Origin of the sequence: Pontibacter anaerobius (genome assembly GCF_026241195.1) — a bacterium.
Lineage (GTDB): Bacteria > Bacteroidota > Bacteroidia > Cytophagales > Hymenobacteraceae > Pontibacter > Pontibacter anaerobius.
This window is the reverse complement of sequence record NZ_JAPFQO010000001.1, coordinates 576,717-692,059: the sequence shown is the minus strand read 5'-3', so window position 1 is coordinate 692,059 and position 115,343 is coordinate 576,717. Positions and strand designations below refer to the sequence as shown.

General features: G+C 51.3%; 88 protein-coding genes, 1 tRNA gene and 1 pseudogene (2 of these 90 cut by a window edge). 36 read left to right on the top strand and 54 right to left on the bottom strand.

The genetic code is table 11. The annotated features are described in order from the left end of the window. Both OO017_RS03135 and OO017_RS03130 read right to left on the bottom strand, forming a co-directional pair. A protein-coding gene (locus tag OO017_RS03135; RefSeq protein WP_266050972.1) for an Ig-like domain-containing protein crosses the window boundary here: on the bottom strand, positions 1-267 show its start. Its footprint begins 1,716 nt before the window's first position; the window shows 267 of its 1,983 coding nt (coding positions 1-267); it begins with the start codon at positions 265-267; its stop codon lies beyond the left edge, outside the window. A gap of 557 nt (positions 268-824) precedes the next feature. Then, on the bottom strand, positions 825-7,646 hold the full coding sequence (locus OO017_RS03130) for a DUF8696 domain-containing protein (protein ID WP_500797065.1): 6,822 nt from the start codon (positions 7,644-7,646) through the stop codon (positions 825-827). Between the two features lie 1,782 nt (positions 7,647-9,428). On the opposite strand from OO017_RS03130, the gene OO017_RS03125 reads away from it, so the two are divergent. Continuing rightward, positions 9,429-12,017: a M14 metallopeptidase family protein gene (locus OO017_RS03125; protein WP_266050970.1), complete on the top strand. Its 2,589-nt coding sequence runs from the start codon at positions 9,429-9,431 to the stop codon at positions 12,015-12,017. A gap of 25 nt (positions 12,018-12,042) precedes the next feature. Here the strand turns inward: OO017_RS03125 and OO017_RS03120 are convergent, their stop codons facing one another. From OO017_RS03120 to OO017_RS03110, 3 genes are all read right to left on the bottom strand, one after another. Beyond that, a complete protein-coding gene (locus tag OO017_RS03120; RefSeq protein ID WP_266050969.1) occupies positions 12,043-12,171 on the bottom strand; it encodes a hypothetical protein in 129 nt (42 codons plus the stop codon). Between the two features lie 631 nt (positions 12,172-12,802). Beyond that, positions 12,803-13,750, bottom strand: coding sequence for a PorP/SprF family type IX secretion system membrane protein (locus tag OO017_RS03115; protein ID WP_266050968.1), 948 nt, complete (start codon positions 13,748-13,750; stop codon positions 12,803-12,805). A 28-nt stretch (positions 13,751-13,778) separates the two neighbouring features. Continuing rightward, positions 13,779-23,882: a T9SS type B sorting domain-containing protein gene (locus OO017_RS03110; RefSeq protein ID WP_266050967.1), complete on the bottom strand. Its 10,104-nt coding sequence runs from the start codon at positions 23,880-23,882 to the stop codon at positions 13,779-13,781. 863 nt (positions 23,883-24,745) lie between these two features. Here OO017_RS03110 and OO017_RS03105 point away from each other — a divergent pair. Genes OO017_RS03105 through OO017_RS03095 form a run of 3 tightly spaced genes read left to right on the top strand, consistent with a single transcriptional unit; the run spans position 24,746 to position 26,980 of the window. Beyond that, a complete protein-coding gene (locus OO017_RS03105; RefSeq protein ID WP_266050966.1) occupies positions 24,746-25,291 on the top strand; it encodes a hypothetical protein in 546 nt (181 codons plus the stop codon). Between the two features lie 15 nt (positions 25,292-25,306). Further along, positions 25,307-25,708, top strand: coding sequence for a DUF2721 domain-containing protein (locus OO017_RS03100; RefSeq protein WP_266050965.1), 402 nt, complete (start codon positions 25,307-25,309; stop codon positions 25,706-25,708). A gap of 60 nt (positions 25,709-25,768) precedes the next feature. Next, complete coding sequence (locus OO017_RS03095; RefSeq protein ID WP_266050964.1) at positions 25,769-26,980, top strand: S-adenosylmethionine:tRNA ribosyltransferase-isomerase; 1,212 nt, start codon at positions 25,769-25,771, stop codon at positions 26,978-26,980. Between the two features lie 151 nt (positions 26,981-27,131). Here OO017_RS03095 and OO017_RS03090 read toward each other — a convergent pair whose 3' ends face one another. From OO017_RS03090 to OO017_RS03080, 3 genes are all read right to left on the bottom strand, one after another. After that, the gene (locus tag OO017_RS03090) at positions 27,132-27,593 is read right to left on the bottom strand and encodes a hypothetical protein (RefSeq protein ID WP_266050963.1); all 462 of its coding nucleotides are present in this window, start codon (positions 27,591-27,593) and stop codon (positions 27,132-27,134) included. Positions 27,594-27,697: 104 nt separating this feature from the next. Beyond that, a complete protein-coding gene (locus OO017_RS03085) occupies positions 27,698-29,125 on the bottom strand; it encodes a M20/M25/M40 family metallo-hydrolase (RefSeq protein WP_439651294.1) in 1,428 nt (475 codons plus the stop codon). An 806-nt stretch (positions 29,126-29,931) separates the two neighbouring features. Next, positions 29,932-30,930: a DUF1028 domain-containing protein gene (locus OO017_RS03080; RefSeq protein WP_266050962.1), complete on the bottom strand. Its 999-nt coding sequence runs from the start codon at positions 30,928-30,930 to the stop codon at positions 29,932-29,934. Between the two features lie 262 nt (positions 30,931-31,192). On the opposite strand from OO017_RS03080, the gene OO017_RS03075 reads away from it, so the two are divergent. From OO017_RS03075 to hemE, 3 genes are all read left to right on the top strand, one after another. Beyond that, on the top strand, positions 31,193-32,014 hold the full coding sequence (locus OO017_RS03075; protein ID WP_266050961.1) for an NYN domain-containing protein: 822 nt from the start codon (positions 31,193-31,195) through the stop codon (positions 32,012-32,014). Between the two features lie 150 nt (positions 32,015-32,164). Further along, the gene (locus OO017_RS03070; RefSeq protein WP_266050960.1) at positions 32,165-32,797 is read left to right on the top strand and encodes a MarC family protein; all 633 of its coding nucleotides are present in this window, start codon (positions 32,165-32,167) and stop codon (positions 32,795-32,797) included. 143 nt (positions 32,798-32,940) lie between these two features. Continuing rightward, positions 32,941-33,981 (top strand): uroporphyrinogen decarboxylase, encoded by a 1,041-nt coding sequence (hemE, locus tag OO017_RS03065; protein WP_266050959.1) that lies wholly within the window; start codon positions 32,941-32,943, stop codon positions 33,979-33,981. A gap of 188 nt (positions 33,982-34,169) precedes the next feature. Here hemE and OO017_RS03060 read toward each other — a convergent pair whose 3' ends face one another. The 8 genes from OO017_RS03060 to OO017_RS03025 all read right to left on the bottom strand — a co-directional run bounded on the left by OO017_RS03060 (position 34,170) and on the right by OO017_RS03025 (position 42,901). Further along, complete coding sequence (locus OO017_RS03060) at positions 34,170-34,418, bottom strand: hypothetical protein (RefSeq protein WP_266050958.1); 249 nt, start codon at positions 34,416-34,418, stop codon at positions 34,170-34,172. A 22-nt stretch (positions 34,419-34,440) separates the two neighbouring features. Then, complete coding sequence (locus OO017_RS03055; protein ID WP_266050957.1) at positions 34,441-36,180, bottom strand: TrkH family potassium uptake protein; 1,740 nt, start codon at positions 36,178-36,180, stop codon at positions 34,441-34,443. Positions 36,181-36,220: 40 nt separating this feature from the next. Then, positions 36,221-37,240 (bottom strand): bifunctional heptose 7-phosphate kinase/heptose 1-phosphate adenyltransferase, encoded by a 1,020-nt coding sequence (locus OO017_RS03050; RefSeq protein ID WP_266050956.1) that lies wholly within the window; start codon positions 37,238-37,240, stop codon positions 36,221-36,223. Continuing rightward, on the bottom strand, positions 37,240-38,454 hold the full coding sequence (locus OO017_RS03045) for a pyridoxal phosphate-dependent aminotransferase (RefSeq protein WP_266050955.1): 1,215 nt from the start codon (positions 38,452-38,454) through the stop codon (positions 37,240-37,242). The genes OO017_RS03050 and OO017_RS03045 overlap by 1 nt, the downstream gene beginning before the upstream one ends. Positions 38,455-38,661: 207 nt before the next feature. Beyond that, entirely contained in the window at positions 38,662-39,663 is a 1,002-nt protein-coding gene (locus OO017_RS03040) for a PorP/SprF family type IX secretion system membrane protein (protein WP_266050954.1), read from the bottom strand. A 22-nt stretch (positions 39,664-39,685) separates the two neighbouring features. Beyond that, positions 39,686-41,770, bottom strand: a complete 2,085-nt coding sequence (locus OO017_RS03035) for an Ig-like domain-containing protein (RefSeq protein WP_266050953.1) — start codon at positions 41,768-41,770, stop codon at positions 39,686-39,688. Positions 41,771-41,985: 215 nt separating this feature from the next. Then, complete coding sequence (gene recR / locus OO017_RS03030; RefSeq protein WP_266050952.1) at positions 41,986-42,594, bottom strand: recombination mediator RecR; 609 nt, start codon at positions 42,592-42,594, stop codon at positions 41,986-41,988. Positions 42,595-42,613: 19 nt separating this feature from the next. Continuing rightward, positions 42,614-42,901: an ATP-dependent Clp protease adaptor ClpS gene (locus OO017_RS03025; RefSeq protein ID WP_266050951.1), complete on the bottom strand. Its 288-nt coding sequence runs from the start codon at positions 42,899-42,901 to the stop codon at positions 42,614-42,616. Between the two features lie 234 nt (positions 42,902-43,135). Here OO017_RS03025 and OO017_RS03020 point away from each other — a divergent pair. The 5 genes and pseudogenes from OO017_RS03020 to OO017_RS03000 all read left to right on the top strand — a co-directional run. Beyond that, positions 43,136-44,440: pseudogene (locus OO017_RS03020) on the top strand (DPP IV N-terminal domain-containing protein); the annotation flags it as partial. Between the two features lie 24 nt (positions 44,441-44,464). Further along, the gene (locus OO017_RS03015) at positions 44,465-44,998 is read left to right on the top strand and encodes an alpha/beta hydrolase family protein (protein ID WP_266051029.1); all 534 of its coding nucleotides are present in this window, start codon (positions 44,465-44,467) and stop codon (positions 44,996-44,998) included. A 15-nt stretch (positions 44,999-45,013) separates the two neighbouring features. Further along, positions 45,014-45,301, top strand: a complete 288-nt coding sequence (locus OO017_RS03010) for an alpha/beta hydrolase family protein (protein WP_266051028.1) — start codon at positions 45,014-45,016, stop codon at positions 45,299-45,301. Between the two features lie 165 nt (positions 45,302-45,466). Next, on the top strand, positions 45,467-46,015 hold the full coding sequence (locus tag OO017_RS03005) for a nucleotidyltransferase domain-containing protein (RefSeq protein WP_266050950.1): 549 nt from the start codon (positions 45,467-45,469) through the stop codon (positions 46,013-46,015). 3 nt (positions 46,016-46,018) lie between these two features. Further along, positions 46,019-46,564: a hypothetical protein gene (locus tag OO017_RS03000; RefSeq protein ID WP_266050949.1), complete on the top strand. Its 546-nt coding sequence runs from the start codon at positions 46,019-46,021 to the stop codon at positions 46,562-46,564. 78 nt (positions 46,565-46,642) lie between these two features. On the opposite strand, the gene OO017_RS02995 is transcribed toward OO017_RS03000, so the two are convergent. The 5 genes from OO017_RS02995 to OO017_RS02975 form a co-directional block, all read right to left on the bottom strand. After that, a complete protein-coding gene (locus OO017_RS02995) occupies positions 46,643-47,404 on the bottom strand; it encodes a DUF6503 family protein (protein WP_266050947.1) in 762 nt (253 codons plus the stop codon). 123 nt (positions 47,405-47,527) lie between these two features. Next, on the bottom strand, positions 47,528-48,193 hold the full coding sequence (locus OO017_RS02990) for a YceI family protein (protein WP_266050946.1): 666 nt from the start codon (positions 48,191-48,193) through the stop codon (positions 47,528-47,530). 85 nt (positions 48,194-48,278) lie between these two features. After that, a complete protein-coding gene (locus OO017_RS02985; RefSeq protein ID WP_266050945.1) occupies positions 48,279-48,935 on the bottom strand; it encodes a YceI family protein in 657 nt (218 codons plus the stop codon). A 40-nt stretch (positions 48,936-48,975) separates the two neighbouring features. Next, the gene (locus OO017_RS02980; protein WP_266050944.1) at positions 48,976-49,425 is read right to left on the bottom strand and encodes a MarR family winged helix-turn-helix transcriptional regulator; all 450 of its coding nucleotides are present in this window, start codon (positions 49,423-49,425) and stop codon (positions 48,976-48,978) included. Positions 49,426-49,568: 143 nt separating this feature from the next. Next, a complete protein-coding gene (locus tag OO017_RS02975; protein ID WP_266050943.1) occupies positions 49,569-50,558 on the bottom strand; it encodes an enolase C-terminal domain-like protein in 990 nt (329 codons plus the stop codon). 305 nt (positions 50,559-50,863) lie between these two features. Here OO017_RS02975 and OO017_RS02970 point away from each other — a divergent pair, with 305 nt between their 5' ends. Then, a complete protein-coding gene (locus OO017_RS02970; RefSeq protein WP_266050942.1) occupies positions 50,864-52,297 on the top strand; it encodes a dicarboxylate/amino acid:cation symporter in 1,434 nt (477 codons plus the stop codon). A 146-nt stretch (positions 52,298-52,443) separates the two neighbouring features. On the opposite strand, the gene OO017_RS02965 is transcribed toward OO017_RS02970, so the two are convergent. The 3 genes from OO017_RS02965 to OO017_RS02955 form a co-directional block, all read right to left on the bottom strand. Further along, positions 52,444-52,525 (bottom strand) — tRNA-Leu (locus OO017_RS02965). A gap of 336 nt (positions 52,526-52,861) precedes the next feature. Continuing rightward, a complete protein-coding gene (locus OO017_RS02960) occupies positions 52,862-54,337 on the bottom strand; it encodes a RagB/SusD family nutrient uptake outer membrane protein (protein ID WP_266050941.1) in 1,476 nt (491 codons plus the stop codon). 23 nt (positions 54,338-54,360) lie between these two features. Further along, the gene (locus tag OO017_RS02955) at positions 54,361-57,327 is read right to left on the bottom strand and encodes a SusC/RagA family TonB-linked outer membrane protein (protein ID WP_266050940.1); all 2,967 of its coding nucleotides are present in this window, start codon (positions 57,325-57,327) and stop codon (positions 54,361-54,363) included. Positions 57,328-58,214: 887 nt separating this feature from the next. On the opposite strand from OO017_RS02955, the gene OO017_RS02950 reads away from it, so the two are divergent. Further along, entirely contained in the window at positions 58,215-61,421 is a 3,207-nt protein-coding gene (locus OO017_RS02950) for a WD40/YVTN/BNR-like repeat-containing protein (protein ID WP_266050939.1), read from the top strand. 70 nt (positions 61,422-61,491) lie between these two features. Here OO017_RS02950 and OO017_RS02945 read toward each other — a convergent pair whose 3' ends face one another. Beyond that, positions 61,492-62,319 carry a carboxypeptidase-like regulatory domain-containing protein gene (locus OO017_RS02945; RefSeq protein ID WP_266050938.1) on the bottom strand — a complete coding sequence of 276 codons (828 nt, stop codon included), beginning with the start codon at positions 62,317-62,319 and terminating at the stop codon, positions 61,492-61,494. 186 nt (positions 62,320-62,505) lie between these two features. On the opposite strand from OO017_RS02945, the gene OO017_RS02940 reads away from it, so the two are divergent. From OO017_RS02940 to OO017_RS02930, 3 genes are all read left to right on the top strand, one after another. Next, positions 62,506-63,063: a PepSY-associated TM helix domain-containing protein gene (locus OO017_RS02940; RefSeq protein ID WP_266050937.1), complete on the top strand. Its 558-nt coding sequence runs from the start codon at positions 62,506-62,508 to the stop codon at positions 63,061-63,063. Between the two features lie 74 nt (positions 63,064-63,137). Next, a complete protein-coding gene (locus OO017_RS02935; RefSeq protein WP_266050936.1) occupies positions 63,138-65,546 on the top strand; it encodes a TonB-dependent receptor in 2,409 nt (802 codons plus the stop codon). Positions 65,547-65,681: 135 nt separating this feature from the next. Beyond that, entirely contained in the window at positions 65,682-68,612 is a 2,931-nt protein-coding gene (locus OO017_RS02930; RefSeq protein WP_266050935.1) for a VPS10 domain-containing protein, read from the top strand. Between the two features lie 120 nt (positions 68,613-68,732). Here the strand turns inward: OO017_RS02930 and OO017_RS02925 are convergent, their stop codons facing one another. Further along, positions 68,733-69,188, bottom strand: coding sequence for a hypothetical protein (locus OO017_RS02925; RefSeq protein WP_266050934.1), 456 nt, complete (start codon positions 69,186-69,188; stop codon positions 68,733-68,735). 334 nt (positions 69,189-69,522) lie between these two features. On the opposite strand from OO017_RS02925, the gene OO017_RS02920 reads away from it, so the two are divergent. Further along, positions 69,523-70,191 carry a hypothetical protein gene (locus tag OO017_RS02920; RefSeq protein ID WP_266050933.1) on the top strand — a complete coding sequence of 223 codons (669 nt, stop codon included), beginning with the start codon at positions 69,523-69,525 and terminating at the stop codon, positions 70,189-70,191. A gap of 82 nt (positions 70,192-70,273) precedes the next feature. On the opposite strand, the gene OO017_RS02915 is transcribed toward OO017_RS02920, so the two are convergent. From OO017_RS02915 to OO017_RS02905, 3 genes are all read right to left on the bottom strand, one after another. Next, positions 70,274-72,907 carry a valine--tRNA ligase gene (locus tag OO017_RS02915; RefSeq protein ID WP_266050932.1) on the bottom strand — a complete coding sequence of 878 codons (2,634 nt, stop codon included), beginning with the start codon at positions 72,905-72,907 and terminating at the stop codon, positions 70,274-70,276. A gap of 166 nt (positions 72,908-73,073) precedes the next feature. Beyond that, positions 73,074-73,646, bottom strand: coding sequence for a pentapeptide repeat-containing protein (locus tag OO017_RS02910; RefSeq protein WP_266050931.1), 573 nt, complete (start codon positions 73,644-73,646; stop codon positions 73,074-73,076). An 82-nt stretch (positions 73,647-73,728) separates the two neighbouring features. Further along, a complete protein-coding gene (locus OO017_RS02905; protein WP_266050930.1) occupies positions 73,729-74,079 on the bottom strand; it encodes a 4Fe-4S binding protein in 351 nt (116 codons plus the stop codon). A gap of 115 nt (positions 74,080-74,194) precedes the next feature. Here OO017_RS02905 and OO017_RS02900 point away from each other — a divergent pair, with 115 nt between their 5' ends. From OO017_RS02900 to OO017_RS02890, 3 genes are all read left to right on the top strand, one after another. Next, positions 74,195-75,205: an acyl-CoA reductase gene (locus OO017_RS02900; RefSeq protein WP_266050929.1), complete on the top strand. Its 1,011-nt coding sequence runs from the start codon at positions 74,195-74,197 to the stop codon at positions 75,203-75,205. An 82-nt stretch (positions 75,206-75,287) separates the two neighbouring features. Then, positions 75,288-75,587, top strand: coding sequence for a hypothetical protein (locus OO017_RS02895; RefSeq protein WP_266050928.1), 300 nt, complete (start codon positions 75,288-75,290; stop codon positions 75,585-75,587). Positions 75,588-75,721: 134 nt separating this feature from the next. Further along, entirely contained in the window at positions 75,722-76,021 is a 300-nt protein-coding gene (locus tag OO017_RS02890) for a hypothetical protein (protein WP_266050927.1), read from the top strand. 107 nt (positions 76,022-76,128) lie between these two features. On the opposite strand, the gene OO017_RS02885 is transcribed toward OO017_RS02890, so the two are convergent. The 10 genes from OO017_RS02885 to pyrF all read right to left on the bottom strand — a co-directional run bounded on the left by OO017_RS02885 (position 76,129) and on the right by pyrF (position 85,071). Then, positions 76,129-76,983, bottom strand: coding sequence for a nucleoside phosphorylase (locus OO017_RS02885; RefSeq protein ID WP_266050926.1), 855 nt, complete (start codon positions 76,981-76,983; stop codon positions 76,129-76,131). Between the two features lie 204 nt (positions 76,984-77,187). Next, entirely contained in the window at positions 77,188-78,156 is a 969-nt protein-coding gene (gene trhO, locus OO017_RS02880) for an oxygen-dependent tRNA uridine(34) hydroxylase TrhO (protein WP_266050925.1), read from the bottom strand. A gap of 207 nt (positions 78,157-78,363) precedes the next feature. Beyond that, entirely contained in the window at positions 78,364-78,993 is a 630-nt protein-coding gene (locus tag OO017_RS02875; RefSeq protein ID WP_266050924.1) for a NeuD/PglB/VioB family sugar acetyltransferase, read from the bottom strand. Positions 78,994-79,051: 58 nt separating this feature from the next. After that, positions 79,052-80,350, bottom strand: coding sequence for a hypothetical protein (locus OO017_RS02870; RefSeq protein WP_266050923.1), 1,299 nt, complete (start codon positions 80,348-80,350; stop codon positions 79,052-79,054). Further along, positions 80,347-81,627, bottom strand: coding sequence for a DUF2851 family protein (locus OO017_RS02865; protein ID WP_266050922.1), 1,281 nt, complete (start codon positions 81,625-81,627; stop codon positions 80,347-80,349). The genes OO017_RS02870 and OO017_RS02865 overlap by 4 nt, the downstream gene beginning before the upstream one ends. Before the next feature lie 110 nt (positions 81,628-81,737). Then, on the bottom strand, positions 81,738-82,205 hold the full coding sequence (locus tag OO017_RS02860) for a YehS family protein (RefSeq protein ID WP_266050921.1): 468 nt from the start codon (positions 82,203-82,205) through the stop codon (positions 81,738-81,740). Between the two features lie 97 nt (positions 82,206-82,302). Continuing rightward, positions 82,303-82,644 carry a zinc ribbon domain-containing protein YjdM gene (locus tag OO017_RS02855; protein ID WP_266050920.1) on the bottom strand — a complete coding sequence of 114 codons (342 nt, stop codon included), beginning with the start codon at positions 82,642-82,644 and terminating at the stop codon, positions 82,303-82,305. Between the two features lie 116 nt (positions 82,645-82,760). After that, positions 82,761-83,531 (bottom strand): hypothetical protein, encoded by a 771-nt coding sequence (locus tag OO017_RS02850; RefSeq protein WP_266050919.1) that lies wholly within the window; start codon positions 83,529-83,531, stop codon positions 82,761-82,763. Positions 83,532-83,666: 135 nt separating this feature from the next. Continuing rightward, positions 83,667-84,113: a WapI family immunity protein gene (locus tag OO017_RS02845; RefSeq protein WP_266050918.1), complete on the bottom strand. Its 447-nt coding sequence runs from the start codon at positions 84,111-84,113 to the stop codon at positions 83,667-83,669. Between the two features lie 130 nt (positions 84,114-84,243). Then, positions 84,244-85,071, bottom strand: a complete 828-nt coding sequence (gene pyrF / locus OO017_RS02840) for an orotidine-5'-phosphate decarboxylase (protein WP_266050917.1) — start codon at positions 85,069-85,071, stop codon at positions 84,244-84,246. A 126-nt stretch (positions 85,072-85,197) separates the two neighbouring features. Between pyrF and OO017_RS02835 the strand changes: the two genes are divergently transcribed. Then, positions 85,198-85,716: a peptidase associated/transthyretin-like domain-containing protein gene (locus tag OO017_RS02835; protein WP_266050916.1), complete on the top strand. Its 519-nt coding sequence runs from the start codon at positions 85,198-85,200 to the stop codon at positions 85,714-85,716. Positions 85,717-86,139: 423 nt separating this feature from the next. Here the strand turns inward: OO017_RS02835 and lolA1 are convergent, their stop codons facing one another. From lolA1 to xerD, 7 genes are all read right to left on the bottom strand, one after another. Next, complete coding sequence (gene lolA1 / locus OO017_RS02830; RefSeq protein ID WP_266050915.1) at positions 86,140-86,784, bottom strand: outer membrane lipoprotein periplasmic chaperone LolA1; 645 nt, start codon at positions 86,782-86,784, stop codon at positions 86,140-86,142. A gap of 28 nt (positions 86,785-86,812) precedes the next feature. After that, positions 86,813-89,428, bottom strand: coding sequence for an FtsK/SpoIIIE family DNA translocase (locus tag OO017_RS02825; protein ID WP_266050914.1), 2,616 nt, complete (start codon positions 89,426-89,428; stop codon positions 86,813-86,815). Between the two features lie 75 nt (positions 89,429-89,503). Next, the gene (locus OO017_RS02820; protein WP_266050913.1) at positions 89,504-90,535 is read right to left on the bottom strand and encodes a quinone-dependent dihydroorotate dehydrogenase; all 1,032 of its coding nucleotides are present in this window, start codon (positions 90,533-90,535) and stop codon (positions 89,504-89,506) included. Between the two features lie 195 nt (positions 90,536-90,730). Beyond that, positions 90,731-91,798, bottom strand: coding sequence for a M48 family metallopeptidase (locus OO017_RS02815; protein ID WP_266050912.1), 1,068 nt, complete (start codon positions 91,796-91,798; stop codon positions 90,731-90,733). A gap of 3 nt (positions 91,799-91,801) precedes the next feature. Next, positions 91,802-92,779, bottom strand: a complete 978-nt coding sequence (locus OO017_RS02810; protein ID WP_266050911.1) for a YjgN family protein — start codon at positions 92,777-92,779, stop codon at positions 91,802-91,804. Positions 92,780-92,956: 177 nt separating this feature from the next. After that, complete coding sequence (locus OO017_RS02805) at positions 92,957-93,670, bottom strand: VIT1/CCC1 transporter family protein (RefSeq protein WP_266050910.1); 714 nt, start codon at positions 93,668-93,670, stop codon at positions 92,957-92,959. 40 nt (positions 93,671-93,710) lie between these two features. Continuing rightward, on the bottom strand, positions 93,711-94,610 hold the full coding sequence (gene xerD, locus OO017_RS02800) for a site-specific tyrosine recombinase XerD (RefSeq protein WP_266050909.1): 900 nt from the start codon (positions 94,608-94,610) through the stop codon (positions 93,711-93,713). Positions 94,611-94,830: 220 nt separating this feature from the next. On the opposite strand from xerD, the gene aroQ reads away from it, so the two are divergent. From aroQ to OO017_RS02775, 5 genes are all read left to right on the top strand, one after another. Then, the gene (aroQ, locus tag OO017_RS02795) at positions 94,831-95,277 is read left to right on the top strand and encodes a type II 3-dehydroquinate dehydratase (RefSeq protein WP_266050908.1); all 447 of its coding nucleotides are present in this window, start codon (positions 94,831-94,833) and stop codon (positions 95,275-95,277) included. 81 nt (positions 95,278-95,358) lie between these two features. Next, complete coding sequence (locus OO017_RS02790) at positions 95,359-96,420, top strand: aminotransferase class V-fold PLP-dependent enzyme (RefSeq protein ID WP_266050907.1); 1,062 nt, start codon at positions 95,359-95,361, stop codon at positions 96,418-96,420. A gap of 143 nt (positions 96,421-96,563) precedes the next feature. Beyond that, complete coding sequence (locus OO017_RS02785; protein ID WP_266050906.1) at positions 96,564-97,124, top strand: MarC family protein; 561 nt, start codon at positions 96,564-96,566, stop codon at positions 97,122-97,124. A 63-nt stretch (positions 97,125-97,187) separates the two neighbouring features. Further along, complete coding sequence (rnhA, locus tag OO017_RS02780) at positions 97,188-97,652, top strand: ribonuclease HI (RefSeq protein WP_266050905.1); 465 nt, start codon at positions 97,188-97,190, stop codon at positions 97,650-97,652. A gap of 154 nt (positions 97,653-97,806) precedes the next feature. Then, positions 97,807-98,523, top strand: a complete 717-nt coding sequence (locus OO017_RS02775) for a tRNA1(Val) (adenine(37)-N6)-methyltransferase (RefSeq protein ID WP_266050904.1) — start codon at positions 97,807-97,809, stop codon at positions 98,521-98,523. Between the two features lie 3 nt (positions 98,524-98,526). On the opposite strand, the gene OO017_RS02770 is transcribed toward OO017_RS02775, so the two are convergent. Then, a complete protein-coding gene (locus OO017_RS02770; RefSeq protein WP_266050903.1) occupies positions 98,527-98,913 on the bottom strand; it encodes a nuclear transport factor 2 family protein in 387 nt (128 codons plus the stop codon). Between the two features lie 10 nt (positions 98,914-98,923). Next, positions 98,924-100,264 carry a saccharopine dehydrogenase C-terminal domain-containing protein gene (locus OO017_RS02765; RefSeq protein ID WP_266050902.1) on the bottom strand — a complete coding sequence of 447 codons (1,341 nt, stop codon included), beginning with the start codon at positions 100,262-100,264 and terminating at the stop codon, positions 98,924-98,926. 127 nt (positions 100,265-100,391) lie between these two features. Here OO017_RS02765 and cdd point away from each other — a divergent pair, with 127 nt between their 5' ends. The 6 genes from cdd to OO017_RS02735 all read left to right on the top strand — a co-directional run bounded on the left by cdd (position 100,392) and on the right by OO017_RS02735 (position 107,228). Beyond that, positions 100,392-100,874 (top strand): cytidine deaminase, encoded by a 483-nt coding sequence (cdd, locus tag OO017_RS02760; protein ID WP_266050901.1) that lies wholly within the window; start codon positions 100,392-100,394, stop codon positions 100,872-100,874. Positions 100,875-101,087: 213 nt separating this feature from the next. After that, complete coding sequence (locus tag OO017_RS02755; RefSeq protein ID WP_266050900.1) at positions 101,088-101,735, top strand: alpha/beta hydrolase; 648 nt, start codon at positions 101,088-101,090, stop codon at positions 101,733-101,735. A 220-nt stretch (positions 101,736-101,955) separates the two neighbouring features. After that, entirely contained in the window at positions 101,956-103,278 is a 1,323-nt protein-coding gene (locus tag OO017_RS02750; RefSeq protein ID WP_266050899.1) for a peptidase associated/transthyretin-like domain-containing protein, read from the top strand. Between the two features lie 166 nt (positions 103,279-103,444). After that, positions 103,445-103,900, top strand: a complete 456-nt coding sequence (locus tag OO017_RS02745; RefSeq protein WP_266050898.1) for an ankyrin repeat domain-containing protein — start codon at positions 103,445-103,447, stop codon at positions 103,898-103,900. Between the two features lie 91 nt (positions 103,901-103,991). Beyond that, on the top strand, positions 103,992-104,498 hold the full coding sequence (locus OO017_RS02740) for a hypothetical protein (protein WP_266050897.1): 507 nt from the start codon (positions 103,992-103,994) through the stop codon (positions 104,496-104,498). Between the two features lie 402 nt (positions 104,499-104,900). Then, the gene (locus tag OO017_RS02735) at positions 104,901-107,228 is read left to right on the top strand and encodes an ABC transporter permease (protein ID WP_266050896.1); all 2,328 of its coding nucleotides are present in this window, start codon (positions 104,901-104,903) and stop codon (positions 107,226-107,228) included. A gap of 231 nt (positions 107,229-107,459) precedes the next feature. Here the strand turns inward: OO017_RS02735 and OO017_RS02730 are convergent, their stop codons facing one another. Next, positions 107,460-107,864: a VOC family protein gene (locus tag OO017_RS02730; RefSeq protein WP_266050895.1), complete on the bottom strand. Its 405-nt coding sequence runs from the start codon at positions 107,862-107,864 to the stop codon at positions 107,460-107,462. 117 nt (positions 107,865-107,981) lie between these two features. On the opposite strand from OO017_RS02730, the gene OO017_RS02725 reads away from it, so the two are divergent. Further along, positions 107,982-108,824: a hypothetical protein gene (locus OO017_RS02725; RefSeq protein ID WP_266050894.1), complete on the top strand. Its 843-nt coding sequence runs from the start codon at positions 107,982-107,984 to the stop codon at positions 108,822-108,824. A 58-nt stretch (positions 108,825-108,882) separates the two neighbouring features. Here OO017_RS02725 and lgt read toward each other — a convergent pair whose 3' ends face one another. From lgt to OO017_RS02700, 5 genes are all read right to left on the bottom strand, one after another. Beyond that, entirely contained in the window at positions 108,883-109,731 is an 849-nt protein-coding gene (gene lgt / locus OO017_RS02720) for a prolipoprotein diacylglyceryl transferase (protein ID WP_266050893.1), read from the bottom strand. Between the two features lie 161 nt (positions 109,732-109,892). After that, the gene (gene nadE / locus OO017_RS02715; RefSeq protein WP_266050892.1) at positions 109,893-111,779 is read right to left on the bottom strand and encodes an NAD(+) synthase; all 1,887 of its coding nucleotides are present in this window, start codon (positions 111,777-111,779) and stop codon (positions 109,893-109,895) included. Between the two features lie 245 nt (positions 111,780-112,024). Next, positions 112,025-112,765 carry a ribonuclease III gene (gene rnc, locus OO017_RS02710; protein ID WP_266050891.1) on the bottom strand — a complete coding sequence of 247 codons (741 nt, stop codon included), beginning with the start codon at positions 112,763-112,765 and terminating at the stop codon, positions 112,025-112,027. Further along, on the bottom strand, positions 112,765-114,018 hold the full coding sequence (gene fabF / locus OO017_RS02705) for a beta-ketoacyl-ACP synthase II (protein ID WP_266050890.1): 1,254 nt from the start codon (positions 114,016-114,018) through the stop codon (positions 112,765-112,767). The genes rnc and fabF overlap by 1 nt, the downstream gene beginning before the upstream one ends. Before the next feature lie 59 nt (positions 114,019-114,077). Next, the gene (locus OO017_RS02700) at positions 114,078-114,314 is read right to left on the bottom strand and encodes an acyl carrier protein (RefSeq protein WP_018477241.1); all 237 of its coding nucleotides are present in this window, start codon (positions 114,312-114,314) and stop codon (positions 114,078-114,080) included. Positions 114,315-114,467: 153 nt separating this feature from the next. Here OO017_RS02700 and OO017_RS02695 point away from each other — a divergent pair, with 153 nt between their 5' ends. Both OO017_RS02695 and pyk read left to right on the top strand, forming a co-directional pair. Beyond that, entirely contained in the window at positions 114,468-114,896 is a 429-nt protein-coding gene (locus OO017_RS02695) for an IPExxxVDY family protein (protein ID WP_266050889.1), read from the top strand. A 2-nt stretch (positions 114,897-114,898) separates the two neighbouring features. After that, on the top strand, positions 114,899-115,343 hold the start of the coding sequence (gene pyk, locus OO017_RS02690) for a pyruvate kinase (RefSeq protein WP_266050888.1). It continues 983 nt past the right edge of the window; only the first 445 of its 1,428 coding nucleotides appear in the window; it begins with the start codon at positions 114,899-114,901; its stop codon lies beyond the right edge, outside the window.

Here is a 115,343-nt window from a genome sequence, read left to right as displayed (position 1 = left end):
GGGAGTTGTTAGTTTAATTATTCCATCATATTTAGCATTGTTATTCGGGTCAGCCTCAATATAAGCTGCCATATTTCCATTATCATCTGCAGTATTAAATACTTTGGTATTATCACCTTTCCCTATAAAGCTAAATTGAGAAGCAGATGCAGTACTAAAGTCTATTTTAGCAACCTCTGTCTGCGCAACCGCAGAACTACCGCTGAAAACAGCAAACAGCAGCAAAGCCCAGAACAAGCAGGCAGAATGAGTAAAGGTTCGTTTCATAAAAAAGGGGTTTAAAGGGTTTTGGTTGTATTTGGTTCGGTTATTAACTGCCCACTATACATCTGTACATTTAAGGCAATAGGGTCCCACCCACGCTTTTGGGCGTGCTATTTTAAATCAGGATATCACCATACTTAGAAGCTACCTGGCCGGAGAACCTTGGGTTAGGATTCCACACTTCTTTGTTGCACCAGTTTGCTACTGCTGGTAGCTCCTGTCTACCTAAAAATTTTACCTATTATTTACAGAAATAGTCTATTAGACAAGACAAGTATAAAGCAAAAAAGTGATAGGATATATATAGAGGAGGGGAAATTTTTAATTATACAAATCAATAATTGCACTATATTTTACCTAAACCCAAATAAAGCTTCATAAATAAACAATGTAATTATTCCATACTTTTAAAGCTAAAATCAATATACTTTATATAAAATATACCTATACTTACACAAATCAACAGCCTATGTTAAATTGCATCAAAAAATTTTAAAATAAATGCAAAAGAGCCGGGTAAAATACCCGGCTCTTTCAGCTTTAAACCCTATTAAATTCAGTTACTCTTTCAGCAGCTTTAGTTGATGCATCTTACCATCCAGGTAAACCCGGATGAAGTAAACACCGTGCGGCAGGTCACCATTCATGTTGAGGTAAATGGTGTTGAAGCCTTCTTCCACCTTAACAGTGCGCTCCATTATCTGGCGACCAATGGCGTTGGCCATACTTATATGCACCTCTCCACTGTTCTCAGCTGCAACATCCAGCGTCAGGTTAGTAGAGAACGGGTTCGGGAAGGCTTTTACCTTGCTGGCCACCTCCGTAAAGGTTACCGCCTTGGTAGTGAAGTACTCGAACTTGCCATCTTCATCTATCTGCTTCAGGCGGTAATAACGTGTACCACGCTTACCGTTCTCCTTGTCTGTGTACTGGTATACTTGTTTCAGCACGGTGTTACCGTTCTTGGTCGGCACAAAGTCCAGCTTCCTGAAGTTAAAGCCGTCCTGCGACACCTGCACCTCAAAGCCGGTGTTGTTCTGCTCAGAGGCAGTGGCCCACTCCAGCAGCACGTTATTGCCCTGCTTGGCCGCGTTGAAGTAGATGATCTCTACTGGTAGCGGAACTACTGGTGTTGTACTATAAATACCCAGGTAATCTGTATAACAAGCACTTGGGTCTGCTGTCACTTCCACTCGTACTGCAAAATCACCGCCTGGTACGGAATCGATCGTTAAAACTGGCCCTTCAACTCCAGGCACTACCTGCCAGTTAGCTTCTATGCCATCCCCAATGTACCAAGTATAAGTCTCAGCGGTGTTATCATCGCCAAAGGTGGTGCTGGCTGTAAATCTCGCATACTGCCCTGTCTCGAGTTGCTGTTCGGTAATCACCTCACCACTTTCATTTGTAATGATGATATCGCCGAGTGGTTCTACACGCTCTGTCATGGTTACAGTCGCCTGCCCTACAGTGTTGGTACAGCCTGTAGTAGTGTTGGTCGCCCGGATGTTGTATGTACCGGCAACAACAGGCCCAAGATCAATTTGCCCACCATTACCATTAGCAGCACTACCAACTGGCTGGTTGGATGCGTTGATGAGCTGGTATGATACACCAGACTGCGTACCGGCCAATGTTACCAATGCGCCCGAGTTTGGGAACTCAACCGTAGGGCTACAGTAGCTGCCACCTGTAGCTGTAATAGCAGCCGGTAGCGGGTTAGTAGTTATGGTCACTGTATTTAGCATGTTCTGCGGACAGCTTGCCACGGCTGGCTGAGTTCCGGTTGGCGTAGCCACTACAGAGTAGGTACCCGCAGTGTAGCTATTTGGGAAGTTGAATGCTCCTGAGGCAGTTCTGTTTATACTTATAAGTGCCGTACTACTTCCGCTTCTATAGAGGCTGTAGGTAACCCCCGCCTGAGAGTTAGACATACCTATCACTGTTCCTGACCCACCTGCGCAATAAGCGGTTCCGTTTGGTGCAGTTACATTGTACGCTAGTGGCACAGGTGTGATGTTTAGCTGCAAGTCTTGCGAAGCAACCATTGGCGGACATGCCCCGCTCACTTCCACGTAGTACAAACCTGCATCTGTCGCTGTTGTGTTAGCTATGCTTAGGTTAGCTGAGGTTGCTCCGGATATTCTACCACCGTTGCTTAAAGCAGTTCCGGCTGTAGAAGAGTTACCAGGACGCTTGTACCACTGGTAGGCAAGCCCCGTACCTGTTGCATTTACAGAGAGTGTTGCTACACTGCCCACACAAGCCGCGTTCACGGTAGTACCTGTAATGGCAGGCACAACATTCACGTTCATGGTTACGACTGCGGAATTTGTACCGCTCGCGCACTTACTACCTGCCGCCAAGCTTCCTCCGTCTACATCTGAAGTAAACCTAATAGCTACCACATCTCCCTGCTTAAACCCGCCAGCCGGACCAGTTGTAGTCCACTGCAGCGCAGCAGCGTTTCCGGTACCATAGCTTGAAGTATACTGTGTTACACCGTTCACTTGCCACTGCAGCACCAGGTTAATAGAGTTCCAGAAAGGGAAAGCTGAGTTAAGTGTGGCTGTAAATGTAACCGACTCGCCAGGGCAGATCGGGTTTTTACTTGCCGCTAAGGTCATGTCATAATTATACAGCTGCGATGTATAAGTTCTGCTAGACAATGTGTTATTGAGGTTAGGCCCGCAAGAGCTTGTGCCGGAGCTTACTTTCACAGCATAGTAATCCAGGGAAGACAAACCGGCATTACTGAAAGTAATTTGGTTTTTACCAATTTCATTTTGCTGGTTCTTTGTCCACTGGTAAGTAAGGCCGCTGGTTATCCTCTCTCCATTTGCACCTAAAGTGATAATCGGGTTAAAGTAGCGGAAAGCAAACTGCTTAACGATATCCGAAGTACCTGCAGGGAAAGGATAGGCTGGGTTAGATACAGGTAACTCCGTTGTACCAATCAACCTGCCGCTTTCATCTACAGGGTCACCGTTCGCATTGGTCAGGTATGGGTAAATGATAGACTGAGCATCACGAACCACCCACGCTTCATGGTCCACATTATCGCCCTGGCAGAACGGCTTAGGATTAGAAATTACAACCACCCTATACTGCGACTCGCGCACCGTTACCGTTTTAGATACGGAGTTAGTACAGCCATTGCCGTTTGTAACGGTGTAGGTGATTGTTTTCTGTCCTGCGCCTGCAGTACATGGGTTGAACGTATTACCACTTACACCAGAGCCGGAGAAAGTACCCCCGCCTGGCGAGCCTGCCAGTGTTATGTTACCTCCCCCTGTGTAGATGATCTGCCCATCAGTTACTCCTGTAAAGCCAGGAGTTGGCAGAGGGTTAACAGTAACTTTTACGGATGCAGATGGAAGATCATTACAAGTACCTGAGCTTACCACTCTTCTAAAATATGTAGTGGTTGTTAAGGCCCCCGGCTGGTAGTTTACTCCAGTGCTTGAGTTTGGCCCGGTAGCATTTACCCATGTTGAGTTGTTAGTGCTCTGCTGCCACTGGTAAGTATAAGAGCCTGTGCCACCGGTCGGCGTACTGCCGGTAAGCTGTGTTGGCGTGCCTTGTGCACAAATGGTCTGGGCACCGGTTATGGTATTGCTAGTAATCACCGGGGTTACAGTCACCGCCACAGGCGCGCTTATACTTGCGCACTGTCCGCCATCAACAACGCGTCTGTAATAAGTAGTTGTGATAGTAGAAACAGTTGTAGTTGGTGGTGTATAGCTCGCCGAAGTGGCCCCTCCAATATTAGTAAACGTGCCTGTAGCGCTGCTGCTGCTCTGCCACTGGTAGCCATACGGCGTGCTGCCGCCGCTCAGGCTGGTGCCGCTTGCCTGTCCTAAGGCTGCTTTAGCCCCACCGGAGCAAACAGTCTGGTCGCCGGAGATTTGGTTCCCTGCTATTGGAGCATTAACCGTAACAGCCACCATGTTACTTATATCGGAGCAGTTCTGGGAGGTAACTACACGGCGATAGTGCATTGTGCCCACAGTTGCTGTGGATGGTGTATAGCTGATCAGGTTACTTGTACCCGCAGCAATAGTCCAGGAGCCTGTGCCATTCGGGCTCTGCTCCCAACGATACGTCTTCGCTGATATGCCACCTGTTACTGTACCACCTAGTGAGGAGGCCGTGGCGCCCTGGCAGTAAGTGGTGGTTCCGGAAATGCTGTTTGTAGTAATAGCAGGCGTTACGGTTACGCCAATCACATTGCTAATATTACCCTGGCATTCACCGGAAGTAACCAGGCGTCTGTAGTATACAGTGCCTCCAGTTGCTGTAGGTGGTGTGTAAGTAGCAGCAGTTGCACTCGGAATATTACTGAAAGTACCGCCTGCACTTGAACTGCTCTGCCACTGATAAGTATAACTGCCCGTGCCACCAGCCACTGCACCACCTAGCGCTGTAGCTGGTTCATCTTCACAGTAGTTTTGTGTACCCGCAATGTTGTTTGTGGTGATGCTTGGTGTTACCGTTACAGCAAACGCAGCACTGATGCTTTCGCACTCTCCCGAGGTAACGGTGCGTCTGTAGTACATGGTGCCGCCGGTTGCCGTGGTTGGCTTGTAGCTAGCCTGGTTATTAGTACCGGCTGCCGATCCCCAAGTGGAGTTATTGGCACTCTGCTCCCATGTATAAGTATAACTTCCGTTTCCTCCGCTGAGTGTGCCGGAGCTTAACGCTGTGGCAACAGCCCCCTGGCAATAGGCATTAGTACCTGTAATGGTGTTGCCCGCGATCAGCGGTTGCACTGTCAGCGTAACCTGATCACTTGCAGGGTCACAGGATGCAGCTGCGTTAGTAGCTCTGAGCGTAATGTTAGAACTGATGACGCTTGTTACAGCAGAAGCAGGTACACTCACTGTAACAGTAGAGGTTGTTACCCCGGTTGATGGGTTTGGAACATCGTTTCTGTCGCCAATCGAGAAGTTGCTGTTGCTCGATGTCCAGACAGCTGTACCTCCCGAGAAAGTACCAGTTACCGTAAAGGTTGTGGCACCACTTGCAGCACGGCACTGGGTTTCGGCACTTGAGGTTATATCTGCTGTTGGCTGAGGCAGCACAGTTACCTGAATAGACTGAGATGTTTTAAAGCAATCGCTTACAGTTCCTTCTGAAACATCGCTTACCTTCACACGATAGTAACCGGAAGTTTCAGCGAGGTAACTATCAGCTGTTACAGGCACTCCAGCAATAGGCGTGAAATCAACATTATTGGAGCTAGACTCCCACACATACTCATAGGTTTGGCCTGAAGGGGCAGAGTTAGCGCTGATTTGCACGCTGCCTCCCTGGCAGAAAGTCGTAGTACCTGCTGTGATAGTAGCCTCGTTTGGCAGTTTTGCCACAATAACAGAAACAGGCTCTGATGTTAGGGCACAGCCTTTATCTGTGGTAATGGTAACATAGTAGCTACCAGAATCTTCTGCGCGGTAAGTGCTGGCTGACCCTACAGGAGTACCGGCGCTGGCATCAAACCACTCATATGTATAGCCTGTTTTATTCTCGGCCACGAGATCCACATAGTTGCCATCGCAGAACTCAGTCGGGCCTGTAGGGGTAATGGCCACATTCGGAAGCGGGTTAACAGTAACGGTAACAGTTTGCGCCACCGACTCACAGCCATTGGTTGTGCCATAAACAGTGTAGGTGGTTGTGGTAGTTGGGTTAGCAATTACAGATGCACCTGTGGTAGCGCTGAGCCCTGCTGCTGGCTCCCAACGGTAAGTGGTAGCCCCATTAGCAGTCAGCTCCACACTTTCGCCGAAGCATATTTCTGTATCTGGCGTTACTGACACCACCGGCTGCGGCTTAACAGTTATAGTTCTTGTAGCTGTACTCTCACAATCGTTGCCATCAGAATAAGTATAGGTAATAGTGTAAGTACCATCACCACCAGCAGCCACAGGATCAAACACACCGTTTGTTACACCTGGGCCAGAGTAAGTACCACCTGCTGGCAAGCCACCTGTTAGTGTGATTGGGGCATCGCTCTCGCATATAGCACTAAGAGGCGCCAGCGTAACAGTTGGCAGCGGATCCACGGTCAGCACCACATCATCAGATGCCTGGCATCCTGCAGGGGTCTCTGCGGTAAATCGTAGTGTTGCATTGGCGCTGGATACATTTACCTGGGTTGTAAGCGAAGTTGGAGAAACGATAGTAGCCGTACCGCTTATCACACTCCAGGTACCAGCCGCTCCGGCAGATGGGGTACCGGTTACTGAAAACGAAGTAGAAGCCCCCTGAGAACACAGGCTCTGATCAGCTCCTGCATTAGCTGTTGGCAATGGTGCTATGGTAACCTCAACGTCTGCTGTAGCCTCGCAACCTTGCTGGTTGGTAACTACTACAGTATAGGTACCTTCATTCGCTTCGGTAGCATCTGCAATTACAGGGTTCTGCACGGAGGAGGTAAAGCCGTCAGGACCTGTCCAGGCATACGTATAGCTGGCAGCTCCTGTAACCCTTAACTCTATCTGATTTCCGATACAAACCGGCTCTACGTCATCAGCCTCAATAATCAGCTCAGGATATACTGTTACAAGTACCTGATCTGATACTGCACATGCTGCGTTTCCGTTTGTAACTGTGAGTGTGTAGGTTTCAAATCTTGCAGTTTGTGTGCTGTTTGTAAGCGTTATGGTTGGGTTCGGATCATTAGGGTCAGACAAGCCTTCTACCGGAGACCACTGGTATGTATAACCCGGAACAGCCGGATCACCGGAACCGAGCGTGGCCGAGGTGCCTGTACAGAATTGTACTCCCTCTGCAGGGCCAGCAGTGATGCCAGTAGGATATGGGGTTACAGTTACATCAATATCGGATGGTGGGCCAGCTACACCGCAGGCATTTACAGCCTCAACCGAAATATTTACGGTAGAGGCCGTATTACCAAATCTAACGGTAATCTCGTTCGTAGTCCCTCCGGATTCGATAGTTGCCCCAGGGCCTACCGTCCAGTTATATGCCGCTGCACCTGCTGCCACGGAGTAAGTAATGCCTTGCGCACCCTCACAAACCTCTGTTTCACCTGCTATGTCTCCTGCTGCAATTACCGGATGGATGACAAAGTCTTCGGCATTGGAGGTGCCGCCAGCTGGGGTTGGGTTGAACACGGTAACGCTTAACGTTTGGGCAGTGCTGACATCAGATGCCTGCAAATTAGCTGTAAGCGATGTTGAGTTGACGAAAGTAGTAGGTCTGTCTGCTCCATCGATTCTTACTACTGAGCCGCGGACAAAGTTTGTACCTGTCACCGTGATTTGACTAATGCCACTACCTACCGATATACATGGCAGGGCACTGGAAACAGTAGGCAGCAAATTGTTTACAACAAATGCGTTACTTGATGCTTGCATGGTCTGATTAACAGAATATGTAGCAAGCAATTGGAAGTTACCACCCTCATCAATTCTGATATTGTTAAATATAGCCACTCCGTTTACCAGAGAGGCTGTAGCGCCGGAAGCTGGAGAAATAAGGGCAGAGGTCGGTGTACCAGAAAGCGCAACTCCTACTGAGCCTGTGGCATTAGTTACAGTGTTGCCAAACTGATCTACCACAGCTACACTAGGCGCAGGCGAGATTGCTGCACCAACATTTACTAAAGATGGCTGCTGCCTGAAAGCTATAGTTCTAGCTGCACCATAGGTTTGCGAAAGACTAGCAATGTCCTTTGGCAATCCAACGACAGAACTAGTACCTCCGGATACTGTAGCTGATAGCACGACAGTGCCTGAACCGGGGAGACTAGCTCCATTAGTTGCCTGAACCTCAACTCCAGTTATTGTAACCTTATCTCGATGATTTATTTTATCGACTGTAAACGGAATCGTTATACTTGTCGATGTATAGACAATATTAGAATTGTTGATTGCAACATTAATATTCGCATTACCTGTACTAACACCGTTAACAACTGTTCCATTCACACCTGATTGCTTGAATACCCAACCAGTTGGAGCTGTTAGAGTAAGACTCCCACTCAAATTGAAGTCATCATCGGCACCTTCCAGAATTACAATGTCTCCTAATGGAGTAAAAACCCCATTTACTGGAAACTTAGAATTAGCAGCATTATCTGCTGAAACACTAAAGTAAGTTGGAACAGCACCTCCATTAACTGTCACTCCGACAGCGGCATAAACATAAACAGCAGCCGCCAGCACAGCTACTACTGCAAGGGTTGAAATGAGAACGCGCCGCGCCTGTACTGCCTGCGCAATCAATTGGGTAAAACTTTGTTTCATAAAATTAGGGGATAAGGTTTGGGTTTAAGGCTGTGTAGCTTTGGCCTTGGGTGATTAACTAGGTCAGGTGGATCGAAAGACTGGTTACTTTACAGTAGGGCAAAACATGGCTGGGCAATAGGTTTATTAGCTGCATTTTAAAGCTAAAACCATATTGCAGATGGGCTAATTAACATTAGCCGGTATCGTAAGGCTGTAGGAGCGCGTTAAAAGAATTGTCCTGTGGCTACTTCATACTAGCTAAGCCTCATGGAGCACCACGCCTACTATGAAAAGCTGAATCTATAGTCATAAGTGTTCTATTTCTATAGTTTATTTTACTATTTAAAGAACTTATACCTTGATAACTATATTTTGTTACACCTAAAACCTAATATTTATTACATAAATTATATATAAAGTTTTAAAATTGCACAGGCTTTAGCAGCCTCTAACACATTGCTTTTTAACTATATAATGCATTTTGCACACTAAAGCAGCATATTCAATTATTCGCACAGATTATAATTGCACTAAAACATCAAGCGTTACAACTCATATTTTTGGGCTTCAGCAAGCAGGGGCAATAAACTATTCAACTTTTAGCGTAAATCAGCTCCTGATTTATACTTGGTGAGTGTTAACAATTTAGAAGTGTAGCTACTGTAGAAAAGGGTAAAAAAAGTATAAGCATGGCTAACAGACTCACCAAACATTCAATTATAATTGAAAATCAACAACTTACCCCGAACAAATAGCTGGGTGCGACTCCAGAAAAGCTTGTACTGTTTGCGGTCTTATTAAACTGATAGCCCCTGTACTGTTTCATGGTATTTTATACTTGCAAAAGCCTCGGCAAAACAGGAAATTGCAGGTACAACCAAACATCTAACCTATTCTTCACCTTTACTCATGAAAAACCTACGCGTACTTGCTGTAGCGGCTATGCTGGGCCTTGGCCCCGTAGCAGTGGCGCAAAAAATCGAGACACCGCTCTCCTACTACCTGCCGGCTGAGGCGTCCTACAATAGCAATATACCAACACCTAAAGACATATTGGGCTACAACGTAGGGGAGTGGCACGCCAGTCACGATCAACTGGTTATGTTTATGCGCGAGATGGCCAGCCTCTCCGACCGTATTAGCCTAACAGAATATGGCCGCACCCATGAGAACCGCCCTTTGTACCTGCTCACTATCACTTCTCCTAAAAACCACCAGAACATTGAGCAGCTAAAGAAGCAGCACGTGCAGCTTACAAACCCTGCCGAGTCTGGAAAACTGAATCTCAAGGATATGCCGGCCGTGGTGTGGATGGGCTACAGCGTGCATGGCAATGAGCCGAGCGGCAGCAACGCCTCTTTACTGGCGGTGTACCACCTGGCAGCAGCACAGGGGCCGGAGATAGAGAAGCTGCTGGAGGAGACGATTATACTTTTAGATCCGTCTATTAACCCGGACGGCATGAACCGCTTTGCCAGCTGGGTAAACTCTCACCGCAGCAAAAACCTGATCACCGACAATAACAGCGCTGAGTTCGACGAAGCGTGGCCCCGCGGACGCACCAACCATTACTGGTTCGACCTTAACCGCGACTGGCTGCCGCTGCAGCACCCTGAGTCGCGGGGCAGGCTGGCGAAGTTCCACGAGTGGAAGCCGAACGTGCTGACGGATCACCACGAGATGGGCACCAATGCTACATTCTTCTTTCAGCCGGGTATCCCGAGCCGCAACAACCCGCTCACGCCGGAGAGTAACTTTAAACTGACACAGAAAATCGGCACTTACCACGCCAAAGCGCTGGATAAGATCGGCTCCTTTTATTACACCGAGGAGAGCTACGACGATTTTTACTACGGCAAAGGCTCTACCTACCCCGACGTAAACGGAGCCGTGGGCATACTTTTCGAACAGGCCAGTTCCCGCGGCCATGCGCAGGAAAGCGTGAACGGCGTACTGACATTTCCGTTTACTATCCGAAACCAGTTTACCACCACCCTCTCTACCCTTGAGGCGGCCCAGGCTATGCGCGAGGAGCTGCTGGCGCACCAGCGGGATTTCTACAAAAACTCCCTGAACGAGGCGAAGAAGGCTAAAACCAAAGCCTATGTGTTCGGCTCGGAGATGGATAAGGCAAGGGCGTACCACCTGGCGGAGATCATCAGGCAGCACCAGATAGAAGTATACCGTCCGAAGGAAAGCTTCAAGGTCGACAATGTTACCTATACCCCTGAAAACGCCTACATAATCCCGACCGAGCAGCCGCAGCACCGGCTGATTGAGGCGATGTTTGAGAAGCGCACCACGTTTCAGGACAGCCTGTTTTACGACATCTCCGCCTGGACCTTCCCGCTGGCCTTCGACCTGGAGCATGCCGCTCTTTCCTCCCGAAACTTTAAAAGCGGCCAGCTGGGGCAAAAGGTAGATAGCCTGGCATTCCCCGAAGGTGAGGTAGTAGGCGGCAAAAGTGACTACGCCTATACGTTTGAGTGGCACGGCTACTATGCCCCACGCGCCCTGAACCAGCTGATGGACCGTGGCATTGTGACGCGCGTGGCCACCGATAAATTCAGTACAGCCGATGGGAAACAGTACGACTACGGTACCATCCTGATTCCGGTGACCGGGCAAAATATAAATGCCGATGAGCTGCACCAGCTGTTGCAGGAAGTGGCGCAGAAAAATGCCCTGAAAGTATATGCCATGAACACCGGTTTCACGCCGCAAGGTATAAAACTGGGAAGCCCGATGATGCGGAGCCTGGAGCAGCCGCGCGTGATGATGCTGATGGGTGATGGCGTGAACAGCTACGACGCCGGAGAGGCCTGGCACCTGATGGACGACCGCTTCGGCATGCGCCCGGTCCTGATCAAAACCAACGACTTTAACCGCGCCGACCTGAGCAAGTATAATGTGCTGGTGATGGCAGAAGGCTCCTACAGCAACATCTCCAAAGAAAAGCTGCGCAGCTGGGTACAGCAGGGCGGCACCGTGATTGGTATGGGTGGCGCGGCTAAATGGCTAGCTGATAATGGTATCGGCAATATTAAGTTTAAGGAAGTAAAACCTGACACTGCCGCACAGAAACCGTACGCTGACATTGCCAATTCAGAAGGTGCCCAGGTAATCGGAGGAGCCATTTTCGAGACAACCCTGGACCTGACGCATCCGCTGGCTTATGGTTATACCGATAAGAAGCTGCCTATTTTCCGCAGCAACACCTTGTTTATGGAGCGCTCCAAGAGCCCCTACGCCAACCCGGTGATGTATACATCTAATCCGCTCATGGCGGGTTACATATCCAGTCCGAACCTTCAGAAGGTGAAAAACACCGCTGCGGTGGATGTATCTACTTTGGGGGCAGGCAAGGTAATCGCAATGCCGGATAATCCGAACTTCCGCGCGTTCTGGTACGGCACCAACAAGCTGTTCCTGAACAGCATCTTCTTTGGCCAAATCATCAGCGGCAGCTCCGCCCGCGCTGATGAGGACGCACATTAGGGAAAGTATAGGCATGAATTATTAGTTAGAAGAAGCCGCCCATACTTTGGGCGGCTTCTTCTGTTGTAGTGGTGTTTTGCAGTGCCGGGTCCAACCACCCCTGCCCCTCAGAGCTACGCTCGCTACCTTCGAACTCGCGTTCTCGGTAGTCCAAAGAGGGGAATTTCTGTTATTACTAGTTTTAAAGTATAAGCTCCATAGCTTCGGCCATTCCGGGTCATCCACCTGCCCCCTTCGAAGGGGGACTTAGGGCTACTACTTATCACCCTGTACTTACTTTGTAGCAAAGGAGGTAGCTATCGAAAACTGATCCCAGTCCTTGGGTTGAGCGCCTATGCGAGTTTTTCCGGTGCCGCAGGCAGCCCGAGGCACGAGGGCAGGAAAAGCTCCCAGCGCGATGCCCGAGGACGAGCCCTCCCGGGCTTGAGGGAGCCAAAGCCAGAAACGCAACTTTAGGTTCGTAAGACTGAGGATAAACTGCTGCTAGAAAGAATAGCTTGTTTCTAGTTGCATACTTCAGTAGCTAGGAGATATATCCAAGCAAGTACGGCTTTTCAAGCCGCTCGGATTGCAAATCCGATAGTATAGCAAAGCACGGGTTGCAAACCCGCGCCAGCAAAGGGGTATAGCTTGATAGCTTGGCTCCAGTTGTAGAAAGCAGTGATGAATAAAGGCACAAGCGGACGCTTGCGCCAGAAGTAGCCAGCATAAATGGAATAAAAGTATAAAACAGGAGAGCCAGCGCACTTGCGCTGGCTCTCCTGTTTTATACTTTAAAATCATACTTACGGCATCCGGAACCCAAGCACAATCTCATGAGAGCCGGCGCTGTAGTGGCGCATCTTCGACACCGTGATATCATACGTATAGCTCAGCCGGAACTGCTCCTTAAACTGAACACCCACCAAGCCAACCACGGCATCCTGCGTTCTGTAGGAAATTCCGGCCCACACCATATCATCGTAAACCGTTTTTCTGCGTTTGGTGAAGTGATACTCGCCTCTTACGTTAAAGTCCGCCTGTATCGGGGCCGGGTTCACATATTTTATCAGCGCTGAAGGCGTTACGGTGATGTTTCGGTTTACATCAAAGTTATACCCACCGGACACAAACAGGTGCCTGGAAAGACGGGCCGGGTCTTCGACCTCCCTGTTCTTGTTGATCTTATTTCCCAGCACCTGGAACAGCGATGCCCCCACAAAAAACTCCTCGGAGTGAAGGTATGTCCCCACGCTCAGGTCCGGCATAAAGGCATTTATACTTCCTTGCTGCGTTACCGGGTCGCGTTCGTTGGAGCCATCCGCCAGGTGGATCTTATTCTCGTCGAACCGGTACTGCTGCACTCCTCCAAACACGCCTGACGACAGGTACAGGCTCCTGTTGATGGGCACATGGTAGGCGTAAGAGAGCAGTACTCCGGTTTGCGTGATCGGTCCCGTCTGGTCTGAGTAAATATAGCCGCCAGCGCCGTGGTAAGGCCTTGCCATCCGCTTCCCGATTGTGCGCTTAAACAAGGCTGTCTCGGCACTTACATAAAAAGTTTTAGGAGCACCTTCAAAGCCCGTCCATTGGTTGCGGTAACCTGCCTTAAAGTTCCAGTCCTTCTCAACGCCGGCCACGGCCGGGTTGAGAAGATAGTAATTGGTCATGTACTGGCTGTAAAGCGCCTTCTGCTGTGCCACAGCTACCGAACCTACGAGCAGAAAGCAAAAAAGTAAAATGTAATTCTTCATAACACGTGTTGTTAGGTAAATGGCCTGTTTATCGCATAATGGTCACAGATGACTTGATAGGTGCCGTTGTACCGTCACCGAACTCGATGATGCAGTAGTAGGTGCCATCCGGCAAGCGTTTGCCGTTGTAGGTACCATCCCATGGCTTGGCGTATCCTCTGGACGTGAACACCGGGCTACCCCATCGGTTGTAAACCGACACGCGGCAGTTCGGGAACAGGGTCGCGATATTCTTCAGCACCCACGTATCGTTCACACCGTCACCGTTTGGCGTGAAGCCGTTCGGAATATCGATATCGCCAAAGCCCTCAATCTCGAACGTCAGTTCTGCGGTACAGCCTCTGCTGTCTTTCACGGTCAGGGAGTACTCGCGGGCACTCAGGTTCGTAAACACCGAGTCGGAAGAGAAACTGCCGCCATCTAACGAGTAGGTATAAGGACCAACACCGCCGCTGATTTCTGTTACGGCTGCGCTGCCTGATTTCTCAAAGCCTACAGCCTTGGTTAGTGGCGTTACAACTACCTGTATCGGGTCAGCCTCTTTCACCTCCACAGTACCTACCGTAATAGAGCAGGATGCAGAGAACTTAGTGATGAGCTGGTAAGAGCCTGCCGCCAGGTTCCTGAAGACAGCATTTTTCTGGAAAGTCTTGCCTCCGTCGATGCTGTACTGTGTCTGGTCGTTGGCGCCGGTAGACTTGAAGGCGATCTCGCCGGTGTTGCCACCGGTGCAATCCAGGTGATGCACGTAGTCCAGTTCGCTGCTTACCCCCTGCTCTACCTGTACCTCTATGCTGTACGTACAGCCGGTTGCGTCTTTCACAGTCAGGTTATAAGCGCCCGGCGCTACATCAGCCAATGTGGTGGATGCAGTAAAGTTCGTCCCATCGATACTATAAGTATAAGGAGCCGTGCCACCAACTATTTCATCAATCGTTATCTGGCCAGTTGGCTGGTCGCAGGTTGGGGATATTGCCGTAGCTCTTAGGTCCGTGACTGGCGGCGTGTTGCCAATCGTCACTTCTTCAAAGCTCATACATCCGGCAGCATCCTTCACCGTTACCTGGTAAGTTCCCTCGGCCAGTCCGCTAAACTCAGATGCGTTCTGGAAGGTGGCTCCGTCTACGCTATAAGTATAAGGGCTCACGCCGCCACTCACGTTGCTCACTGCAATTCTGCCGTTCTCAGCGCCGCAGCTGGCATCGGTGCCAGTTGCGGTAAAGGCAGCAGCATTGCTGTTGCTCACGCCCTGAGACACCTCCAGTGTGCATCCCTCCGCATCTTTGATGATGATGGTATAAATACCGGCAGGCAGGTTGGCAAAAGTGGCCGAGGCCTGGAAGCTGCCGCCGTTTATACTATACGCGAGTGGTTTGGTACCATCGGTTACTGATGTGATGGTGATAGATCCATTCTCCTCACCGCAGGTGGCGTCTGTGGCAGCGATGCTTGCCTCTTTCGGGCCTTTCACGCCTACCGTTACCGTTACAGCAGTGCTGCAGCCGTTGGCATCTTTCACATACACTTCATACTCTCCCGATGCCAGCGAACCGAAGTTTGCCGCTGCCTGGTATTTGGCACCATCCAGGGAGTAAGTATAAGGAGCCGTGCCACCGGTTACGCCGTTTACGGTAATGGTACCGTTGTTGGCTGTGCACGAGGTTGGCGTGGTAGCCGCCGCGATGTCCGACGGGCCAGCGATATCGCTTACCGTTACTTGCTTCACTAACGTACAGCCGTTGGCATCCTTCACCGTGATGGTGTGCTCGCCGGCAGTAACCTCAGCAAAGGCAGCCGAAGCCTGGAATGCGCCTTCGTTCAGGGCATAGGTATAAGGAGCCGTGCCGCCCGTTACGTTGCTTACTGTTATCGAGCCGTTGGCAGCGCCGCAGGTAGTAGAAACAGTAGCCAGTTCGTAGTTGGCTGGTCCGGCGATGTCCTCTATGGTTATTTGTTTTGTGAAGGTACAGCCGTTGGCGTCTTTCACCGTGATGGTGTGGTTGCCGGCGGCTAATCCTGTGAGGGTAGTTTCCGGCTGGAAGTTCGTGCCGTCCTTGCTGTAGGTGTAAGGAGCCTTACCGCCGATCACTGCACTTACCGTAGCCTCGCCGTTAGCTGCACCGCAGGTAGAGGCCTTGCCTGCCACCGTGAATCCTTCCGGACCGGAGGCGTTGGCCACTGTTACCGCTTTCACTACCGTACAGCCGTTGGCGTCCTTCACCGTTACCTGGTACTCGCCGGCGGCAAGTCCTGTAAGCGTGGCCGAAGCCTGGAAGTTCACACCGTCCTTGCTATAGGTATAAGGAGCCGTGCCACCGGTTACCGCAGACACGTTGATCTGGCCGTTGCTGTTGCCGCAGGTAGCGGTAGTCGCAGAAGCTGTCAGGTCTGATGGGCCTTCGATGTTGGTCACTTCCACCTCATCGGTGTAAGTACAGCCGTTGGCATCTTTCACGGTAACGCTGTAGGTACCGGCAAGAAGCGAAGTGAAGACTGCTGAACTCTGGAAGCTGCCGCCGTTTATACTATAGGTATAAGGCGTTGCGCCTCCATCCACAGACACCACCGAGATGCGGCCATTTTCAGCACCGCAGGTTGAGGCGGCAGTGGTACTGGCAAAGCTTGCCGGACCGTCCTTGCTCACCTTCACTGTTTCTGTTGTCTGGCAACCGTTAGCATCTTTCACCGTGATGGTATACTCTCCGGAGGCCAGCCCTGTAAAGCTTGTGCCGCTCTGGAAGGTTGTTCCGTTGATGCTGTAGGTATAAGGAGCCGTCCCGCCGGTGATGTTACCCACCGAGATGCTGCCATCGTTGTCGGCGCAGCTGGCCGCCCTGGTGGTAGCCGCTATAGCGCTCGGCCCTGCTATGTTCGTTACCTCGATGGCTTTTACATAGGTACAGCCGTTGGCGTCTTTCACGGTGATGGTGTGTGTGCCGGCAGCCAGTTCTGTAAAGGCAGCGGCAGCCTGGAAGTTCGTGCCGTCTATACTATAGGTATAAGGCGCTTTTCCTCCGGTTACACCATTTATACTTATCGCACCGTTGCTGGCACCACATGTAGTAGAAGTAGTAGCGGCTGTCAGGTTGCTTGGCCCGGCGATGTCTTCTACCGTGATCTTGGCAGAGAAAGTACAGCCGTTGGCATCCTTCACCGTAATCGTGTACTCTCCTGCCAGCACCTCGCTAAAGGTAGGCCCGCTCTGGAAAGTCGAACCATCCATACTATAGGTATAAGGAGCCGTGCCGCCAGTCACCTTGCCTACCGTGATGCTGCCGTTGCTGGCGCCGCAGGTAGAGGCTGTGCTTGCCAGCTCCAGTCCTGATGGTCCGGCCACGTCTTCAACTGTTACGCCCATTGTCACGATACAGCCGTTGGCGTCTTTCACCGTAATGGTGTGCTCTCCGGCCAGCAGACCAGTCAGCGTGGAGGCTTCCTGGAAGTTGTTACCGTCTGCGCTGTAAGTATAAGGAGCCGTGCCGCCGGTTACGGTTCCCACTGTTATACTTCCGTTCGAGCGACCGCAGCTTGAGGCAGTGGCTGAGGCAGTAAAGGCAGATGGGCCAGGGATGTCTTCTAAAGTAACAGCCTGTGCAAAGGTACAGCCGTTAGCGTCCTTCACCGTTACGGTATAGTCTCCGGCAAGCAGTGAGCCGAAGCTTGTGCCGCTCTGGAAGTTGGTGCCGTCGATGCTGAAAGTATAAGGAGCCGTTCCGCCGGTTACACCGCTTACCGTGATGGTGGCGTTGGTGCTTCCGCAGGTCGAGGCCTTACCAGCCAGTGCCAGAGCAGATGGTCCGGCGATGTCTTCTACCGTTACCTCTTTGCTGAACGTACAGCCTTTGGCATCTTTCACGGTGATGGTATAGGTTCCAGCCAATAGGTTGCTCAGCGTTGCCGAAGCCTGAAAGCTGCCATTGTTCACGCTATACGTATAAGGCGCTGTTCCGCCCGTTACAGAACCAACCGTTATACTTGCATTGCTCGCGCCACAGGTAGAGGCCACCGTGGTGCTGGCAAAGTTGGTTGGTACGTTCTGGTTAACTGATACTGCTGTGGTAGCTGTACAACCGTTGGCATCTTTCACCGTGATGGTATACTCTCCGGAAGCCAGACCTGTAAAGCTGGTAGAGCTCTGGAAAGTTGTGCCGTTGATGGAGTAAGTATAAGCTGATGTTCCGCCGGTTACCTTGCCTACCGTGATGCTGCCGTCGTTGTCCTGGCAGCTGGCCGGCTGCGATGTCGCCGCCACCGCCGACGGGCCGGCAATGTCAGCCACCGTGAAGGCTTTCGCGAAAGTACAGCCGTTGGCATCCTTCACCGTGATGGTGTGTGAGCCAGCCAGCAGGTTGTTGAACTCCAGGCCAGCCTGGAAGTTCACGCCATCCTTGCTGTAGGTATATGGCGCCACACCACCCGTAGCCGCTGTGATCGTTAGTTTACCGTTGGCAGCGCCGCAGGTTGAGGAAGTGGCGCTGGCGGTAAGCCCTGTTGGACCACCGATGTTGTCTACCACAATCTCTCTGGAGAACGTACAGCCGTTGGCATCTTTTACGGTTACGGTATACTCACCTGCCAGCACTGCGCCAAACGTAGCAGCTGACTGGAAGGTGTTTCCATCAATCGAGAAAGTATAAGGAGCGGTGCCGCCCGCTACCCCGTTCACCTCAATCTTACCGTTGCTGTCGCCGCAGGTAGAGGCCGTAGAGGCTAAGGTCAGGTCGCTTGGGCCAGGGATATCCTGCAGTTCGATGGCTTTGCTGATGATACAGCCGTTGGAGTCTTTTACCGTGATGGTGTACGCCCCAGCTGCTAATCCTGAGAAGGCAGCAGAGCTCTGGAAGTTCGTGCCGTCCTTGCTGTAGGTATAAGGAGCCGTGCCGCCAACTATCTCGCTAACCGAAATTGTAGCGTTGCTGGCGCCGCAGGTAGAGGAGGCTCCGGTCAGTACGAAATCGCTTGGGCCGGCAATGTCTTCCACTACTACCTGGCTGGTGCCAACGCAGCCTTTCGTATCCTTGGCGTAAACAGTATAGTTTTTGGCCAGCAGGTTATTGAAAGTGGTAGCTGCCTGGAAGTTCACGCCATCTATACTATAGGTATACGGCCCTACTCCTCCGGTAGTGTTGCTTACCGTAATACTTCCGTTAGCGGCGCCGCAGGTAGTAGCCGTGGCCGCCGCGTTAAAGGCTGGCCCCTCCAGGTTGCGCACGCCTACCTCATCGGTAAACGTACAGCCTTTGGCATCTTTTACCGTGATGCTGTAAGAGCCTGCCAGCAGGTTGCTGAAGGTAGCCGAAGTCTGAAAGCTGCCACCGTTTATACTGTAAGTATAAGGAGCCGTGCCGCCGGTTACCGTGCCTATTGTCAGCTGCCCGTCCGGACGACCGCAGGTTGCGGCTACCGAAGTGCTGGCAAAGGCAGTTGGTACATTCAGGTCAACTTTTACGGATGCGGTAACGATACAACCGTTGGCATCTTTCGCCGTTACCGTGTAGGTTCCGGAAGCCAGGCCTGTAAAGTTGGTGGAGCTCTGGAACGTAGTACCGTTGATGCTATAAGTATAGCCGGCTGTTCCGCCGGTTACCTTGCCTACCGTGATGCTGCCGTCGTTGTCGTTACAACTGGCTGGCTGCGAGGTAGCCGCCACCGCCGATGGACCGGCAATGTCAGACACGGTGAATGCCTTGGCCACTGTACAACCGTTCGCGTCTTTGGCGTAGATCGTGTGGGTACCAGCTACAAAACCAGTGAGTGTGGCCGAAGCCTGGAAGTTCACACCATCCTTGCTATACGTATAAGCACCTGCACCGCCTGTTACTCCCGTTACGGTGATTTCGCCGTTGTTGCTGCCGCAGGTGGAAGAAGTGGTATTCGCCGTGATTCCGGTTGGTCCGGCAACGTTATCTACCACGATCGCCTTTGTGAAGATACAGCCGTTAGCGTCCTTCACTGTTACCGTGTACTCCCCTGCCAGCACTGCCCCGAATGTCTGGGAGCCCTGGAAGTTCGTGCCATCTATACTATAGGTATATGGGGCCGTGCCACCTGTTACGCCGCTGATGCTGATCACACCGTTGCTGTCGCCGCAGGTAGAGGCCTTGCTCGTCATCGCCAGGTCGCTTGGCCCCGGGATGTCAGTCACTTCTATCGTCTTAGGCAACAAGCAACCGTTGGCATCTTTCACCGTGATGGTGTACTCGCCGGCTGCCAGCCCTGAGAATGTGGCTGAAGTCTGGAAAGTAGTGCCGTCTTTGCTATACGTATAAGGAGCCGTGCCGCCCGTTGGTGTGTTCACCGTTACTGTTCCGTTGCTGGCACCGCAGGTGGAAGCTTTGGAAGAAAGTGTAAACGCCGGGCCTTCGATGTTGCTCACAGCCACTTCTTCTGCATAAGTACAGCCGTTGGCGTCTTTCACTGTAACGGTATAAGTGCCTTCAGCCAGTGCTGTGAAAGTATCTGACGTCTGGAAATTCTTTCCGTCTAAGCTATAAGTATAAGGCGAGGTACCTCCCGTTACGCCACTCACTGTAAACTGACCGTTGCTGTTGCCGCAGGTGGAAGCCGTGGCAGCAGTCGCCAGATCCGAAGGTCCGGCCACATCCGTTACCGTGATCGCTTTGGAGAAGGTACAACCTTTGGCATCTTTCACTGTGATGGTGTGAGAGCCTGCCACAAAGCCGGTCAGCGTGGCAGAGGTTTGGAAGTTTGCGCCGTCTTTGCTGTAAGTATAAGGAGCTACGCCACCCGTAACCGCGCCGACTGTGATGGTACCGTTGTTGCTGCCGCAGGTAGATGGTTCTGAGGTAGTCGCAAAATTGGTCGGGGCCGTCTTCCCTACCGAAATAGATCTGGTAACGATACAGCCGTTGGCATCTTTAGCCGTTACGGTATAGGTTCCGGAAGCCAGGCCGGTAAAGGTTTTTGAGCTCTGGAAGCTGGTGCCGTTGATGGAGTACGTATACGTTGCCGTGCCACCGGTTACGGCACCCACAGTAATGCTGCCGTCGTTGTTGGCACAACCGGCAGGCTGTGAGGTAGCCGCTACTGCCGTAGGGCCGGCGATGTTGGCAACTGTAAAGGAACCCGACACCACACACCCATTAGCATCCTTCGCATAGATCGTATGCGTACCCGCTAAAAATCCGATCAGCGTGGCTGAGGCCTGGAAGTTTGTGCCGTCCTTGCTGTAGGTATAAGGAGCCGTGCCGCCCGTTACGCCTGTCACGGTCAGCTCGCCGTTGCTCGCGCCGCAGGTAGAAGACTTAGAAGAAGCCGCCAGGTTGGTTGGGCCAGCCATATCCGTTACCGTGATGGCTTTAGCTATTGTACAGCTATTGGCGTCCTTCACCGTAATGGTATAATCGCCAGCGGCAAGTGAGCCAAAAGTGGCCGATGCCTGGAAAGTTTTACCATCTATACTATAAGTATAAGCGGATGTTCCGCCTGTTACGGCACCTATGGTTATGCTACCATTGCTGGCGCCACAGGTAGAGGACTTAGCCGCCAGCGCGAAATCGCTTGGGCCAGGTATGTCAGTAAGCGTAACCGACTTTACCAGGGCACAACCGTTGGCGTCTTTTACAGTGATATTGTACGTACCTGCCGCCAAGCCTGTGAAGCTAGCCGCATCCTGGAAGGTTGTCCCGTCTTTGCTATACTTATAAGGAGTGGTTCCGCCAGTTACGCCGCTGATGTTGATGCGGCCGTTGCTGGCACCGCAGGTAGAGGAGATGGCAGTAGCCGTAAAATCCGGGCCAGCGATGTTAGTTAAGGCCACCGCTTCTGAGTAGATACAGCCGTTGCCGTCCTTCACGTAAACCGTATAGTTGCCGGCAGCCAGGCCCGTAAAGCTGGACGATGCCTGGAAGGTAGCGCCATCTATACTATAGGTATAAGAGCCCGTGCCACCGGTTACACCTGTTACCGTAATTTCGGCGTTGCTGTCGCCGCAGGTAGAGGCTTTGGCAGTCGTCGCCAGGTCTGTTGGCCCTGCTACGTTGCCTACCGTTACCGATTTAGCCAGCGTACATCCTCTGGAGTCTTTAACTGTTACTGTGTAGGTTCCGGCAGCCATACCTGTGAGTGTGGCCGAGGTCTGGAAGTTTACACCGTCCCTGCTGTAAGTATAAGGTGCGATGCCACCCTGCACATTGCTCACGGTTATACTTGCATTACTGGCCCCGCAGGTAGAGGAGGCTCCGGTTGCCGTAAAGCTCGTAAGTGTTTCTTTAGCTACCGAGACTGAGGTAGTGATGATACAGCCGTTGGCATCTTTCGCCGTTACAGTGTAAGCACCGGAGGCCAGTCCCGCGAAGCTGGTGGAGCTCTGGAAAGTAGTGCCGTTAATGGAGTAAGTATAAGGAGAGGTGCCCCCTGTTACGGCTCCCACGTTAATGCTACCGTCGTTGTTGGCGCAGGATGCCGCTACCGTAGAGGCAGCTACAGCAGTAGGACCCGCAATGTTGGTGATGGTAATGCTTTTGGTAACCGTACAGCCGTTGGCGTCTTGCACATAAACAGTGTAGTTACCGGCGGCCAGCCCTGACAGCGTAGCAGAAGTCTGGAAACTGGCACCGTCTGCGCTATACATATAAGGAGCCGTGCCGCCCGTTACACCGCTCACCGTTACGCTGCCGTTGCTGCTTCCGCAGGTTTCCGACTGTGTGCTGGCGGTAAAGCCACTCGGGCCGGTTACTTCCGTCACCGTAAACGATTTTGTGATAGCACAGCTCTGGCCGTCTGTTACAGTTACCGTGTAAGTACCGGCAGGCTTATTCGAGATGGTGGCTGTGGTTTCGCCGGAGCTCCATTTATAAGAGATCGTGCCATTGCCACCGGTTACGTTTGCCGTAACCGTGCCCATGGTGCCGCTACAGATAACAGGCGTTCCCGTCAGCTGCACATCTATCGGGTAGAACGTGATCAGCACATCATCCTTCACCGGGCTACATGAGCCGTTGCCAGTGGAGGTGAGGGTAAGTTTAACCGAGCCCGCCGCAATTTCGGAAGCTGTTGGGGTATACACGGCGTTAAGCGCTGTATTGCTTGGGCTGAAGGTGCCTCCACCCCCACTCCAGATACCTCCGGTGGCTGCGGTGATGACACCTGCCAACTGCACCGGGCTCTGCGAACACACCAATTGGTCCGGGCCGGCATTGGCCGCCAAGTTCGACACCACGTCCACCGTAGCCGAGAACTCCCGACAATTCGGGTAGTTTATGTTTCTTACCTCAAACTTGTAAGTTCCCACAGCCGTGGCTGTGTAGTTTAGCTGGTCTCCCACCTTCGTACCGGATGGGTCCGTCCAGATATATTCCCAGTTGCCGTCGCCGCCGGTCACATTACCGGTTAGCGTCACACCGCTGCCCCCAGGGCAGATAATGGCAGGCTGCGGACCAATGGTAACAGTTGGCGGCGGGTAGAAGTATACCCGCACTACATCAGAGAAGAACCTGCCCGGGCACTTCGTCGCCACCGTTGTTCCGCTAACCTCATAGTCTACATACGCCGGGGCGTTTGCGTCCGGGGTTATAACCGGAGCCGTATCACCGTTCGGGAAGCTGAGATATTTATTATAGGTTCCGTTGTACGTGATGTCCTTCCAGGTGATGGTTCCTGCCTCAAAGGTCTGAGGGGCTCTTAGAGTAGCCGAGCAACCTGTAGTAACCGAGACATCATCCTGAGGATTGAACGCCGCGAGCGACCTAACTTCAAATATACCCTTGGCATTACCGGGCATACAAAGCGTCAGGGTTATCGGCTGGGAAACGTCCACGCAGATCGGCTGCCCCACCGGGGTCTGCGGCCCGCAATCTATCTGGTAGCCCATGGAGCCGGAAGGTACCGGTCCATCAACTATATCAAACTCCATCTGCTCAGCGTTCTGGTCCAACAGGATTTTGAACTGCACACAGTTCTCGTTGGATGCCGCGCCGCAAAGCTGTCCGTTTCTGGATACCTCACCAGAATTCCAGACACCATTTGGCTTTCCTCTCAGGTCAACCGTAAAGGTTGGCACCGTGTTATCTTTGCCTTGAGCAAACGCATTCAAGGATGTCACAAACTGCAACACCCCTAACAGGCAAATGGCAAACAGGAAGGAGAGTTTTCGGGTAAAGGTTATTTTCATAAGCTACCGGTTAAAACTATATCAATTTTATACTTTGGATACTTTGTTAATTCATTATAAAAGAGGGCACTAGGCGATTCTCTTAAGTTACTCAACTTAATTTGTACTATTTACCTGCACTTCTGGCAGCACAAAATATTAGCAAAACCATAATCAAACCTTAAAACAATCTAATATTCATACTTCTCTGGCTCACCAAAAGCACAACTTACCGCTATCGTCTTTATCCAATCTAAAGCACTTTGCCTGCTGCTACGCCTACTCCCGCCCCACCTCAAGCCTGATTGCACTAAACCAACCTTAAAAGCATGTAAAAAGAGGCTAAAACAGTGTTATCACTAAGAATCATGCATAAATGCAGTACAATTTACACATGCTTCTCATACTTCAACACCAAATCAAAACCTACAAAACAAGAAGTATAAGTATCATCCTATTGATTGACAGACAAATTAAACAGGAATATATATTGCGAGCAATACAATAAACATATTTATTATATATCGTAATATAGAAAAGCTATAATTATAATTTTTCAATTATATACTTTAAATATAACACAGCACACCTATTTCCACTCCTCAAGCTTTATTAAAAATAATTCAAAATAAGTCAGGCTTCCTTTGTGATTTCGCAAGAGAGTATCAAGCTGAACCAGGAAGAACAACCGAACAAGAACGCCTTCTGTAAATGCAAAAACACGCTTGCAGCAACTAGCACTTTTAAAGCATTTTTAGTGCTACTGCATGAAGCAGCCACACAAGCAGGAGACTTAAATTGTTCAGAGCCAACAAGGCGTGGTGAAAGAAAGTATAAACCATTACCTTTGCAGTCTTATTCCAAGATGATAAACCAGACCAGCCATGAGCGCCAAAAGCTTTGAACTGCTATTAGAAACCGCCTTCGACAGCCCCAACCCTCAGGTATTTGAGGAGGGAGCCGCCACCGTGTATAATGACCTGGAGCGCGCCCTGCGTGAGGCCAAGTTCTCCCAAGGCACCAGCCGCGAGCAACTCAGCTACAGGTTTGAACGCCTGCGCCTGGGAGTGGCCATTGCTTTTGTGCAGGCTTTTCTGCGCCTGGCCGATAACGAGAAAAGCAAAGAGGTGCTGGAGGTACTGCAGGAGGCCATCAAGGCAAAAAACACGCGCGAGATTGACAAGATCGTGCAGAAGCGCATCGCCTCGTTTGATAACCTGTACCATGAGATATTCGTGAACCCGCAGCGCGAGGAGATCCTGCACTTATTTGAGCAGACGCTGGACGCCGGCACCAAAGAGGAACTGGACGAACTTATCATGGATGGGCTGGAGCTACTGGCCGAGGTTGACTGGGATGCCCCGCACAACCCGGAAGAAGACGATGATGACATTGAGCCGCTGGACGAGGATTTCCTGAAAAACCTCTGATAGGAAGTATAAAGTATGGAGATTACCCTGACCACACCCGCCCTGCTGTTTCCGGCGCTGTCGTTGCTGCTGCTGGCCTTTACCAACCGCTTTCTGGGTTTGGCCAGCCTTATCCGCAGCCTCAAAGACCGCTACGCCTCCTCCCGCAGTCCGCTGGTGTACAGCCAGATAAAGAACCTGCGCGAGCGGCTGCTCCTGATCCGGAACATGCAGGCTTTCGGCAGCCTGAGCATGTTTGGCTGTGTGCTCTGTATGTTTCTGCTTTTTGCCGATTATGTAGCGGCGGGCAAGTATGTTTTTGCTTTTAGTTTGTTGATGATGCTGATTTCCCTGGCCCTAGCCATCCGCGAGATACAGATCTCGGTAAAGGCACTGGAGCTGGAACTAAATGACCTGGAGGGGAAGAACAGTCTCTAAACCACCGGCAGGCATCGCGCCACCCTGTTTATACTTTGAAGATTATACTTTAGATTACGAATGACCGACCCGAAGAAGCTGGCGATAAAGGATTTTGTGTACGAGCTGCCCGAGGAGCGCATTGCCAAGTTTCCGCTGCCGGAGCGCGACCAGTCCAAACTGCTGCTCTACCGCCAGGGCCAAATAGTAGATCATACTTTTACCGACCTGCCGCAGCTGCTGCCCCCGCACACGCTGCTGGTTTTTAACGACACCAAAGTGGTGCAGGCAAGACTGCTGATGCAGAAAGAAACCGGTGGTTTGGTGGAGATATTCTGCCTGGAGCCCGTGGCGCCGCACCGCGAGGTGCAGCTGGCCATGCAGCAAACCGAGGGCAGCACCTGGAAGTGCCTGGTGGGCAACAACAAGCGCTGGAAGAGTGGCCCGGTAACGCTTCACTTTGAGGGTGGCGTACTGCAGGCAGAGCGCGAGGCGCAGCAGGAAGGTCATTTTCTGATACGTTTCACGTGGGAACCAACCGAGCTTACCTTTGCCGAAGTGCTGGAGCGCTGCGGCCGTTTGCCCCTGCCCCCCTACCTCAACCGCGACCTCACACCCGACGACCATACCCGCTACCAGACCATCTACGCCAACCAGAAAGGTGCCGTGGCTGCGCCAACCGCCGGCCTGCACTTTACAGATCGTGTGATGGAATCGCTGAAGGCCCAACATATAGACACTGCTTACCTGACGCTGCACGTAGGCGCGGGCACCTTTAAGCCGGTGAAAGCCGACACCATGGAGGCGCACGAGATGCACGCCGAGCAGCTGTACATCACCAAAAGTGTACTTGAGAGGCTTTTGAAACAGCAGGGCAACCCGGTTATACCGGTAGGCACCACCAGCATGCGCAGCCTGGAGAGCATTTACTGGCTGGGAGCCAAGGTACTGGAGCAACCGGAGCTACCGCAGCAGGAGCTGCAGGTGAGCCAATGGCAGGCCTACGAAAGTATGAATCCGCCGTCTGCAGCAAAAGCACTTGAGGCGCTACTACACTACATGGTGCGCCAGGGCGTAAACCACCTGCATGCCAGCACGCAGATCATCATTGCGCCAGGCTATACATTCAGGATGTGCCATGGTTTGGTTACCAACTTCCACCAGCCGGAAAGCACCTTGCTGCTGCTGGTTTCGGCTCTTATCGGGGAGAACTGGCGCAAGGTATACCGGCACGCCATGGAACATGATTACCGCTTCCTGAGCTACGGCGATAGCTCGCTGCTGCTGCCATAAACATTGCTCATCCGATCATCAGCTCGCACATAAGGCAAGTAGGGCGCACAGCCTAAGCTTTGCTTACTTTATGTGCTAGGCTTTATTTAATTCTTTTCATCTGGTATGCAGAGCTGGTTGCATAGTTTAGCAGTGAGAAACAAGAAAGAGGTTATGAAACATACTCTTTTTCAGCATCCCTAACCTGGTGTATTTTATTGGCAGGCAGCAGGGCAGAACTGGATTTGTTAGACTCATCAATCAGAATATAAACTACTGTATTGAAAGCTATCAAGGTCATTGCCCACCAAAAGCCATATTGTGGTGAAATCCAGGTTGAGGCTCCATATGAATGAGCAATAACAGCAAACAGCAAAAATATCCTTGACCATTTCCTTGGTAAGTGATACCCTAGCAACCCAATCAGAACTAGCCACAGCCCAGAGATAACGAATATCCCTGAAACATGATTTTTCATCATCACACTTCCGATCGGATTACCTTCATTGGCTTTTGCTAAGTTCCCCGCCCAGTATTCAGGTGCTTGATGCATAATAGTTACTGCAATATCAATAATGCTCGCACAGAATGCTGGGATTAATTGGTATAATTTGGCTTGCCTGGTAGGTTTCATAGGTTAGTTTGCTTATTATTTCATTACTGATGTTGTTTACAATAACACAGTTACAGGAAGGGCCGCTCAAATAAGCGGCCCTTCCTGTAACACTTTATACTTGTCTACTTCTGTACTTTCGCAGCACTGTCATCCAGGCCATGTTGGGAAATCAGGTACACCAGGGATGCCATAGAGGCGGCACCCAGCTGCATTTCGCGGCGGTTCACCTGCTCAAAGGTATCGATAATCGTGTGGTGATAATCGAAGTAGCGCTGTGAGTCGGGGCGGAAACCGATGAGGGCCACCGTGCCCTGGCCTTTCAGCGGGCCGATGTCTGCACCGCCGCCGCCACGGGTAAGGTCGTGCAGGCCGTAAGGTGCCAACAGCGGCTTCCAGGTAAGTACTTTGCTGTATTGCCCGTCGTTGCCGTCAATTCCGAAGCCGCGCGGTGTAAAGCCACCCGCATCAGACTCGATAGCCGCAATATGCTTTTCGCCTTTTGCCTTGGCAATCTCGGCATACTTGCGCCCGCCACGCAGGCCGTTCTCTTCGTTCATGAAAAGCACGGCACGCACGGTGCGCTTCGGCTTAATGCCCAGATCATTGAACAAACGCAGCACCTCTATCGACTGCATGCAGCCCGTGCCATCGTCATGTGCGCCTTCACCAACATCCCACGAATCCAGGTGGCCACCCACTACAATGATCTCATCCGGTTTCTCAGTGCCTTTTATCTCGCCGATCACGTTATAAGACAGTACATCCGGAAGCGTCTCGGAAGTCATGCGCATGTAGAATTTCAGGTTCTGATCGTCCTTCAGCAGGCTGCTCAGTTGGTTGGCGTCTTTTGTGCTGATAGCTGCAGCCGGAATCTTCTCTACCCCGTCTTCGTAGCGAGTGCTACCCGTGTGCGGAATATCCTGTATGTCGTTGGTCATGGAGCGCACGATCACACCTACGGCACCGAGTTTGGCAGCCGCAGCTGGTCCGCCGCCACGCTGGTCTACTGCACCGCCGTAGGCTGCGCCTGTAATGACATGGGTATTATCAAAAGGCCTGTTAAAGAACACTATTTTGCCTTTCACCTTCTTTTTGCCCAGCTTCTCCAGCTCCTCAAAATTATGCACTTCCACAACCTCCGCGCTCAGACCTTGCTTGCCTGTGCCCACAGAGCCGCCCAGCGCAGCAATGTTCATATCTACCGTACCCATCAGCTTGGAGTTGGTCACACGGCCGATCTCCTTATCCCCGCGCACCCAATGCGGCACCATTACTGGCTGCAGGTATACCGTGTCGAGGTCCATCTTTTCCATTACCTGGCGTGTCCACTCCACGGCAGCGGCGGCCTGTGGCGAACCACTCAGGCGGGCACCAATGTTCTTGGTGAGGTAGCGCAGGTTTTCGTAGCTCTCGTAGCTGGTGAGGGCGTTGTCGTAAATTTTCTTGATGGTGGCAGAGTCCTGTGCATAATTCTGCTGCGCCATAGCCGGCAAGGTAAACGCCGTGGCAGCCGCCGCCAACAGGCAGCGTAGGTTGGTTTTGTTCAGCATTTCGGAATAAAAGGTGAAATAAGGTTTGTTTAGAGCCTTTAATTTAGGGATTTTATTTCAGATTTGCTTGTTCAGGTTTACTTCTGATATGACAATGATGACATTCTTATCCGCAATCTTATACTTTCTTATCATTGGATTTCTGCAACTCGAAGTAAGATATACTTGCTAGCTGGTGCTGAAGTATGCAACTTGAACTAAGCTATCCTTTCTAGCTGCTGCAGATCCTTAGTCCTGCAAAATTTGTTATTTCATTTCTGGCTTTGGCTCCCTCCAGCCCGGGAGGGCTCGCCTTCCCGCATCGCGCTGTGTTCCCTCCTGCGCCAGGGCGCTGCCGCATGCGCGGCACCGGATCTCACAAGGCGCTCTTTATACGAGGGCCCCTACCCCCACGGAAAGACTGGGATCAGTTCGATAGCCACCGCTGAAGGAGCTTGAACCGGACTCCCTCTCCTGTTTTTAGGAGAGGGTTGGGGGGAGGTAAATTCCCCTCCTTGGAGGGGCTAGGGGTGGGTTTATACTTTTGCTGATGCCTGCCACCCCCAACTAGGAAACTTACACTTCAACATCAGTAATTACAGGCTCCCCTCCTTTGACAAGGAGGGGCAGGGGTGGTTGGAACCGGTACTGCAAAGCTCTATCCCTGTTTTGTGTATAGATTCATACTTCAAGCTCATAACTTGCAGCATAAGTTGATATATCCTAATCTGAGCATCGCTAAATGAGGGAAGCTTAGAAAGCTTCAAAAAAAAGAGAGCAACAGCATTTCTGTCGTTGCTCCTTCTCAATTTATACTTTAAAAAACTCTACTTCATTAGCTTCTCCATCTGCGCCCGGCTAACGTCCAGCAAGCCAACCTCAGGGAGGCGGCTGGTGAGTTCGCGCCAGTTTTCGTCCTTTTTGTATACCTCGCGCAGCAGCTTGGCGGCTTCCTCTACCTGCCCGCTGTTGGCCAACCCGATGGCATGCCAATACTTCATCTCCAGGTTTTCCGGGAACATCGCCTCCGCTTTCCCATACTCTTCCATGGCTTTCTGCATCTGCCCTTTCTCAATGGCCAGGTCGCCGGCGTTCATGTGTTCGTAGGCGCGGTATACTTTTAGCAGGCGCTCCAACTCCTCCAGCGGCTGGGCATGGTCGTCCACGCGCAGGTCAATGGTCTTGTCGTCCCAGGGCTGGTCGCTTTTCTGGCCCTTTACCACCACCAGCGCCGCAGATTGCCGGCCGCGTATATCGCCGCCCTCGCGCTCGGCAGCCTGCATGGCTAATAGCACCCGCTCCGCCAGGGGCTGCCCCTCGCTCCGCTCAAAGGCCTTGGCCATGGCCGGCCATACTTTGTCGGTGAGCATCATGTTTGCCTGCACCGAAAAGTTCTGCCCCGAAATATGCCCTGCGTAGCGAATACACTGTTTGCCAGTATGGGTAGCCACCCTGCCCTTTGTGTCCAGGATCGCCACTTGCCGCACTTCCCGTGCCTCGTCATCGGCCAGAAGTATAGCCAATGCCTCCTCCGGCGTTTTCCCCTCCTTCAGGAGCGCCAGCCCCCGCATGCCGAAAGACTTGTTCGTGAAAGACTGCGTCGCCACCACGCCCACGCCGGCCTCTGCCCAAGGCACCGCAGTACCCACCGAGAACCAGTGGCTCTGCACGCCAACGGCCATCTCACCTGTTTTCGGGTCGCGGGCCACAATGGAGTATGTATGCGCCAGTGGCTCCTCTGCTTTAAATACCTGCGCCTTCGCTGATCCCAGCGAGGCCAATAATGCTACTCCCATCGCTAAAAGTGTGGTTTTATACTTTTTCATACGGATGATGTATACGTGGTTTAGTAAAGTCTTTCTGCTGCGGCTGTACCAGAAGGCAAAAACAAGAAGTAGCTATCGGTAACTATATTATACCTACATTTATAGCCTCTTGTGTATCAGCTTAAAACAAATATAGCTTTTTATACGGAGCTTCACACCGCTTTCTGCTGCTATAACCTCTATCAAAAATAGCAGTATAACTATGTATGGCGCAAAACAAGCCATCAGCAGAAGCAAATCCTTTTGCCAATAACCCCTATACATGAAAAATTTACCCAAGAATAATAAAATAGACAAGATGGCTATGCTGATTGATGGCGACAACGCCCAGCCTAGCCTCATTACCAAACTGCTGGCCGAAGCCGGAAAGTATGGCGCCCCCACCATCCGGCGCATTTACGGCGACTGGACCACCCCCCAGATGAACGGCTGGAAAGACTGCCTGAACAACCACGCCATACAGCCCATACAGCAATTCCGCTATACCGTCGGCAAAAACGCTACCGACAGCGCCCTTATCATCGATGCCATGGACCTGCTGCACTCGGGCCTGGCCGACGGCTTCTGCATTGTGTCTTCAGACAGCGACTATACCCGTTTAGCCACTCGCATCCGTGAGGAGGGTATTTTCGTGATGGGCATCGGCCAGCGTAAAACCCCCAAGCCCTTCGTGAACGCTTGTAACGTGTTCATTTACACCGAAAACCTGACGGATGATATTGATGAGAAGATAGACCAGGCGGAGAAGGTAAGTGATAGTGCCGGCAACATGCAGCGCCCTAACCCGGTGCCGCTCCTGAAAGAGGCCTTTACCATGTCGGCCGACGAAGATGGCTGGGCGCATTTGGGCATGATGGGCACGAACCTGCGCCAGCTCGACCCCAGCTTCGACCCCCGCACTTTCGGTTATGGCCAATTGCTACAGCTCATTAATGCCTACAAAGACATCTTCACGATCAGGAAAGAGGAGGATAAAGGCCGCTCGGCAGTGTATGTGAAACGCAAGGAAAGCCGCCGTCGCCCTGCCCGCAAAAAGGCTGCCGAACCTGCAACTGACAAGAAACCGGTATCCGAAAAGAAATAAAGCGCACAGAAGTATAAAGTATAGCCTGAGGTATCCATGTATACTTCAGGCTATACTTTTTATGCTCCATCTCTTAACCAACTCACAACACACCTGTAACGCAGCGGTAATCTTTGCCTTATACTTTTGTGGCCACTACTACAGCAAACCATGGAACTAGTACTGGCAACCTTTACCGCCCTCTTCACCGTCGTGAATCCGTTTGGCGCCATGCCTGTCTTCATCACCCTCACCCAGGACGATACTGCCGATAACCGCAACCAGCAGGCGCTTAGGGCCTGCGTGTACATGGCACTTATACTTTCGGTCTTCTTCCTGGCGGGGCAGTACGTGCTTAACTTCTTCGGGATCGGCCTTACAGACGTCCGCATAGCGGGAGGCTTGATGATCATGCGGGCGGGCTTCGGGTTGCTTACCAGCAAGGCGCATCGTGGCAAAAAAGTATCGAAAGGTGTATTGAAGGAAAGTATGGAGAAAGATGATATCTCGTTTACGCCACTGGCCATGCCCATGCTCTCCGGGCCAGGCTCCATTGCCGTAAGCACCGGCCTGTTCACCTCCGCCCTCTCCTACTCCGATATCAGCCTTATACTTGCCGCCATCATGCTGGTGGCCGCAGTTACGTTTTTTATACTTGTTTTCTCGCACCAGCTGGTAAGTTTCCTAGGCAAGGCCGGGCTGTCGGCTTTGTCGCGTATCATGGGCTTTATTGTGCTCTCTATCGGAGTGAATTTTATTTTAACTGGCGTACAGACGCTTTTTTCGGAGGCAGGTAAAGTATAATAGCCTTATATCTTGACTGCCAAAACCAGACAGCGCAAAGCATAGTACTAAACCAGTAATACTATCTGTAAGGTTTAGCGTCTGTTGTTTTGATGATAACAATCATCTTCCGACAGTCGGTATTTTTAACGTATCTTTGCGCTATGCAACTGAAGAACGATCTGCTTTTGAGAGCTGCCAGGGGTGAAGCCGTGGAGCGCACACCGGTTTGGCTTATGCGCCAGGCTGGCCGTATTTTACCTGAGTACCGTGCCGTACGCGAGAGTCTGAGTGGTTTTAAGGAACTGGTGGAGACACCGGAGCTGGCCGCTGAGGTGACCATACAGCCCGTAGACATACTTGATGTGGATGCCGCCATCATTTTCTCAGACATTTTGGTAGTGCCTGAGGCCATGGGCTGCACCTACGAGATGATAGAAAAACGCGGGCCTATCTTCCCTAAAACTATCCGTACTGAGGAAGACCTGAAAAAACTACGCGTGGCAGACCCGCACGAGCACCTGAACTACGTGCTGGAGGCCATCAAGATTACCAAAAGGGCGCTGAACGGACGTGTGCCGCTCATAGGCTTTGCCGGTGCCCCCTGGACGATCATGGCTTACATGGTTGAGGGCAGTGGCTCCAAGACCTTCTCTCATGCGCGTGGCATGCTGTACACCAATCCAAAGCTGGCCCACCAGATGCTCCGCATGATCACGGACACCACCATTGCTTACCTGCAGGCGCAGGTGCAGGCCGGTGCCAACCTGATCCAGATTTTCGATTCATGGGCTGGCATACTTTCTCCGGCGCATTACCGCGAGTTTGCCCTGCCATATATTTCCGAGATTTGCAACGCTGTCCGCAACGTGCCGGTAACGGTGTTTGCGAAGGGTGCTTTCTTTGCGCTGGAGGATTTCAGCAAGCTGAACTGCGAGACCATTGGCCTGGACTGGAACATGGAGATTGCTAAGGCACGCCAGCAGGTGGGCCCGAACAAGACCCTGCAAGGCAACATGGACCCTTGCCTGCTTTACAGCTCCTTCGACACAATACAGAGCGAGACGATCAAGATGCTGAAGGAGTTCGGTCCGCAGCGCCACATCGCGAATCTCGGCCACGGTGTGTACCCGGATACTGACCCTGAGAAAGTGAAGTGCTTTGTGCAGACGGTAAAGGAGTTCAGCCCGATTGTAAGAAGTTAGAGAGTTAAAAAGTTTAGGAGTTAGAGAATGTAGTATAATCTCTGATTTTATACTTTCCCATTTAAAACAAAAGGTCCTGCCGCTGAAGAGTGGCAGGACCTTTTGTTTTAATGCTTTTCACAACGTGCTAACCCTCATCCTGAAGTATAGTTCTCCTTTCGTAGTTTTACCAGGTTAAGGCTTACTGCTTACCTGCTCATCCCCCTACTGCTAACGAACTCCTCAAAAAGAAGCTGCTCATTTCTTTTCTCTTTGGGAAGATCTTCAATTCTCAAATCGCTCATGCCCAACGGAGAATAGAACTCCCACTTCCAGGTTGGTCTGTGTTTGAGAAATAAATGGGTTTCTCCAAATTCATCATGAAGGTAAATACCGAACCATAGTCTTACCACAAGGATTATCAATATCGCTACTATGGCAAGTACAGCTTTCTTCATGACTACAGTTAAGTACTACACCTTAACCAATAGCCAGGTGCGAGGCCGGATATTTATAGGCTGTAGAAGAGGCACGTGTGCTCAGCGCCAGCGCCAGTGTCAGGGTACCTACCCTGCCCAGGTACATCGAAAGGATAATCACGCTCTTGCCCACATCCGAAAGGCCTGCCGTGATGCCTGTGCTCAGGCCTACTGTGGCAAAAGCCGATACTTGCTCAAACGCCAGGTTAATGATATCGAACTGGGCATCCGAGATAGAAAGTATAAAAATAAAGAGGATGTTGAACATGGCGGCAAACGTAAACACCGAAAACGCCTTGTACGCCACAGAGTGCGGTATGGTACGGTGACCGATCTCCATATTGCGCTTATTACGCACGGTGGCAGCCACGGCAAAAAGTATAACCGTAAACGTAGTGGTTTTAATACCGCCCCCCGTAGAGCCCGGCGACGCCCCGATAAACATCATGAAGATGAACATCATCAGGGTAGGAACGTTAAGCGCCGAGATATCCACCGTGTTAAAACCAGCCGTTCGGGTGGTAACCGACTGGAAGAAAGAGGTGATTAGGGCTTCGGCAAAGGTCATGTGCGAAAGCGAGTTGAAGTACTCTAGCAGGAAAAACCCTATCGTGCCCAACGCCAGCAATGCCGTCGAAGTATAAACAATCACGCGGGTCAGCATTTTCCAGTTTTTCCAGGGTGCTGCCATTCGGGCCCGCATAGACTGGGGCGAGAAAATATCAATAATAGCCGGGAAACCAAGTCCTCCGAAGATAATCAGCAGGGCAACAACCAGGTGCAGGACGTATGAGAGCCGCACAGGCTGGGTAAAAAGGCCCTCCGGATAAAGAGAGAAACCCGCGTTACAGAAAGCAGACACAGCATGGAAAACGGAGAAGAAGATCTTACTGCCCAGGTTAGTGAATTCCACGCCGGGTCCCCAGCTCATAAAGATCATGACCGCGCCAATGCCCTCTATGGTAAGCGTCAGCAATATAAGGCTCCGCAACAAGCCTTTCGCCGTGAACAGCGATTCGCTGTCTAGCAGCTCATGCATGGCCACGTGCTGCTTTACGCCTATGCCCTGCCGCATAAGGGAGGCAAAGAACGTCGCGAAGGTAAGTATACCCAATCCGCCCATCTGTATCAGCAGGAGCAGCACGATCTGACCGGCAAATGTAAAGTATGTACCTGGGTCTACCACGGCAAGGCCGGTAACGCAGGAGGCACTGGTGGCCATAAACAACGCATCCAGGAAGCGCATGCCATCCGGAGAGTTTGTCATCTTGGGCAGCATAAACAGCCCGGTTCCCAGCAAAATCAGAAAGATAAAGCTGAGCAGGAAGGTAAGCGAGGGCTTTAGCTGCAGCGTTTTCAGGTGCACCTTTGTCTCCAGCAACTCCACGATCAGGAACAGCAACATGTACATGGATACCAGCACCCTGTACCACTCCACAGAAAGCGGAATACCTATCCCTTCAAAGATATTGTAGATTAGCGGAATCCCCAGTATGTAGGTAAACACCTGGTTCAGAAACACAATGGACATCAGTATGCCCTCAAACCAGGTACGCCTGAGAAACTTGCGCCTCTCAAACGTATAAAGTATCCGCAGGAAGTAGATGATTACGAAAATCGCCAGAATGCCGTCTATGATATAGAACAGCAGCCGCAACTGGGTTGGCTCCTCCACCACGCCATGCGCCAGCACGAGCAGGCTTATCGCCAGAATAGTCAGCGTATACGTTGTCCAGCGCATAATTTTATACGCGGTCAACTTGCTGTCATACAATACCCTGTTAAGCGTTTCTGTATTCATGTGTATCAAACAACCTTATACGCTGTGCCTCCTCATACAACCGCTGCTTATCGATGGGCACAACGCCCACTTGTTCGCACACGAGTCCGCCGCCCAGGTTGCTAAGGCCAGCCATGAAAGGTAAAGAGGTTTTTAACGCCATACATAGCGCGGCTATACTTATCACGGTGTCGCCGGCACCCGATACATCTGAAATAGAGCGGCGATGCGCCCCAATGTACGTTTTTTCTTCGCCATCGGCCACAAACACGCCTCGCTCTGACAAAGTTACCAGCACCTGTTTTACCTGCAGGCGCTGCTGCAGTTCTTCCACGGCATCCTCAAAGGCGGGCAGGTTCTCATCGGCAAAGTCGGCTTTCAGTCCCTCCTTCAGCTCCTTCAGGTTTGGCTTAAAGAGGGTGCAGCCCACATAGCTCAGGAAATTCTTCTTCTTCGGATCGATGACACTTGGTACCCCCTGCTCATTTGCCAGTTCCAGGAAACGCTGTATGTTCTGCTCCGAGAACACGCCTTTATCGTAGTCCTCAAAAATCACCACATCGGCTTGTTTCAGCAGCTGCACGAAGCGCTCCTCCAGGTGCCGCTCCTCATAATCGGTCAGGTTGTGCTCTATCTCCGAGTCAACGCGCAGGAGTTGCTGCGCCCCGGCAATAATGCGGTGCTTGATAGTAGTTACCCGCTCCGGGCTTTGCACGATTCCCTCTGTCGGCAAGCCTTTCTCCTCCATCAGGCGCAGGTAGTCAGCCCCGTCCTGGTCATCGCCGATAACGGAACAAAGCAGCGGCGTAGCCCCCATGGCCTGCACGTTCAGCGCCACGTTGGCGGCACCACCGAGGCGCTTCTCCCGCTTCACCACATTCACGATCGGCACCGGTGCCTCCGGCGAAATGCGCGAAGTTTTGCCCCATAGGTAGGAGTCGATCATCACATCGCCCACCACCAGCACTTTCAGGCGGTTAAAGGCCTCAAAAATATCTTCTAAGCTTTTAAATTGATTCATTACTGCAGTTTTGCGAGGCTGTTCTTGATGCGGCGCAGGGCCTCCGTCAGTTTCTCGTCGGAGGTGGCAAAGGAGAAGCGGATGCACTGTGGTGCCCCAAATGCCTCGCCACTTACCACGGCCACATGAGCATCGCTAAGTATAAACATGCTCAGGTCAAGGGCGCTCTCAATGGTTTTGCCCTCATACTGCTTACCAAAGTATGCGCTGATATCCGGGAAGATATAAAAAGCGCCGTTGGGCAGGTAAGTCTTGAACCCCGGAATTTCGTTCATCAGGTCGAGCACCAGGTCGCGGCGGCGGCGGTATGCCTCGGCCATTTCCAGGGCGCAGGCGTTGCCACCTTTCAGTGCGGCTGCAGCTGCCTTCTGAGCGATAGAGCAGGTGCCGGATGTAATCTGGCTCTGCATTTTATCGCAGGCGGAGGCAATCTCGCGGCTCGCGGCCAGGTAGCCCACACGCCAACCCGTCATGGCGTAGCCTTTCGAGAAGCCGTTTATCGTAATCACGCGGTCGCGGATAAAGTCGATATTGGCCATGCTGAAATGCTTTTCGCCAAAATTGATGTACTCATAAATCTCATCGGCGATGATGTGTATCTGCGGGTGCTTTTCCAGCACACGGGCAATAGCCAACAGCTCTTCCTCATCAAACACGGCGCCTGTCGGGTTGCAGGGCGAAGAGTACATTACCAGCTTGGTACTGCTTGTGATTGCCTTCTCCAGTTGCTCGGCAGTTACTTTGTAGTCATTCTCCAGGCGGCCCATTATGGGCACCGGCACACCTTCCGCCAGCTTCACGATCTCCTCGTAAGACACCCAGTACGGCGAGAAGATCACCACCTCATCGCCAGGGTTTACCAGGCACATCACCGCATTGGCTATACTTTGCTTGGCACCTGTAGATACCACGATCTGATCCGGGGCGTAGTCAAGGTTATTGTCGCGCTTAAACTTTTTCGAGATCTCCTCGCGCAGCTCCGGGTAGCCGGGCACGGGGGTATAGAACGTAAACCCGTCGTCTATGGCCTGCTTGGCGGCATCTTTGATGTACTGCGGCGTCTGGAAGTCGGGCTCTCCAAAGCTCAGGTTGATCACATCATACCCTTTGGCAGCTAGCTCACGGGCTTTTTTGGCCATTGCAATGGTCTGCGACTCGGCCAGGGACAATATTCTATCAGAAAGTACGGCTTTCGCTTCTTCTGTTTCTTGCATATACTTCGAGTTAAGCTGGCAATTTACTCATAATGCCACAGACTTTCCAGTAACAGAAGGGAATATCGGATTTTGTAATTTATCTGAATCAGGATTTACAGGATACTGAGGTATAGATGGACTGGTAAAGTATGATTGCAGCCAGCTTGAGTCGCAGTTACGCCATCATGCGCTAACAAACTGCCAAAGTATAAAGCTTATACTTTCTTACCACAGGTTCTGAGGGCAAAGCACTTTCGCTTTGTTAAAGATACGCATGCCCAGCACTACCTCATGGTTGCCGCTGCCCATTCCGTTAAAGGCAGGAACGCCTCGGTCGTAGGCATAGCCAAGGTCAAAAATATGGTTTATGGTAACCCCTGCCAAAACAGCGTAGTTACCGTTTTGCCGGTAGGAACCTCCCACCCACAACCGGTCCTGGTATACGGCACGCAGGTTAAAATCTAAAGACCCTGGCAGTGGCTGCAGCCACATCAGCATAATAGAGGGCACCAGGCTTACCTCCTCTGTTATGTTAAAACGGTAAGCCCCGGTCAGAAAATAGTGCTCGTACAGCAGGTTACGCTCCTCCACAGAATTGTCGAAGTTTACGGTGTTGCCAAGGAGCTGCGTGGCAGAGGTGCCGATATAAAAGTTACTGCCGTAGAGCCACAGCCCTGCTGCCAGGTTAGGTTTAACCATGTTCCAGTCTGAGCCAGCCCCGTCGGCAGGGTTGGCAAAAGATAACTCACTGGCGCGCAGTTGCTGTTGTATCAGGCCTGCACTAAGGCCTCCCGATAAACGAATATCCCGGTTCAGGCTTAAATGGTAGGCATAGGCCAGGCTCGCCTCAGTTCTGTAGAACGCCCCCAGCCTATCGTGCACCGCAAGTATGCCAATACCATGGTGCGGCCTGAACTGCTCACTGATGCGCCCGCTCCGGTTATTTCCCCCGAACGAGGGTGCCCTGCGGCCCGAGCTCTTGCGCCCTCCCCTGGAGGTATAGCCAATTGGGGCATGGGCGCTCACGTAAAGTGTAGTCGGTTCCCCCTCGATGCCCGACATTTGCGACCTACTGCCCACTTTTACGTCGGCATACTCCTCAATACCCGCTATGGCTGGGTTTAACAGGTAATTGTTAATAGTATACTGGCTATACTGGGGCTTCTGCTGCGCGAATATCAGGAAGGGAGCAAAACAAAAAAAGAATAGGGGTAGAAGTCGTTTCATAGGCTGGCGCTCAACGGTATTTTCAATTCACAATATTCAGGTAGCCAGTAAACTTGCCTTTACCGGGCACGGTGATCACGTAGAAGTAGGTGCTGACTGGCAGTGCCGCCCCTCTGTAGGTGCCGCCCCAATCGCTGCGGTAATTTATTTGCTCAAAGATCAGGCTGCCCCAGCGGTTGTATACCTCCAGTTTTGCATCCGGAAAGTATTCTATGTTTTTGATTTCCCAAGTATCGTTTATACCGTCACCGTTCGGAGAGAAAGCATTCGGGATCTCGAGCAGTTGCCGCACATTTACGACCACACTCACGGTGTCTTCACAGCCTTCCTCGTTGCGCACGGTTAACGTGTAGCGGGTGGTTTGGACCGGGGTGGCTACCGGGTTGGCACTGTTGGGGTCATCCAACCCTGCAGAAGGACTCCAGCTAAAGCTCACGCCGCCGCTGCCAACCAAGCTTGTACTCTCTCCTGCATCGATCTCATAATCCTCCACGTTGGCCACGGCCATCGGCACAGGGTACACATAGGCCTGCACCGGTACCCGCTCTGTTTCACAGCCGTTGCGCACCAGCGTTACGTAGTAGGTTCGGGAGTCTTTCAGTTCCGGCGTTTCAAAGGTAGCACTTGTCGCATTTGCAATAGGTGTTGCAGAAGCAGCGTCTTTGTACCAGCGGTACTCCCCTGCTGTCCCGCCAGTAGCAGACAGCGTCACTTTGCCTGGTCCGCAGGAGCTGCCATCTGTTGCTACCGGGGCGTCTGGCGCTGGCCATACTTTCACTTTTATACTATTGGAGGAGAGGGTGGCCCCGCACTCGTTATGCAGTTTAAGCGTGTACACTCCACTCTCTGTGACATGTAAAGCATTAGAGCCGCTTGCGTACTCTTTCCCGTCACGCAGCCAGGTATAGTTAAAACCTTTATAGGCAGCAGCGCTTAATTCCACAGAACCTCCCTCACAAAACTCCAACGGCCCCTTCGCCTCAATGGCGGTTACGTCAGGTTTTGTGTTGATGATCGCCTCTACCGGCACCCGCTCACTTTCGCATTGCCCGTTGGTAATAGCCACAAAGTAGGTAGTTGTAGTGGACAGCATCGGTGTGGTGAAAGAGGCTTCATGCGCGCCTGCAATGGCTACTCCTCCCTTAGCCGCGGTATACCATCGGTACATGCCAGGCCTGCCGCCGGAGGCTTTTAGGGTTAGGGAGCTTTTCGTACAGCCTACGGCCTCTTCTACTTTAGGAGGTTCGGGCAAGGCCAGCAGTTCTACCTGTTGCCCCTTGCTGCTCCGGAAGGTGCCGCACGCGCTTGTTATCTCTGCCGTATAGGTTCCTGCCTCCTCGGCTACCAGTTCCTGATTACTGCCGCTTATCTTTTTCCCGTCTCTGAACCAGGCATAGGTTACATTTTTATACTCTGGCACCGAGAGCTTTACACTGCCGCCTTTGCAGAACACCAGTTTCCCCGCCGCTTCCACATCAAAGGCAGGTATAGGTTTTTGTATTTCAAACTCTACTTTGTTAGCGCTTTTTACATAGCCACAGAAATTAGACAGCTCCACGGTATAAACCCCAGTTTCTGTGGCTGTGTATTCATTTGATTTATCCGATACAGGCACTCCATCTTTTTTCCATACATAGGATGCCCCTTCCTGCAAAGGCACTGACATCTTCAGGCTACCCTTGCCGCACACAACCAGTGGGTCTGTAAACTCAATTTTGGGGCGCTCTAACCTGCCGGCAACCTCTACCACCAACGTATCCGACTTGCCGACACAGCCATTCTCATCGGTCACCTCTACCACATACTCTCCTGATTGAGTAACGGTGATGGATTGTGAGGTAGCTCCGTTGTTCCATTTGTAGCTTTTGCCAGAACTTGCCGTGAGCAGCACGCTACCGCCGGCGCAGATGGTAGCGGGACCGTTAAGTGTTATGGTAGGTTTTACAGCAGTTGAACAGATTACAACCTCAGCTGTACGGGGGATTTCTTCTGCTGCCCCGGCCTGGGCAGAGAATATGCAAAAACAAAGGATAAGAAGCAGCGTAGCAGGCAAAAACAGATCACGCCTGAAACTGCGGTTAACATCAGGTAAGGGTGATGCTTTCATAGGCACCGTTGGCTTTACTATAAATTATGTCATATACATACCTAATAGTTTTATATTTTGTTCCATCAAAACTTTATTTTTACTAATTATTTGTCAACAAAAACTAATTCATAAATAGCGATATTTAGCTTCTCTGATATGTTTTGCAAAGTATAAGCACATAAAAAAAGCTGCAGTTATACGCTGCAGCTCTTCCTTATACTTTTGTACTGATTTTATACTTTGCCGTAAGCCGTGCGCTCCACTATACTTCGGCCAAGCGTAACTTCGTCGGTATACTCCAGCTCGCCGCCCACCGGCACGCCACGGGCGATGGTAGTGATCCGCAGGTCGAAGTCGCGGAGTTTGCGGGTAAGGTAAAAGGCCGTGGTGTCGCCCTCCATGGTAGGGCTGATGGCCAGCAGAATCTCCTTTACCTCCGAAGCCGGCAGGCGCTCCAGCAGCGAGTCGATGTACAGGTCTGACGGGCCAATGCCTTCGATTGGGGAAATAACACCACCCAACACATGGTACAGGCCCTTGTACTGCGAGGTATTCTCAATAGCGATCACATCACGGATATCGCTAACCACACACAGTAAACTCTTGTCGCGGAGCGGGTTAGCGCAAATGGAGCAGACCTCGGTGTCGGAGATGTTGTGGCACTCCTTACAATGCTTCACCTCGGTGCGCATTTTCACCAGCGCCTCGGCTAGCGAGAGCGTATCCTCAGACTCATGCTTAAGCATGTGCAGCGCCAGTCGGAGCGCAGTTTTCCTGCCTACACCGGGCAGCTTCGCAAGCTCCTCCACGGCGTTTTCAATAAGTTTAGAAGGGAAATTCATCAATCCTGCAGTTCCTCCTCTACTCTATATCTGCCGATAGGTCTTTGTCGTGCAGGGCGGTACACATACCCGACAACTCCTCAAAAGAACCAACCTTAACCGTGCACTTGCCCTTGTAATGGATCAGCATGGTGCACTGCTCGGCCTGCTCTGCCGTGTGGCCACATACTTTGATCAGTGTGTCTATCACATGATCAAACGTGTTCACATCGTCGTTGTACACCACCAGGTTGCGCAGGTCGGTGGTTTCTTCGAGTAATTCGACGTCAACTTCCTCTTTATGAAAAATATCTGTATCCCAATTCATATTGCAAAATTACTAAATTTTACCCATTAAAAGAAGTCCGCCCCCTAAGTATAACACTGTGCTCTGGAGCTAATTTATACTTGCCGGGTGCGTTGTTTTCAACAAAATGCAGCCGGGTATGATTCCCCTTCCCCAGCTATACTTTAACTGGCCGAAAGGCTCCTGTTTTGCGAAATAAGTATAATTGCCGTTTCTTGCACATTGGTTTTACACACAGATTTATACTTTAAAATCATGATGATAGCATACTTGCGGAAGCGGCTGGAGCTGCTCCTGCTACTTGTGGCAGCCACCGCGCAGCTGCAGGCTCAGGACAAGCAACTGACCATGGAGGACGCCATCCTTAACCATGGCCTGCAGCCGCAGGACCTGCAGCAACTGAAGTGGGTGGCCGGCACCAGCGACTTCGCCTACCTGAAGGCAAACAACGGCAACCAGACACTCGTTCGCAGCAGTGCCAACTCCACCAAACAGCAGGACATCCTGACGCTGGAACAGCTGAACAAAGCCGTTATGACCGCCGGTGCAGAAAAGCTCAACAGCTTCCCTACGCTCTACTGGGGCGATGGCAGCAACTTTGTGATGGATGTGCAGAACAGGATCATCGCCTACGACCTGAAGTCCGGCAATGCGCGCGTAGCCATGAACTATGCGGAAGGGGCAGAGAACAAGGAACTGGACCCAACCATGCAGCGCCTGGCCTATACCAAAGGTAATAATCTATACTTGTCGGTACCTGGCGAGGAGGATGTGGCGATAACGAAGGCGGAGAACGAAGGCATCGTACATGGGCAGGCGGCGCACCGCTCCGAGTTCGGCATCACCAAAGGCACCTTCTGGTCGCCGACGGGCACTAAGCTGGCCTTTTACCGCATGGACCAAAGTATGGTTACCGACTACCCGCTGGTGGACATTGCGCCGCTCCCGGCTAAACAGAACAACATTAAATACCCGATGGCCGGCGGCAAGAGCCACCATGTAACGGTGGGGGTGTATGATGTGGAGTCGAAAAAAACGGTTTACCTGAAAACCGGCGAGCCCGCAGAGCAGTACCTGACCAACATTACCTGGAGCCCGGACGAGAAGCACATTTATATTGCCGTGTTGAACCGCGACCAGAACCACATGAAGCTGAATCGCTACAACGCCCAGACCGGAGAGTTTGAGAAAACACTGCTGGAAGAGAAGCACGAAAAGTATGTGTAACCGGAGCACGGTATATACTTTGTACCGGGTAAGCCGGATCAGTTTGTGCGGGTAAGCGAGCGAACCGGCTTTGACCATTTATACTTGTACAACACCAGCGGCAAGCAGCTGCGCCATCTCACCAGCGGCGACTGGATGGTGAAGGAGATATTGGGCTTCAGCAGGAAGGGCGACGAGCTATACTATACCTCCACGGCCGAGAGCCCGCTGGAGCGCCACATTTACGCCGTGAGCCTGCGCAACGGCAAAACACGCCGTATCTCGCAGGGCAGCGGCGTGCACCAAGCTCAACTCAGCCCTGACGCGAAGTATATCTTCGACAACTACAGCAGCCCGGCAACTCCGCGCAAGATCTGGGTGCTGAACACCACCGATGGCAAAGTACAGCAAACGCTGCTCACGGCCAACAATCCGCTCACACAATATACCCTCGGTGAGACCACCATCTTTCCGATCAAAGCGGAGGACGGTACCGATTTGTACGCCCGCATGATCACCCCTCCGAATATGGACAAGAACAAGAAGTACCCGGTGGTGGTGTATGTGTACGGCGGCCCGCACGTGCAGCTGGTAACCAACAGCTGGCTGGGTGGCGCCAATCTCTGGATGCACCTGATGGCACAGAAAGGCTACATCGTCTTCACCCTCGACTCCCGCGGCTCCGGCGACAGAGGCCAGGCATTTGAGCAGGCTACCTTCCGCCAGCTGGGCACCGTGGAAATGCAGGACCAGCTACGTGGCGTGGAACACCTGAAGTCGCTGCCTTACGTGGATGCCGAACGCCTGGGCGTGCACGGCTGGAGCTTCGGCGGCTTTATGACCACCTCCCTGATGACGCGCCATCCGGATGTGTTTAAGGTTGGTGTGGCCGGCGGTCCTGTTATCGACTAGAAATACTACGAGGTGATGTACACGGAGCGCTACATGGACACGCCGGAGCAGAACCCCGAAGGCTACGAAAATGCCAATTTATTAAACCACGTGCAGGACCTGGAGGGCAAATTGCTGATGATACACGGCACCGTGGACGATGTGGTGGTGTGGCAGCATAGCCTCGCTTTTATCAAGAAGGCAGTGGATGAGGGCATCCTGCTGGACTACTTCGTTTACCCGGGCCATCCCCACAACGTAAGGGGTAAAGACCGCGTGCACCTGATGCGAAAGGTGACACAGTATTTTGACGAGAACCTGTAAATTTTATACTTTTGTAACAGGCTACTGCTGGCAGCGGTAGCCTGTAATACTTTACTGCTGCTTTTCCGTAGGTTACACTTTAACCTCTAACTGGTTCATACTTTGGATAAAAAAGTCAGCACCCCTCTGCCCCAACCGGCAAGCAGAGCGGTTAGCAAAAAAAGATTGTCGGACAGCAACGATGATTTATCCTACTGGCTCTCGCAGCCTGCTGAGGCGCGCCTTGCCGCCGTGCAGCAGCTAAGGGCCCAGTATAGTATTTTAGTACAAATGGAGCTGACTCAAGATTTTCAGGAAGTAATTAAACAGTTGAATGCCGCAAAAGCAGAGTATCTGATTGCCGGCGGCTTTGCCGTGGCAGTCTACGGCTACCCACGCTACACCGGCGATATCGACATCTGGATAAACCCTACTGAAGACAATGCCCAAAAAGTGTTGGCCGTGCTCTATGAGCTAGGCTATGATCCGCAGGAAGTAAATCTGGAGGACTTGACCACAGAGGATGTGGTGGTGCAGCTCGGGTACCCGCCCAACCGCATCGATCTCTCCACCGGCCTGAGCGGCGTTGATTTTGAAACCTGCTGGCAGAACAAAGCTGCAATGCCTTTTGGTGATGTGGTGGCGAACTTCATTAGCCTGAAGGACCTGAAAAAGAACAAACAGGCCACTGCCCGCCAGCAGGACCTCCTGGACCTGGAAAATTTACCTCGTTAAGCTATGCCAGCCATCTCACCGGCTTTTCGCCAGGCGGTTAAACAACTGAGCGACAAGGAAAAAGAAGCTATTATACTGAAAGCCGCCCGCCGCGACGCCGAACTGTATGACATCCTGAGGTATGAGCTGCAGGAGGAGGTAACACTGGAGGAGGTGTATGAGGAGGCCGCCGATAAGATTAACGAGCTGCTGATAAACGCCAGCGGCCGCAGTCTGGCCAAAGCCTTAACCAAGGCGCTGCGCAAGGCCATGAAGGAGATCGCCCGCTTTAAGCGCATCACCAAAGAGCCCAAAGCTGAGATAGACCTGCACCTTTATACCTTGCGCCTGATCTTTGATAATTTCACCGGGCAGTTTGACAGTTATTACAAAGGCTTTTACACGGCTACGGCGCGCCTGCTGCTGCGCACCATCCAGCTCATCCGCAAAAAGCTGCACGAAGACTACCACCTGGAGTATAAATCCGAGCTGGACGGTTTCCTGCAGCAGATCCACAGCCGCCCCAAGCACCTGACGGTGGCTTTGCCGCAGGAGTTTGAGATAGAGTAGCTACTGATTTAATAAAAAAGAGACGCAAGGTGTTGCGTCTCTACAAGTATTAATTTTGGGGAATTAACTTAACCCACACTACTCAATTTCCCGCACCTGCACCTCCTCCAGGTTTATCTCAGATACTTTCTCCAGCTTGCCGGCCTCAAAAGCCCTGTCGTAGTTCTCGATCAGAAAATCCTTGTCGGCGATTTTATAGTTGTTGTAGTCCTGGAAGCGAATGCCGCCTATTTCATTCACGTTTGATACCTCCCGAAAGCGGGAGCCGCCGCCATTCTCCTTAAAGTTGTAGGCCAGGTAATCCATGGTGTGGCGGTCTTTGTGGAACCAGTAGATGTACTGGTCCTCGAAGCCTTCGCCGCCCCCCTCCTGGGCAAACGTAACCTTAATCTTTTGGTAAGGCTCTCCTTTGATCTTGACTTCGCCTAAGTATGATTTCTGTACGGCGGCATCGTTCAGGAAGTATGGCAGCAGCGCAAAGTATACTACTGCGTTTACAGAGTTGCTGTACGTCTCCTTTTTCTCCTCCGGCAGCTCCACTTCTGTATCATCTATTGTGCGCTTAAAACCACTATTGCTCAGGACATCATGTACGCGTTGGCCTGTGGAGTCGGTGAAGGTGCGGCTATACACAAAAGCGCCGTTATCCCGCAGGGCGCGGTACTGAATATCGCGGAGTTTAAAGGTAACGATACCCTGGTCTAGCTTTTCGCTGCCGTGAGCTTTAAGAGCGGCGTCAACGATGGCCTGCGCCTCCGATTTCTCGGTTTCGTTTCCGGAGCAGGCACTAAACAACAGCAGCAACCCCAGCAGCAGCCAGGTATAGGTATAGTTTTTCATGGTGTGATGTAACTGTCAGAAGTTTACTTACCCAAAGGTATAAAATCAGGCGGCAAGTATAAAAAGAAAACCACCTCAGCCACCTAGACCGAAGCGGTTTCCTGTCAATACAAAATCTATACTTTATTTCTTCGCAGTAACGTCGAAAGAAACGGTAAACTCATCGTGGATGGCTTTGTCGCCCAGGTTGCCGAAGAAAGTCTCAGAGCCGTAGCGCACATCAAACTTAGAGCGGTCTACCTTCACATCGGCCTTAGCGTTCACAGTGCCGTTATCTACTGTAACCGTAGCCGGGAAGCTCACTTTCTCGGTTTTCTCCTTGATGGTCAGGTTGCCCTCCACGTTATAGTTTGGCTGGCCTGCAGCGGCATCAGCGATCGGAGAAGCGCCAGTGACCTCGAATGTGGCCGTCGGGTATTTCTCTACACCAAAGAAATCGTCAGACTTTAGGTGGCCTACCAGTTTCTGGTTGTCTTCCTCAGCCTCGATGTCTGAGTTAGTGATGGTCTTCATATCGATCACGATCTTACCGCCTGTCAGCTGGTCGCCGTTTACAGACAGTTCGCCGCTCTGCACGTCAATCTCGCCTCTGTGCTCGCCAGTAACTTTTGTACCGTGCCACTGCACGTTGCTCTGGTCCTGCACAATCTGGTAGGTTTCGCCCTCACCCGTCGCGGCAGTTGCCTCAGAGGCTACGGCTGTGGTTTCTGTAGTGCTCTCGGCTTCGGTGTTGCAGGCAGATAAAAATAACGCTGCTGCAAGCGAGGCATAAATTGCTGTTCTTTTCATTTTGGTTTAGTTAAGTATGGAATGGATTAATAAAAAAGAAGCCGCTCCGTCCCCAGAGGCCCGGAGCGGCTCGTGTGGTATGAGGTTATTGTTTCGCGGTTACGTCCAGCGATACCACAAAGTCGTCGTAAATCGCCTTGTCGCCCAGGCCTTCGAAGAAGCTGTTAGAGCCGTAGCGCACATCATACTTGGTACGATCGATGGTAACATCAGCCTTGGCAGAGGCCACACCGTTTTTCACAGCCACAGTGGCCGGGAAAGAAACCTGGTTCGTAATGCCTTTGATCGTCAGGTCGCCAGTGATGGTGGCGTTTGGCTTACCAGCCGCAGCTTTTGCAATTGGCTTTACGCTATTGATTTTGAAGGTCGCGGTCGGGTGTTTCTCCACACTAAAGAAGTCGTCTGACTTCAGGTGGCCCACCAGCTTGGCGTTGTAACCAGCATCTTTAATGTCGGTGCAGGTGATCGCGTTCATGTCGATCACAAAGGTACCACCCACTATCTTGTTGCCGTTTACCTGCATGTCGCCGCTCTGCAGGGCGATGTTACCCATGTGCTCGCCGGTTACTTTCTTGGCGTGCCACTTCAGGTCGCTTTTGGCAACGTCTACTTTATAAGCACGAGCCTTAGCAGGAGCAGCTACTTCTGTAGCATTTGTAGCGGCCACTTTGTTTGTGTTGCCGGCATGGGCTGAGAATAGCAGCGAGCCAGCAAGAGAGGCAAGAATTACGTACTTTTTCATTTATTTCTGTTGGTTAACACTGGTTGTTATGGTTTTCTGTTTAATCTCTGATCTTATCCAGCAGGGTATTCAGCTGCGCCGCCTCCTCCTCTGTCAGGTTGGTGATGCCGGTGCCTTTGCCGCCTTCCAGGTCATCCATCTGCCTCAGCAGCTCCAGCCCCTTGTCTGTTATCAGCACATCCACGGTGCGGCGGTCTGAGGGGCACTGCTTGCGCGTTACCAGCTCTTTGGCCTCCAGTTTGTCCACGATGCGCGAGGCATTGGAGGTTTTATCCAGCATGCGCTCAATAAGCAGGCTGACGGTGGCCGGTTTGGGGTGCTGCCCCCTTAGAATGCGTAGGATGTTGTACTGCGGCAATGTAATGCCAAAGGGCTTAAACATGGCAGCCTGATTCTGCTGCAAATAACCAGATGTGTACACTAAATTGATGTATGCCTTCTGGTACTCGCTCTTAAATGCACTTTGTTTTATTTCATCTTCAATTTTCATGGGCAGCATAAACGTCACAATGATGTCGCAAATATATGTACATACATTTAATGTACAAACACATCAACGAAAATAATTTAAAATAGTTTCCATAACCCCCTGATAAATAAACAGAATGGTTAAACCAGCTAGTTTAAAGCCTGTTACTTCAGGTATATAATTCCCTCCTGCTCCAGTACCAGGCCAAACGGCTCCTCCTCCAGCATCAGAAAGCCATCCAGGTTCACGAAGTTGAACGCGCTGCTCAGTTGCATGGAGCTCCAGGCACCCAGCGTTGTTTCTATACCCGAACCCAGCACCGTCATCAGGCCATACTTCTTTGCCTCCTGCAGCAGCCGCACCGTGTTCAGGTAGCCACCGGCTCGCATCGGGGTTATACTTACACCGTGAAACTGGGTGTGCAGCAGCTCAAAATCAGCCACATCCATCACCGACTCCTCAGCAACAAGTGGCATGGGGCTTATGTTTTTGATCTGCGCGTAGGCAGCTGCCCTGGAGGCGGGCATCGGCTGCTCTATAAACAGTATGCGCCCCCTGTCCAGGGTGTTCAGGAAATGTAGCAGCTCCTCGGGGTTTTGCCAGCTCTCGTGGCCGGCCAGCACCAGCGGCTGCTCGGTTACGCGCAGCACTTCCTGCACCAGTTCCGGCCCCTGCTCCGGGTTTACCTTCAGCTTAAGGTAGCGAAAGCGTCCCAAATCATACTTCTGTAGGTAGTCCTGCACCTCCGCCGGGTCCGTGACAGGCAGCGTAAAGCAGGTTACTTGTGGCTGCGGCACGGGCTGGCCCAGCAGCTGGTGCACCGGTATACCCTTGTGCTGGCAGAAGTAGTGCAGGTAAGCGGCTTCAATGGCAAAACGCAGGCAGTTAACGGGCGGGTGCTGCTCCAATAATTGTAGTAGCTCCTCCATACTTTGCAACTGCGGCAAACCGGCCATCAGCAGCACTTTATACTGCTGCAGCAGCAGTTCAGGTGTTTCGCCGTACCTGGGGTCGGGTGCAGCCTCTCCAAAGCCGCTGTACTCCCCATCCGACACCTGCACCAGAAAATTAACCCTGGTGAGGCCGGAGCCGAAGGCAGTAGTGGCAGCATGTTTCAGTTTGAGGTGCAGCACCTCTATATGCCATTTTAACATAGCGTGTTAAGTAGTTTAATGTAACGAATCGCACAAATTGCACTTTTTATCCCGATTTAGCCACTTTTACATCTGATTATGGACTGCAAAGTATACACTTTTAACATAATGTGGCAGAGCTGAAAAAAATAGTTTCGTGCCGGCCCTGCGCCTATTTGCAACTGTGTTTGCAACCTCTATATTTGCTAAGCTAATGTAGGTGTGCCCTGTGGGTAAAATCCTGAAAACAAGGCTAAACAGCAGCGTTCGCTACAAAGGCTTTTTAACTGTACAGGCTCCGGCCATACTTGTCTTCAACCTTCTTTATGAAAAAGTCTTTTTTACCACTGGCCACACTGCTTTGCATTACCATAGCGGCCATACTTACTGTGCTGCAGCAGTACAGTTTCATCTCTTTGCCCGCCGAGGCCCTGCTGGCCGTGCGCTGGACAGGCATTGGCGTGCTGCTGTTTTACGGCCTGCAGAAGCGCTCCCTCACCACCTGGATCCTGATCAGTATGGTGGTGGGTGCCGAAATTGGTTACGACTTCCCGCAGTTTGCCGTTAACCTGAACGTGCTCAGCAAGGTTTTCCTGAAGCTGATCAAGACCATTATCGCGCCGCTTATCTTTGCCACATTGGTGGTGGGTATTGCCGGCCACGCCAACCTGAAGCAGGTAGGCAGCATGGGCTGGAAGGCTATTGTATACTTTGAGGTGGTGACCACACTGGCGCTCTTCATCGGTTTGGCGGCCATTAACCTGAGCAAGGCTGGCGAGGGAATTGACGCAGGGCTGGCGCAGGGCCACGAGGAAATTGCGGCGGTGCCGGCGCAAAGCACCTCAGATATTATCCTGCACGTGTTCCCGGAGAATATTGCCAAGTCCATAGCCGAGGGGCAGGTGCTGCAGATCGTGGTATTCAGCGTGCTGTTCGCCATCGGCCTGGCCATGGTGAGCGAGAAAAAGCGCAAGCCCATGCTCGATTTCTGCGAGAGCCTCTCCGAGACGATGTTCAAGTTCACGAACATCATCATGTACTTCGCGCCGGTGGGTGTGGGGGCTGCCATTGCGTACACTGTCGGGCATATGGGCTTCGGTATCCTGCTGAACCTGTTCCAGTTACTGGCTACTTTGTATGTGGCGCTGCTGGCTTTCGCCCTGCTGGTGCTGCTGCCGGTGGCGCTGATCGCCCGTGTGCCGATCAGGCGTTTCCTGCAGGCCATCTCAGGCCCGGTTTCCATCGCTTTTGCCACCACCAGCTCGGAGGCTGCCCTGCCGCGCGCTATGGAGGAGATGGAAAAATTGGGCGTGCCGCGCCGCATCGTGGCCTTTGTAATGCCGACTGGCTATAGCTTTAACCTCGATGGAACGACTTTATACCTGGCGCTTGCCTCTGTGTTTGTGGCGCAGGCAGCTGGCATCAACCTGACATGGGAGCAGCAATTGGTGATGGTGTTCACGCTGATGCTGACCTCCAAAGGGGTAGCCGGCGTGCCGCGCGCCTCGCTGGTTATACTTCTGGGAACCGTGGCCTCCTTTAACCTACCGGTGTGGCCCGTGTTTGCCATACTTGGTATCGATGAGTTGATGGACATGGCGCGCACCTCTGTTAACGTGACCGGTAACTGCCTGGCCACGGCCGTGGTAGCCCGCTGGGAAGGTGAGTTTAACCCGCAGCCTGAAACCGGTTTGGTGGAAACGACCAACCCGGAGCTACTACACAGGCTGCCGGAGGAAAAGCAGCCCGAACTGGTGTAACCATACTTCCTCCAAAGCATAAAATCCCCTCCTGCCGAACACAGGAGGGGATTTCTTTTTACAAAACTTTTAAAGTATAAGCTGCCGCCAATCAGGAGCCATTATAAAACAAAAGAGGCTAACCCGTTAAGATTAGCCTCTTTTTGTGCGCAAGAAAGGACTCGAACCTTCACACCTTGCGGAACTGCCGCCTGAAGACAGCGCGTCTACCAATTTCGCCACTTGCGCATTTTACTTACCAACCGCCATAACGGATTGGTTCTGCAAATATAACAGGTGGATTTATATATACAATACTTCCGGCCCGGGATATTTTTCTCGGGTTATACTTTATGCTGTCTCTCAGGCTACAGCATTTTCCTTTCGTTTCTCTTTTTAGCGTTTTATATTTTACCAGTAGCACAGAAGCACCTTTTAGGGTGAAACAGCCCCAAAACAGCAAAGGGTGCAGGAGTACCCTGCACCGCTTTACCGCATTCTAATCTACTCACCTTATTTTATGTAGCCATCTACAGGCTAAACAGTCATTACTTGTGTGGCACATTCGCCAACGAGGGAGTGGCTCTATTTGTAAGCCTCGTTCTGCACCAGGTTCTTATTCGCATCCATATCGAAGGCCGGGATAGGGAATACCTGCCTGGCAGGGTCAGCCAGGTTTACATCGGGGCCGTTGGTGCGCGGAATCCCGGTCAGCTCATTCAGGGCCTGCCCGGTGCGCACCAGGTCAAAAAAGCTGTGCCCCTCGAATGCCAGCTCCAGCTTCCGCTCATGCCAGATGGCCCGCAATGCTTCCTGCGCATCGGTTAGCCCCTCAATTGGCGCAATGCCAGCCCTTTGTCTTATAGTGTTCAAATCAGCAAGCGCACCATCTACATCGCCAGTTTTGGCTCTTGCCTCTGCCCGATTTAGGTATACTTCACCCAGCCTAATGATCTGGATGTTATCGATGGCGCTGGTCTTGCCATACTTGGTGGGGTAGTGAACATCCTTGCTCTGGTAGTAGCCGAACATCTTTCCCCGTACGTCATTCGGGTCTGCCGTTGCCTCTTCGTAGAAGCTGGTGTGGGCCATTATATCGCCGCGCCCTCCCAGCGACGAAGGATAGTACCAGTTGTTTATCCCGCTCTGATCTGCACTGTTGAAGTTGAGCTCAAAGATAGCCTCCGTGGTAAACTTACTCGAGAAGATGTTCGCGAAGCTGGCGACAAGGCTATACTTTGGGTCCGCAATTATGGCGTCGGCATATGTGATGGCCTGCTCTGGTTTGCCTAAGTATAAATACAGCCTGGACAGCAAAGCGCGCGCTGTTCCTTTCACCGCCTGAGACCTGGTAAGCAGGTCAGTCTGATGCGCCTCCGGCAACATCTCCAGCGCGGTCAGCAAATCAGACTCCACCTGCCCGTACGATTCTTCCAACGATGCCCTGGACGGAAAGAAGGACTCATCTACTTTTCTGGATGGCTTCGTAATGATCGGGACGCCCAAAGTACCTACCACACCAGGAACGCCACCAAACACCTTAGTAAGGTCAAAATAAGCCAACCCTCTTACCAGGTATGCCTGCCCAATAATTTTGTTTTTCTCCTCCTCCGTGATATCAGCGAGCGGTGGCACTTGCTCTATGATATTGTTCGCCACATTTATCGCTCTATAAGCCCTTGTCCAGAAGTTGCCGGTTTCCAGGTTACTCTTATCGATCAGGTAGGTATCCATTTCCCGGTAAAAATCCCAGGTGCCTATACTTTGCGCGACATCCGAAGAAATATCCCCCATAATCAGTAGGTTGCTACCATAGTAGTTACCACTTTGTAATTGGTCGTAAAGGCCAGCCAAGGCGGCCTGCGCCCCTTTTTTATTGGAGATAGCAATATCTTCTGACACCTCAGCCTGTGGTTCCTGGTCCAGCACCTCGCAGGAACTCATGGCTCCCGCTAGACACAGCACCCCGGCCAGGTAAGCCAACCTCAAAGTATAATTTTCTTTAGCCGTCTTCCTTTTCAGCTTTTCTGCGGCCTCTATAAATCGTCTATATATATTCATCTGCATAAAAACATTGTTTAGGACTAAAAGCTCAGATTAAAACCACCCATAAACACCCTTGGCTGCGGCAAGCTGTAAAACTCTATGCCCTGTGCCAGGGGGTTATCCCCGATGCCCGTTAACTCCGGATCCAGGCCTGTATACTTTGTAACCGTGAACACATTCTGCCCAGTGATATATACCCTTGCCCTGGAGATGCCTACTTTACTCACCAGCGCCTGCGGCAGCGTGTACCCAAGGGAGATGTTTTTCAGACGCATGTAAGAGCCGTCCTCCAGAAAGCGTGAAGGCCTAAGGTTACCTGCATAGTTGGCGGCGGTCATTTTCGGCACCATAGTCACATCGCCGGGTTTCTGCCACCGGTCCAGCTGGCTTTTCATAAAGTTGAAGTCCCGCACCCCGCCGTGCTCGCTAAAAAAGCGGTTCCAGTTCAGCTGGTCGTTGCCGTAAGAGTATTGCAGGAAAAACGAAAGATCGAAAGCTTTGTAGTTCAGCGTGTTCGTAAAACCTCCGAAGAAATCCGGGTTGGCGTCTCCCACTATCTTGCGGTCCACGTTCGGGTCGAACTCACCGTCTCCGTCCACGTCTGCGAACTGAATGTCGCCGGTTGCGGGGTCTACGCCGGTTTGCTCATGGAAGTAAAACGAGTACAGCGGATATCCCTCCTCATAACGGAAAAGGTCGCGGTTATACACATTAAAAGGAGCCGCCAGCTTGGTTACCTTATTCTTGTTAGAGGCAATGTTGAAGTTGGCATTCCAGGTAAAGTCTTCCGATTTAATCACATCCGCGATCACAGCCAGCTCAAACCCCTTGTTCTCGAGAGCACCATAGTTCTGCACCAGCGAGTTAAAACCTGATGTCCGGGGCAGCGGCACGGCCAGTAGCAGGTCTGAGGTCTTCTTTACATAGTAATCCGCGATGATATTAACCCGGTTGTTAAACAGGCCCAGATCCAGTCCGATATCTGTTTGCGCGGTTGTCTCCCACTTCAGGTCTGGGTTAGCTAATTGCACCGGGCTCACACCCGGAATATCGGCGTAGGCAGATGAGCCGCCCCACAGGCCTAAAGCCTGGAAATCTGAAATGCCGCTCTGGTTACCAGTAATGCCGTAGCTGGCCCTGATCTTAACATCACCAACAAAATCCGGCATAGGCTCAAAGAAGGCCTCCTCTGATACTACCCAACCCAACGCGACGGACGGGAAAGTTCCCCAGCGGTTATCGGCACCAAACCTGGAAGAAGCATCACGGCGAACATTGATCGTTGCCAGGTACTTATCCTTATAGTCGTAGCCGATACGGGTAAAAAACGAGGCAATGCCCCAGCTAGAGGCGTTGGAACTGGAGCGCTGCACCGCCGCCGAGGTGATTTTCCGGAAGTCGTTGCTCGGGAACTGCTCCCCTACCGCCTGTGTCATAGAAAAGGCCGACTCCTGCAGCGTAGTGCCGAGCAGCACATTAAACGAGTGCTCGTTTCTGGCGAACTCATAGCTTAGCACGTTCTCCTGTATCCAGTTATCATTCTGGGTGGCCAGCGACAGGCCAAAGCCGTTTGTGCCCGCCCCGTTGTTCAGCAAGGTGTTGTCGTACAGATCCTCCAGCACTGTACTGTTATCCAGGCTAAAGCTGGACCGCAGCCGAAGGCCGTTAGTGATTTCGTACTCAGCGAACACACTACCCAGAAAGCGGTTCGTGCTCATCTGTATGTCGCTTTCTTTTACCGCCGCAATAGGGTTCTCGAAGATACTGAACTTCGTGTAAGAGCCGTCCGGCTTGTAGTATGGCAGGTTAGCCGGGAAGGCGAAGGTACCGGGCATGGCACCTGAGATATTATCATCGTTTCTTAACCGGTTGCGCTCATTGCGGGAGTACAGGATGCTCGTCCCCACCTTCAACTTATCTACAGGATAGAAATCCAGGTTAACACGGGCGGTGTTACGCTTAAAGTCAGAGCCGATCATCACCCCCTCCTGGTTAAAGTGATTTGCCGATACCAGGTAGTGCACCTTGTCTGTGCCGCCGCTTACCGACAGATCATAGTTGCTGATTTTTCCGGTTCTAAAAACGGCGTCTGCCCAGTCCGTAGAGATGGCACCGTCGGGGTTAGCATACTTTGGCGCTTTGCCGTTGTTGATAAAGGCCTCATTCATCAGCCTCTCATAGGTGGGGCCATCCACTACATCGGGCAGGCGCGGGGCGTTTTGGATGCCCGTATACATGCCCAGGCTTACTTTCGCTTTCCCGCTGCTGCCGCGCTTGGTGGTGATGAGCACGACACCGTTAGCGGCACGGGCACCATAAATAGCAGTAGCCGAGGCATCCTTCAGTATTTCCATCGACTCAATGTCTGCAGGGTTTATATCAGCAATAGGGCTGGTTGTGCCTCCTCCCAAGTCTATCCCCGACAAATTGTTGGCCTGGATAGGAACGCCGTCTACGACATATAGCGGGTCGCTGGAGCCATTGATAGAGGATGAGCCGCGCACGCGCACAAACACGCCGCCGCCGGGCGTACCTGTGTTGGAGGCTACCTGCACACCGGCAGCACGCCCCTGCAAAAGCTGGTCGCTGCTGGCCGCAGGCAGGTTTGCAATCTCCTCAGAACTCACAGATGTCTGTGCGCTGGTCAGCGTTTTACGGTCCTGTTCGCCATACCCTGTCACCACTACCTCTTTCAGTAGCTTTTCGTCTGATGCAAGGCTGACGTTAATGGTGCTCTGGCTTCCAATTTCAACCTCCCTGATCTGGAAACCTATATAACGGAAGACAAGAGTGCCTCCCTGTACAGGCACTGTTAGCTGATAGTTACCGTCCAGGCCGGTTGTAACGCCGGTTGTGGTTCCTTTCAATAAGACACTCACTCCGGGCAATGGTGATCCATCTGCTTCAGATGTCACCACCCCTGTTACTGTGCGTCCTTGTGCGAAGGCACTTAAGGCGGACGGCACGCTCAGTGTTAAGAAAAAGATAAGTAATAGGTGCTTCATAAATAACTCGATCGCTTGTTGTGTAAAGTATAATTTCCTCCGCAGGCGACAAGGCAAAGTACAATTAACCGTATCACACATAGCATAGCTTCGCCATGAATGCATTATTGGCTAAATGCAATTAAAGCCTCACCAAGAGGATTACAAAGAAGGAGTTCCAGATTAGGGTTGGGCTGTGGCAGGCATACTTAAAAGAAGTATAGCAGGCTCAACCAGTGCGGGTTATTTTAAGGGGCAAAGAAAGACTCCGGCTATGGCCAGATGCACTTCATACATCTTACAGGCAAACAGACCAGAGAAAACGGCAATAAACCAAACGGAACCCGAAAAGCGGATTCAAACTCATAAACAAGCAGTTAACCACAACAATGGAATAGTTGCATATTAACGCTGCAGCATGAAGCTTCATGCCACACCCAGGTATAAGTTTTCTGTGCTTAATCGTTAGGCATCACCCATTTACTTAAGCTTATCGCTGTAAGTATATTTCTTATTTTTAAAGAAAACAATATTATGGCAAATAAATTTTCACAAGCAATGCACACATAAACAACCTTTTAGCAAATTTAAAAGAAGTTGTTTCCATAAACCACGACCCTGCACCCGTTTACTATTGCATAGGTTACCTCCCTTTCTTAGCCCTGGCTCTATCATTATATCAGCTGTATCGCTACACATCTATCAAAACACCTCCTCTCCCACCACCCCAACCTGTTAGCCCCGAAGTCGGAACAAAAAAATTATATAAAGACATTTGCAATAGACAGATATTATCGCTAACTCATAACTTTCTATAGTTATAACACCCTTTTACTTTACAAAAGCTTACCACACCTGTACCAATACAAGTATAATCTAAACCTTTATTAACCAAAATTTAATAAGATATGACATCAGCTCTACGCGCTGCACTCTCACCGCGCCTGCTGTTGGCTGGCTCACTGGCCTTGCTGCTGGCAGGACAGCCGGCGGAGGCACAGAAGCAGCGATCCAAGCGAAAGAAATCCGCTACTACCGCCGTGGACCCGAAACTATACGATGGCCTGACCTGGCGTTCTATCGGTCCATACCGCGGAGGCCGCTCAGGCACAGCTGTGGGTGTGCCGGGCAAGCCGAACCTATACTATTTTGGCGCTACAGGCGGTGGCGTGTGGCGCACCACGGATGGCGGCGCTAGCTGGGAAAGTATATCTGACGGTACCTTTGGAGGCTCCATTGGCGCTATGGCCGTAAGCGAATCCGACCCTAACGTTATTTATGTGGGAGAGGGCGAGCAGACGGTGCGCGGTAACGTTTCGTCGGGCTTCGGGGTTTGGAAATCAGAAGATGCGGGTAAGAACTGGCAGCACATTGGTCTGAAGGACTCCCGCCACATTGGCCGCATCCGTGTACACCCTCAGAACCCAGATATAGTATACGTAGCTGCCATGGGCGATCTCTATAAGCCTAGCGAGGAGCGCGGCGTGTACAAAAGTACAGACGGCGGCAAAACCTGGAAGCGCACGCTGTTCGCCAACAAAGATGCTGGCGCCGTTGACCTGATCATCGACCCTAATAACCCGCGTATACTTTACGCCACCACCTGGAACGTACGCCGCACGCCATACAGCCTCTCTTCCGGCGGCCCTGGCTCCGGCATCTGGAAAAGCACCGATGGCGGCGATAACTGGAAAGAGATTTCCGGCAACAAAGGCCTGCCAAAGGGCACGCTGGGCATCATCGGCGTAGCCGTGTCTCCGGTGAAATCGGAGCGTGTGTATGCGATGGTGGAAGCGGAGGAAGGTGGCCTTTTCCGCTCCGACGACAGCGGCCTTACCTGGCAGAAAGTAAACGATGACCGCAACCTGCGCCAGCGCGCCTGGTACTATACCCGCGTGTATGCCGACCCGAAAGACGAGGATGTGGTGTATGTACTGAACGTATCCTACCATCGCTCCAAGGATGGAGGCCGTACTTTTGAGAGCAATAATGCCCCACACGGCGACCACCACGACCTCTGGATAGCCCCGGAGAACCCATCGCGCATGATTATGGCTGACGACGGGGGTGCCCAGGTCACCACGGATGGCGGCATGAACTGGAGCACCTACCATAACCAGAACACGGCACAGTTCTACCGTGTCACCACAGACAACCATTTCCCTTACCGCATCTATGGTGCGCAGCAGGATAACTCCACCGTTCGCATCGCACACCGCTCCGGCGGCTATGCCATTACGGAAGATGACTGGGAAAGCACGGCTGGCGCCGAAAGCGCGCACCTGGCTGCGGATCCAACAAACCCTGAAATTGTGTACGGAGGCAACTATGGCGGCTTCCTCTCGAGGGTAGACCACAGCTCAGGCCAGGAGCGCGTGATCAATGTATGGCCGGATAACCCGATGGGACACGGCGCGGAAGGCATGAAGTATAGATTCCAGTGGAACTTCCCGATTCTGTTCTCCCCGAACGATCCGAAGAAACTTTATACCACCTCCAACCATGTGCACGTTACCTACAACGAGGGCCAGACCTGGGAAACCATCTCCCCTGACCTGACTCGCAACGACTCGACCAAGCTGGGTCCATCTGGTGGCCCGATCACAAAGGACAACACCAGTGTGGAGTACTACGGCACCATCTTCGCCATAAACGAGTCTAAAGTACAGCCGGGCGTCATTTGGGCGGGTTCTGATGACGGACTTGTGCACGTAACCAAGGATGGTGGCAAGAGCTGGACAAACGTAACGCCGAAGAACATGCCGGAGTGGATCATGGTGAACAGCATCGACGCGCACCCAAGTATAGCGGGCGGTGCCTACGTGGCTGCCACCATGTATAAATCCGGCGACTTCAGGCCATACTTGTACAAGACCACCGACTACGGCAAAACCTGGACAAAGATTACGGACGGCATACCGGCGCACCACTTTACCCGTGTGCTGCGCGCAGACCAGAAGCGACCGGGGCTGTTGTATGCCGGTACCGAGTACGGCATGCATGTATCGTTTAACGACGGCGACAGCTGGCAGCCGCTCCAGCTCAACATGCCGATCGTGCCAATCACGGACCTTACTATTAAGAATGACAACCTGATTGCCTCCACGCAAGGTCGTGGTTTCTGGCTGATTGATGACATTACGCCGCTGCATACCATGAACCAAAGTATAGCCAGCAGCAAGTTTCACCTATACAAGCCGATGGACGCCTATAAAATGGACGGAAGCAGCAGGGGCAACTCCAAGACAGCCGGCGAGAACCACCCGGGCGGCGTGATGGTGCACTATTACCTGCCGCAGCAGCCGGATTCTGCCACCACGGTTACCCTGGAGTTTATGGATGCCAACGGCAAGCTGATCCGCAGCTACGCCAGCAACGCCAAGGAGAAGAAAGAGAAACTGGAGCTGAAGAAAGGCCTGAACCGCTTTGTGTGGGACATGCGCTACCCGGAGGCCACCAAGTTTGATGGCATGATTATCTGGGGAGGCGGCACGCAAGGCCCGAAAGCTATACCCGGCAAGTATAAAGCAAGACTGACCGTAAACAAAGAAAGCCAGGAAACCGATTTTGCCATACTTCAGGACCCACGCAGCAAAGCTTCTGCCGAGGATTTACAGGCCCAGTTCACGTTCCTGATGGAAGTACGCGACAAGCTGACGGAGACCCATGATGCCATCAAGGACATCCGCACCATGCGCGGCCAGATCAAGACACTGAACGGCAACCTGAAGGGCAACGATGGCTACAAAGACATTGTAGATGAGGCAAATAACATTGAGAAGAAGATCACGAAGATTGAGGAAGCACTGTACCAGACCAAGAACCGCAGCGGCCAGGACCCTCTCAATTTCCCGATCCGCCTGAACAACAAGCTGGCGAACCTGGTGGGCCAGGTGAGCACCGGCGACTACCGCCCAACCGATCAGGCCTATAGCTTTAAGAAAGAGGTAACCGCGCAGATTGATGAGCAACTGAGCCAACTGAAGCAAGTGAAGGAGCAGGATATCCCGGCTCTGAACAAGCTCATCCAACAGAAGAACGTAGATTTCATCAGCGTAAAGAAAAAGGATGAAAAGGAGAAAGCCGGAGCCGCAACATCTTCTTCGCAAGACTAGGTTTATACTTTATCCAAACAGAAAATCCCCGGCCAGAAGTATGGCCGGGGATTTTTTTATACTTCCAGACTTACTGCCGCACCGTTACATACCCACTCAGACTTGCCCCGACAAACTTCTCCCAAGCGCCCAGGCTCGACTTCCGGGAGTAGCTGCTACCGCCAAGCTTACCACCCAACGAGATGGCATACTTATCCACTCCATCGCCAGGCAGGTACTCTATGCCCAGGAAAAAATCATCGCCGGTGTAAATCCCGTAGGGCTGCAGGTTTATACTTATCCATCCATCCTTGGTCGTTAGCCGCTGCACAATGCTTTTCTCCACTAGCCGCTCGCCGGGCAGTCCATTATTGTTTTTATAGAGGTTAATACGAAAAAGGGCTGAGTCCAGCTTTTGGCTTGTCAGGTAGAAATGCGCTGAAAGCAGCTCTGTTGCCCTGCCTTTTACCGCAATAAAGTTGGCGAACTCATACACGTCTTTCCCTTCGTGGTGCTCAGGGTTGCCCCATACCACGGGTAAGCGGCCAGTAACACCCAGCTTGCGGGTTTTAAGATTTCGGCTCTGCACCACTACTTCCTGCAGCATGTTCACCTTTTCCAGAAGCTTTACCTCCAGCGGTTGTCTCTGGCTAAGTTCCTGCACCGGCACCGACACCTCCTCATACCCCACGGCAGAGAAGGTAATTGTGTCATGCTGCAGCGATTGAGGAAATGAAAGTATAAACTTCCCCTGCTCATCCGAGGCCGTGCCAAGGTTCTTGTTCCGGATACCGATATTGACGTAAGGCAACCCCTTACCGCTTACTTGCTCCAGCACCCTGCCCTGTAGCTTTATACTTTGTGCCTCTGCTCCGAAGGCCAGGAGCGCCAGTAAGAGAGTGAAAATGTGTTTGCTCATAGTGCAGCTAGGTTTAAGTGTGACTTTACTGGTAAGAGCCCTAGTCGGCTGAAAGGGTTGCAGGCTGACGGAATTTCCCGTGCCAAGGCGCAAACTACTGTTATAACTCTATTTATGATTGGAAATTTGCCCTATTCGTGAGATATTGAGATTCCTAACCCAACAAAACAACTGAAGAGCAAACACTTGGTTACGACACAGCAAGCAAAAGAAAAGATAAGTCGCCTTACCAGCCGGCTTCGCAGTTACCGGGTGTACCACCGCTATCTTGGGGTTGGGCTGGCCCTGTTCCTGCTCATCAGCAGCCTGACGGGTTTATTGCTGGGCTGGAAAAAGGATGTGGACCTGCTGCAGCCCCCCACCCAGAAAGGCGTCACAACTGATCTGAACCAGTGGGTTCCGCTTTACCAGATGGCCCGTATCGCCACCATTGCCCTCGACTCTGCCCAAAGTATAAATGACAACCCGATAGACAGGTTGGAGGCGCGGCCGGATAAAGGCATCGTGAAGGTACTTTTCGCGGACGGGTATTGGGAAGTGCAGCTGGATGGGAGTACGGGCAAAGTACTGTCGGTGGCCCGCCGCCACTCTGATTGGATCGAGCACCTGCACGACGGTTCCATCATCAGCGACGGGTTTAAACTCATCAGCATGAACGTACTGGGGATAGGCCTGCTGGTGCTCACCTTAACGGGGCTCAGCCTGTGGTTTTTCCCGAAGCAGATCAGGAATCTCAAGCAATAGCCCCAAAATCAACTTAACTAAAACATTTATTTAAGCTGAAATCATAAGCTTTATTTTGAATATTTTACACTAGCATGAAATCCCTCCTGACCCTGACACTCTTTTTGCTGACAGTCTCAGCCAGCCTGGCCCAACAAATAATAGTGCGCGACAAAACCACGATGGAGCCACTGCCGGGGGTTACGATCAAGACGGGAAGCACAACCATTCAGACGGATGCAAAAGGAGAGGCTGCCCTGCCTGCAGCGCTCCCACCCGCCTCCTTGCTCCTGTTCAACTACATCGGGTATCAGTCTAAAAGTATAACCACTGCCCAGTTGAAAGCGCAACTGCACGAGGTGGTGCTAACGCAGCAAAGCCACAGCCTGCAGGAGGTAGTGGTATCGGCAGGGAGGTTTGCGCAGGAGCGGAAGTATGTGCCCCAGCAGGTGGAGGTGCTTAGCCAGCGCGAGCTGAGCTTCATGAGTCAGCCTACCATGGCCGAGGTGTTGCAGCAAACCGGCAAGGTGCTGGTGCAAAAGAGCCAGATGGGTGGCGGAAGCCCTATTTTACGCGGTTTTGAGGCCAACAAGGTGCTTTTGGTAGTGGATGGTGTTAGGATGAACAACGCGATTTACCGTGGCGGGCATTTGCAGAATGTCATTACTCTGGATAATAGCATGCTGGAGCGCACCGAGGTGATTTTCGGCCCCAGCTCCGTTATTTATGGCTCTGATGCCCTTGGCGGTGTCATGCACTTCCATACGTTGCAGCCGCAACTGGCACCCGAGGGCGAGAAGCGTACTGTAAGCGGCAGCGCCTTTACCCGTTATGCCTCCGCCCCTGACGAGAAGGCGGCTCATGTGCAGCTGAATTACGGCCGCCGGAATTGGGCCAGCCTGACAAGTATAACCGTCTCGGATTTTGGCAACCTGCGCCAGGGCAGCAACCGCAAAAGCGCCTATGGCAACCTTGGCATCCGGAATTACTATGCAGGTACCACCACTGCCGGCCGCGATACCATGCTCCTGAACCCGAACCCGGACATCCAGCGCCCCACCGGCTACACCCAGTACGATGTGCTGCAGAAAATACGTTTTCAGCCATCTGCCAGCCACAGCCATACGTTAAACCTGCAGCTGAGCACCAGCACCGATGTGCCGCGTTACGACCGCCTCACTGAGCTTGCCGATGACAAACTGAAGTATGCCAGCTGGTACTATGGACCGCAGGAGCGTTTACTGGCATCCTATACTTTTGCCCACACCGCCCCTACAAAATTGTACGACGAGGCGCGAGCCGTTGCCGCGGTGCAGCGACTGGAAGAGAGCCGCCATAACCGCCGCTTTGGCAAGAATTGGCTGTCGCACCAGACGGAGCAGGTATGGGTGCACAGCCTCAATGCTGATTTCTCTAAAAAGCTGCGCGCGCACCGCCTGCAATATGGCCTGGAGGCAACCTATAATGATGTGCAGTCGGAGGCAGACGAAGAGGACATTGCCAGCGGCGAGCGTAGGACCCAGAGTAGCCGTTACCCGGATGGCGGCTCCAGCATGCATAGTGTGGCGGCCTACCTCACCAACTCCTGGGAGGCGAAGCCCTGGCTGGTGCTAACCCAGGGCCTGCGCTATACTTATGTGGGGCTGGATGCGCGCTTTAAGGACAAAACATACTTCCCGTTTCTGCAGGACGATGTGCAGCAGCGGCACCATGCTATATCCGGGAACCTGGGGGCGGTACTGCTGCCGGGCAACGGCTGGCGCTTTGCCATACTTGGCTCCTCCGGCTTCCGCGCCCCAAACGTGGACGACCTGAGCAAAGTGTTCGACTCCACTCCCGGCAACGTCATCGTGCCGAACCCTGCGCTTGGGCCGGAATATACCTACAACCTGGAAGTGAGTGCTGCCAAAAGTATAGCAGAGCGCCTGCACCTGGAGGTAACCGGCTACCGCACCTGGCTCCGGGATGCCATCACCGTGCAGCCCTTCAGCCTGAACGGCCAGGATTCCATACTTTACAACGGAGATCTGAGCCAGGTAACAGCCAACGTAAATGCGGGCAAGGCCTACCTTTACGGGTACAGCGCCAGCCTGCAAGCCGATATCACCAACTCCCTCAGCCTCAGCTCCTCCTTAAATTATACTTACGGCCGTGTGCAGGGAGCTGAAGGAGAAACCCCGCTTGACCATGTGCCACCGCTATTTGGCCGCACAAGTATAAACCTGCAGCTAAAGCGCCTGCGTACGGAGTTTTTTGTGCTATATAATGGAGTGAAATCACTGGAGGAATACAGCCCTAGCGGAGAAGATAACTTAAAGTATGCTACGCCGGACGGCATGCCTGCCTGGCATACCCTGAACCTGCGCACCGCCTTCCAGATCACACCAAACCTGCAGTTCCAGGCGGCCCTGGAGAACATCACCGACAGGTATTATCGTGTTTTTGCCTCAGGTATTAGTGCGCCGGGCAGGAATGTGGTGCTTACGCTGCGCGGAAAGTTTTAGAGCAGGCCAGGAAGTGTTAAACCCTAAGTATAACAGCATATAACTTACCAAGCTGCTCCTACCCTTTCCGAAATCCCCTTCAAATCCTTAGCTTTAAGAACTAAAACACGAATTATCTACCTTATCAACCCTAATATGCAGAAACGTATACTTTCGGTGGCGTTGCTGATGGCCCTCTCCGGCTGTGCAGTGGCCCAGAAGAAAGGCAGCCAGCCCAAGGCCACACCCGCCACAGAACGGCTCCAGGCGTTACAGGCACGCCAGCAACTAGAACAGGCTTCGCTTGCAGGCAACCTGAAGCTCCGTAACATCGGCCCTACCATGATGAGCGGCCGTATCACCGATATTGAGGTATCTCCCCAAGACCCTACCATTTTCTACGCTGCCTACGCCTCCGGCGGACTCTGGAAGACTACGAACAACGGGCAATCGTTTGAGCCGCTCTTTGATGAGCAGGCCGTGATGACGATCGGTGACATTGCCGTAGACTGGAACAACAACGAAACAATCTGGATTGGTACCGGTGAGAGCAACTCCAGCCGTTCCTCTTACTCCGGTGTGGGTGTCTATAAAAGCACGGATGGCGGCAAAACCTGGCAGCACATGGGCCTCGATGATACGCACCACATCGGCAGGATTATCGTGCACCCTACCGATCCGAACACCGTTTGGGTAGCGGCGCTTGGCCATTTATACTCTCCAAACAAGGAGCGCGGCATTTATAAGACTACCGATGGTGGCAAAACCTGGAAGAAGACCCTGTACGTGGATGACAACACCGGCGCCATCGACCTGCAGGTAGACCCGAAGAACCCGGACAACGTGTATGCTGCCTTCTGGCACCGTGAGCGCCGCGCCTGGAATTTTGTGGAAGGCGGTAAGTCGTCGGGCATTCATAAATCAACAGACGGCGGCAACACCTGGACCGACATCAGCACCAGCGGCAGCGGCTTCCCGGACAACGAGAACGTAGGGCGTATCGGCCTAAGCCTGTTCCCGGGAAACCCGAATATCCTATATGCTTTGGTCGATAACTATGACCGTCGTCCGGCAGAAAAGAAAGATGACCAGCCGGAGATGCTGGACAACGACCTGTTTAAAGGCATGACAGCGGAGGAGTTCCTGAAGCTGGATGACAAGAGCCTGAACGCATTCCTGGACCAGAACAGATTCCCGAAAGAGTACACGGCTAAAAGTATAAAGGCACAGGTTAAAAGCGGCGAGTTAAAACCAGCTGCCCTGTACGATTACCTGACCGACCCGACAGCCGAGCGTTATGCCACTGAGGTGAAAGGCGCTGAAGTATACCGCACCGACGATGGCGGCAAAACCTGGAAAAAGACACATGACAGCTTCATCAACGATATGTACTCCAGCTACGGTTACTACTTTGGAGTGGTACGCGTGGCGCCGCATAACCCGGACAAAATCTACATACTTGGCGTACCGTTGCTAACTTCCGATGATGGCGGCAAGACCTTCCGCAACATTGAGGGCGACAACGTACACTCCGACCACCAGGCGCTGTGGGTGAGCCCAGACAAGCCGGGTTACCTCATCAACGGCAACGACGGTGGCATTAACATCAGCTATGACGATGGCAAGACCTGGTTTTATGCCAACAACCCTGCCGTGGGGCAGTTCTACTCCATCGAAGTAGATATGGCCAAGCCGTACAACGTGTATGGCGGCTTGCAGGACAACGGCACCTGGGTTGGCCCGAGCAACTACAAGTATAGCCTCGACTGGACAAGCCGCGGCAAGTACCCGTACGAGCGCATCGGCGGTGGCGACGGCATGATGGTGCAGGTAGACTGGCGCGACAACAACATCGTGTACTATGGCTCGCAGTACGGCAACTACACCCGCCTGAACAAAGCAACCGGCGAGCGTACGTTCATTAAGCCAACACACAACTTGGGTGAAACACCGCTGCGCTTCAACTGGGAATCCCCTATCCACCTGAGCCGCCACAACCAGGACATTTTATACTTTGGCTCGAACAAATTCCACCGCTCTATGAAAAAGGGCGAGGACATGGAAACCTTGTCTGGTGACTTGACCAACGGCGGCCGCAAAGGCGATGTAGGCTACGGCACCCTGACAAGTATAGATGAGTCGCCGCTGCGCTTTGGCTTGCTTTATACCGGTTCTGATGACGGGGTGATCCAACATTCAAAAGACGGAGGGTATACCTGGACGCGCGTTTCGGACAAGCTGCCGCAGAATTTGTGGGTGTCTACGGTGGTGGCTTCGGCACATAAGCAGGACAGAGTTTATACTTCCCTCAACGGTTACCGCTACGATGATTTTACACCATACTTGTACGTGAGCGAGGACAACGGCAAAAAGTGGGAGCGCATCGGCACTAACCTGCCAATGGAAGCCATCAATGTGGTAAAAGAAGACCCGAAGAACCCGAACCTGCTGTACGTAGGTACTGATCACGGCTTATACTTCTCCCTGGACAAAGGCAAGACCTTTATGGCCATGAGCAACGGCATGCCAGCCGTGGCCGTGCACGACTTAAAAGTGCACCCGCGCGAAAATGACCTGGTGGTAGCCACCCATGGCCGATCCATCTTTGTAGCCAACGTGGAGCACCTGCAAAGCCTGACGCCGGAGGTGCTGAACCAGCCGCTGCACATGTACGCCATAAAGCCCATGAACTACAATAGCGGTTGGGGAGAGAAGCGGTATACCTGGGGTGAGGTGAGCAAACCGGAGCTGACGATCCCATTCTATACTTCGGCAGCAGGCACTACCACCATCCGCATTAAAACCGAAAAGGGCGAAGTGGTGCAGGAGCTGCAGGACCAGAGTGAGCGCGGCCTCAACTACGTGACCTACGACCTGTCTGTAGACGCTGACAAGGCAAAGGCCTACGAGGCAGAGTTGAACAGCAAGAAGAAGGATGACGAGGAAGCTGCCAAAGTAGCGCCCGCCAAAGACGGAGTGATCTACCTGCAACCAGGTAAGTATATGATAGAAGTAACAACCGCCTCGGGTGCGACCAAAACCCAGGAGCTGGTAATCAAAGCCCCTGAGCGCCGAAGCAGAAGTTAACTAAGTACGTCCGACAAAAAAGGCAGCCACTTGGGCTGCCTTTTTTGTTACTCCTTTTTGCAGGTTCCTTTGTACTTTGACTTCCCCACATTATGTATGGATGTAGTATGTGCAGAGAGCTTAGTTGGCTTTATTCACCAGTAGCTTCACCTGTTTGTTTTCTGTCTTTTGCTTTGTGTTAGGAAAAGGTATTACTTCCAATAGGGTTATCTCATACTTCTTCCCGCCTACTTCAGTTATTAATGTATGCTTGCTTTGGAAAGGCGCAGGACGGCAATCTCCGATGCAAAAGGTCAACGCCTGGCTATTTCCGCTGTTACTGTAGATTTTTAGCTTTGCCACCGCATTGCCGTACCACACGCATACCACATCCTCCGGGCAGCGCGAGTCAGCTACTTCCTCCACCTCCATCTCCATCAGGTTTGTCTCGCCACCGGTTATTTTGATTCGCTCCCCCTGTTCAAGCACAAAGGCTTCTCCCAACCCTCCTCCCTGTGGGGTGGGCAGCGTCTCATCTCGCTGGCATTGGGTCATGGCAAGCAGTATTATCAGCAGGGAGAGTAGGTAGTTCATCATACGGTAAGGGCTTTTAGGGTTAGTGTCTGCAATAAGAAGAGCCCCAAAGTATACCCGATGGTTGCATAGCTTTATATATTTGTACTATCCATCTCCCGCTGCCTGCTTTGTGCGGCAAAAGGCAAGCAGCAACAACGAACTGCAACGTATAGCTTTCTCCCTCCTACCGCAGTGGGTTGAGCGGTACTACAACAAACGCTACTGGCACCGGACACAAAGCAGGGAAGTATATACTTGAAGCGCAGCACAACATAGGGTACAAGTATAAAATTAAGCTCGAAAGATGTTTTGCGCTCTGTCTGATCCTCTTATATTGCGCTAAAAATCCAAACCTATGAAACAACTTTACAAGAAATCTGGCCTGCCGCGCTGGCAGGTGTTCCTTCCACTTTGCCTGCTGCTTTTCGCGCAGTGCACCCCTGCCCGCCGCCTCTCGCTGCAGGACGGAAAAAGAATAGAGCAACTGGGTGTTTGCCTTGTTTTTGCCGATGATGTGCCGACAGAGTTTCAGGAGCAGTTTGAGAACACGCTGGAGGATTACATGATGCGGTACAACACACAGCCGCATGCCTTTAAGCTGACCGAGTGCCGGGATGAAAGCTCTATGCTCCTGCGGGTGGAGCATGTGCAGTACACTAACGCCGGCGAGCGTGCCGCAGGCGTAGCCGTGAGTGCTATCGGTTTGATCGGGGTGCCGGTGGCCATGGTGTCGGCCGGGTTGCCGTTCTATGCCTTCTTCTACTACTTCCCGAGTAACCAGACGCAGGCTATCCTGGCCCTGAGCAACGATATCGGACACCCTACACTGGGCGCCGTAAACAGGGTATATACCAGCGGCGGCATGTTTGGCTCCGATGAGCGCCAGCGCCTGCGGCACGCTAGAAAGTTTGAAAAGCACCTGACAGCCATTTTCACGGAGCTGGAGGATAGCTACAAAATAACCGCCCGTAGGCCTATGCTTAAAACTTCACAAGGCGTAATCTCTACCGGACCAGTGCAGTAAACCATATTTAGCTAAAGTATAAATTAAAAAAAGCGGCTGCTCCGGAAAGGGGCAGCCGCTTTTTTGGGTTTATACTTATACTTTACAGCGAAGCCAGGCTTTGCTCAATGGCGTTGATTTTTGCCTCTGCATCGGCCTTCTTCTTGCGTTCGTTGGCGATCACAGCCTCTGGGGCACCGCTCACGAAACGCTCGTTGCTCAGCTTTTTATCTACAGAAATAAGGAAGCCTTTGGTGTACTCCAGCTCCTTCTGCAGGCGCTCGCGCTCGGCTTCAACGTCAATATTGCCTTCCATCGGGATGAAAAACTCGTCGCCGGCCACAATGAAGCTGATAGCCCCGTCAATGCTCTCCTCCACAAACTGCAGCTCGTTCAGGTTTGCCAGCTTGCGGATGATGCCCAGGAACGGCTCGTAGCTTTCCTGCTTCATCACCTTGATGTAAAGGTCAAGCTGCTTGGAGTTCGGTATGTTCTTGGAGTTACGCACGTTGCGGATCGAGCCAACCACATTCAGCACGTTCTCCATCTTCTCGATAATCGCCTTGTCGAACTTCTCCTTCTTAGGCCACGCAGACACAATCAGGTATTCCTTATCCTTGCGCTCCTTCAGATCGTGCCAGATCTCCTCGGTGATAAACGGCATGAACGGATGCAGTACTTTAAGCACCTTCTCCAGAAATGCGATAGTATGATCAATCGTCTGCTTGTCAATCGGCTGCTGGTAGGCTGGCTTGATCATCTCCAGGTAGTTCGAGCAGAAGTCATCCCACACCAGCTTGTAAACAGACAGCAAGGCATCAGAGATACGGAATTTGCTGAAATGGTCCTCGATCTGCACGAACGCCTCGTTAAAGCGGGAATCAAACCACTTCACGGCCGTTTCGTTCGGGAATGATAGGCTCTCGTCCACTTCCCATCCTTTGATCAGACGGAAGGCGTTCCAGATCTTGTTGCTGAAGTTACGGCCCTGCTCCACCAGTTTCTCATCGAACAGCAGGTCGTTGCCAGCCGGTGAGCTGAAGAGCATACCCGCGCGCACGCCGTCGGCACCGTACTGGTCGATCAGATCAAGCGGATCAGGTGAGTTACCCAGTGACTTAGACATTTTACGGCCCTGCGCATCGCGCACGATACCCGTCAGGTACACATTCTTGAACGGCATCTCGTTACGGAACTCGAAACCGGCCATAATCATACGCGCCACCCAGAAGAACAGGATCTCAGGGGCAGTTACCAGGTCGTTAGTCGGGTAATAGTATAGAATGTCCTTGTTGTCCGGGTCTTTAAAGCCATCGAACACCGATATTGGCCACAGCCACGACGAGAACCAGGTATCCAGCACGTCCTCATCCTGGCGCAGGTCTTCCATTTGCAGCTGCTCGTTACCGCTCTCTTTGCGGGCTAGCTTCAGCGCTTCCTCATCGGAGGTAGCTACTACAAAAGAACCGTCTGGCAGGTAGTATGCCGGTATGCGCTGTCCCCACCATAACTGACGAGAAACACACCAGTCGCGCACGTTCTCCATCCAGGAGCGGTACATGTTCTTGAATTTCGGCGGATGCAGGCGGATCTCGTCATTCATCACGGCCTCTAGGGCTGGCTGGGCCATCTTGTCCATCTTGCAGAACCACTGCATAGACAAGCGCGGCTCGATAACGGCTCCTGTGCGCTCTGATGTCTGCAGTACAGAGGCGTACTCCTCTATTTTCACCAGAAGGCCAGCCTCCTGTAGATCTTTTACAATGTTGCGGCGTGCGGCAAAACGGTCCTGGCCCACGTAAAGCTGCGCCAACTCGTTCAGGGTTCCGTCGTTGTTCAGGATATCGATAGTAGGCAGCTTGTGCTTCTGGCCTAACTCGTAGTCGTTCAGGTCGTGGGCAGGCGTTACTTTAAGCGCTCCCGTACCAAACTCTATCGTTACGTACTCATCCAGGATAACCGGAATCTCCTTGCCAAGCAGCGGGATACGAACCGATTTGCCGTGCAGGTGCTTGTAGCGCTCGTCGTTCGGGTTAACGGCCACGGCCACGTCGGCCATGATCGTCTCCGGACGGGAGGTAGCCACGGTGATATAGGTAGGCTCAGCTGCACCGTCTGCCACTACTTCGTAGTTCAGGTGGTACATCTTGGCCATCGTATCTTTGGGGATAACCTCTTCGTCAGAAAGGGCCGTCTGGCCTTGCGGATCCCAGTTTACCATGCGCACGCCACGGTAAATCTGGCCTTTGCGGTACAGGTCCACAAACACCTCGATCACGGCGGCGCTCAGGTCGTCTTCCATCGTGAAACGGGTACGGTCCCAGTCGCAGGAAGCGCCTAGCTTTTTCAGCTGCTCCAGAATGATGCCGCCATACTTCTCTTTCCACTCCCAGGCATACTTCAGGAACTCCTCGCGCGTAAGGTCGCTTTTGTTGATGCCTTTTTCTTTGAGCATAGCCACTACTTTCGCCTCTGTGGCGATGGAAGCGTGGTCGGTGCCCGGTACCCAGCAAGCCTCTTTGCCCTGCATACGCGCTCGGCGGATCAGTACATCCTGGATGGTGTTATTGAGCATATGGCCCATGTGCAGCACACCCGTTACGTTAGGCGGCGGAATCACGATGGTATAAGGCTCTTTGTTCGGGTTAGGCTCTGAGTGGAAGAAGCCACGCTGCATCCAGCTGTCGTACCACTTCTTCTCTACTTCCTTGGGGTTATATTTCGTTGAAATCGACATCGTTTACTTTATTTTGCTGCTTTTTGCGCTAAAAGGCAAAATTAGGGAATTTGTGGTAATTAAGAATGATATTCAGAAAGAAGCCGTGGTTTTACGTATCCGTTATACTTTATAACGTGGCCAAACCTCCGGACAGAGGCTTTTTAACCTTCATGAAGCTGCCGCATCAGACGACCTGCAGGTTATACTTTGCCAGCAGCCCCTGCAGCCCGTGGCGAGAGAACTTCGCCTTTTTGACGGTATTCAGCTCCGGGTCTATCTCAAAATTGAAGGCGGTGGAGAAATCGGCCCCGGTGAGGTTGGTAAAGCTGAAAACGGCCCGTTCCAGGTCAGTTTCGCCGAACACGGCATTCGCAAGATTCGCGTTTGAGAAGTCGGCACCTTTCAGGGAAGTATGGAGAAAGGGCGTTTTGGCCATTTTACGGCCTACAAATGAGGCATAGTCCAGGATGCAGTTCTCGAAGCGTACCGTAAAGAGAATGTCCTCGCACTCGCTGAAGTTTACGCCTGTCAGCTTACACTCCCGGAAAACAACGTCGCTCAGGGTGGAGCAGTGCAGCTTAAGCATGGCCAGGTTGCAGCCGATGAAAATGCAGTCGGTAAAGCGGTTCTGCGAGAAATCGGCATTCGAGAAATCACAGTTCCTGAAAGTGCACTGCTCAAATTCCCTATTTTTGATGGGCTTGTTCGCGTATACTACTTTCTCAAACGTTTTGCCTTCGTGGGTCTGTCCTTCCATGGCGCTTTGCTTTTTTATCTGGGCTTAAACAGAAAAACCTGCCTTTGGGAGACAGGTTTTTCCGGCATGATGCTGTTTATACTTATGCCTCCTGGTGCAGCCAGGATTTTTTAGCAAGCAGTTCTTCCTCTGTCTCGCGGTAGTCCGGGTCGTCCACGCAGCAATCCACGGGGCAAACGGCGGCACACTGAGGCTCCTCATGGAAACCCATGCACTCGGTACACTTATCGGAAACGATGTAGTAAAACTCATCTGAAATAGGTGTCTGCGCCGCATCACCGGCGATTACCTCGCCTCCGTCGATCTCCACCTCGCTCAGCGCGGTACCGCCGCCCCAGGTCCACTCCGCGCCGCCCTCGTAAATGGCGGTGTTCGGGCACTCTGGTTCGCAGGCTCCGCAGTTTATACACTCATCGGTTATCATTATAGCCATAGTCGTATCTCCTGTATATTTTTTATACTTTTGTACTTCTGTTTCTTTTAACGAACAAAATTAGGAACAAACAGTATCCCTATCAAGTAATTTTTTACGAGCCACGCAAATTGCCATGACATTAGAGAACAGGATCGAAGCCTTTGTAGAACTCGGGAAACAGCTACAGCACCTGACGCCCGAAGAGCGGCAGGCCTGGGCTTTCTCGGCTGCCTCCCGTAACCCCTGGTTTACAGAGGAGAATGTGTCCTGTGCCCTAAACGGCATTATTACCATGCTGGAGGAGCAATACCTCCGTGAGTGGCTTTACCCGTACCACCTCAAACAGGTTACACCCAAAAAGGTTGGTGTGGTGATGGCGGGCAATATCCCGATGGTCGGTTTCCACGATTTCCTGTCGGTGCTGATAAGCGGGCATTTCCTGCTGGGCAAGCTCAGCTCCAGCGACGATATGCTGATGAAGCGCATTGCTAACATGCTGATAGGCATAGAACCGGCTTTTGGCAACCGCATTGAGTTTGTAGATATGCTGAAGGAGGCGGACGCCATTATTGCTACCGGCTCCGACAACACGGCCCGCTACTTTGAGTACTACTTTGCCAAGCGCCCGCATATTATCCGAAAGAACCGAAGCAGCATTGGCGTACTTACCGGCCACGAGGAGGCCGACGACCTGAAAGCGCTGGGCGAGGATATTTTCCGCTACTACGGCCTGGGCTGCCGCAACGTATCGAAGGTGTTTGTGCCGGAGGGTTATACTTTTGACAGGTTTTTTGAGGCTAATCAGCAACGCTCCAATATCCTGGACCACCACAAATACCAGAACAACTACGACTACAACAAATCCATACTTCTGGTGAACCGCGTACCGCACTTCGACAACGGCTTTATGCTGGTGCAGCAGAGCGCCAACCTGGTTTCGCCGATCTCAGTGCTGTTTTACGATACCTTTACCTCACTTTCGGACCTGCGCCAGAAGCTGCACGAGGTGAAGGATAAAACCCAGGTGGTGGTATCAGCGCACGGTTGGCTGGAGGCCAGCATTCCGTTTGGCGAGGCTCAGCGCCCCATGGTGTGGGACTATGCCGACGGCGTAGACACCCTGGCTTTTCTGCAGCGTTTGTAGTTCCTTAAAAATCAGCGTTAAAACATTGCATCTTACATAGCGGTTTCCTATATTGGTTATAGATATTTAAATCACACCGCACATGGAAACTTATGTAAACACTATCCCGATGCTGGAGAAGGAGCAGATTCCGTCTCTCCACTTTGGGCCTACCGACGTACTCACAGACCCTGAAGCCCGCAAGAAACGCATGTGGGACCTGAACCGCGCCACCTCCCTTGGCAATGTGTATCAGGGCAAAGTTGAGATAACCTTTCAGACAGCAGATGGCAAACAGCACCGCGTGGATACCACTGTTTGGGCTGTTGATGAAAAGTTCATGACTCTGAAGGCAGGTTGTTCCATCCCGGTTACCTCTATCATCGGCATAGAGTTCTTTTAAACCTGAAATCCCATTCCCCTAATAACGAGGCAAGTATACCCATACTTGCCTTTTTTGATTACCATAGGTTAGATGTTGCAACAGCATTCCGGCATGATATCTGCACTATATAGGGTGAACCAAATAAGTATACTATGCTAAATCAAAAAACCGACACCCAACTCATCAACAAAGACCGCATTTCCACCCTCAAATTCAGCAAAACGGATGTGCTGCAGGATTCTGAGGCCAAAAGCCGCCGCTATTATGCCGCTAACCGCGCCACCATTCTCAGCAACACGTACCGCAACAAGTCCATGATCACGTTTAAGACAGCCTCCGGCGAGAAGAAATGCGTGGAAGCCGCCCTTTGGGGATTCGACAAGGACTTTGTATTGCTAAGGTCAGGTATGTTTCTGCCGCTGCGCTCCATCTTAGAGATTAATTACTGCTAAGCCATGAAACCAACTTTAGCGCCCTGCGCACTTATAGGTACGTATAAAACGTAACGGCTTGCTCAACTACTGAGCAAGCCGTTTTTAGTTTCTGCGCGGGTAAGACCTTAAATTCGCTCCAGTACCTTTAAAATCAGGTCGTCTATCACCTGCTCGGCGTTCTCGGCAAACTGCTGGGTGATACGGTTCGCCACAATGGCATTCAGCGACAGCATTTCGTGGCCCAGTATACGGCCCATGCTGTAGTATCCGGCCGTCTCCATCTCGAAGTTGGTTAGCATGTAATCGTTGTGGCGGAAGTTGTGGTAGGTCTGCAGCAGTTGTTCAATTCGTAAGCCGCCGCGCAGCACGCGGCCCTGTGGTGCATAGAAACCCGGACAGGTAAGCGTGTTGCCGGGCACCATATCAAAAGCGATTCTCTGGATCAGGCTCTGGGAACCTGCCACGCAATATGGCCGGAAGCCCAGACCCAGCTCCTGCTGCAGCTTAGCGCTTATACTTTGCTCGCCTTCCGTCTGCTCCAACTCGTAAAACTCCATCAGCGAGTCTAGTCCTATACTTGTGTGTGAGGCCAGGTGGCTGCCCAGCGGCACTGTTTCCTGCAAAGAGCCCGAGGTACCGATGCGCACGATGCTCAGCTTTATCTTCTCCTCATTAACCTCACGGCTGCGGAAGTCGATGTTCACCAGGGCATCCAGCTCGTTCATCAGGATATCGATGTTGTCGGTGCCCATTCCCGTTGAGATCACCGTCAGGCGTTTGCCCTTGTAGTAACCTGTGTGGGTTACGAATTCGCGCTTGGCTATCTCCACCTCTATCTCATCAAAATACTTGCTCACCTTGCCCACCCGCTCGGGGTCACCTACGGTAATAATAGTGTCGGAAATATGCTCCGGCAGCAGGTTGAGGTGGTATACTGTGCCGTTTGGGTTTATAATTAATTCTGATTCCGGGATTGCCATTTTTATTTAATGATGCTTATATCGTTTATGATGTCCAACCACCCCTACCCCTCCAAGCTACTCTCGCTAGTTTAAAACTTCTGTTCTCACTAATCTTAGGGGGAGCTTTGTTTACTTTAAGAGTGGATTGCTCGGATACAAAGGTATAAAAACAAGAAAAGCGTGGCTGATTAGGCGCACGCTTTTCTGAGCTTTAGAGAATACTTATACTTGTACGTCAGTTTTCTTTTTGCGGTTGAATCCTTTGAGCGGATTATAGCCGTTCATCTCTTTCTGGTAATAGCCGGTGCCGTCGTAAGGGCGCTTTTCCGGGTGCTCCTTGCACTCCGTAGAGCAGGCGCCGTCCAGTTCCCAGCCGCATTTCTCGCAGATGGCCACGTGCAGGTTACATACCGGGTTGGCGCAGTTCACCATGCGGTCGTCTGGTGTGCCACATACATGGCAGGTAGAGATCACCTTCGGGTTTACGCTGTTCACATCCACGGCCACACGGTTATCGAATACGTAGCATTTACCCTCAAAATCCTCGCCGCCGGCCTCCTTGCCATACTTTATGATACCGCCATGCAGCTGGTAAACGTCTTCAAAACCCTGCTCCAGCAAAAACGCGCTCGCTTTCTCGCACTTGATGCCGCCGGTGCAGTAGGTCAGAATTTTTTTGTCTTTGAACTTCTCTTTCAGCTCCTCTACCTTCTCCGGAAACTCACGGAAGTTTTCGATATCCAGCGTTACAGCGTTCTTGAAGCGGCCCACGGTATACTCGTAGTCGGAGCGCATGTCCACTACCACTACATCGTCGCGGTCTTTCATCTCCTTAAACTCCTTCGGGGCAAGGTGCTTGCCCGTGCGCACGTTCGGATCAATGTGCAGCAGGCCGGAGTGTACGATCTCAGCCTTGGTGCGCACATGCAGCTTAGCAAACGCGTGCTTATCCGACTCATCCACCTTAAAGTCGATCTTGGCGAAACGCGGGTCGGCGTGCATAGCGGCCATGTACTTGTCGCAGTCCTCTTTAAGACCAGACACGGTACCATTCAGACCCTCTTTTGACACAATGATACGGCCGAGCAGGTTTAGCTCCAGGCAGAAAAGGTGGTGCTGCTCACGAAACGCCTCCGGATCCTCGATCGGCGTGTAGCAATAGTACAGAAGTATGCTGTAGGGTTTATTCATAACTGCTTAGTTTCTCGCTAAGTGTTAAAAGTTAATTATTGTTTATTTGTCTTAATCAGGATTTTCAGGATAAGAGGATGAACAGGTCATGGCCTGTAAACATTCACTTGATCACGCATTCAGAATTATCTTGCAAAGGTATCAGTGGCTCCTATTCCTGAAAATGACTTTTGTCAGTTTAGTAACAGCGGCGGCAAGTACAAAAGTTTATTTTATTGGGGCAGCCGGGTTGCCAAATACCGTGGCTTTGGCAGGCACGTCGGCCACTACCACAGAGCCAGCCCCAATGCGCGCGTTCTTACCGATCTTTACGCCGGAAACCACTACGGCTCCCGAACCGATAAAGGCTCCGTCGCCGATAACCACCTCAGAGTTAATGATGGCTCCTGCGCCGATCTCTACATCATTGCCTACTTCTGCCTTGGTATCCACCAAAGCTCTGGCATGTATAAGGCTATTGTCGCCCACTTTGGCGTTGTTGCTGATAACGGCCCCAGCACCAACCAGAATACCGTGGCCCAGCCAGGCATGCTCCGACACTGCACTAAAGCGGTGAATGGCATTTACCGGCACTACCTTGTGCTCGTCCTTCAGCATCTTGATCAGGCCTTTGCGGGCCGCTGAGTCCTCTACGGCCACAAACACATCGCAGGTTTTGCCCGCCAGTTTCAGGAACTCGTTATCTTCAGTGTTGCTCATCACCGCCACGTTGTTCACCTCCTCCTGCTGCAATTTATCGTCCAGGAAGCAGTACACGATCACATCGTTGCTGTTGAAGATATCCAATGCCGTGGTTCCCAGCTTTTGGGCGCCTAATATGATTACCGGATTTTGCATAAGTCAATCTTAAATAAGGCGCAAAGGTACGAAGAAGTGCGGGAGTTTGAAAGTATAGCTACAGCAGACGAAAGCGCTGCAGCAGGCGCTGCGCATACACGTTTTGCAGCAGCAGGTACACCAGGAAGGGCAGGTACACAATACGGTAACGGCTCAGGGTGCCGAAGTTCGGGGTAGAGAGGCCCGTTACGCCGGCCATCACAAGTATAAACACCAGCAAGACAACGTGCAGCAGCTCCGGCTTTATATTTGCCCCTTTCCTGAATGCAGATGCAAAAGCCAACCCGGTGAGCAGCAGCAGCAGCAGGTTCTCCAGGCCAGCTAATAAGTACAATGGCTTCCAGGATTCTCCTATGAATGGGCGGTAAATTGAGCTGATCATGGCTTCTGGATAGTGCAGAAACATGCTTTGCAGCGCTGGCTGCAGACCTTCCAGGGCCACATGCGGTTTACCCAGCGCACGCGGCAGCATGGCAGCATAGCTTTTGTGGATGTAGAGCGGGAGGTAGTCCACTAGTAACTTATCGCGGAAAACAAGCGCCACTAACCCTACAGCCACTACTCCCAAAACGGCATAGAAAAGTAACTGTGCCCGCAAAGGTTGTAAAGAAGTATGCCGTACTTTCAGCCGCTGCACCAGCACGTATACCAACAGTAGCGGCACAAGCAAAGCCGCATAGAACATCCTTATCTTTACAAAAAGATAAAAGTGCAGCGGAAGCAGCAGGAAACCGCCCCATCCGAATCTTTGGCGATGTGCCAGAGCAAGAGCCGCGCCGGTAAGCCAGCTCATACTGCCGTACATCAGCGGGTCTTTCAATAAACCGACACTCCAGATCAGCACCGTCGGGAAGAAGAGAAACGCGATGGCTCCTGCTGTTTTATACTTTGGATAGCTGCCTGCCAGCACAGCTACCAGGTAGGCACTCCCCCAGAAACTGTAGATAGCCAGGTAAAGGTTGTTGAGCAGGTAGCTGCCGGCAGTGGCGAAGTTGAGCAAGCTCAGCAGCTTTATAAAGAAGAAAGAGTTCAGGTGGTCGGCATAGTCAGTGAAGGGGAAGGAGGCTTTCACCTGCTCACTAGCGAATTCGTTAAAAAAGAGCAGCTTCAGGTATGCTCCTGGCTCCTGCCGGGCATACTGCCACAATTGTATACTGCCCTGGTGGTATGTGTTGCGGTCGCCCACCATCAAACCATAGTAGAACAGCACTGCCAACACTAAAACCAACAGCAGCTTAAGCGCCAGTGCCGGCCAGAAGTATGGCTTCAGCTCCTGCGCCCAGTTTTGCCTACTCATCCACCAGGTAAATCCGGCAAGTATAAGCAGGTTGAAAAGGTAAACGAGAAAGATGCTCACAGGGCTGGTGTGTTTTTCATGATCTTGTTGCCGACGGCGCAGCGCATGCAGTTTACGGGGTGGCAGTAGCGTTTGTAAAGCCCCAGCGCCGCCTGGTTACCGGCTGCTGACGTTGCCTGCCAACCCAGCTCTTCGTACAGGCGCGTATACTTGTTGCTCTCCTCCTTCAGCTGCTCCAGTAGGTTCATGGCCTTCTCCAGGTAGGCGCGCTCGCCGGTATGAACGGCATAGGCGGCAAGTATAGGCACGGCCACGTTAATCACCAAATTCTGTGCGCTGCTTTTGCCCATGCCCTTTGCCACAGCTTTCTGCCCGCGGCCAAACATGTAGTGCTTTTGCCAATACGCCGATACCGAAGCCTGAAACAACTGCTCATACTTCTTCACGGTACCGGTTTCGAGTAACCTGGCGAAGAATGACGGGTGCAGGTGCAGCAGCGCCGCCAGTTGCGCCAGCCTAACCGTCGGGAAGTTGGCGGGGCGCATGCGCAGGAAGTTCCACTGGTGGCGCGGTAAAGGCTCCAGTTTATACTTGTGACGCAGGAAAGTATACTCCCGCTGCAACTGCTGCGCATACTCCTCGTCGGCATCGGCTAAAAACCCGGCCTGGCCAAACAGCAGCGCCTCCAGCTGCAACAAATTATGCTGGTGCCGCCGCACCACGTGGAACGGCAGCGATTTTGCCAGCTGCTCAAATGCCTGCTGGTTTATCTTAAAGCCGAAGCCGCGCAGCAAAGTATGGAAAGCCGTTTGCTCCCAGTCGTTGCCGTAGCTGCGGTATACTTGCAACACCTCCTCGCCCTTTTCCTCCAGGCGCTCTACCAGCGCCCGCTCCAGCATCAGCGTTTTCGTAATTTCCGGCACGCCGGGCCAGAAGGCAGCGCAGGGGATTTCGTTTTTTGACTGTTGCAGCCGTTCGTAGGTTTGCAGCAGGCGCAGGTCCACGCGGTTTCGCAGCTCCAGCACCGGTACCTCTGTGCCGTCGGTTCGCAACACCTGGGTATCGACCTGCCATACTACGTGCAGCACCACCTGGTCATACTTCTGGTCGAGCTGGTGCTGGTGGCGGTGCCAGTCGGAGGCGCTCAGGTGCACCTCCACGCTCCCCGACCACTCCACCTTGCCTACCCGAAGCATGGCTTCCCTGAAGTCCGGGCCGGCATCGGTATTGTAAAACCCCACACGCAGCACCTGCAGCGGCTCATCCTCGGTGGTGGCCAGCGCGGTTTTATCAAAGTACTGATGCTGCCAGATGTAGTGCAGGAAATCCTCTTTCATGGGTCGGGTTTATACCTCAAGATGCGGAAAGTATGGTACAAAATCAAGTACAAGCAAAACGCCTGCTCTGTATGCGGAGCAGGCGTTTATACTTTCTATATTTGAGTGACTTATTTGTCTTGCCCTCTATACTTGATCTGCATGCCGTGCAGGAAGTTGCGCAGGATCTGGTCCTTCAACGGGCGGTAGTGCTGGTGGTCGGGCTTGCGGAAAAACGCGCTCAGCTCGTGCTTGCTCAGGCGGAAATTTGCCAACTCCAGGATGTCCAGGATGTCCTCGTCCTTCAGGTTCAGGGCAATCTTGAGTTTGCGCAGGGTAACGTTGTTGTTCAGCCGCTTCTCCGGCTCCGGCTGCGGGCCTTCCTTTTTGCCGCGCTTCTCGTTGATGAAGCCGTTCAGGAAAACCGCCAGATGCTCATCGTCCAGCAACTTACACTCCGGGTCTTCCTCTTTCTTCAGCCAGTCGCTTACCTCGGCCCGCGTAACCTCTTTCCCGCCCGACCCGAAAAGGGCTATCATCTTATCATCGCCGTAGTCAAACGTATAGCGGATGCGGCGGAGTATGTCGTTATTGTTCATTTTTGATATTGCTGTGGTCTTGGCCCAGCTTGATTTCTTGTTTTATACTTGCAGGTTCAGCTACTGGTTCGGGTTATACTTTTTACAGGGAGGCAGATTAGGCCTTACGCACAAACTCCGACTTAAGCGCCATCGAGCCAAAGCCATCAATTTTGCAGTCGATGTTATGGTCTCCTTCCGTCAGGCGGATGTTTTTTACTTTTGTGCCGGCCTTCACGGGTTTTGGGGCACCTTTTACCGGCAAATCCTTAATCACCACAACAGAGTCGCCATCCTGAAGTATGTTCCCGTTCGCATCCACTACTTTCAGCCCTGCTTCTTCCTCCGCCTCATTCGGGTTCCACTCATTTCCGCACTCCGGGCAGGCGTAGATATCTTCGCCCATCGCGTAACCATAAGGCGAATTGCATTTGGGGCACTGCTTCATTTCTTCTGACATTGGGGTATTTTTATTGTAATGTTATTGTTTTGATTGTAACGTACTTGGCATGAGGTGGCGTAGCTACCGTAAAGGTGTTGTTCTGTGATGTATTTTAGCCAGCACTGATGAACTGGCTATCTTGGCCCATAACTAAAATCAATAAGCTCTTTGGTCGCAGGGTCGAAAAAGGCTCTATCGCCTAAATAGCAGCAATTCAAATTTACCCTTACCACCTTCTTGCCATTCAAGGTATCTTCCTCTATACTTCTTATTCCATAATTGCATGGAGCATCAGAATACTTCTCCCCTCTTTCTTTCAGGTATATGCAGACCTTGTATAAGTACCCATTCGAATCATCACCCTTTGGTTCGCACTTACACTCTAAAATTGCTTGTTTAGGTTCTACAAGGGGAATCATGTCCTGAATATTCACTGGAAGGCTGTTATAGCTGAACTGTACAATCCGCTCCCCTATGTTCTGCACAAATACACTTCTTGGCTGCTTATCACGAAACCTGGGATCGAGTTTGTACTCAATTCTGACTGGAAACAACATAAGCTGAGACGTATATATTTTCTCCCCTGTACTGTTCGGCAGGTAGAGAGTGTCCATGTGCTTTTCTATGAAAGGTAGTGGAAATTCATCATGTCCCATAGGGTCAAACCAGAAACCATTCTCTAAGTTCTTCGTCCTAAAGCTCTTTAACCAATTCTTTTCATCCACTTTTTTTGCGGAAACGAAGTACCAATCACTTTTTCCTATTAAACTCTGCTCAGTTTTAATGACAAAGCCCTCTTCAACAAGAACGTCATCATAATTTGGAACGCTTTTTTGCTCCTTTTCCTTGCAGCCATTGAGCAACGCTGTGAATATCAAGAAAAGACATAATTGCTTCTTTATCATTAGGACGGTGTTTGTTCTCTCAAGTTTTTAAAGGAAGAAGCAGCTTCTCATTAATAATCCTTATACCACCCAACGGCCGCGTGCTTAAGATGCCTAAGCGTTAGCTAGGTTACTTAAGCATTGTGTTGTACTTCGTTATTTTCTAATTCCTTTCATGTCACCGTACTTCAAAACAAGCGGCTTTAGTTCTTCAAGAGTAGAGCTAATGAAAGATTGGTCAGAGTTAAATTCGAATACAAGCTCATTATTAAGCTCATCTAATTCATTAAATCTTCCTTGAACATTCACATGCCCCAACTCATCATACTTAGCGGCGAACTCTAAATTATCTTCATAGTTGACAAACTTCACATTGCCCTTCAACTCACTGTTACAGGATTCTAGCTTTTTGTAAAACTCATACAACTCTCCAGTTGATGTCCAGAAGAATGACTTGACTGTAAAGCTTCCAGATTTTATTTCAACAGTAGCTCTAAACTCATATCCACCCCAATGACAAGTGGACTCAGGAAAGCCATAGACTTCTTGAAAGGAAATTTTTATGTAGTTTCTATTATCACCTATGATTGAGAATTCTTCCATACTTTTTATGAAGTACAACTACTGTATAAAGGAAAATTATTACGTTTATCCGACCAACAGTAGTCGTGTAAACGTAACTGGACTAACGAATATACTATATAGAGACTACTTTATACTTAAACCTCAAGCCCTACCCCACCAACAACTCCTCCAGCAGCACCTCCATCTCACGCTGCACAGCAAAGGCAGCTTCTCTCGCTCTCTCGGCAAAATCGTAACCAGAGGAGGCATAGATAATGGCGCGCGACGAGTTTATAAGCAGGCCGCACTGGCGGTTCATGCCCATGCGGGAGATTTCCTCCAGGCTGCCGCCCTGCGCGCCCACGCCCGGCACCAACAGGAAGTTATCCGGCACCACCTGGCGCACGCGCTGCACGTAATCGGCCTGGGTGGCTCCTACTACATACATCATGTTATCGGCATTGCCCCACTCCTGGCTCGTTCTGAGCACCTGCTCAAACAGGTATTCCTCGTTGCCATCCTCCAGGCGCAACATCTGGAAATCCTGGCTTCCGGCATTAGAAGTGAGGGCCAGTAAAATCACCCACTTGCCATCCTGCGTTAAAAATGGCTTCACCGAGTCGGCGCCCATGTAGGGGGCTACCGTTATGGAGTCGAAATCCATGTTATCGAAAAAAGCACGGGCGTAGAGTTGCGAGGTGTTCCCGATATCGCCGCGCTTGGCATCGGCAATGGTAAAGATCTCTTTCGGTATCACGTCCAGCGTTTTTTGCAGGCTGATCCAGCCCTGTGGCCCCTGCGCCTCATAAAAAGCAATATTGGGCTTGTAGGCCACACAAAGGTCGGCGGTGGCTTCTATGATCTGGCGGTTAAACTCAAACACCGGGTCCTCCAGGTCCAGCAGGTGCTGCGGGAGCTTCAGCGGGTCGGTATCCAGGCCGACACACAGGTATGATTTCTTATTCAGGATCTGCTCGAAAAGCTGCTCTCTAGTCATGGCTTTCAGGGGATGGTTGGTTTCTACAAAAGTATGAATTTGCTGCAGCCGGAGAAACTTTCCAGCCCCTTTCCTGCGTGCGCAACCTTTCTTCGTTTAAACGGGTCTTAAAATAAAGCGAAACACATGAAAACAGCATCCATCATACTTGCCCTGGCATTTTCTGTGTTCCTCTTTTGCGGTTGCGGCAAAGAGGAGAGCGATAATGCCCCAAGCCAATGGGTAAATAACATTGAGGAGCTGAAGCAGTTGAACCAGGGGAAAATAACGATAACACAGGGAATAGCCGGAACTTTAACCCTGATCGAAGGCAACTGCATGCCGATCATCGGCCCCAACAGCACCTGTAAAGAGTATCCCGTCAAGCGAAAACTAGCCATTTACCCCTACACCACCCTACAGGAAACCGTGCAACACGAAGCCGCATTCTATACCATAAATGCCGAGCCACTTATGGAGGTAGAAACTGATGCCGAGGGCTTTTACCAGACTAAATTAAGCCCGGGCACCTATTCTGTTTTTATTGAGGAGAAAGGAAAACTGTATGCCAACGGATTTGACGGGCAAGGGGGCATCAATCCTGTGCATGTGGATGAGGATGTGGTGGAATCCCTTAACCTAAGGCTAAATTATGCGGTTTATTGATTGCAGATGTTCGCAAAGTAAAGGGTTACTTCAAAGTATAAGAAAGCCTGTTTAAAGTATAGGGCAGAAAACTGTCCCCTTGAGGGGACCACAGGGGTGTTAAGTTAGTTGCATCGAATATAGCCGGGCCTGCGGCCCAATTGACTTGTAAATCCAACTGTATAAAAAGTCACGGATCACAGATCCGCGCCAGCAAAAGATGTCGCAAGATTGCATCTTGTGGCTTTTCATGGGGCAAGCTTTCAGCTTGCGTAAGTATAAACTGTACAATCAATGCAAGCTGAAAGCTTGCCTCATGGGAAACCACGAGTTGAAAACCCGCGGCATAATTACTTTAACAGCGCCAAATAACCATCCCAAAGTATAAAAACAAAAAGGCTGCCCCCAATCAGGAGCAGCCTTTTCTATATCATAAAGGTTGGGTTATCTTAGATCTACCACGTTCACGCCTTTATACTTTGCCTTGTTAAACTGGAAGGCATCGGAGGCAAGCGTTGGGTTCGCCTCAAAGTTACTGATGGTATAAGTATAGCGGTTGCCGTTGTTACGGAACATCTCCCAGCTCTTCAGGGTCTTGTCTTTCTGGCTGATGTAGAGGCGTACCTTGTAGATCGGGTTCTTGCGGTCTTCCGGGGAAAGCTCCACCACATCGTGCTTCACGCCTCCCACTGTCTCGGTGCCGGCATAGGCATACTTGTAGCCTTTCTTATACATGTCGAAGATCTTGCTTGGGGCCATGGCCTCCGCCTCTTCATCCGACTCCGTGATGGTTACCTCGTTGGCGTCCTTCAGGAAAGTATACATGGTTTTGCCGTCGCTGATGATCTCCTGGCCGCTTACGCCCAGTCTATACTTGTCGCCGCTCACGGTAATGTTGCCCTTCATGGTTTCCTTCACCTTGGCCGATGGGTTTTCCAGTGTCTGGGCGAAATCGGCTTTGAAAGCTTTCATGGCGCGGTACTTCTGGCTCATGGCATTCAGGATCTTACTGGCCTGAGGATCCTGCTGTGCATTCGCCACAGATACAAACATCAGTACAACCAGAAGTAGAGAGAGTAATTTTTTCATGTCGTGTGTAAAGTACTTGTTTAGTTTTCTATCCAAGTGTATTCAATAACTGTTCCAAACTGTACTCGTCCGGAATTAAAACTTCGCGGGCCTTGCTTCCCTCAAACGGACCAACAACTCCGGCGGACTCCAGCTGGTCTATCAGGCGGCCGGCGCGGTTATAGCCCAGCTTCAGGCGGCGCTGCAGCAGCGAGGTACTTCCCTGCTGGTGCTGCACAATAACACGGGCTGCCTCCTCAAACAACGGATCGCGGTTACTTGGGTCAAAATCGGCTTTTTCGTTGCCGCCTTCATCACCCACAAACTCTGGCAACAGGTATGCATCGCTGTAGCCCTGCTGTTCGCCAATATGGTCGCAAATCCTGTCTACCTCGGGCGTGTCCACAAAGGCGCACTGGATACGGATCATGTCCGAGCCGATAGAGAAGAGCATATCCCCCTGACCGATCAGCTGGTCGGCACCACCGGCATCCAGAATGGTTCTGGAGTCGATCTTAGAGGTTACCTTAAAGGAGATACGCGCCGGGAAGTTGGCCTTGATGATACCCGTGATCACATTCACCGACGGACGCTGCGTGGCTACCACCAGGTGTATGCCAATGGCTCGGGCTAGCTGAGCCAGACGTGCAATCGGCGTCTCCACCTCTTTACCCGCTGTCATCATCAGGTCAGCCAACTCGTCTATCACCAATACAATGTAAGGCATAAAGCGGTGCCCCTTCTGCGGATTCAGGCGGCGCTCCACAAACTTGCGGTTATACTCTTTCAGGTTACGGCAACCGGCATCCTTCAGCAAATCGTAGCGCATGTCCATCTCCATACAGAGCGAGTTCAGCGTGTTCACCACTTTTTTGGTATCGGTGATGATGGCCTCGTCGGTGTCCGGCAGCTTGGCCAGGAAGTGGCGCTCTATCTTGTTGAACAGCGACAATTCCACCTTTTTCGGATCGACGAGCACGAACTTGAGCTGCGACGGGTGGCGCTTGTAGAGCAGGGAGGTAAGTATGGCATTCAGGCCAACTGATTTACCCTGACCCGTGGCACCCGCCATCAGCAAGTGCGGCATCTTGGCTAGGTCGGTGATAAATACCTCGTTGGTGATGGTTTTACCAAAAGCGATCGGCAGGTCCATGTCGCTCTTCATGAACTTCTCCGTCGAAAGTATGGATTTGATGGAAACCATCTCTTTCTTCGTGTTCGGCACCTCGATACCAATCGTACCCTTGCCCGGTATCGGGGCGATAATACGGATACCCAGGGCGGCCAGGCTCAGGGCAATGTCATCTTCCAGGTTCTTGATCTTGGAGATGCGAACCCCGGCATCTGGCACGATCTCATAAAGCGTAACTGTTGGGCCGATGGTAGCTTTAATACTGGCAATGCTGATGTTGTAATGGCCCAGCGTATCTACAATCTTGTTTTTGTTTGCCTCCAGTTCCTCCTTAGTTACTTGTATTTTGCTGGTGCCGTAATCGGTCAGCAAATCAAGGGTAGGGTATTGGTAACGGGCCAGGTCCAGCGTGGGATCATAGTTCTCCATGTCGCCGATGGCTGCTTCCTCTTCCGGGGTCTCCTCTATCTGCAGCGCCATTTCCGGCTCCCCATCTTCCTCCTCGTCATCCAGCAAAAGGTCTTCAGGCAGGTCGATATCCAGTTCCAGAGACGGGGCAGCGGGTTTCTCAGGGGCAGGCGGTTCTGGCTTTTTCTGTTGCTGCAGCGAGCTCAGCTCCATCTCCAAAGCCTGGTTTATCTCCTCGTCCTCCTCGTCAAACGGAACTTCATCGTCTTCCTCTTCCTCGTACTCCAGGGAAGCGGTAGGGTCAGCGTTATGGTTGATGTTGTTTGTTCGCGCCCCCAGCACATCGCCCAGGCTCTCGGCATAGTTTCTGTCTGTGCCAGCACCTTCCGTAGCCAGTGCTGCAGCCTTAGAAGTGCCCCAGTTTATACTTGTCACGTTAAAGAAGCTCACCACGAACACCAGCAGCAGGAAGCCCAGCAGCAGCCAGGAGCCCCAGCCAATGAGGCTGTTCAGCCAGATGGCCGACTCCACGCCCACAGAGCCTCCCAAAAAACCGAGTTTGCCAACCGTATCCGTAGAGAAAACAATGTACCCCATGGTAAGGCTCAGCCACAGCATACAAAAGCTGCACAGCCCCAGCACATAGCTCAGCGATACATTTACCCGCTTGAAAACGATTTTAGCGCCTGTAAAGAAAAGCACAGGTATAAAGAAGAAGGCACCGATGCCCACCAGATCATTGATAAAAATGTGCGACAGCCAGGCACCGAACAGCCCCAGCCAGTTCTCCGCCTCCTGCCCCGACTCTTTCAGGCCGGTTCCACTCACGGTTTCCACCACGCTCTGGTCGGCGTTGCCCGTAAACAGGTAGGACACAAAGGCGATGGTCAGGAAAAAGGAGAATAACAGGAAAGTGAAGCCGGCCGTCAGCTTGAAGCGGCGGTCGTGCAGAAAGCCTATTCTTAGATTAATCCGGGGTCTTGGAATCCGGAAAGACCATTTTTTCTTCTCTTTCTTCGGCTTCTGTCCCTTCGGCACATTTGCCCCACGTGGCTCATTCTTACCACGCACCTCATTCTTCCGCCCTGCTTGCAGCGTGTCGTCTCTGTAAGTGTTCTTGGCCATACCCTCAGCTATCTTTAGAATCTCAAATTTACACTTTTTCGTGGCAATGCCTTATCCTTTCGGACCGAATGTGGCTTATCTGGAGAGTAATTTTTTATTGATCCGGCTTATCAGGGAAGGCCCCTCATAGATAAAGCCAGTGTAGAGTTGCACCAGGTCGGCGCCGGCATTCAGCTTGTCTACCGCGTCCTCAGCCGTCATAATGCCGCCCACGCCGATCAAACGAATCTCAGGGGGTAAAAACGTGCGCAGGTGCTGAATTATTTGGGTGGAAGGAATAGTCAGGGGCTTGCCGCTCAGACCGCCCATGCCGATCTCACTCACCCGCGCCCCCGGCGTATGCAATCCCTCGCGGCTGACGGTGGTATTGGTGCCGATGATGCCGCTCAGTTTGGCCTCTATGGCAATCTCGATAATATCGTTCAGTTGGGCCAGGTTCAGGTCCGGGGCTATTTTTAGCAGCAGCGGCTTGAGCGTGCCCATTTTCTGGTTTTCCTCCTGCAACGACACCAGCAGCCTTTGCAACGGCTCCTTGTCCTGCAGCGCGCGCAGGTCCGGGGTGTTGGGCGAGCTCACGTTCACCACAAAGTAATCCACCACGTGGAACAGCGCCTTGAAGCAGTACAGGTAATCGTTCAGGGCCTCCTCGTTAGGCGTTACCTTATTCTTGCCGATGTTGCCGCCCACAATAATATTGCTCTTGCGCTTCTCCAGCCTTCTTACCGCTGCGTCAACTCCCTCGTTGTTAAAGCCCATACGGTTGATGATGGCCTGGTCCTCGGGTAAGCGGAAGAGGCGGGGCTTGTCGTTGCCAGCCTGCGGCTTTGGCGTAAGCGTACCGATCTCCACAAAGCCAAAGCCGAGCTCGGCAAGTTCGTCCACCAGCCTGGCATCCTTGTCAAAGCCTGCGGCCAGGCCCACCGGGTTCGGGAACTTCAGCCCGAACAGCTCCCGCTCCAAGCTCGGGTCCTCTACCTTAAACATACTTTCGGTAATGCTTTTGGCAAAGGGCAGCTTCATGGAAGCACGAAGGGCATCGGTGGTCAGGTAATGTACTTTCTCGGGGTCGAGCTGGAAAAGCAGCGGGCGCAGGAGGCTTTTATACACGGCGTATCGGGTTAGGTTATACTTGCCTGCAAAGATAGAATTTGGATGTTAGGATGTAAGGGTGAACAGGATTTTTTAGATAGGGAAAGTATAGCCATACTATAAAACCGCCAGAATACATCTGGCTACAGTCTTTCCCAACAGACGCTCACAGGTTTTGTAAACGCTGTGAGGTCTTTCATACTACCGCAAAGACTACTCTCCTTTCAACTCCGCCCAGGCAGCCTCCAATGCAGGGTTCGGGGCTGTTTTATACTTGTTCTCCTTTATATGGGCGTTCAACGCCGTGATTCTGTCATCGGTGCGGGGATGGGTGCTGACAAATTTCAGGAACTCAGGCTCGTCGGAATTCAACCGCTCCATTAACCAAACCATCCCTTTCGGGTCCAGTCTGTTCTGCGCCAGCAGCCGCAGGCCTGCCTTATCAGAGTCTGTTTCTGCCTTGCGGCTATACTCCAGGCTGTAGAGCGAAGAGGCGTTATCGATGATCACGGCCGAAATGCCGCTTGCATCGCCAAACAGCACCGAAAGCAGCATGTAGTGCGACAAACTGCGCGCCATCGCCTTGGTGGAGTGCCGCATCTGCACATGGCCTATCTCGTGACCCAGCAGGCCGGCCAGTTCCTCGTGGTGCTCCATTTTATCCAGTATGGCATCATGCACAAGTATAAACCCGCCCGGCATGGCAAAGGCATTCACCACCTCGTTCTCCACCACAGTTACCCTGATCGGGAAATCAGACTGCACCTGCAGGGCATCGAGGTAGGCTTGCAAGGCCACGGTTTTGGCAGAGTCTACGGTATATCCTTCCAGCACCCGGTTATAGAGGCTCTCCCCCATGGCATGCTCATAGTCTTCCGGAAAGTGGGCGGCTGCTTTCTCAGCCAGTGCAGGCACACCCCAGAAAAACAGCACCACCGCCACTGTCAACAAGCACAATCCCCCTAGCACCAGGCCCTTCACCCCGGTTTTAAGGAAGGAGTTATACTTGGAGGAAAGGAACTTTGCACCCCGGTATTGCTGCTCCAGCGCCTGCCTGAAGCCCTGCTCAAACACCGCTATACTTTGGCGCGGGAACTTGCCATACTCCAGCACGGTGGTGGCATCGTTAAACTCCAGCTGATGGATGTCCGGCAAGAGCCATACCTCGGTACCGCTTTCCGCGTCGGTTTGCCAAACGATATGGATATGGTTTGGCTCCAGTGTAATGAAAGCGGGCATACCTTTGGAGGTACGCCCGTTATAGAATTTTCCTTCAAACATAGTTTATACTATTCCGATGTCCAGCATGTCGGCCACGTCTTCGAATGTAGCGTTCTTGTACTCCTCCTCGGTCTGAACCAGCTCGTCCGGGTTAAACTCGCCCAGAATCTCACAGTTATTGATAATGGCGGATAACGTTCGCGTTATTACCCAGGAGTAGCCCAGGCCCAGCGTAAACACCATGATAAACATGTTGCCTAAAGCCAGCTTCAGGTATTGTGCACCGGTCAGGGAAGAATCGAGGCGGCTATACTTGCCGTCCTGCTCTATAAAGACGTTATCGATGTAGAAGTTTATGATGTCCTTGGCATACCAGAACACGTAAATGCCCAGCGTGAACAAAGTAAGGAAGTAGCCCTTGAGGTGAAGCAGGAACAGATCACCTCCATCTCCCTCAAAACTGAACCTGGCATTGCCGAAGCGCAGGTTACCGATAACTTCTTTCCGCAGGTTCACCGTGAACCAGGCCCCATAGACACCAAGTGTGAGAATGGTGAGCAGCAGGTTTACAAAGTATACTTTGAATATACTGCCCAAAGTGCCCCTATACCCCATATGTATGCCACGCCAGCTGGTGCGGGAGGTACGGTAGCGCATCATACCATGTATGGCAACCGGAATCAAAGCGGAGACCCCGGCAAAAAAGGCCAGTACGCAAACCGCATAGATCGTTAAGTCGTGGCTAAATACACCGAAGAACAACACGCCATACAGCACCGCTATAATGCCAAGGCCCTTGATAAAACCGATGAACATCTCTTTGCCGGTGCCATGGAAGGTGAAGGGGCTGCCAGCCAGTTCCGTTTTCCGGTAGACGTACTGCAGGTTCTTGGCTTTTGCCCATGGGTAGTATAGCCCCAGCGTTACCAGCATCAGGACAATGTTTACAATCTGAATGCTGAAGAGTTCGGACCCCTTCCCTCTGAAAGCCAGCGTGGGAGTGGAAACAGGCGTTTCCAGTACAGTAGAAGTTTGTTCCATAAAGTGTTTGTAAAAAGTTGAACAATAAGTATAAAGACAATATTTATTGCCCTAAATATATAACAACTTATATACTTACAAAACACATGGTAAATTTTTTCATCCTATTTAAGTCCTTTAGCTTAGAAGTATACCTGAGAGGTAGGCACAGCTAGTATAAAGAGGAGACAACAGGAATTACCTGAACAGGTTCTCCAGAAAATCGCCGGCGAAGTAGGCTAGGATGGCAGCTATACCGCCCAGGAACAAGGTTTCGGCAATGCCCTGAAAGATGTTTTTCTTGTTCACCGTACTTTTCAGTACACCGATGATGCTGAGCGCCACGCCGGTTAAGATACAGGCGTAGATAAAGAGATTCTCCTTGCTGGTATCAAAAATGAGTGCAAACACATAGGCCGCCAGTGGTATAAACCCGATCAGCAGGAAAGAGAAGAACGTCATGCCGGCCGTTTGGTAAGGAGATTTGGAATCTTTGGCCATTTCCAGTTCCTCCTTCATCATGGTATCTACCCATACCTCTTTATCAGAAGTGATGACAGCCACCACCTGCTCCAGCAGCTCTCCCTTAAAGCCTTTTTTCCGGTAGATGTCCCGAATCTCCTCCACCTCAGTCTCCCGCAGGTTATCTATCTCCCAATGCTCTGTTGCCACGTGCTTCTCGTAGGCATCTACACCGGCTTTGGTGGAGAAGAAATTGCCCACCGACATAGAGAAACCATCTGCTATAAGGTTGGCAAAACCAAGTATGATGACCACCGGAATATCGAGGCTGGCACCTGTGGCCCCGGCCACTACCGCAAAGGTTGTAATGGCACCGTCTATACCTCCGTACACGAACTCGGGCAAAAACTCTTTGTAACCGGAGCCGCCTGTTGCATGTGGTTCTTCCATGGCTTTACAAGTATAGGTTTGGCTCTATCTAACGCAAATCTTAACTTCTCGGGTGAAAATCCCGGATCACCTGCTTCAGGTAGTCGCGGTCTAGGTGGGTGTAGATCTCCGTGGTGGTGATGGACTCGTGGCCCAGCATCTCCTGCACCGCGCGCAGGTCGGCGCCGCCCTCTATCAGGTGCGTGGCAAACGAGTGGCGGAACGTATGGGGGCTCACCGTTTTCTGAATTCCGGCTTTGGCGGCCAGGTCTTTGATGATGGTAAACACCATTACCCGGGTTAGTTTGGCGCCACGGCGGTTCAGGAACAGGATATCCTCATGCCCTTTTTTGATGTTGAGGTGGCAGCGGATGCCCTCGCGGTATAGTCTGATGTGTTTCAGGGCATCGCGGCCAACAGGCACTAAACGCTCTTTCTCGCCCTTACCGGAGATCTTCAGGAAGCCGGCATCCTCATAAAGGTTGCTGATGCGCAGATCCAGCAGCTCAGACACGCGCAGGCCCGAGCTGTAGAGTGTTTCCAGCATGGCGCGGTTACGGGTGCCCTCCGGTGTTGAGAGGTCGATGGCGGCCAGCAGCTCCTCAATCTCATGGAAGGCCAGGGTATCGGGCAGCTTGCGGCTCAGTTTTGGCGCCTCGATGGTATCGGTAGGGTCGGTCTGCATCATGTCCTCCATAATCATAAATTTATAAAAGGCGCGGATGCCGGAGAGGGTGCGTGCCTGCGAGTGCGGCGTCATGCCTAATTCGTTTACCCACTCCAGGAAATCGCGAAGTATGGCCGGCGTTATGTTCTCCGGGGAAACCTGCAGCCCGCGGGAATCCAGGAACTCGATCAGTTTGCGCACATCGCGCTCATATGCCTCCACCGAGTGCCGCGACAGCGACTTTTCCAGTTTCAGGTATTCCTCGAATTGCTTTAAACAGATGCGCCAGTTCACGGTAGGAAGTTAGAGGGTTAAAGAGTTAAAAGTTCAGGAGTTAGAGACGTAGGGACATGGGGTTGAAACAGAGAAGTATAAAGTATTAAACGCTTACTTAAGAAATCCTGCACATCCACAGCCTACCCTGCAAATCCTGCTGTAACAATTAAACAATTTTTAATGGGCAAAGATAGTTAATCCTTACCTTTGTAGCTTTGGAATTTGCAGACATTAGACTATGAAGATACTCATCCTGAACGGCCCGAACCTGAACCTATTGGGTGTGCGCGAGAAATCGGTGTATGGCAACCGCTCTTTCGAAGATTATTTTGAGGAGCTGAAAGAGGCCTTCCCCGCGCTGGAGTTGTCGCACTTCCAATCAAACACCGAAGGCGTACTGATAGACAAACTGCACGAAGTGGGCTTCAGCTACAAAGGCATTGTGTTTAACCCTGCCGCCTACACCCATACTTCGGTGGCCCTCTCGGATGCCGTGAAGGCCATAGACACGCCGGTGGTGGAGGTGCACATTTCCAATATCTACGCCCGCGAGGCCTGGCGCCAGAAAAGTATGATCGCGCCTTACTGCAAAGGCAGCATCAGTGGTTTCGGGCTGGAGAGCTATAGGCTTGCCCTGCAGTATTTTGAGCGCCTGAAGCCAAAACAGATCGGTTTTACTGTATAATTTTTGCAACCAGAGCCGTTATAGGTTCGTTAGATTGAATCTTTACAATATAGTATAACAACTATATAAAACCACCTCCACATGCTCAACTTCTACCCCGGCCCCTCTAAAGTATACCCCGAAGTACGCACCTACCTGGTGGATGCGTACGACGAGGGCATCCTGAACACACCGCACCGGGGCGAGCAGTTTGTGCAGATGTCGCGGACGGTGGTGAACTCTATCAAGCGCAAGCTCAACATCCCGCAGGATTATTATATTTTCTTCGCCTCCTCGGCCACCGAGTGTTGGGAGATACTAACCCAGAGCCTAACCAGGCACAAAAGCTACCATATTTACAACGGCTCCTTCGGGGAGAAGTGGTTTGAGTATGCGCAGAAGCTCCGCCCGGCATCAGAGGGGTTTAAGTTTGATATAAACGAGCCGATGCCGGTAAGCGACCTGCAGATCAGCTCCGACACCGAACTGATCTGCTTTACCCAGAACGAGACCTCCAACGGTACGCAGGTGAGTCCTACCACCATCCTGAACCTGCATAACCGTTTCCGCGACACCCTGATTGCCGTAGATGCGACCTCTTCCATGGCTGGCCTCAACCTCAAGCTGATTAAGGCCGATATCTGGTTTGCCTCCGTGCAAAAGTGCTTTGGTCTGCCACCGGGCCTGGCGGTAATGGCCTGCTCGCCCCGCTCTATCTTCAGAGCGAAAAAGATGGCCGAGCGCGACCACTACAACAGCCTGGTGCCGATGTACGAGAAGATGCTGAACTACCAGACCACGCACACGCCAAACGAGCTCAACATTTACCTGCTCAAGCGCATGCTGGAGGATAGGCCCTTTATCAAAGGCATAGAGCAGCACCTGACAGACCGTGCACAGGACCTTTATACTTTCTTTGAGCAGTTCGCTGATTTTAAGCCGCTGATAGAGAACGAGGAAGTGCGCTCCAAAACAGTGATCACGCTGGTTGGCAACGACAAACTTGTGGAAGATGCAAAGAAGCGCGCGCTGCACCACAACATCCGGTTGGGTAACGGCTACGGCATCTGGGCCCGCAACACGTTCCGGATCGCCAACTTCCCGGCCATTGAGGATGAGGAGTACGAGGAGCTGAAGCGCTTTTTCCTGCATTATTACGCATAACTGGAGTTTTTAGAGTTAGAGAGTTTGGGAATTAGAGCGTTTAGGAGTTTACCACCGCCAAATGGCTTCTGTTCTTTCTAGTTCAAGAAAACTGTACCTTTGCAACTCTTTAACTCTTAAACTTTATAACTCTCAAACTTACTGTGTTTAGCATTAAAGAGATAGCGTCGGTTACGCTCACGCTGTTTGCCGTGATTGATATCATTGGCTCCATCCCCATCATTATAGACCTGCGCAAGCGCGAGGGACACATTGAGTCGGAGAAGGCTACGATTATTTCGGGTATTCTGATGATCGCGTTCCTTTTCCTGGGCCAATCTATACTGAAGCTTTTTGGCATCGATTTCGAGTCGTTTGCCATGGCAGGCGCCATCATTATTTTCCTGATCGGCCTGGAGATGATCCTGGGCAAAGACTTTTTCCATACCGACCCCGAAACAAAAAGCGGCTCTATCGTGCCGCTGGCCTTTCCGCTTATTGTGGGGGCCGGCACTATGACCACGCTGCTCTCGCTACGCGCCGCCTACTCGCTGCCCAACGTGCTGGTGGGCATCGTGCTGAACCTCGTGTTTGTGTACATCGTGCTGAAGGCCAGTAGCTGGATTGAGCGCAAATTGGGGAAAGACGGGGCCAACGTGCTGCGGAAGGTGTTCGGCATTATCCTGCTGGCTATCGCCATCAAGCTGTTTAAGACTAATTTGTAATTTTGAATGAGTGATGGAGTGAATTTTCAAACATTCGCTCCGTCACTCATTCCCATTTATACTATGATCGAATTATATACTGACGGAGCTTCGCGTGGGAACCCGGGCCCGGGTGGCTACGGTGCTATTTTGCGCTGGAAGCAGCATGAGAAGGAGCTGACAGAGGGGTTCCGGAAGACAACCAATAACCGCATGGAGCTGCTGGCCGTGATCAAGGGGCTGGAGGCCATTACCAAGCCAGGCATGCCCGTTACCGTTTACTCCGACTCCAAGTACGTGGTGGACGCCGTGGAGAAAGGCTGGGTGTTTGGCTGGCAGAAGAAAGGCTTTAAGGGCAAGGCCAACTCCGACCTGTGGAGCCGGTTTCTGCGCGTGTACCCCAAGCATAAGGTAAAATTTGTGTGGGTCAGAGGCCACGCCGGGCACCCTGAAAACGAGCGCTGCGACGAACTGGCCGTAGCCAGCGCCCTCTCCCCTAAGTTATTAATTGATGAGGGCTTTGAGTCCGGAGCCTGCCAGCCGAGTTAATCTAATGATCGAATTTTATACTTCTCTGTCATTCCGGAAGAATCTTGTCGGCGAGTAGCAACAGCTTAACTTTCCTTCACCCAAGATCCTTTCAGGATGACAATAAAAGTATAAACAGCGATATACTCCACTCATTCAAAATCAGCCAATCTCCATGCCCAACACCTACTTCCAGTTTAAGCAGTTCCGGGTGGAGCAGGACAGGTGCGCCATGAAGGTCTGCACCGACTCCTGCGTGTTTGGGGCCTATGTGGAGGTGCGGGAGGCGCAGCAGGTACTCGACGTCGGCACCGGCACCGGACTGCTCGCACTGATGGTGGCGCAACGCAGCGAGGCAAGTATAGATGCCGTGGAAATTAACCCGGAGGCGCAGCTGCAGGCACAGGAGAACTTTTCCGCCAGCCCCTGGTCAGCCCGGCTGCAGCTATTCCCACAGAGCCTGCAGGAATTCGCGAAACAGGAGCACTCCAAGTATGACGTAATACTTTCCAATCCGCCTTTTTTTCTATCCTCACTTAAATCTCCGGATGCGGCGAAGAATATGGCCAAACACACTGGGGAGCTGCTTTTTGAGGATATTTTATACTTTGCGCAGCAACACTTGACGGAACAGGGGAAGTTACACTTGCTGCTGCCTCCCGCCGAAGCGGTATACTTTGCCAAACTGGCCAAGGCCTCTGATTTATACTTGCAGGAGGTGCTGCAGGTGTACACGTACCACGGCGGCAAATGCATACGCCACATCCAGACTTATACTTTTAAACCCGTTCCAGTTCCTGTAGTAAAGGAATTCTACATACGGGAGGAGGACAAGGTAACTTATACTTCAGCGTTCACTGAGTTGCTGAGGCCGTATTACCTGGCTTTCTGAAAACTAGCTGATATCCTGCAGCTTGGTGATCTTGCCGTTCTCGAAGTAGAAGATCGATTTGCCTTCCAACGTCAGTTCCTCACCGGCCTGCATGCCATTGGGCAGGTCTACCCCCACCACACCGCTGTAGCTCACCTCCACTTCCGCCACATCCTCTTCAAAGCTTATACTTTTAATCCGCTGCTCCCTTTCCCGGAAGTATGCCGTGGCCTGCTCCGCCTGGTGCAGGAAGGCTGAGATGCCAAGAATTTTATGGTTGGTGATACCGTCCGCGATGTTCTCAAAAACGATATCATGGTGCATGTCCTTCACCATGCCCGCCACATCAAAAGCATTGTAAGCTTTCACGTAGCTTTCTATTATTTGTCGCTGTTGCGCTTCGTTACTCATCTTGATTTTATTAAAGAACACGCTCCGTTTCCACAAACCCGATTCCGTACTGCTCCAGTTCTGCCAGCACCGGCTCGTACAGCTCCGGGTAAATCGGGATCACCACGCCGCGGTGAGAGATCTTGCCCTGCAGCAGCAGCTTGGCCAATATGCCCACCGGCAAGCCCACAGTTTTCGCCATGGCCGTCTGCACTTCATCCTCCCCTAAAGCTACCAGGGTTGAGGTTATTTCGCGCAGCTCCCCGTTCATTTCATACCCAAACTGGTGCTGCATCACGATCATGTCCTTATCGCCGGGCTCCAGTGATAATTTCTCTTTCAGGATCTTCTCCAGCACTTGTGCCGGCGTGGCGGCGTCCAGGCCTACAGGCGTATCCTCGAACAGCCCCAGCCAAACCAGTTTCTGCATCACCTCACCCTCCAGCGGTGTACCCAAGTATAAGCTCACACGCTCGGCCATACTTTGATCGGGTGAAATAGCGGGCGGAAGGAACGACTCGACAAAGGTGCGGTAAGTCATGTGCTCGGAGCCGTCCAAAGTATAACTGTCATCTGTCAGGCCGAGCTGTACAAACACATCCCAGGCCTCGCAGTAACCGCTGCGTCGCAGGGTGCCACGCAGCATGGTCGGAATGTCGAGCAGGCCGTAGGGCTCGCGATAACTCAGGGAGTCGCGGTTAGCATAGCCCTCAAAATGGCCGAATCCCTCCACGTAAAAGGCATCGGTGCGCTGAAACAGCTTGTGGTACGGGATATACTTGTACTGCCCGTTCTTGATATACTTGGCCGTGCCCTGCCCCGCCAGTACCACGTTGCGGGGGTTCCAGGTAAACTTATAGTTCCAGGGGTTGTTATCCGATTCGGGGGCCACCAACCCGCCCGTGTACGATTTAAAGGAAGTAAGTTTGCCGCCGGCGTCTTTTATACTTCTGATCACACGCATGGCCGACATATGGTCGATGCCCGGGTCCAGGCCGGACTCCATCAGGATCGTAAGGTTCTTCTTCTGCGCCTCCGCATGCAGCGCCAGGAAATCAGGCGACACATAGCTGGCCGTGATCAGGTGCTTTTCCTGCTTCAGGCACTCACGGGCCACCTCAATATGGAAAACGGCCGGCAACAGCGAGATAACCAGATCGGCCTTTTTTACTTCCGTAGCCCGCTGCTTGGCATCATGCACATTAAAGGTGATGGTTTCGGCGAAGGCAATCGGCCCCACAATGGGCTCCAGGTGCGATATGGTAATATCGCCGATGGTGATATGCCAGTCCTCGGCGGTGGCGTTGTCGAAGAGGTATTTTATAAGCGAGGAGGCTGAGCGGCCGGCGCCCAATAGCAGAATCTTTTTCATAGTGGGTCAGTGGGTTTGCCTTAAGTTAGAAATAACGCGGTGCATGGCAAAGATTCAGTATGGTTTTATCAGAATATTAGCTTAAATTTATAGCCCTTTTCTGATTTTGTAACCTACTTGGAATAAAATGGCAAGTGAACTGAATATACAAATTAGCGTGGATGTGCTGGAACCGCAGGAACTAACGGCTGAGGAGCAACAGGCCATGCAACTTGCGCAGGAAGCTGCCGTAGATGCTTACGCCCCATACTCTAACTTTTTAGTGGGTGCCGCCCTGGTGCTGGAAGACGGCACCATGTTTAAAGGCAGCAATCAGGAGAACGCCGCCTACCCTTCCGGGCTTTGCGCCGAGCGCACCGCCCTTTTCGCCCTGAGCGCCCATCACCCGAGAGCTAAGATAAAGTTGCTGGCCGTAACAGCACGCCGCCGCCAGGAGCAGGAGTTTCTGCCGGCCATGCCCTGTGGCGCTTGCCGCCAGGTAATGGCCGAGTACGAGTACAAACAGCGGGAGCCGATACCGGTGCTGTTGCAAGCTGCCGATGGCAAGTTCTACCGCTTTAAATCCGTAACCGACCTGTTGCCCTTCCAGTTCACGCCAGATAACCTGTAGGAAGTTTGTGGGGGGGGGGAGAAAATTTATGCTTCCTGTCGCACCTTTCTACTCGTTGTTCCTGGGCTGGCGCGGGTTTGTAACCCGTGCCTTTGATTGATGTTGAGTTTGTAACTCAACTGGTCCGGAGGGCCGGGTATACATTATACTAGAAATCATCCGAAGACAAGGGCTGCAGAAGTATGATTTCTGGAAAACACCTTACTTTTGATCATGATTGAACACAGCCTCATCGTACCTCGCACGGCCCGCTACTATACCCTGGGCACGCCATCTGAAAGTATAAAAGACCTTTGGATCGTGTGCCATGGCTACGGGCAGCTGGCGCGTTTCTTTTTGCGGCATTTCAGTGTGCTCGATGATGGCAGTACGCTGGTGGTAGCCCCGGAGGCGCTGTCCCGGTTTTACCTTGAGAAGTTCTCCGGCCGCGTAGGCGCCACCTGGATGACCAAAGAAGACCGCCTCTCGGAAATTGAAGACCAAGCCAGCTACCTGAACCTGTTGCTGCAGGAACAGCTGCACCAGTTGCCGCAGGATGTGCGCATCACGGTGCTGGGCTTCTCGCAGGGCGGAGCCACCGTTAGCCGCTGGCTAGCCACTCAAAACGTGCCCGTGCACCGCCTCATACTTTGGGCCGCCTCCTTCCCCGAAGATATCGACTTTGCCACCGGAAAAGCGGCCTTCGCTAATCTGCCCGTGGCCATGGTCTACGGCACCCAGGACGAATTCATCACACCGGAAACCCTGCAACGCAAGCAGCAACTGATGCAGGAGCTGGGCATTACCCCGCAGGTTTATACTTTTGAGGGTGGCCATAGTATAGATGCAGCAACGCTACTAGAGGTAAATAAACAGCTATAGCAGTTCTCCCTTCTTAACACCACATAAAAATTTAAATACAAGCTTACCATCTAAGCTCAATACCCCCTGCACTTATTGTAATGTTTAAAGAACTTAGTGAATGAACCTCTATACACATCTTGTTATATATGAATATATAAAAATAAAATTTAATTTTGGGGCATACTATACTACTAGCATACCATTTTATAACACTTTCGTTCACATTAAGTACAGTCGTATGAAGAAACACCTCTACGCATTTTTCATCCTCTTATTCCTGGCAGCCTCAGCTGTAGCACAAAGCAAAATAAACGTTTCGGCAAATTTCCCGGATGCTAAGTTCTTCTTACTGAAAAACTCAGACAACACAGAGATAGCAGAGCTGGGTGTTGGCAGCATTGAATTAAAACTGGATAAGGACTCCAGGAACAGGATCAAAGTTGTAAAAGAGGGATACGAGCCCTTTATCAAGGAATTCCCGAGAACTGTTAAATGGGAGAAAGAGCAGAAGGTTGAGCTGGAAAACAGGCTGGTAGACATTAGCGTGGAGCCATACGATGCCGAGATTTACGTGGATGGCCGCATGGTGGGCTCCAAAAGAATCGGCCTGATCGTGGGCAAGGGCAAGTTCCTGACCGTTGAGGTTAAAAAGGCAGGTTATACACCGGTCACAAAAGTATACTACAACTCCCCTGACCGTGAGACGCCTCCGGTAAAAGACTTCTTTGAGTTGAAAGACCGGCAGGTGCGCCTGGAGGTGATCCCGGCGGATGCGCAGGTTGCCCTTAACGGGGTGGCAAGCGGCAGAGGCAACACGGATGTAAATGTGCCCCTGGGCAGCTGCGTTACCGTTACGGTTACCAAAGATGGCTTTGCCGAGGTGGTGCAGGTTTTCTGTAACAAGCCGGCCACAGACCCGCTCCCTCCGGTTAGAGCCAGAGCCTTGCTGGAAGACCGCCTGGTAAGAATAACCTCTGCCCCAGCCGATGCCAACATCGAAGTAGGCGGAAAAGTTGTGGGCGTAGGTAGCTACGACCTGAAAGTGCCGAAGAATGCCTGCATCGAGCTTCGTGTGACAAAAGACGGTTTCCTGCGCTATGTTAAAAACTACTGCAACCAGGCGGACATGCAGGCTCCCCCGACGAAAGAGTTCATCGAGCTGCTAGAGGACGAGGCTTATACTTCCTCCATCTCCACGGACATGGCCAACGTGCGCATAACCGTGCCGGTAAATAAAGCCCTTGCACCGGAAGACGCCTGGAGAATTCTGGGCTCTATCGTAACCAAGAGCTTCGATGTACTGGAAACAGTAGATTATAACACCGGCTACCTTACCACAGCTTGGCAGGTGCAGAACTTTAACGGCATGAACACCATCCGCACGCGCGTAATCGTGAGCAGCGGAGGTAACGCCAACGAGCTTACTTATGTGGTGAAACTGGTAAGCCAACGCGCCGACGGTGTTATCAGTGTGAAGGAAGACCAGCTGTTCGCCGACTGGGGCAGGCTACTGAAGCGCTATGGCGGAATAGTAGAGGAGATTCAGGCACGACTCCAATAAAAACTATACTTAGCAAAGACCTCAGAACTAGTTCTGAGGTCTTTTTTATTTTAGTCCTAACACGCTGAGGTGGATGTTGGAAGAATTTAGTAAACTACACCTAAAATGCAGATAAGCCGATTGGACTTCCTGCTGTACACTAGTTGATTGTCATAAAATTTATAAAATGAAAAAACTTATACCCTTAATTGTACTAATTCTAAGTACATCTGTTTTAACGATGGCTCAAAATAAAGCCGAGCAATTATATGCGGCTGTACAGAAGAATGACAAGGCTATGGTTGAATCGCTGCTTAAAAAGGAAGCTGACCCAAACTACATCAAACAGGCTGGTCCATGGATGAAAGTGAGCCCACTGATTACAGCTGTTAATAATTCGAATGTTGAAATAGTGAAGCTACTTGTTGCGAACAATGCGCAAGTTGACTGGCGCGATGGATTTAACACCACAGCTCTAATGTATGCAGCAGCGAATGGAAATAAAAAAATTGTAGAGTTACTGATTGCAAATGGAGCAGACGTAAATGCTACTGACGGGGAAGGAAATACAGTTCTTTCTGCAGCTAAGGAAGGTAAGAACGAAGAAGTTATTGCACTTATAGAAAGCAAACAGCAGAAATAATTTCGTCAGTCAACAAGGTGCAGCTTTAACTCTCGCTTCGCTGTGGGCTTTGGCTGCACCAATCCGTTACAGTTACCTGCAAGGTTAAAACATGAAATTTCATCCGCCAATAATAGAAAGGGGAAAAGATGAGCTTATAGAAATAGCGAATTTTCCTGATAAGTGGCAGCCTGAAACCGTGGAGCAAGCCAAAGCAGAACTGGTAAGAAGAGGTGTATCATCTCAGGAGCAGGAGAAAAAAATTGAGAAATGGATTAGGGATTCTAAAGCTGAGCTGAAATGCGAGATGAAGAAAAGGGCTTTGGTGAAGTATCAACCGATAGAGCTGTTTTTTATGTTTATACGGCTCCCTGCAACTTTGCTGTGGGGCTGGAACCTCAAACGTGAAGGCTACATAAAGTTGCATAAGCAGAGATTAAGTGTTATCGCTTTAGGCCTGTTATTCTATTTCTGTAGCATATTATACATATCATGGAGTGCACCTGTAACCGAAAAGGCACGACTTAAATTGATACAAGAACAGGACATTTCAGAATGGGAGAAAAGTTATTACGGAGAAACTAGAGACAGTATAGAAGTAAAGAACCCCAGCAGGTAACGGTTAGCACAGGCTTTAAGCTTCGGCTACGCCTCGCTGCCTTATGTACCAGCCATTAGATACCCTTCCGTGTAACCCGACAAATGTTCCCAGACAGCAAGGAAACGTTTGACAATCTTACCAATAAGCTTCTCAACGGCAAATACCCACTGAGATAAATGTAAATGCCGCAGTCTCATTTGGGTGTAAAATATTTTGTGCCTTACTGTATCAAATCGATACACCAAATGTCTGAAATCGAACAGTCTTTAATAAACAATTGTCTAAAATACCAACAAACATTTTTATAAAATACTGAAATTAATCAAGTTATATTTTGGCCTCAACTTTGCCAATAGAATTAAAAATGGATTCCCCATCAGTGTTTGGCCTCTTTTTTATTAAAAGTCAACATTTTAAATCATGATAAAGAACAACCTTAAAATCGCCATACGGATACTCTGGAAAAACAAACTTTTTTCATTGGTCAATATACTGAGCTTATCACTGAGTATGGCGGTTGGGGTTATTCTTTTTACATTCATAAAAGCCACTCACGATACAGACCATTTTCATCCAGAATTAAATCAAATAGTGCGGATACTCACGCAGGAAACAATTGAGGGAGAACAAACCAAATGGGCAACAGCTCCATTGCCGTTGGCGCCTCAAATAGAAAGCGTCTCTTTTGTTGAAAAAACGGTAAAAGTGCGTCTGGCAGGAAAACACAATTTGCAAACTGACGGAGGTGATATACCTATTGACATAAAATTTTCAGAGGCTTCTTTTTTTGATGTTTTTGGCTTTAAATTATTGTCAGGTCATGCACAAAGCCTTACAAATAATCCCACTTCACTTTTTTTAACTGAAAGAACAGCAGAAAAGATATTTGGCAACGCCAATGCTTTAGGGCAAACGGTTCAATTTGAAAACTTAGGTTCTTATACCGTTGAGGGAATTATCCAGGACCCGCCTTTAGAAACACATCTACCCATTGAGGCAATGCTTTCAATTAATGCTGCTGAAATGCTTGAGAAAAAAGGAACAATCAGTAATATCTCCCAAAATTGGGGAGACTTCAAGAGTTCAGCTATTTACGCACGTTTAAAATCAGAAGATAATTTAAAGCAGCTCAATACAACGCTCCAAAACTATAATCGCAATTTGGATAAGAGCAATCTTCAATTTTTGGCACAACCCATAGAGGATATTACCCCTCGAAACAAAGACATTAAAAATGACCACAATGCGGGCGTCGATTGGACGGGCATACATACGCAGCTATTTTTGATTCTAGCCTTAACCCTCTTATCTGCTTTCAACTATATCAGTTTGACATTGGCGCGTGCCTTCTCCCGAGCACGAGAAGTAGGTATTCGCAAAACGTTAGGCGCAACAAGAAGACAAATTATTGGTCAGTTTTTAATGGAGTCGACCCTTGTATCCCTGTTTGCTTTGTTGTTCACAATGCCATGTGTTGAGATTTTAACATATTATATACCCGATATGGATGTGGCGTTTTCTTATGATCCAATCTTAATTTTAGGCTTGCTAACCTACGCAGTTATCACAGGCTTAGTCGCTGGGGCATTTCCGTCATGGCTATTGTCAGCGTTTCAGCCCATACAGGTTTTGCGTAAAATGAAGAATATTAAGCTGTTCCGGAGTATTGCTATTTACAAAGCTTTGATAGTCTTACAGTTTTCGGTGACCATCATGCTGATGATATTGGTTGTCATATTAGCCGATTATGAAATAAAAAATCATGCAATCATCAACTCAACCATATCACCTAATGTCTTGACACTTGATTTAAGAGGTGAAAAATATGGAAACCTGCAAAACGAAATAAACCAGTTAAGCCAGGTAGAAACGACTTTGGCGACTAACTGGTACTATAAACCGATGAAAAAGGGCAAATCTTCTGTAACATTAAATGATAAAATTTTGGAAATGTATTACGTAAGTATTGATCCAAAAACAATTGAAACAGAAGGTATCAGCTTAAAATCGGGCCAAAATTTCCCTAAAGATATACCCCAAAGCACTGAGCAATATGTGTTGGTGAATGAAGCTGCCGCAAAATTATTGGAATCTGAATCGGAGACTTTAGTGGGGCAAACGCTATTACTGGACTCTGCCTATGTACAAGTCATTGGCATAATGCCCAATGAAATTATTGGCGAAACAACTCCTTTACTATATAGGTATTTGCCAAATGAAACATCCACCTTGACCATAAAAATAAATCCAAATACAGAATTGGAAGCAACCAAAGCTATTCAATCCATATGGGCAAACCATTTTCCTGAAAAAACAGCAAATCTTCAGAATTTAAAAGATGGTTATCTAAGAATTGGAGATAGATTAGGTTCTTTTGGAGGCTTAGCCCTTATCGTTATGATAATCGCTGGTCTGGGCATTTTAGGCATAGCAAGTTACTCCGTAGAAACACGCACTAAAGAACTGGGTATAAAAAAAGTATTGGGAGCAAGCAACATAGCATTGGTGTGGACAGTTACCAGAAGTTTTGGCATTCTTATCCTAATTGCCGGGCTTATTGGTGTTCCAGCTGGCTTGTTTGGCGGTGATTTAATTAGACAAGATTTAGGCAGCAGTCTTGTTGATTTAAGTTTTATAAATGTAAGCATAGGCTTTGGCTTAGTTGCCATAGTAGGGCTACTGACTGTTCTATCCCAAACCATTCGAGCGGCGCATATTGAACCTGTAACAGTTTTAAAAGTAGAGTAAAAAAGGTAAAACATGCATTGGCAGGTTATGACGATGGCGAGACAATTAATTCTATTCCGCGACACCATGACGACAATGTAACGACCGACTACAAGTTGCGAGAAGAAGGGCACATGTTACTAACAAAATGTTTGCTTAAACGCCTAAGAACTAAAGTACACTTACTAGCAAAAGCACACGCCCAGAGCAAGTGTAGCTCCTGCTTACTTGCATTCGACTAAGCAAGCCTGCTCAAACTTCCTTTCCACGCTCCCACATGCCCTCCATCACCACCTCCAGCAGGTGCTGATCCGGGTCCCGGAAGTAGAACGACAGGAAGCCGCCGCCCCAGTCAAACTCCTGCTCAATGGCAATGCCCAGGCCCTTTATTTTTTGCTTCCAGGGTTCATACTTCTCCTTCGCCACCTCAAAGGCCAGATGCATTTGCCCGTAGCCAAAGTGCGGCGGCAGGTTTTTACTCTCTTTTGACGCCTCCGGGTCAAAACACAACAGCACCGAAGCACCCACCCTGAAAAACACGTGCCGCCCCTCTACTTCGCCAATTACCTTAAAGCCGAGCTTGTTGTGGTAATAGTCTTTCGTGGCCACCAGGTCCTGCACATACAGGCATGTTTCCTTTATCTTTTTGATATCCATCTTCTTTTCCGGGTTAGTATACTATTGGCACTCAGAATTACAGCTATTTTATACTTTTTTGACTTAACGTGTGCCTGCGCTTCTCGTTTATACTAGCACCGTACTACTTTTTACTACATGAAGCTGATGATAAAAATTACGTTGATTTTTGTGGCGATAGTTGGGTTCGTTACTTTCTTTTTTAGGGAGGAGCTTTTTGAGGATGCGCCTGCAGCCCCTGCCAACATAGAGCGCCTGGCTAAGCTGCCAAATGAGGTGAGTGAGAGCTCCGGCGTGGCTGTGATGGCAAAGGGAGAATACCTGACGCACAACGACGCCGGCAATGGCCCGCACCTTTACAAACTCGACGAAAAGGGCAAGCTACTGGAAACCATCAAGCTGAAATTACCAAACGTAGATTGGGAGGACTTGGCGCAGGATAAGGACGGCAACGTATACATAGCCGATACCGGCAATAACGATAACAGCCGCCGGGAGCTGGCTGTGTACAAGGTAAACCAGGAGCAGCCGGAACAGGTGCAGGCAATCAGGTTCACGTACGAAGACCAAAAGGAATACCCCCCCAAGAAAAAGGACCGTAATTTCGACTCCGAAGCCTTATTCTGGAGCAACGGCAAACTGTACATTGTTTCAAAAGACCGGGGCCAGGGGCAGACCGCCAAAATATACCAACTACCAGACGAAGCAGGCACCTATAAAGCCAAACTCATCGGCAGCCACAAGCTGAAAGCACAGGTCACGGGAGCGGCCATTAGTCCGGATGGTGAAACTGTTGCGTTGCTAAGCGAAGAGGTGCTACACCTGTTCCGCGACTTCGACAGCGTTGAAAAGTTTTACGAAGGCAAGTATGAGAAACGCCCACTGAAAGGAGCCGGACAAACAGAGGCTGTGGCGTTTGAGGACGACCAGGTACTGATTATCACCAGCGAGGGGGGTAGTTTGTATCGCTACGCGCTGTAAGGATACATAAAAGAAGCCTCCCCTTTTGCTTGCTGCGGGGAGGCTTCTTTTAAACAATTTATACTTTTTTATACCTGGTGTTTTCCGGCAGTTTCCCGCCCGGTAGTGCAGGCCGTGGGTTTTGCCACACTTTAAAGAGGATAAACAAGCCGATAAGTATAAGTGGTATACTCAGTATCTGGCCAATATTTAGCGCCATGGTGGCTTCCTTGGCTACCTGATCTTCTTTCAAAAACTCCACCAGAAAACGGAAGGTAAACAACGCCGTCACGAAAAGGCCGAAAAGCAAACCCTTTGGCAAGGCGGCCTTATACTTGTTCCAGAGCCAGTAAAGCAGCACAAACAGCGCAAACACGCTCAACGACTCATACAACTGCGTTGGGTGGCGCGGCACATGCGAGTATTCCGTGCTACGCTCGAAAATGAAGCCCCAAGGCAGGCTCGTAGGGTGGCCGAAGATTTCGGAATTCATCAGGTTACCTAGTCGGATGAGAGCACCGCCCAGCGCCACTACAATCACGATGCGATCCAGCACCCACATGTAGTCGAACTCCTGCTTGCGGCTAAACAGCCAAAGCGCGAAAAGTATACCGATAGTAGCTCCATGGCTGGCAAGCCCTCCTTCCCATATCTTCAGGATCTCGATGGGGTTGCTCAAGTAATACTCCGGGGAGTAAAACAAAGTATGGCCCAGGCGTGCACCCACTACAGTGCCGATGATCATGTAAATGGTGATGACGTCCACATCGCCCTCAGTGCGGCCTTCTGCTACGTATATTTTGGTAAGGATACGCTGCCCGATGATAAAGCCCAGTGCGAACAGCAGGCCATACCAACGGATACTTAACGGTCCGATGCTGAAAATCTCCGGATCAACGTTCCAGGTAATATAGTTTAGTATGCTCATAAGGGTGTTCTTATCCTACAAAGTTAAGATAAATCGGCCACCGAAAAAACGCAAGCTACAACCCTGCCCCTGCGCTACTGCAGTACAAGTAGTTTATACTTTGGTTGAGGCATAAAAAAAGCGTTACCTGGTGCGGCAACGCCTTTTTGTGGTTTTATACTTTATTTATCCTGTACCCGCTGCAGTTCCGCTCTGAAGCCACCGCTCAGTATCGGGAAGCGTAGCCAGCTGCGTGGGTCCACGTTGTAGTCATCCAGGTGGAAGGCCGGCGCGTAACGCTCGCGTTTCCATTGGTTGCGGCTCCAGAGACTGTAGAACTTCGTGATCCAACCTTTCAGCAGTTCCGGTGTGGCTACCTTCTGCTCCAGCAGGATGTCGTATACTTCTTCCGGCGAGTAACGGTCGTGGAAGGCCAGGCGCTCGATCATATTAAGTACCTCGTACGGCATCAGGTCTTTCTCGTCTGTCTGCGCCTCTTCCTGCGGCCGAAGCTCTGCGCTTGGCTGCAGGTTATTCACATATTGTAAACCGATGTACCCCAGCTCCTGCTGCGCCCAGATCAGAAACTGCCTGATAAAGGCTTTGTCTATACCTGCTATCGGTGAGATACTACCTGCCGTGTCGCCATCCATGGTGGCGTAACCCACCGAAGCCTCGCTACGGTTGGAGGTGGCCATCAGCAGCGCATACTTTATATTGGCCAGCATCCATATGGCTGGGGCGCGCACCCGGGCCTGTATGTTCTGCAGCGTAACATCGTCCTGGGCCCAGGTAAGTTGCCGGCCCAAGGCGTGCTCAATCTTGGAGGTATACCCTTCCACTTCCTCATCAATCGTCCAGTTGTAAAAGGTGGCCCCAATAGAATCAGCAAGCTCTTTGGCAGAGGTGTACGTGTCATCAGAGGAGTTTATAGTACCCTGATAAGCGCAGGTTAATAACTTACCTACGATAGCTTTGCGGACCTCCTCCGGCGCCAGCTGCGCAAAGCTTGCTTTATCCTCTGCCGAAAACAGCAGCGCCTTCTCTACAAACGCCTCCTGCCCCAGGCTCTCTATACCCCGGCGCACCATCTCAGCCACGGCCACGGCACATAGCGAAGAATCAGCGCCGCCGCTCAGCGACAGCACAAAGCCACGGCTGCGGCTCTTGCGCATATAGTCGAACAGGGCCAGGCTCAACGCAGCAATCACCTCCTTGTTCTCATCAATCGGCGGCAGGTACTCGATCACCTCGGCGATCTCTGGCTTCTCCGAAAAGCATACTTCCGCACACTCCATATCCACATCCTTAAAGCAAAGCAGCTCGTTCCTGCGGATCAGCTTGCCATTCTGAGCGATCAGCACCTCGCCGTCATAGATCATCTTGCCCGCCTCGTTGCCCAGCAGGTTGGCATACATGTAAGCACACTGGTATTTTTTAGAGGCATCCACCACCAGCCTGTAGCGCACGTCGGTTTTACTCAGTGCAAAGTGACTGGCGCTTGGGTTAAGTATCAGCTGCACGCCTTTGGGCATGTGGCGCTCTGCAGGTCGGTTAGGCCGCCAGGCATCCTCACAAATCTCAAAGGCATACTTCACGCCCTGCTCCTCATAGATAATATCACCTATTTTATACTTCTGACCCAGCATCTCGAACTCCTGCACCTCGTGGGCAGGCCAGGGTGTAAACCAGCGCGGCTCGTAATGCACCCCGTCATTTGCCAGGAACTGCTTGGCGGTAAAGCCTACAATCTCTTTGTTTTTGATAACGCAGGCGGTGTTGTAAACACTCTTGTTCAGGAAAATCGGCAGACCTACTGCAACGGTAATGCCATCGCACCACTCCTTTACCTGCAGCAGCTGGTTAAAGGCCATCTCCGACAACCAGGGGCTCAGGAACATGTCTTCGCAGCCATAGCCGGTAATGCACAGCTCGGGCAACAGCAGGATGTGTATGTTGTTTTGCTTGGCCTCTGTAATGGCAGTTTGTATGTTTTGCAGGTTTCCGGCCCAATCCATAGGGGTTTGGTTCAGGGCGGCCGCTGCCAGCATTAGTCTTGTTTCTTCCATAGGGGTTTATAACGCATGTATATGGAAGCAAGTTAAGCCTTAAAGAGATTTGAACAATTGCCGGACAGCTAAATTGTTGGCTGTTTAAGCCCGATGTTCATACTTGCGTTGGCTCACCCGTGAAGCCCACAAGTATAAACACAGGGGTTGTTTGGGGAAATCCAGAATGATAAGCCGGAAGAGTAGTGGGAAAGTCGATGCAAGCTGCCAAGTATACTTCCAGCCACTTACTGTCACTTACAGTCTTAGGAGATCTTCAGAAAATCCAGCCCTTTCTCAGCGGCGGCCTGGTCGGCTTTTTTCTTGGAGAGGCCTACGCCAATGGCAATCGGTTTTTCGTCGATGTATACTTCGGAAGTGAACTCAGTGGTATTGCCCTGCTGCTTGCGCTTGATGATGTCGAAGCGGATCTCGAGGTTCTGGCTTTGCGCCCACTCAATTAGCTTGCTCTTGAAGTTAGCCGTAGTGTTAACCAGTTGGTGCAGGTCTACGTGCGGCTTTACCAGCTTCGAAAGTATAAAATGGCGTGTGGTGTTATACCCTTTATCGAGGTAGATAGCCCCTACCAGCGCCTCCAGCGCATTACCGTTCACCGATTTGTGGCGCATACCGTGGTTAGAGCTATCCACTTTTACCAGAAGGTTCAACCCTATCTTTACGGCAATGTGGTTCAGCGACTCGCGGTTTACAATGCGTGAGCGGATTTCTGTCAGGAAGCCCTCGTCTTCATACGGGAACTTCTTGAACAGCAGTTCAGCTACCACGGCGCCAAGCACCGCATCGCCCAGAAACTCCAGGCGCTCGTTGGTTTCATGCTTGCCGGCAGAGGTTTGGCGGGCAAAGGATGTATGTGTCAGAGCGAGCTTGTACAGTCGCAGGTTATCGGGGGTACTACCAATAATGCCAGAAAGCGCGCGTACTAATACTTTCTCTTTGTTAAAAAAAACGTGGTAAGCGCGACGAACTGATTTAAAAGGCCCAAACACTAATCGTTGTATTGACGGAATATAACAGAGGTATTATGCCCACCGAAACCAAAGGTGTTGCTTAGGGCAACTTTCACTTCCCGCTCCTGTGCCTTGTTGAACGTAAAGTTCAGGCGCTTGTCGATGTTCTCATCGTCGGTGAAGTGGTTAATGGTAGGCGGAACAATGTTGTTACGAACAGCCATAATAGAGGCAATGGCCTCGATAGCGCCGGCAGCACCCAGCAAGTGGCCCGTCATAGACTTGGTGGAGCTAATGTTCAGGTTGTAGGCATGGTCACCGAAAACCGATTGAATTGCTTTCACCTCGCTGATGTCGCCCAACGGCGTGGATGTACCGTGTACATTGATGTAATCAACTTCCTCCGGTTTAATATTGGCATCGCGCAGTACGTTTTTCATAACGTTTAGTGCGCCTAAGCCTTCAGGATGGGGGGCCGTGATGTGATAAGCGTCGGCAGACATGCCACCGCCTATAACCTCGGCGTAGATTTTTGCGCCACGCGCTTTGGCGTGTTCGTACTCTTCCAAAATCAAAGCGCCTGCACCCTCGCCTAACACAAAACCATCGCGGTCTGCATCAAACGGGCGCGAAGCAGTCTGAGGAGAGTCGTTGCGCTCAGAAAGAGCTTTCAGGGCGTTGAAACCACCGATACCAGCCTCTGTTACGGCTGCCTCAGAACCACCTGTCACGATCGCATCAGCCATACCCAGGCGGATATAATTGAAAGAATCGATAATGGCGTTAGTGGCAGAGGCGCAGGCAGAAACAGTAACGAAGTTTGGCCCACGGAAACCGTGCTTGATAGAGATGTGTCCGGCAGAAATGTCGGCTATCATCTTCGGAATGAAAAACGGGTTGAAGCGTGGGGTACCATCGCCATTGGCGAAGTTCACACACTCTTCCTGGAAGGTGCGTAAGCCACCAATTCCAGAACCCCAGATCACCCCAACACGGTCAGGATCATAGCTTCCCTCGGTCAGGTTGGCGTCGGCTACGGCCTGATCGGCCACCACCACGGCAAACTGCGAAAACAGGTCCATTTTGCGGGCCTCTTTACGATCAAAATAATTTTCCGGATCGTATCCTTTTACCTCACAGGCAAACTGGGTCTTAAACTTACTCGCATCAAAGCGTGTGATAGGCGCAGCGCCACTCACGCCATTGATTAAGCCGTTCCAGTACTCTGAAACGGTATTTCCAAGTGGCGTGAGTGCGCCTAACCCAGTAACTACGACTCTCTTAAGCTCCATAAGCTGTTAGTAGAGGGATAGATAGTAGAAATTCTTGATAAACAAAGGGAAGGAATATATTACTTCGCGTGCTCTTCCAGGTAGCTAACAGCCTGACCTACAGTAGCAATATTCTCAGCCTGATCATCTGGAATAGATACGTTGAACTCTTTCTCGAATTCCATGATAAGCTCAACTGTATCCAGTGAATCAGCACCAAGGTCGTTTGTGAAGCTCGCCTCTGGAGTTACCTCTGACTCTTCAACACCAAGCTTATCGATGATGATAGCTTTTACTTTTTCTGCGATTTCTGACATTTTTCTTATAGTTTATTAAAACACTGTGCAAAGAAATAGTTTTTAACAGACAATGTCAAAAAAAATTACTCTATTCGCTGCGTAACAAAAGTTTTATACCTTAAGCTCCCATTTACAGGCAGAGCTTCTTATTTTAGCGTTTCGATCAGAAACATGAAAACGCACCGCCTCAACATAGAGTACGACTATAGCTTTGACTTGTATGGCTTGGTTACGTCGGTAAAAGATTATAAGTTGGCTTGGGCACTGAACAAGCTGCTGGACCTGCGCCTGACCAGGCAAAAGGACCTGTGCTATGATCTTCTCGGCAAAGACCGCCTCCTGATCGCTAACTACCAGTGTGCCACAGAGCATAGCGAGGTGAGGCTTTTCCGGAACAGGGCGCTTGGCAGCTCCACCCTGAAGAAACCTTTTTTGCTGCCAGACATTAAAGAGTATGATTACGTGCTGCAGATAACAGGGGCTATGCAGCAGCTGCACCCAGTAGAACTCACCAGGCAATTGCTGCGGGTTCCGTTGGTAGAGTACGTAAAACAGTTTGACCCCCTCACATTAAAATTTAAGGAGAACCTGATTTTCTAAGTATGGAAGTTACATTTAATAAGACTAAAGTTCTGGCCACAGTAGGACCAGCCAGTGATTCGTATGAGCGCCTGCTGGCCCTTGTGCAAACAGGTGTGAATGCATTCCGTCTCAACTTCTCCCACGGCGCGTACGAGGCGCACAAACAGGTGATAGACAATGTACGCGAGATCAATCGCCAGCACAATACCAACATCAGCCTGGTGCAGGACCTGCAGGGCCCTAAGATCCGGCTGGGGGAAGTAGAAAACGGCAGCGTGGAGATTGTAGAGGGGCAGCGCGTTAAGCTGGTTTGCGATGGATCTGTGAGCACCGCAAACAGGCTCTCCACCATTTACACCGGCTTGGCAAAAGACGTAAATGAAGGCGATGCCATCCTGCTGGATGACGGCAAGCTTGAACTAAAGGTAATTTCCACAGACAAGGAACTGGAAGTTGAGACCGAGG

Coding starts and splice junctions, on each gene's coding strand:
- OO017_RS03130 (WP_500797065.1), bottom strand. CDS start 7,646: ATGCAAGCATCAAGTAACGCATTTGTTGTAAACAATTTGCTGCCTACT.
- OO017_RS03125 (WP_266050970.1), top strand. CDS start 9,429: ATGAAAAACCTACGCGTACTTGCTGTAGCGGCTATGCTGGGCCTTGGC.
- OO017_RS03115 (WP_266050968.1), bottom strand. CDS start 13,750: ATGAAGAATTACATTTTACTTTTTTGCTTTCTGCTCGTAGGTTCGGTA.
- OO017_RS03110 (WP_266050967.1), bottom strand. CDS start 23,882: ATGAAAATAACCTTTACCCGAAAACTCTCCTTCCTGTTTGCCATTTGC.
- OO017_RS03105 (WP_266050966.1), top strand. CDS start 24,746: ATGAGCGCCAAAAGCTTTGAACTGCTATTAGAAACCGCCTTCGACAGC.
- OO017_RS03100 (WP_266050965.1), top strand. CDS start 25,307: ATGGAGATTACCCTGACCACACCCGCCCTGCTGTTTCCGGCGCTGTCG.
- OO017_RS03095 (WP_266050964.1), top strand. CDS start 25,769: ATGACCGACCCGAAGAAGCTGGCGATAAAGGATTTTGTGTACGAGCTG.
- OO017_RS03090 (WP_266050963.1), bottom strand. CDS start 27,593: ATGAAACCTACCAGGCAAGCCAAATTATACCAATTAATCCCAGCATTC.
- OO017_RS03085 (WP_439651294.1), bottom strand. CDS start 29,125: ATGCTGAACAAAACCAACCTACGCTGCCTGTTGGCGGCGGCTGCCACG.
- OO017_RS03080 (WP_266050962.1), bottom strand. CDS start 30,930: ATGAAAAAGTATAAAACCACACTTTTAGCGATGGGAGTAGCATTATTG.
- OO017_RS03075 (WP_266050961.1), top strand. CDS start 31,193: ATGAAAAATTTACCCAAGAATAATAAAATAGACAAGATGGCTATGCTG.
- OO017_RS03070 (WP_266050960.1), top strand. CDS start 32,165: ATGGAACTAGTACTGGCAACCTTTACCGCCCTCTTCACCGTCGTGAAT.
- hemE (WP_266050959.1), top strand. CDS start 32,941: ATGCAACTGAAGAACGATCTGCTTTTGAGAGCTGCCAGGGGTGAAGCC.
- OO017_RS03060 (WP_266050958.1), bottom strand. CDS start 34,418: ATGAAGAAAGCTGTACTTGCCATAGTAGCGATATTGATAATCCTTGTG.
- OO017_RS03055 (WP_266050957.1), bottom strand. CDS start 36,180: ATGCGCTGGACAACGTATACGCTGACTATTCTGGCGATAAGCCTGCTC.
- OO017_RS03050 (WP_266050956.1), bottom strand. CDS start 37,240: ATGAATCAATTTAAAAGCTTAGAAGATATTTTTGAGGCCTTTAACCGC.
- OO017_RS03045 (WP_266050955.1), bottom strand. CDS start 38,454: ATGCAAGAAACAGAAGAAGCGAAAGCCGTACTTTCTGATAGAATATTG.
- OO017_RS03040 (WP_266050954.1), bottom strand. CDS start 39,663: ATGAAACGACTTCTACCCCTATTCTTTTTTTGTTTTGCTCCCTTCCTG.
- OO017_RS03035 (WP_266050953.1), bottom strand. CDS start 41,770: ATGAAAGCATCACCCTTACCTGATGTTAACCGCAGTTTCAGGCGTGAT.
- recR (WP_266050952.1), bottom strand. CDS start 42,594: ATGAATTTCCCTTCTAAACTTATTGAAAACGCCGTGGAGGAGCTTGCG.
- OO017_RS03025 (WP_266050951.1), bottom strand. CDS start 42,901: ATGAATTGGGATACAGATATTTTTCATAAAGAGGAAGTTGACGTCGAA.
- OO017_RS03010 (WP_266051028.1), top strand. CDS start 45,014: ATGTACACGGAGCGCTACATGGACACGCCGGAGCAGAACCCCGAAGGC.
- OO017_RS03000 (WP_266050949.1), top strand. CDS start 46,019: ATGCCAGCCATCTCACCGGCTTTTCGCCAGGCGGTTAAACAACTGAGC.
- OO017_RS02995 (WP_266050947.1), bottom strand. CDS start 47,404: ATGAAAAACTATACCTATACCTGGCTGCTGCTGGGGTTGCTGCTGTTG.
- OO017_RS02990 (WP_266050946.1), bottom strand. CDS start 48,193: ATGAAAAGAACAGCAATTTATGCCTCGCTTGCAGCAGCGTTATTTTTA.
- OO017_RS02985 (WP_266050945.1), bottom strand. CDS start 48,935: ATGAAAAAGTACGTAATTCTTGCCTCTCTTGCTGGCTCGCTGCTATTC.
- OO017_RS02980 (WP_266050944.1), bottom strand. CDS start 49,425: ATGAAAATTGAAGATGAAATAAAACAAAGTGCATTTAAGAGCGAGTAC.
- OO017_RS02975 (WP_266050943.1), bottom strand. CDS start 50,558: ATGTTAAAATGGCATATAGAGGTGCTGCACCTCAAACTGAAACATGCT.
- OO017_RS02970 (WP_266050942.1), top strand. CDS start 50,864: ATGAAAAAGTCTTTTTTACCACTGGCCACACTGCTTTGCATTACCATA.
- OO017_RS02960 (WP_266050941.1), bottom strand. CDS start 54,337: ATGAATATATATAGACGATTTATAGAGGCCGCAGAAAAGCTGAAAAGG.
- OO017_RS02955 (WP_266050940.1), bottom strand. CDS start 57,327: ATGAAGCACCTATTACTTATCTTTTTCTTAACACTGAGCGTGCCGTCC.
- OO017_RS02950 (WP_266050939.1), top strand. CDS start 58,215: ATGACATCAGCTCTACGCGCTGCACTCTCACCGCGCCTGCTGTTGGCT.
- OO017_RS02945 (WP_266050938.1), bottom strand. CDS start 62,319: ATGAGCAAACACATTTTCACTCTCTTACTGGCGCTCCTGGCCTTCGGA.
- OO017_RS02935 (WP_266050936.1), top strand. CDS start 63,138: ATGAAATCCCTCCTGACCCTGACACTCTTTTTGCTGACAGTCTCAGCC.
- OO017_RS02930 (WP_266050935.1), top strand. CDS start 65,682: ATGCAGAAACGTATACTTTCGGTGGCGTTGCTGATGGCCCTCTCCGGC.
- OO017_RS02925 (WP_266050934.1), bottom strand. CDS start 69,188: ATGATGAACTACCTACTCTCCCTGCTGATAATACTGCTTGCCATGACC.
- OO017_RS02920 (WP_266050933.1), top strand. CDS start 69,523: ATGAAACAACTTTACAAGAAATCTGGCCTGCCGCGCTGGCAGGTGTTC.
- OO017_RS02915 (WP_266050932.1), bottom strand. CDS start 72,907: ATGTCGATTTCAACGAAATATAACCCCAAGGAAGTAGAGAAGAAGTGG.
- OO017_RS02910 (WP_266050931.1), bottom strand. CDS start 73,646: ATGGAAGGACAGACCCACGAAGGCAAAACGTTTGAGAAAGTAGTATAC.
- OO017_RS02905 (WP_266050930.1), bottom strand. CDS start 74,079: ATGGCTATAATGATAACCGATGAGTGTATAAACTGCGGAGCCTGCGAA.
- OO017_RS02900 (WP_266050929.1), top strand. CDS start 74,195: ATGACATTAGAGAACAGGATCGAAGCCTTTGTAGAACTCGGGAAACAG.
- OO017_RS02895 (WP_266050928.1), top strand. CDS start 75,288: ATGGAAACTTATGTAAACACTATCCCGATGCTGGAGAAGGAGCAGATT.
- OO017_RS02890 (WP_266050927.1), top strand. CDS start 75,722: ATGCTAAATCAAAAAACCGACACCCAACTCATCAACAAAGACCGCATT.
- OO017_RS02885 (WP_266050926.1), bottom strand. CDS start 76,983: ATGGCAATCCCGGAATCAGAATTAATTATAAACCCAAACGGCACAGTA.
- trhO (WP_266050925.1), bottom strand. CDS start 78,156: ATGAATAAACCCTACAGCATACTTCTGTACTATTGCTACACGCCGATC.
- OO017_RS02875 (WP_266050924.1), bottom strand. CDS start 78,993: ATGCAAAATCCGGTAATCATATTAGGCGCCCAAAAGCTGGGAACCACG.
- OO017_RS02865 (WP_266050922.1), bottom strand. CDS start 81,627: ATGAAAGAGGATTTCCTGCACTACATCTGGCAGCATCAGTACTTTGAT.
- OO017_RS02860 (WP_266050921.1), bottom strand. CDS start 82,205: ATGAACAATAACGACATACTCCGCCGCATCCGCTATACGTTTGACTAC.
- OO017_RS02855 (WP_266050920.1), bottom strand. CDS start 82,644: ATGTCAGAAGAAATGAAGCAGTGCCCCAAATGCAATTCGCCTTATGGT.
- OO017_RS02850 (WP_266050919.1), bottom strand. CDS start 83,531: ATGATAAAGAAGCAATTATGTCTTTTCTTGATATTCACAGCGTTGCTC.
- OO017_RS02845 (WP_266050918.1), bottom strand. CDS start 84,113: ATGGAAGAATTCTCAATCATAGGTGATAATAGAAACTACATAAAAATT.
- pyrF (WP_266050917.1), bottom strand. CDS start 85,071: ATGACTAGAGAGCAGCTTTTCGAGCAGATCCTGAATAAGAAATCATAC.
- OO017_RS02835 (WP_266050916.1), top strand. CDS start 85,198: ATGAAAACAGCATCCATCATACTTGCCCTGGCATTTTCTGTGTTCCTC.
- lolA1 (WP_266050915.1), bottom strand. CDS start 86,784: ATGAAAAAATTACTCTCTCTACTTCTGGTTGTACTGATGTTTGTATCT.
- OO017_RS02825 (WP_266050914.1), bottom strand. CDS start 89,428: ATGGCCAAGAACACTTACAGAGACGACACGCTGCAAGCAGGGCGGAAG.
- OO017_RS02815 (WP_266050912.1), bottom strand. CDS start 91,798: ATGTTTGAAGGAAAATTCTATAACGGGCGTACCTCCAAAGGTATGCCC.
- OO017_RS02810 (WP_266050911.1), bottom strand. CDS start 92,779: ATGGAACAAACTTCTACTGTACTGGAAACGCCTGTTTCCACTCCCACG.
- OO017_RS02805 (WP_266050910.1), bottom strand. CDS start 93,670: ATGGAAGAACCACATGCAACAGGCGGCTCCGGTTACAAAGAGTTTTTG.
- aroQ (WP_266050908.1), top strand. CDS start 94,831: ATGAAGATACTCATCCTGAACGGCCCGAACCTGAACCTATTGGGTGTG.
- OO017_RS02790 (WP_266050907.1), top strand. CDS start 95,359: ATGCTCAACTTCTACCCCGGCCCCTCTAAAGTATACCCCGAAGTACGC.
- rnhA (WP_266050905.1), top strand. CDS start 97,188: ATGATCGAATTATATACTGACGGAGCTTCGCGTGGGAACCCGGGCCCG.
- OO017_RS02775 (WP_266050904.1), top strand. CDS start 97,807: ATGCCCAACACCTACTTCCAGTTTAAGCAGTTCCGGGTGGAGCAGGAC.
- OO017_RS02770 (WP_266050903.1), bottom strand. CDS start 98,913: ATGAGTAACGAAGCGCAACAGCGACAAATAATAGAAAGCTACGTGAAA.
- OO017_RS02765 (WP_266050902.1), bottom strand. CDS start 100,264: ATGAAAAAGATTCTGCTATTGGGCGCCGGCCGCTCAGCCTCCTCGCTT.
- cdd (WP_266050901.1), top strand. CDS start 100,392: ATGGCAAGTGAACTGAATATACAAATTAGCGTGGATGTGCTGGAACCG.
- OO017_RS02755 (WP_266050900.1), top strand. CDS start 101,088: ATGATTGAACACAGCCTCATCGTACCTCGCACGGCCCGCTACTATACC.
- OO017_RS02750 (WP_266050899.1), top strand. CDS start 101,956: ATGAAGAAACACCTCTACGCATTTTTCATCCTCTTATTCCTGGCAGCC.
- OO017_RS02745 (WP_266050898.1), top strand. CDS start 103,445: ATGAAAAAACTTATACCCTTAATTGTACTAATTCTAAGTACATCTGTT.
- OO017_RS02740 (WP_266050897.1), top strand. CDS start 103,992: ATGAAATTTCATCCGCCAATAATAGAAAGGGGAAAAGATGAGCTTATA.
- OO017_RS02735 (WP_266050896.1), top strand. CDS start 104,901: ATGATAAAGAACAACCTTAAAATCGCCATACGGATACTCTGGAAAAAC.
- OO017_RS02730 (WP_266050895.1), bottom strand. CDS start 107,864: ATGGATATCAAAAAGATAAAGGAAACATGCCTGTATGTGCAGGACCTG.
- OO017_RS02725 (WP_266050894.1), top strand. CDS start 107,982: ATGAAGCTGATGATAAAAATTACGTTGATTTTTGTGGCGATAGTTGGG.
- lgt (WP_266050893.1), bottom strand. CDS start 109,731: ATGAGCATACTAAACTATATTACCTGGAACGTTGATCCGGAGATTTTC.
- nadE (WP_266050892.1), bottom strand. CDS start 111,779: ATGGAAGAAACAAGACTAATGCTGGCAGCGGCCGCCCTGAACCAAACC.
- fabF (WP_266050890.1), bottom strand. CDS start 114,018: ATGGAGCTTAAGAGAGTCGTAGTTACTGGGTTAGGCGCACTCACGCCA.
- OO017_RS02700 (WP_018477241.1), bottom strand. CDS start 114,314: ATGTCAGAAATCGCAGAAAAAGTAAAAGCTATCATCATCGATAAGCTT.
- OO017_RS02695 (WP_266050889.1), top strand. CDS start 114,468: ATGAAAACGCACCGCCTCAACATAGAGTACGACTATAGCTTTGACTTG.